We start from the raw sequence: 110230 nt of genomic DNA, 5'->3' as shown, positions 1-110230 counted from the left end.
GCCGAGGACTCCGGGGGTGACCTTGTTCTGGTCGAGATCCGCGGCGGCAAGCGTAAGGGCGCTCATCATCATGGGGTCAATTGTTGCGGATGCCCGCGAAGAGGTCGTCCTCGGGGAGGGAAGTGTCGACGAGGGACTTCGCCAGCTCGTACTCCTCGGTCGGCCAGACCTCCCGCTGGATGTCCATCGGGACCCGGAACCAGCCGCCGTCGGGGTCGATCTGGGTGGCGTGGGCGATCAGGGCCTTGTCGCGGATCTCGAAGAAGTCGGCGCACGGCACGAACGTGGTCAGGGTGCGCTCGCGGCCCATCTCGTCCCAGCGCTTGAGCCACTCGCCGTACGGGGACTCCAGGCCGCGCTCGATCAGCGCGTCGTGGAGGGCCTGGGTGCGCTGACGGTTGAAGCCCTGGTTGTAGTAGAGCTTCTGCGGCTGCCAGGGCTCGCCGGCCTCGGGGTAGCGCTCGGGGTCGCCCGCGGCGTCGAAGGCCACCATCGAGATCTTGTGGGTCATGATGTGGTCGGGGTGGGGGTAGCCGCCGTTCTCGTCGTACGTGGTGATCACGTGCGGGCGGAACTCGCGGATCAGCTTCACCAGCCGGCCGGCCGCCTCCTCGACGTCCTCCAGCGCGAAGCAGCCCTCGGGCAGCGGCGGGAGCGGGTCGCCCTCGGGGAGGCCGGAGTCGACGAAGCCCAGCCACTCCTGCTTGACGCCGAGGATGTCGCGGGCCTCGGCCATCTCCTTGGCGCGGACCTCGTGGATGTTCTTCTCGATGTACGGGTCGCCCTGGAGCTTGGGGTTGAGGATGGAGCCGCGCTCACCACCCGTGCAGGTGGCGACCAGCACGTCCACCCCCTCGGACACGTACTTGGCCATCGTGGCCGCGCCCTTGCTCGACTCGTCGTCGGGGTGGGCGTGAACGGCCATCATTCGCAGCTGCTCAGTCAACGCTCGGTCCTCAGTCACTGGTCATGGCCCCTCCCATTGGACTTCCGGGGCGCCTCCTATAGTGACCGAAGCGGGACGCGTTTCATTCCGCGTTCACAAATCGGCGCCCAGGAGGAACGATCATGGCTGCGGAGCGCGATGCCCTGCCCGAGGGCCGCTACGGCCGCTCGGCGGACGAGCGTGCCGACCGCAAGCTGAAGATCGTCGGAGCGGTGCTCGGCGCGGCGCTGCTCGGCTTCGTCGGCTGGGCCGGTGTGCACTACATCACCTCGTCGGAGGTGACCGGGCAGCTGACCCGTTCGCAGACCGTCTCCGACTCGGCCGTGCAGGCGGTCGTGGAGGTCCGCAAGGAGAAGGACGCCGTCGCGGTGTGCACCCTGCGCTCGCTGGGCGCGGACGGCAGCGAGGTGGCCCGCAAGGACGTGACCTTCGACCGGCGCGAGGAGCACTTCGCCCAGCGGGTGGAGATCCGGACGACGGCCCACGCCGCCGCCACGGAGCTGGAGGGCTGCCGGACCGCCTCACGGGGCTGACCTCGCGGGGCTGACCTCACGGGGCTCCCGCGGGGCCGACACCTCCGGGCGTTACCCGGGGATACCGCGCTGACCTGCGTTAACGGGATTCTTGCGCATTTTCTCCCGCTTACTCCTTCCCCCCTTCGGGACGTAATTGTTAGGCTCGTGGTTTCGCCCCGCTTTGAAGGTGCACCCTTCTGAGTAGGGCGTTCATTTGTATCGAGATGCATCCCCAGCATTCCCCAGTACCGACGAGGAGCACCTGTGACCCAGACCAGCGACAACGTCACCTGGCTGACTCAGGAGGCGTACAACCAGCTCAAGGCCGAGCTGGAGTACCTGTCTGGTCCCGCTCGCACCGAGATCGCCGCGAAGATCGCGGCGGCCCGCGAGGAAGGTGACCTGCGAGAGAACGGCGGGTACCACGCGGCCAAGGAGGAGCAGGGCAAGCAGGAGCTCCGCGTCCGGCAGCTGACGCAGCTCCTCGAGTCCGCCAAGGTCGGCGAGGCCCCCGCCACCGACGGTGTGGTGGCCCCCGGCATGGTCGTCACCATCGCCTTCGACGGCGACCCGGACGACACCCTCGACTTCCTGCTGGCCTCCCGCGAGTACGCCAGCTCGGACATCGAGACGTACTCGCCGCAGTCGCCGCTCGGCAGCGGTGTCAACGGCAAGAAGATCGGCGAGGACGCCCAGTACGAGCTGCCGAACGGCAAGAAGGCCATGGTCCGCATCCTGGAGGCCAAGCCCTACAGCGGCTGAGCCCCTGATCCGGCCTCACGGCGGAGCCCCGGACCCGATACGGGTCCGGGGCTCCGCCGCGTCCGTCTCGTGATCACACGAGTCTCGTGATCACGCCGGTCTCGTGATCACGCCGTCGCCGAGCGGTACTTGCGCACCGACAGGGCCCGGAAGACCACGATGATCAGCAGGGACCACAGCAGCGACGCCCACACCGGATGCTGCATCGGCCACGCGCCCGGCACCGGATAGCCCTGCGGCACGTTGCCGAACAGCTCCCGGGCCGCCTGCACGGTGGCGCTGAAGGGATTCCACTCCGCGATGGTGCGCAGCACGGTGGGCATGTTGCCCGAGGGCACGAAGGCGTTGGAGATGAAGGTGAGCGGGAAGAGCCAGATCAGCCCGCCCGAGGTGGCCGCCTCCGGGGTCCGTACGGACAGCCCGATGAGCGCGCCGATCCAGGAGAAGGCGTAGCCCAGCAGGAGCAGCAGGGCGAAGCCGCCGAGCGCCTTGAGGACGCCCTCGTGGATCCGCCAGCCGACGATCACCGCCACGATCGCCAGGACGACGAGTGTGAGCGCGGTCTGGACGAGGTCGGCGAGGGTGCGGCCGGTGAGGACCGCGCCCCGGGCCATGGGCAGGGAGCGGAAGCGGTCGATGAGGCCCTTGTGCATGTCGTCGGCGATGCCGGCGCCCGCGCCGGCCGTGGCGAAGGTGACGGTCTGCGCGAAGATGCCGGCCATGAGGAACGAGCGGTACGTGGACGGGGCGGTGCTGCCGCCGACGGCGATCGAGCCGCCGAAGACATAGCTGAACAGCACCACGAACATGATCGGCTGGACGAGGCCGAAGACGACGACCTCGGGGATCCGGATCATGCGGATGAGATTGCGCTGGGCGACGACCAGGGAGTCGCGGACGGACTGGACGGCCGCCCCGCCGCGTGCCGCGGGCACGGGCCGCCGGGACAGGGTGGTGCCGGTCGCGGTCATGACGCCGCCACCTCCTTCGCCTCGGGGCCGACGGCACCGGGCTCGTCGCTCTCGGCCGCGTGCCCGGTGAGCGAGATGAAGACGTCGTCCAGGGTCGGGCGGCGCAGGGCGATGTCGTCGATCTCGATGCCTCGCCCGTCCAGTTCCCGGATGACCTCGGCGAGCAGCCTGGCGCCGCCGGAGACCGGGACGATGACCTTGCGGGTGTGCTCCTCGACGGTGGGCTCGCCCTTGCCGAAGGCGCGGATCACCCCGAGGGCGGGGGTGATGTGCTCGCGCTCGTGGACGACCAGCTCGACGCGCTCCCCGCCTGTGCGCGCCTTGAGCTGGTCGGAGGTGCCCCGGGCGATGACCCTGCCGTGGTCGATCACGCAGATGTCGTGGGCGAGGTGGTCGGCCTCCTCCAGGTACTGGGTGGTGAGCAGCAGGGTCGTCCCGCCGGCGACGAGCTCCTGGATGACCTCCCACAGCGCCTGGCGGTTACGGGGGTCCAGGCCGGTGGTGGGCTCGTCCATGAACATCACGGGCGGGCTGACGACCAGGGCGGCGGCGAGGTCGAGGCGGCGGCGCATGCCGCCGGAGTAGGTCTTGGCGGGCCGGTCGGCGGCCTCGGTGAGGTTGAAGCGCTCCAGCAGCTCGCCCGCGCGGGCCTTGGCGTCGCGCCCGCTGAGCTGGTAGAGCCGGCCCACCATCCGGAGGTTCTCACGGCCCGTCAGGTATTCGTCGACGGCCGCGAATTGGCCGGACAGGCCGATGGAGTGCCGGACGTCGTTGGGTTTCCTCAGCACGTCGACGCCCGCCACCACGGCTTTACCGCGGTCGGGTTTGATGAGGGTGGTGAGCACGCGCACGGCGGTGGTCTTGCCGGCGCCATTGGGGCCGAGCAGTCCTAGAACGGTCCCTTCCGGAACGTCGAGGTCGACGCCGTTCAGGGCTGTGACGTCGCCGAAGGTCTTGACCAGGCCTTCGGCGTAAATAGCGCCTGGCATGGATGTTCTCCCCGTTTGGGTGACGTAATAGTTGATTTTACGTTCATCGGTGCCGATGCGCCCTCTGAATGAATGCCACCGGATATGCGTGGTCCTTACTTCCGGATACGGATATCGGGGCGGCCCGCCGGATATCAGCAGGGGGACAGCGGATAGCCCGCGGCGCGCAGGGCCTCGCGCACCTCCGCGCGGTGCTCCGGACCCGCCGTCTCCAGATGGAGCTCGACCTCGGCCTCCGTCAGACCCAGGCGGGGATCGGTGCGTTCGTGGACGACGTCGACGACGTTGGCGTCCGCGGCGGAGACCACTTCCAGCAGCGCGGCGAGCGCCCCGGGGCGGTCCGGCAGCGGGAGTCGCAGCGACAGGAAGCGGCCCTCGGCGGCCATACCGTGGCGCAGGACGCGCTGCAAGAGCAGCGGATCGACGTTGCCGCCCGACAGCACGGCCACCACCGGGCCCCGGCCCCGGAACGAGCCGGGGTCCGCCAGCAGCGCCGCCACCGGGCTCGCGCCGGCCGGCTCGACCACGAGCTTGGCCCGTTCCAGACAGAGCAGCAGGGCCGCGGCGATCCCGTCCTCGGAGACCGTACGGACCTCGTCGACCAGCCGCGCCACGATCCGGAACGGCACCTCGCCGGGGCGGCCCACATTGATGCCGTCCGCCATCGTCACCGGGTGCGCCACCGCCACCGGGTGCCCGGCGGCCAGCGACGGCGGGTACGCGGCGGCGCCCGCCGCCTGGACGCCCACGATCCGCACGTCCGGCCGCAGCGCCTTGACCGCCACCGCGATCCCGGCGATCAGCCCGCCCCCGCCGACCGCCACGACGACGGTGCGCACCTCGGGGCACTGCTCCAGGATCTCCAGCCCCACCGTGCCCTGACCGGCCACGACGTCCGGGTGGTCGTAAGGGTGGACGAGCACCGCGCCCGTCCGCTCCGCCCACGCGCGGGCCGCGCCCAGCGCCTCGTCCAGCCCCTGGCCACAGGCGCGCACCTCGGCGCCGTACTCACGGGTGGCGGCCACCTTCGGCAGCGGGGCGCCCTCGGGCATGAACACCGTGGAGCGCACCCCCAGCAGCGAGGCGGCCAGCGCCACGCCCTGCGCGTGGTTGCCGGCGCTGGCGGCGACGACGCCCGCGGCGCGCTCGGGGGGCGTCAGGGCCGCGATCCGGGCGTAGGCGCCACGGATCTTGAACGAGCCGGTGCGCTGGAGGTTCTCGCACTTGAGGTGGACGGGCGCGCCGACGAGCCCGGACAGCTGGCGGCTGCTCTCCAGGGCGGTGATCCGGGCGACCCCCGACAGCGTCTCCCGCGCCCGGCGCACATCGCCGAGGGTCACCGGACGTGCGGCCATGACCTCAGTATCGCGCCGGTCACCGCCCCGCGAAGGGGCCCGAACGGAGCGGATATATGGGGCATACAGCAGGGACGTAAGGGGTGATCCGGGCGGCGCATACATACATACCGACCGGTTTGCGGAGCACTGGTACAACAGCGCTTGAGGACGCGTACTCTGTCCCCCATTCTCAGCGATTCCAGCTCCGTATCCCTGCCCGCCGTACGAAGTGAGCCCCAGGCCATGCCCACCTCTCAGGACATGACGACCGACCTCGCACCCGGCGTCCTCGACGCCCTCCAGCACCAGGTGGCCGTCTTCGCCCGCCGCGCCGAACAGACCCGGCTCGGTGGCGTAGGCCGGGTCCACAACTCCATGGACCGCGCCGCCTACCTCCTGCTCAACCGCCTCGACCAGGAAGGCCCCATGGGCGTCAAGGCGCTCGCCGCGGGCATGGGCATCGACTCCTCGACCGTCACCCGCCAGGTGGCGCCGCTCGTCGACACCGGCCTGGTCAAGCGCACCTCGCACCCCGAGGACGGCCGCGCCGTCGTCCTTCAGCTCTCCCCGCGCGGCAAGGCCCGCCTGGAGGAGGTCCGCGCGTCCCGGCGCGAGCTGATGGCACTGTGCACGGACGGGTGGTCCGAGGACGAGCGGGACGTCTTCTGCACCCTGCTCACCCGCTTCAACACGGCCCTGTCCGACATCCACTTCACCCAGCCCCAGCAGGTGCCGCCGACCTCTTGACCGGGGCGCGCGGCTGTCCTGTTCTGGAGGGGTGCGAGAGCGGCAGGACGCCCGGGAGCGCCGCCGCGCCCGGGAGTTCGAAGCGTTCGCCGGGGGCGCGGGCGGCAGACTGCTGCGCACCGCGCTGCTGCTGACCGGTGACCGGGAGGCCGCCGAACGACTGCTGACCCGCGCCCTCGCCCGTACGTACGCCGCCTGGGACGGCCTCGGCGACCTTGGCGGTCTCGGCGGTCTCGGCGGCGAGGATCCGTACGAACACGCCCGCCAGGAGCTCGTGGCGCGCTACGCCCGCCACGCCCGCTCGGCGCGGGGCCGCCACCGGGGCGGCACGGGGCCGTTGGCCCGGCTGACGCCGCAGGAGCGGCTGGTGGTGGTCCTGCGGCTGTACGAGGGGGTCGCCGAGGAGCAGACGGCGGCGGCGCTCGGGGTCTCCGTGGAGCGCGTACGGGCGCTGTGCGCGCGGGCGGTCCTCACGGTGACGGCGGTGGCCGCGTGAGCGGCCAGGACCGCCGGGAGGCAGAGGTCCGGCGGCTGCTGGACGGGCCCCGTCCGGCGGTGCCGACGGAGCTGGTGGCGCGGGCGGCCGCGCGGGGCGCGCGCATCGTGCGCAGGCGGCGGGTGGTGCGGGCCGTGGGGTGGGTGCTGTTGCTACTCACCCTGGTGGCGTTCGGCGTGTGGGCCGCGGCCGAAGAGCCGTGGCGGGCACGGCCGTCGGATACGGCGCCGCCGCTGTGGGGCGGGGACTGAGGCGGGCCGGGCACCGCCGGCCACCGCCGCGGTGGCGGATCGCCGTCGCGGCGGAGTGAGGCCCCGGTCCCGCCCCTTCACCGTTTCCCGGGGCCGCGCCCCGGACCCCCGGTTGTCAACCGATGTCAGCCCAGCGCCTGCGTCAGGTCGGCCAGCAGGTCGTCCACCGACTCGATGCCCACCGAGGCGCGGACCAGGTCCGCCGGGACCTCCAGCTGGGAGCCGGCGACCGAGGCGTGCGTCATCCGGCCCGGGTGCTCGATCAGGGACTCGACGCCGCCCAGGGACTCGCCCAGCGTGAAGAGCTTGGCGCGGTTGCACACCTCGACGGCCGCCTCCTCGCCGCCCGCGACGCGGAAGGACACCATGCCGCCGAAGCCGCGCATCTGCTTGGCCGCGACCTCGTGCAGCGGGTGCTCGGGCAGGCCCGGGTAGTAGACCTGCGTCACCTTCGGGTGCGAGACGAGCAGCTCCACCACGCGCTCGGCGTTGGCGGTGTGGCGGTCCATGCGCACGGCGAGGGTCTTGATGCCGCGCAGCGTCAGCCAGGAGTCGAAGGGGCCGGCGACGGCGCCCATCGCGTTCTGGTGGTAGGCGAGCTCCTCGCCCAGGCCGGCGTCGGCCGTGATCAGGGCGCCGCCGACGACGTCGGAGTGGCCGCCCATGTACTTGGTGGTGGAGTGGACGACGACGTCCGCGCCCAGGGACAGCGGCTGCTGGAGGTAGGGGCTGGCGAAGGTGTTGTCGACGACGAGCCTGGCACCGGCCTCGTGGGCGACGCCCGCGACGGCGGCGATGTCGGTGATGCCGAGGAGGGGGTTGGAGGGGGTCTCGACCCAGACGGCCTTGGTCTCGGGCCGGATGGCGGCGCGCACGGCGTCCGGGCTGGAGGTGTCGGCGACCGACCACTCCACGCCCCAGCGGCTCACGACCTTGGCGAAGAGCCGGAACGTGCCGCCGTAGGCGTCGTTCGGGATGACCACGTGGTCACCCGGCGCGAGCAGCGTGCGCAGGAGGGTGTCCTCGGCGGCCAGGCCCGAGGCGAAGGCGAGGCCCCGGACACCGCCCTCGAGGGCCGCCAGGTTCTCTTCCAGGGCCGTGCGCGTGGGGTTGGCGCTGCGGCTGTACTCGTAACCGCCACGCAGACCGCCGACGCCGTCCTGCTTGTACGTGGACACTTGGTAGATGGGCGGTACGACGGCCCCGGTCAGCGGGTCCGCTTCCTGCCCGGCGTGGATCGCGAGGGTCTCGAAGCTGTGCTGGTCGCTCATTCATCCGAGAGTAGTGCCCGTTCGCCCGATCGCTCCTGTTCACTTGTAACCGGCAGATGAACGATTCGCCGGTTTGTCACGTTGTACCGTCGTCCGGCCCCTCCGGTCGGCCTCGACGATCAGCTTCTTCGGTCAGCTTCTTCGGTCAGCCCCTTCGTTCCTCAGGACAGTTCATGGAGATTCTCTTTATCCTCCTCGCCGTCACCGTGATCTGCGGTGTCGTGGTGGCCCCCGCGATCCGGCGGTACCGGGCCGTGCGAGGTGTCGTCCAGGGGGCCGGGGCCGCCGTCGACCCGGCCGGCGCCCACGCCTTCGTCCCGCCCGAGCGGCTCGACGTACGGCTGCCCGGCCCCGACGAGGAGCTGCTGGCCGCCGTGGCGGAGGCCCGCCGCACCCAGGACTGGAAGCCGGCCGCCGAGCTGCTGGCCCGTACGCCCGCCACGAGCGCCGCCGAGCTGCGCTGGCAGCGGGTGCAGACCCTGGCCGGCGCGGCGGCCCAGGAGCTGGCCGAGGCGCCGGGCACGGGCGGGATGTGGCTGCGGCACTGGCGCGTGGTGGCGCCCAAGGACGCGGGCGGCGCGGCGGTGCAGGCGGAGTTCCTCGTCCAGCAGGCGATGCGCGACCCGTCCTCGCAGGACTTCCGGATGATCCTGGAGGAGGCGCGCACGGTCTGCGCCGAGGCGGCCCTGCTGGCGCCGGGCGACCCCGTCCCGTACATCGTCGAACTGGGCGTGGCCCGGGGCCTGGGCGCGAGCGAGGCGGAGTTCCAGTCCGTGTGGGAGACCGTGACCACCCGCGCGCCGGGCCACATGGGGGCGCACTTGAACGCGCTGCGCTACTGGAGCGCGAAGTGGCACGGCTCCCGGGAGCAGGCCGAGGCCTTCGCCCGGCGCGCGGCCGCCTCCGCGCCGGAGGGCAGCCTGCTGCCCGCGCTGCCGCTGTTCGCGGTCTTCGACCACCTGCCCGACGTGCAGCTGGTGCGCGGCATGTTCCAGAGCGCGGTGATCGGCGACGCGATCGAGGCCGCGCAGTACGCGGTGCACCACGCCCCGGAGAACCACCCGGTGCTGCCGCACGTCCGCCATCTGCTGGCCTGGTTCCTGGTCCGCGCCGAGCGCCACGCGGAGGCCCTGGAACAGTTCCGGAAGATCGACGGCCACATCGGGGCGCTCCCGTGGACGTACGAGCCGGACCCGGTGGCCGCCTACACCGCGTACCGGGCGATGGCGGTGGCGGGGGCGCGCCGGCTCGGCTGACGTCGCCGCCCCGGGCGCACATATGATCCCCACGCTCCATTTCTTTCGAACCCGTGTGGGGGTTATTGCCCAGTGGGCACATCTTTGCGTGCGCTGCGCGCACTTGTCCTCCTGGCCGGCTTCTATCTGCTCGTCGTCCTCGTGCTCGGTGTCCTCGTGGGCGCCGACGTCGCCGCGACGCTCTGGGCACCCGGCCTGGCCATGGTGAAGGTGTACGTCCTCTCCGTCGTGCTCGCCGTCCCGGTGCTGCGGGGCGCCTTCACGCTCCGCACCGCCAAGGCCGAGGGACCGGGCGGACTGGCCGTCACCGAGGCCGAGCAGCCGGAACTCTGGCGCGCCGTCCGCTCCCTGGCCGAGCGGACGGGCACCCGGGCGCCCGACGCGATCGTCCTCACCGGCGACGTCAACGCGGGCGTCGCCGAGGACGCCCGGCTGCTCGGCCTGTTCCCCGGCCCTCGCCGGCTCTACCTCGGCGTCCCCCTGCTGACCGGGTTGACCGAGGCCCAGCTGCATGCCGTCATCGCCCACGAACTCGCCCACTACGGCAACACCGACACCCGCCTCGCGGGCATCGTCCTGCGCGGGCGCGACAGCGTGCTGCGCACGGCGGAGGCCTTCCGGGAGCAGGAGGAGCGGCGGATCGGCGAGGAGCGGGCCCGTCAGGAGAAGGCCGCCGAGAAGGCCGTCCGCAAGGGCCGCGCGCCGAAGAGGATCGACACCGGCCGGGCGGGGAAGAGCTACGGCCTGATGGCCAAGCCCTTCCTGGCGTACGCGGCGCTCTACCTGCGCGTCACGCACGGCGACGGCCGGCGGCAGGAACTCGCCGCCGACCGTCTGGCCGCCCGGGTCGCGGGCCGGGACGCGACCGCCTCGGCGCTGCGCGAGACCGCCGTCCTCGACGCCGCGCACGACTTCTACACGAGCCGTTACGCCACCGCCGGCGTGGGCATCGGCCTCCTGCCGCCGCGCGGCGAGGTCTTCGGCGGCCTTCGCAGGCTGCTCACCGCCCCCGGACTGCAGGAGAACCTGGCCGGCCTGCGCGACGAGCTGCCGCCGGCGGAGCCCTCCCCGTACGACACCCACCCGCCGGTGGCCGTGCGCGTGGAGCGGATCGAGGCGCTGCCCGACGACGGCCGTGCCATGGCGGACGCCCGTCCCGCGCTCGCGCTGCTGCGCGAGCCGGAGCGGGTCATGGCCGACCTCGAGGACGCCGTCCTGACGTCCGAGGCGCGGGCCATGGCCCGGGTGGACTGGCCCGAGCTGATGCACCGGGCCGTCCACGCGCAGACCGAGGCGGCCGCCGAGCCGCTGCGCACGGCGCTGGGTGCGGTACGCACCCCTGCCGCCGACGGCAACGCGCCCACCGACCCGCTCACCGACCCGCTCACCGGCCTCTCCGCCCTCCTCGACCTGGCCGATGCCGGACGGCTGTGGGAGGTGGCCGACCACCTGCCCAAGTCGCCGGAGGCGGCGGGCGCCAGTGGGCGCGCGGCCCGCGAGTTCCTGCGCCCGGCACTGCACGCGGGGCTGCGCGAGCTGACGGAGCTCGCGCTCGTCGAATCGGCCGGCGCCCGCTGGGAGCTGTCGTGGTCCGGCCCGGCACGGCTCATGCTGCCGGACGGCACCGTCGTGGACGAGGCCGCGGCCGACGCGGTGCGCCCCGCGATGGCGGACGTACCGGACACAGGCCCGCTGCGCGAGCTGGTCACGTCCCTTCCTGCTTCTGCCTGACCCCGTTTCCGATCGGAACCCTGCATGCTGTTGTCCATCATCGTCATAGCCGTCTCCGCCTTCCTGTGGTTCAGGAGGAAGCGGCGCGCGACCCCGTCCGCCGCCCAGCTGGCCGCCGAGGGCTGGCTGCCGCAGGAGCGGCAGAACACGGACCGGTCCTTCGCGGACCACGAGGCCATCGCCTTGGTGGCGGCCCTGGAACGAGGCGACTGGCAGCCCGCCGCCCGGGCACTCGATGCCGTGGGCACCGACTGGGACCGGCGCTCGGCGCTGGTCGGGATCACCGCCCAGGAGGCGGCCAAGGACGACGCCTGGCTGCGGGCCTGGGAGGCGGCGCGTCCTGACGACCCGGGCGCGGCCGTCGTCAAGGCCGCCGCGAAGGTGATCGTGGCCTGGGAGGTCCGTGGCTCGGGTTGGGCCAAGGACACCACGGCCGAGCAGGCCATGGGCTTCCTCAGGGTGCTCCAGGAGGCGCGGGAGGACTTCGCTCGTGCCGTGTCCCTGGCCGCACCCGGCGACCCGACCCCCTTCGTCTCCCAGATCGCCCTTCGCAAGGGGCTGAGCGCCTCGCACGAGGAAATGCGGGAGCTGTGGGCCGAGATCACCGCCCGCGCTCCGTACCACTACGAGGCCCACTCGAACGCGCTGTCGTACTGGTACCCAAGGTGGCTCGGCTCCGAGGAGCTGGCCCTGGAGTTCGCGTGGACCGCCGCGCGCACGGCCCCGCCCGGCAACCTGATGACGCTGCTGCCGCTGCAGTACTGGTACGACCACCTGGACGACGACGCCCCGGACGTCGCCTACCGCTCCGTGGACCTGACCACCATGATCGATACGGCCCTGATCGACGTGGCGGCGTGCCGCCCGGACCACCCCCGGCTGGCGGGCGCCCGTCACATGCTGGCGTACCTCCTGACGAAGCAGGAGCGCCACGCGGAGGCAGTGGAGCAGTACCGCCTGGTGGACGGCTGGGTGGGGGCCAGGCCCTGGAGCGACTACACGAAGTCGGCGGAGTTCTTCTGCCACTGCCGCAACCTGGCGATCGCGGGAGCCCGAACAGCGTCCGGCCGCCGCTGACCGAGCAGCCGTCGACCGGCCGGGCCTCTGCCCGGCCGGGGCGGAATCCTGGGGGCGGCGCGTACGTTGTCCCGGACGGACCGCCGAAGCGAGGAGCCCGATGATGTTCGTCAGCCGCCACCGGAACCATCTCCCCACCCCCGAGGAGACCCTGCCCGGCCGCGCCGCCCCGGCCTTCCCCCTCCAGGAGCGCCACAGCGTCCTGGACACCCCGCTGGCCGCCCCCTATCCCGAGGGCCTGGCCGTGGCCGACTTCGGCCTGGGCTGCTTCTGGGGCGCGGAGCGCAAGTTCTGGCAGACCGAGGGCGTCTGGACGACCCTGGCCGGCTACCAGGGCGGCACCACGCCGTACCCGACGTACGAGGAGGTGTGCAGCGGCCTGACGGGCCACACGGAGGTGGTCCGCGTGGTCTTCGACCCTGCCCTGGTCTCGTACGAGTCCCTGCTCAAGCTCTTCTGGGAGTCCCACGACCCCACCCAGGGCAACCGCCAGGGCAACGACTGCGGCACCCAGTACCGCTCGGCGGTCTACACCCACTCCCCCGAGCAGCAGTCCGCCGCCGAGGCCTCACGCGAGGCGTACCAGTCGGTACTGCGCGCGTCGGGCTACGGCGACATCACCACGGAGATCCTCCCGGCGGGCCCGTTCCACTACGCGGAGGCCTACCACCAGCAGTACCTCTCGGACGCCAAGAACCCGAACGGCTACTGCGGCATAGGCGGCACGGGCGTCTCCTGCCCGGTGGGGGTGGCCAGGGCCGACGGCTGACGTTCCGGTGGTCAGTCCGTGGCCGCCTCCGCCTCCATGATCGAGGCGAAGCCCGGGGTGGGGAGGGTGCGGACGTGGCGGAGGCCGGCGTGGGTGAAGAGGGTGGCGAGTTCCGCCGGGGTGCGGGTGCTGCCGCCGAGGGCGGTCAGCATCATGATGTCGAGCTCCTTGCCGGGGTGCGGGGCATTACCCGCCGGCGGGGCCGCGTCGACGACCAGGACCCGGCCGCCCGGGGCTAGGGACTGCCGGCAGGAGCGCAGGATGCGGACGCAGTCGTCGTCGCTCCAGTCGGGCAGGACGTGCTTGAGGACGTGGACGTCGCCCTTCGGGACGGCGGCGAAGAAGTCGCCGGGCTCGGCCCGCCAGCGTCCCGTCAGCTCCGCGGAGTCGAGGAGGGGTTCGCGCAGCGCCGGTGCCTGGTCGAAGAGGACGCCCGAGAGGCCGGGGTGGCGCAGCAGGACGGAGCGGAGCAGTCCGCCCCGGCCGCCGCCGACGTCCACGACCGTGCCCCGGTCCGGGAACGGGTACGCGGCGGCGACCACGTCGTCGAGCGGGCCGGAGAAGGCCGCCATCCCGGCGTCGAAGACCTCGCGGGCCGCGCTGTCGGTCGCGAGGTGCTGGAAGAAGGGGGTGCCGAAGACCCTGGGGAAGGCGGATTCCCCGGTGCGTACGGTCTCGGCGAGGTCGGCCGAGGGGCGCAGGAACATGTCGTCGGTGACCAGGAGCACCGTGGCGTGGAGCGAGCCCGGTATGCCGGTGCGCAGGGCGGACGCGGCGGGGGTCAGCCCGAACGCGCCCGTCCCGTCCTCCTGGAAGATTCCGCGCGACGCCAGCAGTCGCAGCAGCCGGCGCAGTGCCGCGCCGTCGGTGCCGGTGGCGCCGGCGAGTTCGGCGGGGGTGCGCGGTCCGTCGGCGAGGTGGTCGGCGAGCCGGAGCCGCGCGGCGGTCCGCAGTGCGGCGGAGTGGAGGAACCCGAAGGTCTCCTCCATCAGTCGCAGTACCCCCGACATGTCGGGGGCGGGGGCGGCTTCGGGGGCGGCTTCGGGGGTGGTCACGTCACGGCTGGACGCGGGCGCGGGCTCCATGTGATCTCCCAGGGCGGTTCCAGTGGATATCGGAGGATCACCACCCTTTCAGCCGCCGACCGGGACCCGGCTCCGCCGCTGTGCGGATCTCCGGCTAGGACTTCCGCCCTAGGGCCGTGCCCTGGTCGGCCCCTCCTCGGCTCAGACCGCCAGGTGGAAGCCCGCGCCGACGCCGCCGTTGGCGTTCATCTCGGCGATGATGTCCAGGATCGCCGAACTGTGCTGCACGCCCCAGGCGTTGCCGACCAGCGTCTGGCCGCTGACCACGGGGGAGCCGGAGTCGCCGCCGTTGGTCCAGATGAGGTGGGTGAACCAGATGTCGTGGGTGCCCAGCTTGATGCCGCAGGTCAGGCCGGTCCGGTGGCCCTGCTTGCACATACGGGTGCCGTTGGGGGGCGGGGCGCCGATCGAGGTGATGGTCACTCCGCCGACGGTGGTGGTGGGGGCGACTCTCGACTCGTCCAGCTTGATGACCGCGAAGTCGAGGCCCTTGGGACCGGCGTTGAGCAGGTTGTTGGGCGTGCTGACGTAGGTGACCGTGCCGATGGGGCCGGTCTCCAGGTCGGGGCGGCTGGCGTTGAGGTCGGCGGGGGCGGCCGCGGTGCCAGCGGGGGAGGTGTCCCGGTAGACCTTCTCGCCGACGAGCTTGTTGCCCTTCTCGTCGGTGAAGCAGTGGGCGTTGGTCAGGCCGACCAGGTTGCCCGCGTTGTCACGGCCGACGGCGGTGAGGGTGCAGACCATGAAGCTCTGGCGCTCCTCCGGGGTCGGCGTGATCCGGAAGATGATCCCGGTGCCGCCACCGATGGGCGTGAGCGGCCGTTCGGCCGCGGGGGCGGCGGCCGGGCCGACGGCCGGGGCGGCGGTCGCGGCCGGGACCGCTGTGAGGGTCAGACCTGCCGTGAGAACAGCGAGGCCGAGGGCACGTAACGCGCGCAGCATGCGATCACTTCCTGTGTGTGATGGAACGGTCACGCACATCGAAGAACACGGATACGTTTTTGTCACTAGCGGACCGGTGATGTTCTCGCCCGGTCGAGCGGTTGAACGGTAGAACGGCCCCATGACGACCGAGGAAGAGATGCTGCGCGCCAACCGGCGCAACTGGGACGCCCGTACCCCCGTGCACGTGGCCAGCGCCTTCTACGGGCTGGACGGCTCCCGCTCCCCCGAGGACTGGTTCGCCCCCTTCGAGTGGGAGGACCTGGGCACCCTCCCCGGGCGGCGGGTGCTGCACCTCCAGTGCCATCTGGGCACCGAGACCCAGGCGTTCCCCGCCCGGGGCGCGGAGCACACGGTCGGGCTGGACTTCTCCGGGGAGGCCGTGGCGCAGGCACGGCGGCTCGCGGAGGAGGCGGGCCGCGAGGTGGAGTTCGTCCGGGCCGATGTGCACCGGGCCGTCGAGGCGCTCGGCGGGCGGCGGTTCGACGTGGTCTACACCGGCAAGGGCGCCCTGTGCTACCTGCCGGACCTGGCCGCCTGGGCGGAGGTGGTCCGTGATCTGCTGCGCCCGGGCGGCGTGCTGTACGTGGTGGAGTTCCATCCGCTGCTCAACGCGCTCGGCCCGGTGGCCAGGCCCGGGGAGCACGATCTGCTGCTCGCGCACGACTACTTGGGCGGGCGCGGCCCGGTCCGCAGCGACAGCCCCCACACGTACACCGACGGCCCGCCGCTGCGCGAGGCGACGACGAGCTTCGAGTGGCGGCACGGGATCGGCGAGGTCGTCACCGCCGTCACCGGCGCGGGGCTGACCGTGGACCTCCTGCGGGAGACCGATCTGCTGCCCTGGCAGCGGTTCGCCTCCATGGAGCGGGACGAATGCGGCTGGTGGCGGCTGCCGGAGGGCGAGCCCAGGATCCCGCTGATGTTCGCCCTGCGCGCCCGGGCCTGACTCGGGGAGCGCCGGCCGGCTACCCCATCTCCTCCAGCCGCGCCGCCAGGTCGCGCGGGTCGCCGTGGTACGGGGTGACAGCCGGGCGGTCGTCCCGACCGTGGCGCCGGTCGCGGAAGGACACCACCACGTCCGCCGCCTCGCGCAGGGTGCACTCGGAGCGGCCCAGCAGCTCGCGGACGGTGATCAGGGCACAGATGCTGGACACCACGCGGTGGGCGAACCACGACTCGACGGCCTCCATGCCGCCCGCCGCGTGCTCCTCGCGCAGGACGGCCGTGACGTCCTCGAAGGCGACGGCCAGCCGGGCGTACGCGTCGGCCTCGTCCGGCACGTAGCCCCGGGACAGGGCGACGACGAGGCGCAGCAGATAGCCGCCGCCGGTCTCCGTGTCGTCCGGGTAGTCCTTCTCGAACTCGGGCCAGTCGACCTCGCCGGCCTCGCCGAGGATGTAGGAGAGGCCGGACCACTCCCCCGCTTCCGTGAGGACGTGCTTCAGCAGTTCGTACGGCACGGTCACGCTCTCCGCGAGGAGGACCGCGTCGTAGAGATCCTTGGCCTCGGGGTGCATGTCGCTCACCAGCCACAGGATCTTCCACACGAGGGAGAGTTCCGGGCTCGCCGCCATGAGGGAGACGGGTCCGCCCGTGCCACCGCCGAGGGGCGGGATCCCGGTGAGGACGGGCGGGGCGGGCAGCGTCTCGTTGAAGACGAAGTCGAGCTGGACGGTGCCCGGAGGCAGATCTGCCCCGGCCGTCCAGGGCAGGACGAGCCGGCGGCCCGGCACCCGGTCGTACGTCCATATCTCGTCGCTGACCGCGCCCGCCGCGTCGATGCGGACGGAGCCGCCGGACGCGCGTGAGGCGGCCTCGGCGGCGCGGGCGATGCCGTCGAGCATGGCGTCCGTACGGTCGTCCTCCAGTCGCCAGGTGTCGGGGACGACGACGAAGTCCAGGTCACCGGGCTCCCGGGCAGCGTCGCCGAACCACGCCTTGAGCAGCACGCTGCCGCGCAGCACCAGGTGCTCCGCCCACGGGGAGCCCGCGACCGCCGCGAGCACGTGGTCCAGGGCGTGGCGCCGGGCCGTGAACCAGGCCTCGCCCCGCTCCGGGTCCGTGAACCGGGGCTCGCTCAGCCGCATGCCCAGGACGTGGTGGTTGGCCGCCGGGTCGTACACGGGGTGCTGCACGACGCCCTCGCCGGGCACCGGGCGCAGCGTCGCCGGCAGGTCCTTCTCCTGCCGGGTGGCCTCGTCGGGCGGGAGCTGGGGGACGACGGTCGTCGCCTCCCACGGTCCGTACGAGAACTGCTCCCAGGGGGTCGTCGTCATGCGTCCACGTCCTCAGTGTTCTGCTCGTTGATCCAGCCGTCGTCGACCGACTCGTCACTGTCGTGCACGACGAACTCCCGTTCACTGGAGGCCATGTCGTACCCGGCGTCGCGCAGCGCGGCCAGCAGCACGTCCAGCCGTTCCTCCGCCGTCGGGCGGCCCACCAGGCGGCACCGCTGGGTGACGAACCGTTCGGCACGGCCGTCCGCCCGCACCCGGCGGGCGTTGCGGGAGAGGTGCGCGCCATGGGCCTCGGCGAGCGCCGTGAGGGAGGAGGTGTCCGTGCCTGGGGTGAGCAGGAGTTTCACGTGGTGTTCGAAGTAGTACCGCGCCCCGAGGGCCGCGGCTTCCGCGTCGGTGCCGGGCACGCCCTCCGCCCACGGGGTCGCCTCGATCTTCGTCCGGACGACCGCGAACCCGGCCCTCCGCACCCCGCGCGCCGCGTCCTCCACCGCCTCCCGCACCACGGGCAGCCGCCCGGAGCCGCGCAGGGTGAGCATCGGCTGGCTGGGCGTCCTGCCCCGGTCCAGCACGATGTGCGCGCACTTCATGCCATGGCGGGCCGCGTACCGCTCGAGCGCGTCCACGGTCGCGGGCCCGGCGGCGCGCACGGTGAGATGGGCCTCGAAGTCACCGGCGAAGCGGGCTGTGGTGGTGCTGGATGTCACCGGGGGATGATCTCAGCACGCCCTCGTGGACGATCGACGCCCCCTGTCGGCGGGCGGCAGGACACAGGGCCCGGCTACGACCCGGCCTCCCCGGCCCGGAAGCTGCGGGCGGAGGCAGGCGCTCGATGCCGTTCGGCCAGGCCCGCGAAAAACGCGGTGTCCCGGTGCACGGCGCTAGCATGAATTCCGGTATCTCCGGCCGAACCGCAGGGCCGCCGTAGCAGAGAGGAGCGAGCGTCATGACGATCGCCCCGGACCACACAGGGTGTGGCGTCTTCCACTACCAGGCGATGCGAGACGTCGTCGAGCAGATACAGGAGAGCGTGCCCGGCAAACTGGAGATCACGAGGGAAGGGATCGTTCACGACATGATGTCGCCGGGGGGACCTCACGAACTGACAGCGGCACGCATCAGCCGCCGTCTCGAGAAGGTCATGCCGGACGATCTGCTGGCTCACACCGGAACGCCCGACGTGGAGGACGTCCACGAAGGCGTGATGCGCCATCCGGACATCATGGTGATCGCCGAAGCGGACATGGAAGTCGAAGGGTCCTTCGACCCGCGCACCGTCATCGCCGCCGTCGAAGTCGTCTCCCGGTCCAACCCGGACAACGACTGGGTGGGCAAGATGCGGGACTACCCCCTGCTCGGAATCCCGGTATACGCGATCTTCGATCCTCGCAAGGGCGAAGGAGCCGTCTTCTCCGGCATCCACCGGACCCCGTCCGGCCCTCGCTACGCGATCCGGAAGGACTTCGTCTACGGGGAGGACGTCACGATCGGCGATTGGACCATCTCCACGGAGAACCTGCCGCGTTACTAGCCTCACGAAGTCTCACGACGCCGCTCCGGCACATGATTCCACGAATGCCGGGCCGGAGCGGAAACGGAGGCGGTACAACAGCGATCGTACGAACGGTCAGCCGGCCCGCTTGCCCGCGGGGAAGCGGGCCGCGAAGAACGCGGTCAGCTCCGCCCGCTGGGCCTCGGTGAAGGCGCGCTGCGGGAGGATCACCGCCGCCCGGTTGGGCTGGCGCAGGTACCAGAAGCCGGCCTTGGACGTGACGCGCGCGTACGCGGACCAGTCGACCTCCGAGTGGCTGACGCCGGTGGTCAGGCCGAAACCCCGCTCGGTGATCCGCACCGTCCACGGGGTGTCGATGAGCGACGCGCTCCGCTTGATGGACCGCCGGATGCCGAACTCGACTGCCGCCACGCCCAGGACGCAGGTCACGACCGTGGGGACGACCCTCGTCCCCGACGCTCCGAAGAGGGTGCTCATCATGATCCCGAGGACGAGGGCACCGTATACCGGGATCATGATCCCGCTCTTGCGGGTGGCCGACTGCAGTTCGCGCCGGGTCAGCTGGAAGGTCGTCGTCATGTCCACGCGGGTGTGTACCTGCTCCTTGAGTGGTCGGATTCGAGCCACGTGATGATTGCAGGACTGTCTGATTCCGCCTAATCGATTTCCGGGTGGCCAGGTGCGGCCGCGCCGTCCGACCCCCGTGCGGACGGCAGGCCGGCCGTCACCGTCCTCACCCCGCCCGTACCGACCGGAAACGGAAGCTTCCCGTCCCCACTTCCACCGTCGCCTTCGCGAACCCCGCCGCCCTCAGCCGCGTCTCCAGTGTCGCGGGCGGCACCGGCACGCAGGTGTCGCCCCAGTGGATCAGCCGGAAGCGCCAGTTGCTCAGCGAGTCGCAGCCGGCGAAGACGCCGCCCGGGCGCAGCACGCGGTGTGCCTCGGCGAAGAGGGCGTCCTGGCGGGCGGGCGAGGGGACGTGGTGGAGCATGGTGAAGCAGACGACCGAGTCGAAGCGGCCGTCTGGCCAGGGCAGGGCGGTGCCGTCGCCGTGCACGACCTCGGCCCGGTCGCCGAACTCCCGGCGCAGCCCGGCCGCGTAGCCCGCGTCGACCTCGACGACGCTCAGCCCTGTCACGCCCTCCCCGCGCAGCAGGACGCGCGTGGTGGCCCCGTAACCCGGCCCGATCTCCAGGGCGTCGGGCCCGAGCGGCACTCCGTCCAGGGCCCATGGCAGCAGACGGTCCTCCACGGCCCGGGACCACTTCTCGGAACTGCACAGACGGCGGTGAATGAGATTCATCGGCATGCGACGAGGCTAGGAATCAGGTGACCGTGTCGTATACGGGCCAGGAGGCCAAGTCATGTCGCCAAAAGGACAGACCGCCGGCTATGTCGTCGCCCCCACCGGCAGTGCCATAGCCGTCGGGAGCTTCACGCTCGGCGAGGACGAGTGGTTCGACGTCCACCGGCACAGCGCCCATCAGCTGGCGTGGGCGCCCCGCGGCGTCCTGGCCGTGCGCGCCGCGGGCCGTACGTGGGTGCTGCCGTCGACCGTCGCACTGTGGATCCCGGCGGGCGTCCCGCACGCCACGGGCGCCACGTGCGCCGCACTGATGCGAAGTCTGTACTTCTGGCCGGACCGCTGTCCGTTCGGCTGGAGGACGCCGCAAGTCATCGCGGTCTCCGGGCTGTTACGGGAGCTGATCGGGCATCTGTCGCAGGAGGGCCTCGACACGGGGGCGCGGCAGCGTGCGGAGGACGTCCTGCTGGACCAGTTGCGTCCCGTGTCGGTGACGACGGTCAGGGCGCCGATGCCCGCCGACCCCCGGGCGCGGCGGGTGGCGGAGGCCCTGCGCGCGGATCCGTCGGACGGGCGCACGCTCGCGCAGTGGGGCGCGCTGGTGGGCGCGAGCGCGCGGACGCTGGCGCGGGCCTTCGCGGAAGGTACGGGGATGTCGTACGGACGGTGGCGGACGCAGTTGCGGCTGGAGGCGGCGATGCCGCTGCTCGCGGCGGGGGCGACGGTTTCCGCGGTGGCGCGGCGGGTGGGGTACGGGTCGCCGAGCGCGTTCGTGGCGGCGTTCCGGCGGGGGGTGGGGGTGCCGCCGGGGGCGTATTTCACGCCGGCGGGCGGGCGGTAGCCCCTCGGAGCGCGTCCGGTCCGGTCACCTGCGGGCCGGTGGGGGCTGGTCGCGCCCACGCGGCGGAGCCGCATATCGATACTGCCCCGCGCCCCTTACGGGGCGCACCGTCACAGTTCCCGCGCCCCTTACGGAACGCGGCTCCGGCCGCCCGTCAGGCGGGCCGCGTCGGCGGCCTCGGTGCCGCGGGCCCAGCCTTCGGCGTCGCGGCCCTTGAGGCGGTGCGAGGTGGTCTCGGGGAAGAGCCGCCCGGCGGTCTCGCCGACCGCCACGTCCCGGGCGGCCAGTACGGGCAGCACCTCGGGGCGGGTCTCCTCGGCGGCCACGTCGCGGACGGCCGAGGACAGCCGGTCGCCGATGCGGCCCGCGTAGGCGATCAGGAAGGACTCCCGGAAATCGCGGGTGCGGCGGGAGCGGCCGCGGGCGGTGGGGGTACCTCCCGTGCCCTTAAGGCTACGGGGGAGGTCGTCGGCGGCGCGGCCCATGGCGGAGGTGGCCTGGACGAGGAGGGAGGTGTAGAGGAGCTCGACCAGCTCCAGGTCGGCGTCGAAGCCGACGACGGTGGAGAAGCCGTACTCGCTGGACCACACCGCCTGGCAGTGGTTGGCGGCGGCCACCGCGTCCAGGAGCAGGGCCTTGGCGGATTCGTACGGGCCCTCGACCCCTATCCGGCAGGCGCCCGGCCCGTCCCCGGCGGCGGCCGCGCCGGCGGCGAGGAGGGCCTCGTCTATGGAGTGCCGGGCCATGAGCTCCTGGGCCTTGGCCGACAGGGCCTCCGCCTCCTCCGGGAACAGCGTCGACTCCGCCTTGGCCAGCAGCGCGCGCACCCGGCCGAGCATCTTGGGCGGGGCGGCCTCGGCGGCCGCGCGGACGTGCCCACCGGTGCCGGGCAGCGGGCCGACGCCGCCGATCCTCGGCAGCCCGTCGATCAGCCGCAGCGTGCCCAGGGCGCGGACGGCGGTCTCGAAACGGCTCAGCCGCTCGCGCTCGGCGAAGCCGTCGAGGAAGGTGTCGTCCGTCTCCCACCAGGCGCGCGCGTCGAGCTCCTTCAGCTGGGCGACCCAGCGGGCGTCGAGCGTCTCCGGCGCGTAGCGCCTGCCCTCGGCGGCGATGAGGGCGACGGCGAACCGGGTCTCGGCGGCGGGCAGTTCGCGCCGTACGAGCCGGACGACGTCGGCGGGCTGCCAGCCGTACTCCCAGGCCCGCCGCACCGTCGCGGAGCCGTGCCGGACGACCGCGCCGCTGATGGCCTCCCAGCCGGCGGGGGCGGCGGCCAGGGCGGAGGCGGCGGCGTAGACGGCGTCGTCGAGATCGTCCCCGTGCACCGCCCGCAGCCCCCGTACGGCCGCGGCGACGGTTTCCAGGGGCGACTCGGTGCTGTGCACGGTGGGGGGCTCGCTTCCTCGGGGGCCCGGGCGCCGGGGGTGCGCCGGAGTGGAATCCCATCTTCCCGCATCCCCGCAGGCAGGGCACACGCCCGGGGTCAGAGCCTGGCCTGGAAGACCCCCACCGAGCGCTCGGGCCGGTAGCCCAGCAGCTTGTTCACGGCACGCATGGGGCCGTTGTCGTCGGAGACGCCCGTGACGATCTCCCGTACGGGCATCCGCCCCTCGCCCATCCGTCCCTCACCCACGAGCCGCAGCATCCGCAGCTTGACCGCCCGGCCCAGGCCGAGCCCGCGGTGGGCGGCGGCCACGGCGGTGCCGTACTGCACGGCCCGCGCGCCGTCCGGGGAGCGCCGCACCAGCTCGGTGTAGCCGGCGAACGAGCCGTCGGGGGCGACCGCGACGACCGTGAGCATCTCCCCGCCGCGGTCGACGACGAGCTGCTGGAAGGCCCGGGACCGCGCGGCGTCCCAGCTCGGCCGTTCCTCCTCGAAGTCGCCCCAGGGGCTGTCGGACATGGCGTCGCGGACGGCCGCGAAGGGGGCGGCGAACTCGTCGGGCACGACGCCGTCCCACTCGACGAAGCGATACCCCTCCGGCAGACTCGCCTCCGCCGACTCCCCCAGCACATCTTGCACATCCTGCACATACATCACCAGCGGAATGGCGCAGGCGAAACCGTGCGCGAGCGCGAACTTCTCGCCCGCGCCACCGATCTCGACCTGGACGCCCACCGCGGTCCGCTGCTCCCGCTCCAGAATCGCCCGCACCTCCTGCCACAGGCGCGTCCCGATGCCCCGGTTCCGCAGCTCCGGCCGGACGGCGAGGTGCTCGACCCAGGCCGTCCTCCGGTTCCCCTCGTCGTCGAACAGCCGCAGCGAGACGACCCCCGCGTACGCCCCGCCCTCCCCCGGCACAGCCGACGCCTCCGGCACCGCCGGCACCGCCGGCACCGCCAGCCGTACGTACCGGCTGTCGTCGTCCGTCACACACAGCACCCCGGCCGTCTCCACCCGCCCGGGCCCCGGCACGGCGGGCAGGTCATGGGCGTGCGCGGCGGCCATGACGGCATGCCAGCCGTCGATCTCGCTCTCGGACGGACGATCGCTCAGATACAGCAATTCGCTCATTCCGCGCACGCTACGACGTGAGCTCCGCGCTGTCGTTCGGATTTCCACGACCCCGTCCGCGCACCAACGACGCGCACCGACGGCAAAGGGGCCTTCCCGGCGGACGGATCCGCCGGGAAGGCCCCTTCAGCTCGCTCTCAGTGGAGCCGGACGCTCACGCGCCGGTCGCGCTGCCCGCGACCCACTGCGCCCAGTCCATGTTCCAGCCGTTGAGGCCGTTGTCCGGGGAGATGGTGCGGTCACCGGAGTTCTTGACGTCGACGACGTCACCGATGATGGAGTTGTTGTAGAACCACGCACCCGGGGTGTTCGGGTCGTTGGCGCCCTGCTTGTCCTCCAGGCCCACGCAGCCGTGGCTGGTGTTGGAGACGCCGAAGATGCCGCTGCCCCAGTAGTTGCCGTGGATGAACGTGCCCGACGTGGACAGCCGCATGGCGTGCGGCACGTCCTTGATGTCGTACTCGCCCTTGCCGTCGGACTTGGAGAAGCCCACCGTCGAGCCGTCCATACGGGTCTCGACGAACTTCTCCGAGATCACCATCTTGCCGTTGTACGTCTTGTTCTCGGGGCTGCCCGCCGAGATCGGGATGGTCTTGATGGTCTGACCGTCCCGGACCACCGTCATCTGGTGGGTCTTGACGTCGACGGTGGCGACCTGGGCACGGCCGATCTTGAACTTGATGGTCTTCTTCTGGACGCCCTTGATGTTCGGGCCGCCCTCGACGCCGTCGAGGTCCATCTTCAGCGTGACCTCGGAGTTGGCCTTCCAGTACTCCTGCGGCCGGAAGTCGATGCGCTGGTCGCCGAACCAGTGGCCGACGACCTTCTGGCCGCTGGTGCTGGTGACCTCCAGGTGGGACTGGACGTCCTTCCGGTTCTTGATCGGCTTGTCGAAGTTGATCGACACGGGCATGCCGACGCCGACCGTGGAGCCGTCCTCCGGTGTGAAGGAGCCGATGAAGCTGTTGTCGGGAGAGACGGTGGAGAAGGAGGAGTTCTCGGTGGCCTTGCGGTCCTTGGAGTCCTTCGCCTCAGCGACGATCTTGTACTTGGTCGAACGCTCGAGCTGCTTGTTCGGCTTCCAGGACTTCTTGTCCGAAGATATTGAACCCTCGACGGGGGTGCCCTTGTCCGTCGTCATCTTGACGCTGGTGAGCTCGCCGTCACTGACGGTGACGGACACCGCGTCGGTCGTGATGCCGGCGTTGTTGGTGCCGCCCTTGGGCGTGATCTTGATCTGCGCCTTGGAGGCGTCCTTGGCCGCCGCCGCGTCGACCTGGCCCTGAGACTTCCCCTTGGCGTCACCGCCGCCCTTGGCGTCGTCGCCGTCGCCGCCACAGGCGGCCAGGGTCAGCACCCCGCCGAGCACAGCGGCCGCGGCCACCAGGCCCTTGCGGCGCTTGCCGTACGTCATCACACGCTTCTCCATTGCTCCTGGACCCCGGAATCCCCCGAGCCGATCGTGGGGCTCGTGGGGCTACACGTATCCCGGCTACTACATAAGGGAACGCCTGCACCGTTTGGGCCGGTTCCACTCATCGGCAAACTGTGGGAAAGACCACGCCAGTAAAGCCCCTGGGGCGACGGGGGCCGCAACCGGGGTCTTGATAAAGGACGAAAGCCCTGCTACCAGACCGTCGGTGCCCCATGGCTTCCCCACCGACCGCCGGTGTCACTAACATCGTGTCAGTCGGGACGCGCCACAGCTCACGACCGCCAAACTCCGTCGTCGCCAGGGGGATTCATCCCGTGACCACACGTCGCCCGCTGCTGACCGCCGTCGCCGCCGGCACGGTGCTGTGCGCGCTGTGGTTCGTCCCCACTGCCAACGCTACGCCCGAGCGTCCCGGGAAGCAGCAGGACGCCGTCGCGGCGTCGGCTCCCGCGGCCGCCCAGGAGCTGGCGGCCAGCGGGAGCGTGGACACCACTCCGTATCTCTTCGGTGGCATAGCGTTCGTCGCCGCGGGCGGTGCGCTGGTCACGGGCGCCGCCCGCAGGTCGCGCACCACCGCCCGCTGACGCAGCCCGCTGACGCAACCCGCCCGTCAGGCCAGGCCGGCGGGCCCGTACCCGTCAGGCCCGGGCCCGTACCCGTCAGGCCAGCGGGCCCGTCACCGGCTCCACCGCCGCGACGAGCTCCCCGGCCCGGACGAACGCCTCGGCGGCCGCCAGGTCCGGCGCCAGGAACCGGTCCCCGCCCGGCCCTTCCACGCCCGCCGCGCGCACGGCCTTCAGCACCGCCCGCGAGGCCGGGGACGGCTCCATGCCCTCCCGCAGCTCGATCGCCCGCGTCGCGGCGACCAGCTCCACGGCGATGACCCGGCCGAGCGCCGCCACGGCCGTCCGCAGCTTGCGCGCCGCCGACCAGCCCATGGAGACGTGGTCCTCCTGCATCGCGGAGGACGGGATCGAGTCCACCGACGCCGGGACCGCCAGCCGCTTCATCTCGCTGACCAGCGCGGCCTGGGTGTACTGGGCGATCATCAGCCCCGAGTCCACCCCGGCGTCCCCGGCGAGGAAGGCCGGCAGCCCGTGCGACCGGTTCTTGTCCAGCAGCCGGTCCGTCCGGCGCTCGGCGATGGAAGCAAGGTCAGCAGCGGCGATCGCAAGGAAATCAAGGACATAAGCCACGGGCGCGCCATGGAAATTGCCGTTGGACTCCACACGGCCGTCCCTCAGCACCACGGGGTTGTCGACCGCGGCGGCCAGCTCGCGGTCCGCCACCAGCCGGGCGTGGGCCAGGGTGTCCCGGCCCGCCCCGGCGACCTGCGGGGCGCAGCGGATCGAGTACGCGTCCTGGACGCGCGGCGCGTCGTCCTGGTGGTGCCCGGTGAGCCCGGAACCGGCCAGCACCGCCGCCATGTTCGCGGCGCTCTCGCCCTGCCCCGGGTGGGGGCGGATGGTGTGGAGCTCGGGGGCCAGCACCTTCTCCGAGCCGAGCAGCGCCTCCAGGGACAGCGCGGCGGTGATGTCGGCCGAGGTGATCAGACGGGAGAGGTCCGCGCAGGCCATGACGAGCATGCCGAGCATGCCGTCGGTGCCGTTGAGCAGCGCGAGCCCCTCCTTCTCCCGCAGCTCCACGGGCTCGATCCGGTGCTCGGCGAGCAGCTGTGCCGCCGGGCGCACCACACCGTCGGGCCCCTCGGCGTCGCCCTCGCCCATCAGCGTGAGCGCGCAGTGCGAGAGCGGCGCGAGGTCGCCGGAGCAGCCGAGCGAGCCGTACTCGTGCACCACGGGCGTGATACCCGCGTTGAGGATGGCGGCCATGGTCTCCACGACGAGCGGGCGTACGCCCGTGTGCCCGGAGGCGAGCGTCTTCAGGCGCAGGAACATCAGCGCCCGCACGACCTCGCGCTCAACGCGCGGGCCCATGCCGGCGGCGTGCGAGCGGACGATGTTGCGCTGGAGCTGGGCCCGCTGGTCGGGGCTGATGTGCCGCACGGCGAGGGCGCCGAAGCCGGTCGAGACGCCGTACACCGGGTCCGGCTTGGCGGCCAGATCGTCGATCACCTGCCGCGCGGCGGCGACGGCGGCGAGGGCTTCCTCCGACACGACGACGCGGGCGCCGTCGCGGGCGACGGCGATCACGTCTTCCGCGGTCGTGCCGGACGTCTCCACCACCACAGTGTGCATATCCATATTCAGGCACCCTAGAGACTGAATCGCTACCTGTCACTAGTCGACTTTGTACTCGTGTAACGCCACGGGGTGACGATCCATGCCGGGCTGCCCGCCGGTGGGGGTGCCCGCGCCTTCGGCGCGGGATTTCGCCCGCCCGCCCGCCCGATTGCCCGGAACCGCAGCCACGGGGTAGTGACGCGACGGTCAGCCCCGCAAAGGCCCGTCCACCCCGCCCCGGCCCCGGAACCGGCGGCGTTCCGCGGCCAGTGGGCGCGGCGGCCGGTCCGCCATCCGCACGACCGGGTCCGCGCGCCCCCCGTCCCGCCCCGCCACCACCGGCTTCGTCGAACGCGCCGCCTTCGCCCGGTACTGCGCCGCGTCCGCCAGCCGGAACAGCCGGCGTGCCGAGCTCACCGCCCCGATCGGGTCCCCCGTGGAGGCGACCCCGCAGGCCACCCCCTCCCCCAGCTCCAACTCCCCCGCCCGCCGGCACAGTTCGTCCGCGACCCGCACCACCTCGTCCGCCGTCGGCCCCACCGACAGCAGACAGAACTCGTCGCCCCCCAGCCGCGCCGCCAGCGCCCCCGGCAGCTTCGCCCCGCACCGCGACAGCACCGACCCGAACCGCTCCAGCAACCGGTCCCCGACCGCGTGCCCCAACGTGTCGTTGACCTTCTTCAGCCCGTTGAGATCACACACCAGCAGACTGACGACAGCACCTTCCCCCAGGTGCCGTTCCACCGCCTCGTCCAGCCGGGCGTCGACCGCCCGCCGGTTGGCCAGACCCGTCAGCGGGTCGGTGAACGCCAGCCGCCGGACCTCCTCCAGCCGCTCGGTCTGCGCGATGCCGGACGCCGCCACCGCCGCCAGCACCGTCGCGAAGTCCGCGTCGCCGGGCCCGAAGAGCGGCGCCCGCACCGGGCGCGCGACGTACAGTTCACCCCACGCCCGCCCGTGCAGCACGATCGGCGCGACGACGCAGCAACCGCGCCCGCGCCGCCGCAGCGCGGCGACCCTTCCTTCCTCGTCCCCCCGAGCCGTCTCCACCCAGGCGTGCGGCTGCCCGCCCACCCACCGCTCGTGCAGGAACTCCGTGATCTCGGGAAAGACGTCCACGGGATACGACTCGTCACCGGGGAACCGCTCTTCCCCCTCTGCGAGCTCGCCCACGTTCACCAGCACCCGCAGCCGGCCGCGCTCCCGCTCCCACACCGAGATCGCGGCGAACGTCCCGTCCAGCGCGCGGCGCGCGCCCTCCGCCGCGGCCTCGACGCTCTCGAGCGGGGTGGGCGCGGCGGCCATCGCCTGCGCGAGCTCCACGACAGCGCGCAGCCGGGCGTCGCACTCCCCGTCACCAGCCACCCGAGCCTCACATTCCGTGACCGCAAGGGCCTCTCGACCCGTACTCCAGCGTAAGAACGTCGGGCGTATTCCGCGCAATAAAGCGGATAAATCCCTGCGCGTCCTACTCCCCCGGCCAGTCCGGCTTCCGCTTCTCGTTGAAGGCCGCCACGCCCTCCGCCCGGTCGCCGGAGAAGGCCACCGACCGCCAGGCCGCGTCCTCGACCTCCAGCCCGGCCCGCAGGTCCAGCCCGTGCCCCAGCCGCAGCGCCCGCTTCGCGGCCCGCAGCCCGACCGGGGAGTTGCCCGCGATCCGGGCGGCCAGGGCCAGGGCCTCAGCACGGTCGCGGCCCTCGTCGACGAGCAGGTCGACCATGCCCAACTCCCGCGCCTCGGCCGCCTCCACCCGCCGGGCGCTGAAGATCAGCTCGGCGGCGCGGGCGGCCCCGACGCGGCGCGGCAGCAGCTGGGTGCCGCCACCACCGGGGATCACGCCCACGGACACCTCGGGCAGCCCCACCACGGCCGTCCGGTCGGCGACGATCACATCGCAGGACAGCGCCAGCTCGTACCCGCCGCCCAGGGCGAAGCCGTGGACGGCGGCGACCGTGGGCATGGGCAGTTCCAGCACGCCCGTGTAGCAGGCCCGGGCGTGCGGGCGCTGGCGGACGAGGTCGGCGTCGGTGAAGGAGTTGCGCTCCTTGAGGTCGGCGCCGACGCAGAAGGCGCGTTCGTGCGTGGACGTGATGACGACGACCCGGACGTCCCGGTCGGCGGCGAGCTCGGCGGTCGCCTGCCCGATGAGCCGGCCCATCTCCGTGGAGACGGCGTTCATGGCCTTGGGCCGGTCCAGGACGAGTTCGGCGACGTGGCCGTTCTCGTGCGTCCGGATCGCGATCCATTCTCCGATGCGGCGTTCGCTCACGCTGGTGCCCTCCCGGTCTCCGTGTACGGACGTACGGACGTACGGACGGCACCGATCATGCCTCCCGACGCCCCCGGTGGGCCATACCCGAGATCCTGCGGGCGCGCTCAGCCCTCCCGCCGCGTGAGCAGCCACGGCTCGACCACGCCCAGCCCCCGCACCGGCCGCTGCCACATCGGCTGGAGCGCGAAACGGTACGGCGCCTGCTCCGCGCCCGCGGACTCCGCCGCCGCGACCTCCGCCTCCGACTTGGGCGCGTCGCCGTTGCGCGTGAGCTCCTCCGCCAGGGCGCCGTCGACGAGGACGGCGTCCTTCGGCGCTATCGAGGTGAGCCGGCTCGCGAGGTTGACGGTGGTGCCGAAGACGTCGCCCATCCGCGTCGTGACCGTGCCGAAGGCGATGCCGACGCGCAGCTCCGGCATGGTCTCGTCATTGGTGAGGGTCTCGATCAGCCGCAGCCCGATCTCCGCCGCCGTGCCGGCGTCGTCGGCCGCGTACAGCACCTCGTCGCCCAGGGTCTTGATCAGCCGGCCCCCGTGCGCGGCCACCAGGTCCGCGGCGGTCGTCTCGAAGGCCTCGACGAGCTCGCCGAGCTCCTCCTCCTCCAGCCGCCGGGTCAGCCGGGTGAAGCCCACGAGGTCGGCGAACCCGACGGCCAGCCGCCTGTCGACCATCTCCGCGTCATCGGCCGCCTGGACGACCCGGCCGGTGGCGGCGGCGAGCTGCCGCCGCCAGACGTAGATCAGGAACTCCTCCAGCTCGGGCAGCAGCAGCTCGACCAGCGGATAGGTGATCTCGGCCCGGCTCAGGCCCTCCTGAGGCTCGGTCAGCCCCTCCAGGAAGGAGTCGATCTGCCAGTCGGCCAGCCGGGCCGTGGTCTGGCCCGTGGACCGGGCGACCTGGACGGCCATGGGCTCGCTGAGCAGGCCCGCCTCGACCAGACCGGCCAGCCGCCGCAGCGCCAGCACGTCCGCCTCGGTGAGCGCCTTGGCCTGGCCGATGTCGGCGAAGCCCATGGCGCGCCAGAAGCGGGCGGCCAGATCCATGGAGACCCCGGCCGCGCGGGCGGCCTGGAAGGGGGTGTAGCGGCGCTCGGCCCCGAGGATCAGCGACTCCAGCCGGAGCGCGAGAGGGTCGCCCTCCTCGCCGATGTCCTCCTCGACGCCGGGGTGACCGGCGTGACCGGCGTGGCGCGCGCCCTGGCCGGTGCCGCCCGTACCGTCGTCCCCCGTGGCCCTGCCGGCACGGGTGGTTCCCCCATCGTCGGCGGTCACCGCCCGCCCCCCTGTCCGATCCGTGCGCACTGCCCTGCCGATCACTGCTCGCTTAGGTTCCGGGCACAACGATACGTCAGGTGTGCCGTAGCTCACTCTCCCGACGGCGCGGCGGTCACTCTTTACGACGTTTACGATCCGGTCGCCCGCAAATGGACGATGTCGCCTGCTCCCACCGGTTGCTGCACCCCCTCGGCCGTCGCCAGCACCAGCCGGCCGTCGCCGTCGACGGCCACGGCCTCGCCGACCAGCTCACGGCCGCCGGGCAGTTCGGCGCGGACGGTACGGCCGAGGGTGGCGCACCCGGCCGCGTACATCTCCTGGAGCCCGCAGGCCGCCGGGTCGCCGCCCACCGCGCGCCACGCCTCGTAGAGGTCGGCGAGGGAGCGCAGCACGGCCCGCAGCAGCGGGTCGCGGTCGGTGACCTTCGCACCGGCCAGGGCGAGCGAACCCGCCCCCGGAACGGGGAGCTCGTCGGCGCGGAGCGTGACGTTCAGCCCGATGCCCACGACGACGGCGTCGCCGGAGCGCTCGGCGAGGATGCCGCCGGTCTTGCGCTCCTGGCCGTCGACGGTGACGAGCAGGTCGTTGGGCCACTTCAGGGCGGTGTCGACGCCGGCGGCGCGGGAGAGGGCGGTGGCGGTGGCGACCCCGGCGAGCAGCGGGAGCCAGCCCCAGCGCTCGACGGGGACCCCGGAGCCGGGGGCGAGGCGGACGGAGAAGAAGAGCCCGGAGCGCGGGGGCGCGGACCAGGTGCGGTCCAGACGGCCGCGGCCGGCGGACTGCTCCTCGGCGACGAGCACCGCGCCCTCGGGGCCGCCGGCGGCGACGAGGTCGGTGTTGGTGGAGCCGGTGTGCCGGACCACGTCGAGGGAGGTCCACAGCCCGCCGGGGCGCAGCAGCGCGCGGCGCAGGGCGGTGGCGTTGAGCGGGGGACGGTCCAGGTCGGACCAGGGGCTGCCGGAGGCGTCGGGGGGCGTCATAGGAGCCACCATAGGAGGTGGGAAGGCCGGCGAACCGGGCCGCACCGGGCGGCGTCCGGTGGCGCGGATGCGGCCGGGTGCGGCCGGAAGGTGTGGCCAAAGACGCACTGCCGCAGCGCATCCGCGCGGATACGCTACGAACCGGTAGCCGGGGCGGGCCCGTCGAGGGGTCGCCCCGTTCCCTCATCCCACCCCTCCGGACGAGCAGGAGCCGCATCCCGTGTCCGAGCCTGTAGCCGACGAATTGGACATCCATACGACCGCGGGGAAGCTCGCGGATCTCCAGCGCCGGATCGAGGAGGCGACGCACGCCGGCTCCGCGCGGGCGGTGGAGAAGCAGCACGCCAAGGGCAAGCTGACGGCGCGCGAGCGGGTCGATCTGCTGCTGGACGAGGGCTCGTTCGTGGAGCTCGACGAGTTCGCCCGGCACCGTTCGACGAACTTCGGCATGGACGCCACCCGCCCGTACGGGGACGGCGTGGTCACCGGCTACGGCACGGTGGACGGCCGTCCGGTGGCGGTCTTCTCGCAGGACTTCACGGTCTTCGGCGGCGCGCTCGGCGAGGTGTTCGGCCAGAAGATCATCAAGGTGATGGACTTCGCCCTGAAGGCGGGGTGCCCGGTCGTCGGCATCAACGACTCGGGCGGCGCCCGCATCCAGGAGGGTGTGGCGTCCCTGGGCATGTACGGCGAGATCTTCCGCCGCAACACCCACGCCTCCGGCGTCATCCCGCAGATCTCGCTGGTCGTCGGCCCGTGCGCGGGCGGCGCGGTGTACTCGCCCGCCATCACGGACTTCACGGTGATGGTGGATCAGACCTCGCACATGTTCATCACCGGCCCGGACGTCATCAAGACCGTCACCGGCGAGGACGTGGGCTTCGAGGAGCTGGGCGGCGCGCGGACGCACAACACCACCTCGGGCGTGGCCCACCACATGGCGGGCGACGAGAAGGACGCCATCGAGTACGTCAAGGCCCTGCTGTCGTACCTGCCGTCGAACAACCTCTCCGAGCCGCCGGCCTTCCCGGAGGAGGCCGACCCGGAGGTCTCGGACGCCGACCGCGAGCTGGACGTCCTGATCCCGGACTCGGCGAACCAGCCCTACGACATGCACACCGTGATCGAGCACGTGCTGGACGAGGGCGAGTTCCTGGAGACGCAGGCGCTGTTCGCGCCGAACATCATCACGGGCTTCGGCCGGGTCGAGGGCCGACCGGTGGGCGTCGTCGCCAACCAGCCGATGCAGTTCGCGGGCTGCCTGGACATCGACGCGAGCGAGAAGGCGGCGCGGTTCGTGCGCACTTGCGACGCGTTCAACGTCCCGGTGCTGACGTTCGTGGACGTGCCGGGCTTCCTGCCGGGCACGGACCAGGAGTACAGCGGCATCATCCGGCGCGGCGCCAAACTGATCTACGCGTACGCGGAGGCCACCGTCCCGCTGATCACCGTGATCACCCGCAAGGCGTTCGGCGGCGCTTACGACGTCATGGGCTCCAAGCACCTGGGCGCCGACCTCAATCTGACGTGGCCCACCGCGCAGATCGCGGTGATGGGCGCCCAGGGCGCGGTCAACATCCTCCACCGCCGTTCGCTGGCCGCGGCCGCGACGCCGGAGGCTCAGGAGGCGCTGCGCGCCGAGCTGCTCACGGAGTACGAGGACACGCTGCTCAACCCGTACGTGGCGGCCGAGCGCGGCTACGTCGACGCGGTGATCATGCCGTCGGAGACCCGCCGCCACATCGTGCGGGGGCTGCGCGCCCTGCGTGAGAAGCGCGAGGCGCTGCCGCCGAAGAAGCACGGGAACATCCCGCTGTAGCGAACCGTATCGAAAGGGACGCCGATTGAAAGGGACGCCGACGTGATCAAGGTCGTACGGGGCAACCCCACACCCGAGGAGCTGGCCGCCGCTCTGGCGGTGGTACAGGCGCGCGCGGCGGTGGGGGCCACCGTCGCGCCGTCCGCCCCGGCCCGCTCGGAGTGGTCCAATCCGGCCCGGCTGGCGGCGGGCCGGCGCGTCCCGCACCCGGGTCCCCGGGCCTGGCGCACCACCTACTGGCCGGCCTGACCCCCTCCCTCCGTGGCGCCTGAGTACGCGTACTCAGGCGCCACACGCCTTCCGGGCGGAGCATGGAGGCCATGCTCTGGTCCGACCCCTCCGACGAACCGCCCGAGGAACTGCGCGAGGCGCAGCTGATGCTCCGGCGGGCCGGGGTCGTGCTGGCGGTGGGGATGGTGGTGCTGTTCCTGGTCCTCGGGATGCGCTGACCTCGCGGCGGTCACGCCGTGTCGCTCGCGCCGTATCGGTCACGCTGCGTCACAGACGGTTCATAGGTTTGTCCGTTCTGGAACTACATTCACCCGATTCACGTCCTGACCCATATGAACAAGCCCGTCCGCCGCATAGCGGTATTCACCGGAATACTCGTGCTCGCCCTGCTGGTCAGGGCGACCTGGGTGCAGTTCGTCCGCGGCGACGAGCTGTCCAACCACGAGAAGAACCGGCGCGTCGCGATCGCGAGCTTCTCGCAGCCGCGCGGCAACATCATCGTCGGCGGCCGGCCGATCACCGGCTCCGTGGAGACCGGCGGCGACCTGAAGTACAAGCGGACCTTCACGGACGGGAAGATGTACGCCCCGATCACGGGCTTCTTCTCCCAGGGCTACGGCAGCAGCTACCTCGAGGGCGTGAACAACAAGCTGCTCAGCGGCACCGACGACCGGCTGTTCTTCCAGCGCACCGCCGACATGCTCTCCGGCAAGAAGGCGCGCGGCGGCGACGTCGTCACCACCATCGACCCCAAGGCGCAGAAGGCCGCCTACGAGGGCCTGGGCGACCGCAAGGGCGCCGTCGTCGCCCTCGACCCCCGGACGGGCAAGATCCTCGCGCTGGCCTCCACCCCCTCGTACGACCCGTCCGTCTTCGCCGGGAACACCAAGAAGGACAAGGCCGCCTGGGACGCGCTCCAGAAGGACCCGGACAAGCCGATGAACAACCGGGCGCTGCGCGAGACCTATCCGCCCGGCTCCACCTTCAAGATCGTGACGGCGACCGCGGCGCTGGAGAACGGCCTCTACTCGGACATCAACGGCGCCACGGACTCCCCCGATCCCTGGATCATGCCGGGCACGGTGACCAAGCTGCCCAACCAGAACCCCCTGGCGCCCTGCAAGAACGCCTCCCTCAACGTGGCCATGCAGAACTCCTGCAACACCGTCTACGGCAAGGCCAGCTCCGACCTGGGGAAGGACAAGATGCGCGCGGCGGCCGAGAAGTTCGGCTTCAACCAGGAGCCCTTCACCCCGGTCCGGGCGAGCGCCAGCACCTTCCCCAAGGACATCAACAAGTCCCAGACCGCCATGGCCGGCATCGGCCAGGGCAGCCTGACAGCCACCCCGCTCCAGGTCGCGATGATGACCGCGGCGATCGCCAACGACGGCAAGCTGATGAAGCCCTACATGGTCGAGGAGCTGCGCGACCCGGACCTGAAGACGGTCGAGAAGCACAAGCCCGAGGTGATGTCCGAGGCCACCTCGCCCGAGATCGCCAAGAAGGTCCAGCAGATGATGGAGGACACCGCGACCAAGGGCACCGGCAAGGCCGCCCTCATCGACGGCGTCACCGTCGGCGGCAAGACCGGCACCGCGGAGCGGGGCAAGGGCCAGAAGAACCTGGCCTGGTTCATCTCGTACGCGAAGACGGCCGACGGCTCGCCCGTGGCGGTCGCCGTGATGATCGACCCGGACGACAGCGTCCCGGACGACGAGATCTCCGGCGGCAAGCTGGCCGGCCCGATCGCGAAGAAGGTCATGCAGGCGGTGCTGGACAAGTGACTGGACGAGTGAGGGGGAACGAACCACCTACGCTGAGCCCATGAGCATCCCCACCCCCTCCCGCCGCCTCGTCCTCGCCTCCCAGTCCCCCGCCCGGCTCGGGCTGCTGCGGCAGGCCGGCCTCGCACCCGAGGTGATCGTCAGCGGGGTGGACGAGGACGCCCTGGACGCCCCGACCCCGGGCGAGCTGGCCCTGGTGCTGGCCGAGGCCAAGGCGGCCGCGGTGGCCGAGCGGCCCGAGGCGTCCGGCACCCTCGTCGTCGGCTGCGACTCGGTCCTGGAGCTGGACGGCCAGGCCCTCGGCAAGCCCGCCGACGCCGAGGAGGCGACCGCGCGCTGGAAGTCCATGCGCGGCCGCGCCGGCGTCCTGCGCACCGGCCACTGCGTCGTCGACACCGCCACGGGCCGCCGCGCCTCGGCGACGGCCTCCACGACGGTCCGCTTCGGCGAGCCGTCCGACGCCGAGATCGCCGCCTATGTGGCCTCCGGCGAGCCGCTGCACGTCGCGGGCGCCTTCACCCTCGACGGCCGCTCGGCGCCGTTCGTCGAGGGCATCGACGGCGACCCCGGCAATGTCATCGGCCTGTCGCTCCCGCTGCTCCGCCGCCTGCTCGCGGAGCTGGGCGTGGGCATCACCGACCTCTGGACCTGACGGGCCCGAGCCCCGAAGGGGCGCGGGGAACGGCGCGACCAGCCACGGACGGCCCGCGGCCGACCGACCCCACGTCCAGCGAAGCGCTAGAGCGGCAGCGCGCTAGTCGCGGCGCCGACCTGCTTCAGCTGGCTGAGCTGGTCGAGCTTGCCGAGCCCCTTGACCACGCCGGGGTAGATGCTCTGGTCGTGATCCGGGGCCATGTCCTGCATGGCGGGAGCGGCCTGCGGCGCGGGCATGCCCTGAGGGGCCGGGGCGCCGTGGGCGGCCGGGGCCTTGGGGCCCTGCCCCTTCGGGCCCTGCGGCTTCGGGGCGGCCTGCCCCTTGACGGGCTGCCCCTTCTTCGGAGCCTGACCCTTGGCGGGAGCACCCTTGGCGGGAGCGCCCTTGCCCGGGGCCTTCTTGCCGGGAGCGCTCTTGGCCGGGCCCTGCTTCCCCGGGCCCGCCTTGGGGTCGCCCTTCACCGGGGCGTCCGGCGAGGGGGCCGTGACACCGACCGGTCCCGCGCTCGACGACGGGGGTGGCCCCACCGGCGTCGGCAGCGAGGGGTCGGCGGCGGCAGCGACGGAGGACATGGACAGTGCGGCGCCGGCCAGAACGGCAGCGGCAGCAATGCGCTTGATCATGACTTCATCAACGATGTCAGGGTATTTCGGTCACGATCCCCTGGGCCACCGGAGGCAATGCCCGCCGCAGTCAGCGCAGTTCACCACCCCCGCCTCCCCCGCCACGGGGAATTACCGCACCACTCCGACGTCTTACGACCTCACGCGACCTCTTACGACCGAATCCGCCACGATCACCGAAGGAGCCCGCCCGCCATGCCGCCGCAGTCCGTCGACCGCGCCCTGGACGTCCTGGACGCCGTCGCCGCCGCCACCGGCCCCGTGCCCGCCAAGGCGCTCGCCCGCCGGCTGGGCTGCGGCCTGTCCACGGTGTACGAGCTGCTGGGCGCCCTCACGGACCGTGGCCACCTCACCCGTACGCCCGCCGGCTACGTCCTCGGCTACCGGGTGCCCGCCCTCCACCGGGCCTTCCAGCAGCAGATGCGGATGGGGGAGGGGGTGCAGGAGCTGCTGACGAGGGCGCACCGGACGGCCGGGGTCGACACGTACTTCAGCACGTACCGTGACGGCGACATCGCCGTCCTCGCCGGGGCGACCGCGACTCACCCCACCGGCGGCTTCGGCACCGGCCAGGACGCCCACGGGTACGCCACCGCCCATGGCAAGGTCCTGCTGGCCGCCCTCCCCCGGGCGGCCCGGCTGCGCTATCTGGCGGCCTCCGGGATGCGGGCGATCACTCCGCACACCATCACCTCGGCGGAACGGTTGGACATCCAGTTGCGGCGGGTGCGCCACGAGGGAGTGGCCGTGGAGGTGGAGGAGTGCGTGCCGGGTGTGGCGTGTGTGGCGGTGCCGGTGCCGTCGCCCGAGGGCCTGGCGGCCGTGTCGGCGGCGCTCCCGCTGGACGACTTCCACCGGCGCGGCCGGGAGGTGACGGAGGCGCTCCGCGCGGTCGCGGCGGAGGCGGCGAAGTCGCGGGGCGTGTCGGACATCAGCCGCCTTACTGACGGGTAGATCTACCGTCAACGGTGCCTACGGCCCGGGACGGCACGCAAACTTTGTGTCACCCGTTCGTAGGGACTCCACAAAGATTCGGCGCCGCCACTCCCGGCCGCCATCCGAGAGCTTGGCCACACGGCCGCGCCGGCGGCGCTCCGGAAAACCCGGCGTACCGTGGATGATCTGGGGACTTGGGCTCACGCACGGCTCCCTTCTCACGCTCCGTGTGGGCAAGGTCACCCCGGAAGTCGGGTCGGCACAGAGTGTCGCCGGTACCTAAACTCACCTTGTTTCAAGGAGGGAGCCATCGTGCGCAAGGTGCTTATCGCCAATCGTGGCGAAATCGCTGTCCGTGTCGCTCGTGCGTGCCGGGACGCGGGGATCGCCAGTGTGGCGGTCTATGCCGATCCGGATCGTGACGCGTTGCATGTCCGGGCGGCCGACGAGGCGTACGCGCTGGGTGGTGACACCCCGGCCACCAGTTACCTGGACATGGCCAAGGTCCTGGCCGCCGCGGCGGAGTCCGGCGCGGACGCCATCCACCCCGGGTACGGGTTCCTCTCCGAGAACGCGGAGTTCGCCCAGGCCGTCCTGGACGCCGGCCTGACCTGGATCGGCCCGCCCCCGCAGGCCATCCGCGACCTGGGCGACAAGGTCGCCGCCCGTCACATCGCCCAGCGCGCCGGCGCCCCCCTCGTCGCCGGCACCCCCGACCCCGTCTCCGGCGCCGACGAGGTCGTCGCCTTCGCGGAGCAGCACGGTCTGCCGATCGCGATCAAGGCGGCGTTCGGTGGCGGCGGCCGCGGCCTGAAGGTCGCCCGCACCCTGGAAGAAGTCCCCGAGCTCTTCGAGTCCGCGGTGCGGGAAGCGGTCGCGGCGTTCGGCCGAGGGGAGTGCTTCGTCGAGCGCTACCTCGACAAGCCCCGCCACGTCGAGACCCAGTGCCTGGCCGACACCCACGGCAACGTCGTCGTCGTCTCCACCCGCGACTGCTCGCTCCAGCGCCGGCACCAGAAGCTCGTCGAGGAAGCCCCCGCCCCCTTCCTCTCCGACGAGCAGAACGCGCAGCTGTACGCGGCGTCGAAGGCGATCCTGAAGGAAGCCGGCTACGTCGGCGCCGGCACCGTCGAATTCCTCGTCGGCAACGACGGCACGATCTCCTTCCTCGAGGTCAACACCCGCCTCCAGGTCGAGCACCCCGTCACCGAAGAGGTCACCGGCATCGACCTGGTCCGGGAGATGTTCCGCATCGCCGACGGCGAGGCCCTCGGCTACGACGACCCCGCCGTGCGCGGCCACTCGTTCGAGTTCCGGATCAACGGCGAGGACCCGGGCCGCAACTTCCTGCCCGCCCCCGGAACCGTCACCACCTTCACCCCGCCCACCGGCCCCGGCGTCCGCCTCGACGCGGGCGTCGAGTCGGGCAGCGTCATCGGCCCCGCCTGGGACTCCCTCCTCGCCAAGCTGATCGTCACCGGCGCCACCCGCGAGCAGGCCCTCCAGCGCGCCGCCCGCGCCCTGGCGGAGTTCCAGGTCGAGGGCATGGCCACCGCCATCCCCTTCCACCGCGCGGTCGTCACCGACCCGGCCTTCACCAGCGACCCGTTCCACATCCACACCCGCTGGATCGAAACCGAATTCACCAACACCATCCCGCCCTTCTCCGGCACCGCCGCCGAGGAGGAAGAGGAAGCCGGCCGTGAGACCGTCGTCGTCGAGGTCGGCGGCAAGCGCCTCGAGGTCTCCCTGCCGTCCTCGCTCGGCATGACCCTGGCCCGTACCGCCGCCGCGGGCGGTGCCAAGCCCAAGCGCCGCGCCACCAAGAAGTCCGGCTCCGCCGCCTCCGGCGACAGCCTCGCCTCCCCGATGCAGGGCACCATCGTCAAGGTCGCCGTCGAGGAAGGCCAGCAGGTCAACGAGGGCGACCTCGTCGTGGTCCTGGAGGCCATGAAGATGGAACAGCCGATCAACGCCCACCGCTCCGGCACCATCAAGGGGATCACCGCCGAGGTCGGCGCGTCCGTCTCCTCCGGCGCCGTGATCTGCGAGATCAAGGACTGATCCCAGGACCGATCCGGGACGCTCCCCGCTTCGTAGCCGCCCACGGGCCCCGCCTTCCCGGCCGGGGCCCGTGGGCGTTCGTCGTCCGGGGCCCCCGGCGGCCTGGCATCCTTGACTGACGGGGGAAACCGGGGACTGACGGGGACTGTGGCACCGGCACGGCCATCGAATCGGGAGGACGGACGGAATGGCGACCGACGCGGCGCAGACGTCACCACGACCCATGCGCGCGGACGCACGGCGCAACTACGAGCGGCTGCTCACGGAGGCCCGTACGGCGTTCACCGAGCACGGCACGGACGCCTCGCTGGAGGACATCGCCCGCCGGGCCGAGGTGGGCATCGGCACGCTCTACCGGCACTTCCCCAATCGCACGGCGCTGATGAGCGCGGTCTTCCAGGGCGAGGTCGACGGCATCCTCGCCCGTTCGCGCGAGCTGCTGGCGGCCCCCGAGCCCTGCCGGGCGCTGGTCGCCTGGCTGCGGGCCATCGTGGCGCACGCCAGCACCTATCGCGGTCTCTCCCGGGCGCTGATGGCCGCGCAGACGGACGAGGGGTCCGCCATGTCGCGGTGCAGCCTGCCGCTGCGCGACGCGGGACGCGCGCTGCTCGCCCGCGCCCAGCAGACCGGCGCCATCAGCTCCGACGTGGACATCGTGGATCTGATGCAGCTGACGAACGCCATCGCACTGGCGGTCGAACAGTCCCCGGACGACCCGGAGTTGGCCGACCGCCTGCTCACGCTCACCCTGACCGGGCTAAAAGCCCGGCCGTAGCCTTCGCCGGGGAGAGCTCGCGAATCCCCGGAGTCCCACCTGCCACGGGCGCCATCGGACCTGCCTACCGTCGGCGGGGTGCCAGGTCCGCCACCCGGGCCGTGGCCTGCTCGCCCAGGGAGACCGCGCTGCGCAGCTGGGCGCCCGGCGGTCCGCCCTGGACCGGCCCGGGCGGCTGGCCGTGGCCCAGCGGCAGGCTTCTGCGCTGGCCGGGCAGCGGGGGTACGTCCCGGCGGCGCGGGGAGGCCGTGGGGAGCGCGTCCCCGTGGACGACGCCCGCGGCGGGGCCGCTGCCCGCGCCCGGACCGGCCACCGAGATGTGGACGCCCTGGTCGGCCAGGGCCTGGAGCTCGGTGGCGGCCCGCTCGTCATGAGGGGGCGGCTCATCGGTGACCAGTCTGGTGATCACATCGGTGGGCACGGTCTGGAACATGGTGTCCGTGCCCAGTTTGGTGTGGTCGGCGAGGACGACGACCTCCGCCGCCGCCTGTACCAGCGCCCGGTCCACGCTCGCGGAGAGCATGTTGGACGTGGACAGCCCGCGCTCGGCCGTCAGGCCGCTCCCGGACAGGAAGGCCCTGCTCACCCGGAGGCCCTGGAGGGACTGCTCGGCGCCGCTGCCGACCAGGGCGTAGTTGGAACCTCTCAGGGTGCCGCCGGTCATGACGACCTCGACCCGGTTGGCGTGGGCCAGGGCCTGGGCGACGAGCAGGGAATTGGTGACCACGGTCAGACCCGGTACGCGGGCGAGCCGGCGGGCCAGCTCCTGGGTGGTCGTACCGGCGCCGACGACGACGGCTTCGCCTTCCTCGACGAAGCTCGCCGCGAGATCGGCGATGGCCGTCTTCTCGGCGGTCGCTAGATGGGATTTCTGCGGGAAGCCGGACTCCCTGGTGAAACCGCCCGGCAGCACCGCACCGCCGTGCCGGCGGTCGAGCAGTCCTTCGGCCTCCAGCGCCCGCACGTCCCGCCGTACGGTCACTTCTGAGGTCTGGACGACGCGGGCGAGCTCACGGAGCGAAACCGCCCCGTTGGCCCGCACCATTTCGAGGATCAATTGACGACGTTCTGCAGCGAACACGAAACCGACAGTAACGCCAACGTCCATCTGTTTTCAGCAGGTTGCAGCAATTAACGGAAGTTGTCCGTAGTGCGACCCAAGAGGTGGTATAGGGAACCGGAACAAACGGCTCCCCCGCCACTCCCCCTTGGCCTTCCTTACGCTTCGCGCTGCGTCTTCCTCGTGTGCAACTGCCGTGCCACCTCGGCGACCGAGCCCGAGAGGGACGGGTAGACGGTGAACGCGTTGGCGATCTGCTCGACCGTCAGATTGTTGTCGACGGCGATCGAGATCGGATGAATGAGCTCACTGGCCCGCGGCGATACGACCACACCACCGACGACGATGCCCGTGCCGGGCCGGCAGAACATCTTCACGAAACCGTCGCGAATGCCCTGCATCTTCGCCCGCGGATTGCGCAGCAGCGGAAGCTTGACGACCCGGGCGTCGATGAGACCGTTGTCGACATCGGCCTGGGTGTACCCGACCGTCGCAATCTCCGGATCCGTAAATACGTTCGCGGATACCGTCTTCAGATTGAGCGGCGCCACCGCGTCACCCAGGAAGTGGTACATCGCGATACGGCCCTGCATCGCCGCCACCGACGCCAGCGCGAACACTCCGGTGCAGTCACCGGCCGCGTAGACGCCCGGCGCGGACGTCCGCGAGACCTTGTCCGTCCAGATGTGCCCGGACTCCTGGAGCCGGACCCCGGCCTCCTCCAGCCCGATCCCCGCCGTATTGGGGATCGAGCCCACGGCCATCAGGCAGTGGGTACCGGTGATCACACGGCCGTCGGCCAGCGTGACCTCGACCCGGTCCCCCACCCGTTTGGCGGACTGGGCGCGCGAGCGTGCCATGACGTTCATGCCGCGGCGCCGGAAGACGTCCTCCAGCACGGCGGCCGCGTCCGGGTCCTCGCCCGGCAGCACCCGGTCGCGCGAGGAGACCAGCGTCACCTTGGAGCCCAGCGCCTGGTAGGCGCCGGCGAACTCGGCACCGGTCACACCGGAGCCGACCACGATCAGCTCCTCGGGGAGCTCGTCGAGGTCGTAGACCTGCGTCCAGTTCAGGATGCGCTCGCCGTCGGGCAGCGCGTCCGGGATCTCCCGGGGGTGGGCGCCGGTGGCGACCAGCACGGCGTCGGCGACCAGCGTCTCCTCGGTGCCGTCGGCGGCCGTCACGACCACCCGGCGCGACCCGTCCGGCGCCTGCTGCGGCTCCAGCCGCCCGCGCCCGCGCATCACACGGCCACCCGCCCGGGTCACCGAGGCGGTGATGTCATGCGACTGGGCCAGCGCGAGACGCTTCACACGCCGGTTGACCTTGCCCAGGTCCACGCCCATCACCCGCGCCGCCTGCTCCAGCGGTGGGGTGTCGTCGGCGACGATGATCCCCAGCTCCTCGTAGGAGGAGTCGAAGTTGGTCATCACTTCCGCTGTAGCGATAAGAGTCTTCGAGGGAACGCAGTCGGTCAGCACCGACGCCCCACCCAGACCGTCGCAGTCGACGACGGTCACCTCCGCGCCGAGCTGGGCAGCGACAAGCGCTGCCTCGTAGCCGCCGGGTCCGCCACCGATGATCACGATCCGAGTCACGTACTCCATTGTCCCGCACCCATCAAAGCGACTCCTTCCGGGGCCTCCTTAGCGCGATCCCTCCGTGATTCCTCCGTGATTCCTCCGCGAATCCTCTCCGAATCCCGAGCGAAACCCGCCAGAACGTTCGCGCGATCTCCCCTTCGAGACTGCCACCCCAAATGCCGTTCCGCCTCACTCCCGTACCCTCGGAACCATGTCGCTCTACGCCGCGTACGCCGGCAACCTCGACGCGCGGCTGATGTCCCGCCGCGCCCCCCACTCACCGCTGCGCGGCACCGGCTGGCTCAACGGCTGGCGGCTGACCTTCGGCGGGGAGCAGATGGGCTGGGAGGGCGCGCTCGCAACGATCGTGGAAGCCCCCCGCTCCCAGGTCTTCGTCGCCCTCTACGACATCGCTCCGATGGACGAGGACTCGATGGACCGTTGGGAGGGTGTCGGTCTGGATGTCTACCGCCGGATGCGGGTCCGGGTGCACACTCTCGACGGAGAGGAGCCGGCCTGGGTCTACGTCCTCAACGGCTACGAGGGAGGACTCCCCTCCGCCCGCTACCTCGGCGAGATCGCCGACGCGGCGGAATCCGCGGGCGCGCCCCACGACTACGTCATGGAACTGCGCAAGCGGCCCTGCTGAGCCCACCGGGTATGTGCGGAAAGTGACGATCCCATCTCGTCGCAACGCACAAAGCAACAATCGGAACACCGTAACCAGCGACATCTACGCGCGTAGGCCAGGAGCGGCTACCCTCGTCCGCGTGAACGCTTCTGTAACCCCCGACATCCAGGCCGACCCGTACGCCGCGGCCGACGCCGCCGCCGCCCGTCTCCGCGAGCTCACGGGCGCCGAGACCCACGACGTCGCCCTGGTCATGGGCTCCGGCTGGGTCCCCGCCACCGACGCCCTCGGCACCCCCGAGGCCGAGTTCCCGGTGACCGAGCTCCCCGGCTTCTCCGCCGCAGCCGTCGCGGGCCACGCGGGCACGGTCCGCTCCTACAAGGTCAACGACAAGCGCGCGCTCGTCTTCCTCGGCCGTACGCACTACTACGAGGGCCGCGGTGTCGCCGCCGTCGTCCACGGCGTCCGCACGTCCGTGGCCGCCGGCTGCAAGACCGTCGTCCTCACCAACGGCTGCGGCGGCCTCCGCGACGGCATGCGCCCCGGCCAGCCGGTGCTGATCAGCGACCACATCAACATGACGGCGACCTCGCCGATCGTCGGCGCCAACTTCGTCGACCTCACCGACCTGTACTCCCCCCGTCTGCGCGCCCTGTGCAAGGAGGTGGACGCCACCCTGGAGGAGGGCGTCTACGTCCAGCTCCCCGGCCCGCACTACGAGACCCCCGCCGAGATCAAGATGGTCCGCACCCTCGGTGGCGACCTCGTCGGCATGTCCACCACCCTCGAGGCCATCGCGGCCCGCGAGGCGGGCGCGGAGGTCCTGGGCATCTCCCTGGTGACCAACCTCGCCGCCGGCATGACCGGTGAGCCCCTCAACCACGAAGAGGTCCTCGAGGCCGGTCGCGACGCGGCGGCCCGCATGGGCTCGCTCCTCGCCCAGGTCCTGCCCAAGCTCTGACCTTGGACCCCACCCCGTGCCGGGGGCGCCTCTTCGCGCCTCCGGCGCGGGTTTTTCCGCGCCTCCGGCGCGGCTCCACCCCACCCGCCCGCCCGATTGCCCGGCAATCGCCCGACGCCCACGTCGGCCGGGACGGGTGGGAGGCAGCCCCGCCGGGCCGCAGACGCCGTACGGCGGGAGGGGCCGGGGCGGGACGGGCCCCGGCAGGGGCGTAAAGCGTTATTTGCGGCGGCCTGCCGGGTTCGCTGTTCCGTTGGCCCGAGGCCGTAAATAATGCAGCCCCAGAGGGGTCCGTCCCACCCCGGCCCCGGCCCACCCAGCACCGCAAGCGCACCCCCCGAACCCCTCCGGAGGAGAACCCGTGGAGCGAGACCTCATCGCACAGGCCCGGACCTGGCTCGCCGAGGACCCCGACCCCGAGACCCGCGACGAGCTCGCCAAGCTCATCGACGCCGGCGACGTCGCCGAGCTGAGCACCCGCTTCGCCGGCACCCTGCAGTTCGGCACCGCCGGCCTCCGCGGTGAGCTCGGCGCCGGCCCCATGCGCATGAACCGCACCGTCGTCATCCGCGCCGCCGCCGGCCTCGCCGCGTACCTGAAGAAGCAGGGCCAGGCCGGTGGCACCGTCGTCATCGGCTACGACGCCCGCCACAAGTCCGCCGACTTCGCGCTGGACACCGCCGCCGTCATGGTCGGCGCGGGCCTCAAGGCCGCGCTGCTGCCGCGGCCCCTGCCCACGCCCGTCCTCGCCTTCGCCATCCGCCACCTCGGCGCGGTCGCCGGCGTGGAGGTCACGGCCAGCCACAACCCGCCGCGCGACAACGGCTACAAGGTCTACCTGGGCGACGGCTCCCAGATCGTGCCGCCCGCCGACGCCGGCATCGCCGCCGAGATCGCCGCGATCGCCAGCCTGAACGACGTCCCGCGCCCGTCCGAGGGCTGGGAGCTCCTCAGCGAGGAGGACGTCGTCGGCGCCTATCTGGCGCGCACCGACGCCGTCCTCACCGACGGCTCCGCCCGTGACGTCCGCGTCGTCTACACGCCCATGCACGGCGTGGGCCGCTCCGTGCTGACCGCCGCGTTCGAGCGCGCCGGCTTCCCGGAGCCGGTCGTCGTCGCCGAGCAGGCCGAGCCGGACCCGGACTTCCCGACGGTGGCCTTCCCCAACCCGGAGGAGCCGGGCGCGATGGACCTCGCCTTCGCGACGGCCCGCGCGGCCGCGGAGGCGGGCGGCGCGCCCGACATCATCATCGCCAACGACCCCGACGCGGACCGCTGCGCCGTGGCCGTGCCGGACCCCGACAACGTCGAGGGCTGGCGGATGCTGCGCGGCGACGAGGTGGGAGCGCTGCTGGCCGAGCACCTGGTGCACAAGAATGCCCGCGGCGCGTTCGCGACGACGATCGTCTCGTCCTCCCTGCTGTCCCGCATCGCGGCGGGCGCGCCGGGCGCGTCGTACGAGGAGACGCTCACCGGCTTCAAGTGGCTCGCCCGCGTGGACGGCCTGCGCTACGCCTACGAGGAGGCGCTGGGCTACTGCGTCGACCCGGAGGGCGTGCGCGACAAGGACGGCATCACGGCGGCGCTGCTCGTGGCCGAGCTGGCGGCCGAGCTGAAGCAGTCGGACCGGACGCTGAGCGACCTCCTGGACGACCTGGCGGTCGAGCACGGGCTGCACGCCACGGACCAGCTGTCGGTGCGGGTGGAGGACCTGTCGCTGATCGCGTCGGCGATGCGGAAGCTGCGGGAGGCGCCGCCGGTGATCCTGGCGGGGCTGCACGTGGTCTCCGCGGAGGACCTGTCCAAGGGCACGGAGTCGCTGCCGCCGACGGACGGCCTGCGGTACGCCCTGGCGGGCGACGAGGCGGGGACGGTGTCGGGGGCGCGGGTCATCGTGCGGCCGAGCGGTACGGAGCCGAAGCTGAAGTGCTACCTGGAGGTCGTGGTGCCGGTGGCGTCGGCGGCGGCGCTGGCCGACGCGCGACGGCACGCGGACGAGGTCCTGGCGGGCATCAAGACGGACCTGTCGCGGGCGGCGGGCATCTGACGTCCGGGGGCTGACGGCGGGTGGGTGGGTCGGGGGCGGGGCGGGGTGGACGGGCCCTCACGCCCGTTTGTGGGCAGGCGTTCCGCAGGGCGGAACGGGTGGGCACAAACCGGACCACCGGGCCGCGCCCACCCCACCCCGCGCCGCCAGGCGCGGGCACCCCCCACCGGGGGCACCCGGAAACGCGGCCTCAGCCGACCGCCGCCAGCGCGGCAAAAAGCAGCAACCCCACCACCGAAGGCGCAATCAACTCGTACGCCCACCGCACCGTGGGCGACCCCTGCGCCCCCGCGCGGGAAGCGCCCCGCTCAGCAAGCTCCCGCAGATCCTCGATCGCCTGATCGGACGGGGCCCGCAGCGGCCCGGAGGGATGGGCGGCGGTCACGGAGACACGCCCCGTCACGTCCTGCGCCGCATCCCGCGCCTGCCGCCGCGCCGCCCGCTTGCGCTGCTTCAGCGACACGGGGATCGCCCAGAGCTGGTACTTCTTCCCGTCCGCGAAGACCTCACTGGAGTAACCCGCCCGGACGCCCTCGACCGAGGCCCACGGCAGGGTGATCGTACGGAAGGGGTTCCGCACCAGCAGCCGGTCCTCCCCCGCCCACACCGCGGGCCGCAGCGTGAACGCGACGATCATCGGCACCGCGAAGAGCAGCCCCGCCAGCGCGAGCCATGGCGCGTTGCCCGTGCCGCGCAGCATCGCGTCGCCGCCCAGCCACGCGGACAGGGCGAGCAGCAGTACGCCGCCGCCGATGCCGGCGGAGGAGCGGAAGCACCGCTCGGCGTATTCCTGGCCGGAGGCGTCAGGGGATCTCGTCATGGCGCCGATTCTGCACGACGGGGCGCGGCTACGGACGACCGGTGGCGGACGTGTGCGACGGCGTGCTCGACGTGAGGTCGGCGTAGACGACGATGTTGTCGGGCCGGTGGCCGTCGCGGAGGTCGCCGCCGCAGGTGATGAGGCGGAGCTCCGGGCGGTCGGTGTTGCCGTAGACCCGCTGGGTGGGGAAGTTCTTCTTGTCGACCTGTTGCAGTTCGCGAACGGTGAAGGTCGCGGTGGAGCCGTCGGCGCGGGTGACGGTGACGCGGTCGCCGACGCGGACCTTGGCGATGTCCTTGAGGACGGCCGGGCCCTCGGCGGTGTCGTAGTGGCCGATGAGGACGGCGGGGCCGGTCTCACCGGGCGTGACGCCCTTGTCGTACCAGCCGACGCGGTCGGCCTGCTCGACGGAGGGGACCTCGACGGTGCCGTCGTCGGCGAGCCCGAGTTCGAGGACGGGTCCGGTGTCGACCGAGGCCGCCGGGATGCTGACGCGCACGGGCTTGGAGGCGGGCAGCGCGGGAGCGGCGGAGGGGCGCGGTGCCGAGGCCGCCGACACATGGGCGCCGGCCTTGGCCGTGTGCGGGCCGGTGCCGCAGGCGAGCAGTCCGCCGCCGAGGGCGACGGCGAGCAGCGCGGCCGCCGCGACCCGGCGGGCGCGGGCGAGGTCGCCGGAGGGCGAGGTCATGCGGAAGCTCCTGGACGGACGCTACGGCGCGAGGGCGGGCCGCCGGTGAGGTGGCGGCCCGCCCTCGCGAGCGGGTGGGGTCGTGGCTCAGACGGCGGAGCCGGCGACACGGCGGCGCAGCACGGCGAAGGCGACGCCGGCGGCGCTGACGGAGGCGAGGGCGCCACCGGCCGCGAGGAGCATGGTGTCGTTGCCGTCGCGCACACCCTCGGCACCGGCGGCCACGCCGCCCTGCGGGATCGCCTTGGTCTGGGTCAGCTGGGCGGAGGCGTTGACGGCCTTGGCCTGGGTGGCGTTGGCGGCGGAGCCGGTGGACGCGCCGCTCTTGCCGGCCGGCTGACCCTTGGGGAGGGCGAAGGTCTTGGTGCCGCCGTCACCCTTCACCTCGAGCACGGGGGCGGCGCCGTCGGCGTCGACCAGGCGCAGCTGAAGGCCCCCGATCGTCGCGGACGTGTTGTCGCGGTCGAGCTTGCCGACGACCTTGACCATGAAGTTGTCGCCGGACTTCCACTGCTCGCCGACGTGGCGGATCCACGCCTCGGGACCGCCGGCCTCGGGGTCGTTGCGGAGCACGGCGACCATGCCGTTGCCGATGTAGATGACGTTGCCCGCGTAGCGGACGGGGGTGACGGGGCCCTGGCCGGCGCCGCCCTTGTCGCTGACGTTGAGGACCTCGCCGGTCAGAGCGGTGAGGGTGAGCGTCATGCCGTGGTACTCGAACGTCACGTTCCGGCCGTCGGCCTTGACCGACTTGACGACCTCGCCGCCCGAGACGATGTCCACGCGGTGGGTCTCCGGGCCCGACTCGTAGACCTTCGCCAGGCTGCCGTCCGCGAGGGTCACCTTGCGGTGCAGCCACCAGCTGCCGAAGACCTTCTGGCCGCCGAGGACCTCGCCGGTCAGAGCGGTGAGCGTGAGCTCCATGCCGTTGTACTCGAAGGTCTTGTCCCGGCCGTCGACCTTGACGGACTTGACGACCTCGCCGCCCGAGACGATGTCCACGCGGTGGGTCTCCGGGCCCGACTGGTAGACCTTCGCCACGCTGCCGTCGGAGAGGGTGAGGGTGCGGCGCAGCCACCAGCTGCCGACGACCTTCTCCTCGCTCTTGCCGGTCTCGGCCTTCGCGCCCGTCTCGGTCTTGGCCTTGGTGCCCGTCTCGGCCTTGGTGCCGGCGTCCTTCTTGGTGGCGGTGGCGGTGCCCGTGGCGGTCTCGGTCTTCTTCTCCGCAGCCGGCTCGGCCGTCTTGGCGGTGGGAGCCGTGGGGGCGGCGGGAGCCGCAGGAGCCGTCGGCTCCGCCGCGAACGCGGCGGTGGTCGGGGCCAGTACGGCACCCGCGAGGGCGGCAGTGGTGATCGCGGCACGCAGGGCGGAGCGGCGGCGCGGGGACAGAGCAGACATGCAGGGCTCCTAGTGGAGTCAGAGGTAGGGGATTCGCATGCCGCTTTCCTCGGTTCGGTTGAGGCCGGAGAGGGCGGGCGGTGTTGCTGAGAAGAATCTATGGATCTTGTGTGATCACGCCTTCGCGTAATTGTCACCAAACATCAACAGCAACCGGAGGATGACCCATCGCTTGCCGATGAATATGGATGAGTCAGGACATGTCCCCCACCGCGGAAGAAGGGCCTCCGGAGGGGGTGACACGCGCTACGCGCGTAGATATGCTCATCCGGTGACCATGACCCCCTCCCCGAGGTTCTCCTCATCCGGCAACGAGGCCGCTGAGCGACTCGCTTCGATGGCGGACGTCACCGCCTCCGACGCCTCGCTGCGCCGCTTCCTGCACGGCCTCCCGGGCGTCGACCCGGTCGGGCTGGAGGCCCGCGCCGCGGCGCTGGGCACCCGATCGATCAAGACGACGGCGAAGGCGTACGCCATCGACCTGGCGATCTCCATGATCGACCTGACGACCCTGGAGGGCGCGGACACCCCGGGCAAGGTCCGGGCGCTGTGCGCCAAGGCCCTCAACCCGGACCCGACGGACCGCGGCACGCCGCGCACCGCCGCGATCTGCGTCTACCCCGACATGGTGGCGACCGCCGCCGAGGCCCTCGCGGGCTCGGAGGTCAAGGTCGCCTCCGTCGCGACGGCCTTCCCGGCCGGCCGCGCCGCCCTCCCCGTCAAGCTGGCCGACACGGTCGACGCCGTCGCCGCGGGCGCGGACGAGATCGACATGGTCATCGACCGCGGTGCCTTCCTCTCCGGGCGCTATCTGTCCGTCTTCGAGGAGATCAAGGCCGTCAAGGACGCCTGTGTCCGCCCCGACGGCACCGCCGCCCGGCTGAAGGTCATCTTCGAGACCGGTGAGCTGTCGACGTACGACAACATCCGCCGCGCCTCCTGGCTGGGCATGCTCGCGGGCGCCGACTTCATCAAGACGTCCACCGGCAAGGTGGCCGTGAACGCCACCCCGGCGAACACCCTCCTGATGCTGGAGGCCGTGCGCGACTTCCGCGCCGCGACCGGGGTACAGGTCGGAGTGAAGCCGGCCGGCGGCATCCGGACGACCAAGGACGCGCTGAAGTTCCTGGTGCTGGTCAACGAGACCGTGGGCGAGGAGTGGCTGACCAACGAGTGGTTCCGCTTCGGCGCCTCCAGCCTGCTCAACGACCTGCTGATGCAGCGCCAGAAGCTCAGCACCGGGCGCTACTCCGGTCCCGACTATGTGACGGTGGACTGACCATGGCTTTTGAATACGCTCCGGCGCCCGAGTCGCGCTCGGTCGTCGACATCGCCCCGTCGTACGGGCTGTTCATCGACGGCGAGTTCCGCGACGCGTCCGACGGGAAGGTCTTCAAGACCGTCTCCCCGTCGACGGAGGAAGTGCTGTCCGAGGTCGCGCAGGCCTCGGCCGAGGACGTCGACGCGGCGGTGAAGGCCGCCCGCAAGGCGTTCGAGAAGTGGTCCGCGCTGCCGGGCTCCGAGCGCGCGAAGTACCTCTTCCGCATCGCCCGGATCATCCAGGAGCGCTCGCGCGAGCTGGCCGTCCTGGAGACCCTGGACAACGGCAAGCCGATCAAGGAGACGCGCGACGCGGACCTGCCGCTGGTCGCCGCGCACTTCTTCTACTACGCGGGCTGGGCCGACAAGCTGGGCCACGCCGGTTTCGGGCCGGACCCGAAGCCGCTGGGCGTCGCCGGCCAGGTCATCCCGTGGAACTTCCCGCTGCTGATGCTGGCGTGGAAGATCGCCCCGGCGCTGGCCGCGGGCAACACCGTCGTGCTGAAGCCGGCCGAGACCACGCCGCTGTCGGCGCTGTTCTTCGCCGACATCTGCCGTCAGGCCGGGCTGCCCAAGGGTGTCGTCAACATCCTGACGGGTGACGGCACCACCGGTGCCGCGCTCGTCGCCCACGACGGGATCGACAAGGTCGCCTTCACCGGCTCCACCGCCGTCGGCAAGGCGATCGCCCGGACCGTCGCCGGTACGGACAAGAAGCTCACCCTGGAGCTGGGCGGCAAGGGCGCCAACATCGTCTTCGACGACGCGCCCATCGACCAGGCGGTCGAGGGGATCATCAACGGGATCTTCTTCAACCAGGGCCAGGTCTGCTGCGCCGGTTCGCGCCTGCTGGTGCAGGAGTCGATCCAGGACGAGCTGCTGGACGCCCTGAAGCGCCGGATGAGCACCCTGCGGGTCGGCGACCCGCTCGACAAGAACACCGACGTCGGCGCGATCAACTCCGCCGAGCAGCTGGCCCGCATCCGCGCGCTGGCCGACAGCGGCGAGGCCGAGGGCGCCGAGCGCTGGGCCCCGGCCTGCGAGCTGCCGGCGAACGGCTACTGGTTCGCCCCGACGCTGTTCACGGGCGTCTCCCAGGCGCACCGCATCGCCCGCGAGGAGATCTTCGGCCCGGTGCTGTCCGTGCTGAGCTTCCGCACCCCCGCCGAGGCCGTGGCCAAGGCCAACAACTCGGAGTACGGCCTGTCGGCCGGCATCTGGACCGAGAAGGGTTCGCGGATGCTCGCCGTCGCGAGCAAGCTGCGCGCCGGTGTCATCTGGGCCAACACGTTCAACAAGTTCGATCCCACGTCGCCCTTCGGTGGGTACAAGGAGTCCGGTTTCGGGCGCGAGGGCGGTCGTCACGGTCTGGAGGCCTACCTCGATGTCTAAAGAGTCAATCAGCGGCTCCGCCGCGGGCCGTCTCAGTGTCTTCAAGACCTACAAGCTGTTCGTCGGGGGCAAGTTCCCCCGGTCCGAGAGCGGGCGGGTGTACGAGGTGACCGACTCCAAGGGCAAGTGGCTCGCCAACGCGCCGCTGTCGTCCCGCAAGGACGGCCGTGACGCCGTCGTCGCGGCCCGCAAGGCCTTCGGTACCTGGTCGGGCGCGACCGCCTACAACCGGGGCCAGGTCCTCTACCGCGTCGCCGAGATGCTGGAGGGCCGCCGGGACCAGTTCGTCGCCGAGGTGGCCGACGCCGAGGGGCTCTCGAAGTCCAAGGCCGCCGCCCAGGTGGACGCCGCGATCGACCGCTGGGTCTGGTACGCGGGCTGGACCGACAAGATCGCCCAGATCGCCGGGGGCACCAACCCGGTGGCGGGGCCGTTCTTCAACGTCTCCTCCCCCGAGCCGACCGGTGTCGTGGCCGTCGTGGCGCCGCAGGAGTCGTCGCTGCTGGGCCTGGTCTCCGTGATCGCCCCGGTGATCGCCGGCGGTAGCACGGTGGTCGTCGTCGCGTCCGAGAAGGCGCCGCTGCCCGCGCTGTCGCTGGGCGAGGTGCTGGCCACCTCCGACGTGCCCGGTGGCGTGGTCAACATCCTGTCCGGCAAGGCCGCGGAGATCTTCCCCGCCCTCGCCGCCCACCAGGACGTCAACGCCCTCGACCTCGCGGGTGCCGACGCCGAGCTGGCGAAGGCCCTGGAGATCGCCGCGGCCGACAACCTCAAGCGCGTCGTCCGTCCACAGGCTGTGGACTGGTCCGCCGACCCGGGCACCAAGCGCCTGATGGCGTTCCAGGAGACGAAGACCGTCTGGCACCCGACGGGTTCGCTGGGCGCGGGCGGCTCGTCCTACTGATGGCATGACGACGGCGGCGGATTCCCTCCCGGGAATCCGCCGCCGTCGTCGTGTCAGGAGGCCGCCGGTGCGGCCGCGTTGCCCGGCAGCACGTTCAGGGCCTGGCCCACCAGGGGCAGGTCGCCGACCTGGCCCGTGTTGGTGACCGGGGAGGTCACCGCGTCGGTGCCGACCGGCTTGAAGTCCGCGACCTGGGTGCGGGCGCCGTTGTTCAGCGGGTCCACCGGAGTGGCCGCGAGCGGGTGGTACTTGAAGGACTTCAGCACCGGTGAGAGGCCCTCGACAGACTTCTCCAGGGCGATACCGGTGCCCACGAACGCCGCCCCGACGTCCGTGCGGCCCAGCTGGGCGCGCGGCGCCTGCGGTTCGGCGTGGGCCGTGGCCGTACCGCCCGCGGCGAGCGCCGCGCCCGCGGATACGGTCAGCCCGACGCGCATCAGCGTGCGCCGGCGCGGAGGAGGGGGGAACGCGTGACGTGCGTGACGTGCGTGGGAGGCCATGACCACCTGCCGTGAGAAAGTAAGGAACGACAACGCAACGTAGTGGATCGACTACTTTGCGCGCACGCCGCGACCCAGGGGGATCCCCCATGCGGCCCAATGCCTCACACTGGTGTCCCGTGACCTCCCACTCGCCCGCCGCGCGCGTCATCCTGCTCACCGGCCCCTCCGGCTCCGGAAAGTCGTCCCTCGCCGCCCGTACCGGGCTGCCGGTGCTCAACCTCGACGACTTCTACAAGGAGGGCGACGACCCGACGCTGCCGCTCCTCCCCGACGGCGGCGGCACGGACTGGGACTCCCCGCTGTCGTGGGACGCGGAGGCCGCCGTGGCCGCGATCGACGCGCTGTGCCGCACGTCCCGGACGAACGTGCCGGTGTACGACATCTCCACCAGCTCGCGGACCGGTGAGAGCCACCTGGACATCGGGCGGACACCGCTGTTCATCGCCGAGGGGATCTTCGCCGCCGACGTCATCGGCGCCTGCCGGGACCTCGGGCACCTCGCGGACGCCCTGTGTCTGCGCGGCCGGCCCTCCGCCACGTTCCGCCAGCGGCTGCTGCGCGACGTCCGGGAGGCCCGCAAGCCCGTGCCGTACCTGGTCCGGCGCGGCCTGCGGCTGATGCGCGCCGAGCGCGGCATCGTGGCCCGCCAGACGGCGCTGGGCGCCTTCGCCTGCGACCGGGACACCGCCATGGGCCGGATCGCCGCGGCGGCCGCCGGCCATCGCGAGGCCGTCCGCGTCTGACGCACGGGCACGGGAGCTCACGGAGGAAACGATCCCGCACGGGCGGCGGGCGCGGAAACGGGGCGGAAGGCGGAAACGGCGAGAGCGGGCCCGGCGATCCCCCCGATCGCCGGCCCGCTCTCTTCCCCCCGTTTTCCCCCGTTGGCCCTGCTGTTCCCCCCGTTGTCCCCCGTTACGGCCCGGGTCCGTCACGCCCCCGGTCCGTCACGACCCGGGTCCGTTACGCCACGAGCTCCCCGAAGGACTCGCGGACGCCCCGCTCGGAGCCGATCGTCTCGTCATCGCGCAGCCGCCGCAGCGACCGCCAGATGCTGCTCTTGACCGTGCCGACGCTGATGTCCAGGATCTCCGCGATCTCCGGGTCCGTACGGCCCTCGTAGTAGCGCAGGACGAGCATGGTGCGCTGGAGCTCGGGCAGCCGGGCGAGGGCCTGCCAGAGCACGGCGCGCAGCTCGGTGCCGCGCATCGCGTCGGTCTCGGCGGCCGTCTCCGGCAGCTCCTCCGTCGGGTACTCGTTGAGCTTCCGGCGTCGCCAGGCGCTGATGTGGAGATTGGTCATGGTGCGGCGCAGATAGCCGCCGACCGCCGCCTTGTCGGAGATCCGGTCCCAGGCGCGGTAAGTGGAGAACAGCGCGCTCTGGAGCAGGTCCTCCGCCTCGTGGCGGTCACCGGTCAGGTGGTACGCGGTCGCGTACAGGGAGGCCCGGCGCTCCTGGACGTAGGCGGTGAACTCCGCCTCCGTCCGCGACACACCGGTGTCGCTCCCCCCGTCGGCCGTGGCGGCGCCCCCCGCGCCCACCGTGGCCTCCCCGTACGCGATCGCGTCGATGGCCACCATGTACGGCGGCCTTGCGTTACGTCCGGTGCCGCGAGCGCACCCCCGCCCGCCCACGGCACCGGACTTCTCGGTGCCCCGCCCGGCGTCGTGCAAGCGCGTGCGAACTGCGCTGGTCGCAGTGGCGTGCAGTGCGTTCATCTCGCGCCCCCCGTCGGTGGAGCCAGTTGGGTCCGGCAGTGTTTCCCGGACCTCTGTCCTGCCCGGTGCATCACAGCCTGCCGGGCCAGTTTCATGGCGTTGTCCGCCGACTGTCACAGCCCTGCAACAGGCCTCGCCGCGCCCGTTGCGGGACCGGCGGGGGTCGCTGCGACGTCCTTCTGTCGAACTACCGGCCACTCTTAGGCCAGAATGACCACTGTGCCTTTCCTGTTGCTGATCGAGGACGACGACGCCATCCGCACGGCTCTGGAGTTCTCCTTGTCCCGCCAGGGTCACCGTGTGGTGACCGCCGCGTCGGGCGAGGAGGGCCTGAAGATGCTGCGGGAGCAGCGTCCGGACCTGATCGTGCTGGACGTGATGCTGCCCGGCATCGACGGCTTCGAGGTGTGCCGCCGCATCCGGCGGACCGACCAGTTGCCGATCATCCTGCTGACCGCGCGCAACGACGACATCGACGTGGTGGTCGGGCTGGAGTCCGGCGCCGACGACTATGTGGTCAAGCCGGTGCAGGGCCGGGTGCTGGACGCCCGGATCAGGGCGGTGCTGCGCCGTGGCGAGCGGGAGTCCAGCGACTCGGCGTCGTTCGGTTCCCTGGTCATCGACCGGTCGGCGATGACGGTCACCAAGAACGGCCAGGACCTGCAGCTGACCCCGACCGAGCTGCGGCTGCTGCTGGAGCTCAGCCGCCGGCCGGGCCAGGCGCTCTCCCGGCAGCAGCTGCTGCGGCTGGTGTGGGAGCACGACTACTTGGGCGACTCCCGGCTGGTGGACGCCTGTGTCCAGCGGCTGCGCGCCAAGGTCGAGGACGTGCCGTCCTCCCCGACGCTGATCCGTACGGTCCGCGGGGTGGGGTACCGGCTGGACGCCCCGCAGTGATCCCTCCGGGGGGCGGTAGTGACGAACACGAGGACTGAGAGCGGACAGTGACAGAAGAGCCCGGTCGGGTGCGGGGCTGGGCGGCGGCCAGGAATGTGATGAGACCGGGGATGCGGTGGATCAGCCTGCGGCTGCGCCTGATGCTGGTCTTCGCGCTGGTGGCCCTCGCCGCCGCCGTGTCGGCGTCGGCCATCGCGTACTGGCTGAACCGTGACGCGGTCCTCACCCGGACGCAGAACGCCGCCCTGGACGACTTCCGGAAGTCGTTGCAGGACAACACCGGTTCGCTGCCGCTCGTGCCCACGTGCGCGGACCTCCAGGAGGCGGCCGACCGGATGGCGGCCACCTCGCAGAAGTACGAGGTGCTGCTGATCGGCGCCGTCAAGGGCGGCACCACCTGCGCCGCGCCCTCCGACCGCGATCTGTTCACCCTGTCCGTCGTGCCGAAGACGCTGGTGACCGCCGTCAACCGGGAGCGGAAGGTCGACGAGTCCAACCCCTACCCGTACCACCTGTACTGGCAGCGGATCACCCTCGGCGGCAAGCCGTACCTGGTCGGCGGCGCGAAGGTGATCGGCGGCGGGCCGACGGGCTACCTGCTGAAGTCCCTGGACAACGAGCGGGCCGACCTGAACTCCCTGGCCTGGTCGCTGGGGATCGCCACCGGCCTGGCGCTGATCGGCTCGGCGCTGCTGGCGCAGGCCGCGGCCTCCACGGTGCTGCGGCCCGTACAGCGGCTCGGCGACGCGGCGCGCAGACTGGGCGAGGGGAAGCTGGACACCCGGCTGCGGGTCTCGGGCACCGACGAGCTGGCGGACCTGTCGCGGACGTTCAACAAGACGGCCGAGGCGTTGCAGAAGCGGGTGGAGGACCTCAGCTCCCGGGAGGCGGCGAGCCGCCGGTTCGTCGCCGACATGTCGCACGAGCTGCGCACTCCGCTGACGGCGATCACCGCGGTGACGGAGGTGCTGGAGGACGAGGCGGACTCCCTCGACCCGATGATCGCGCCGGCGGTGCAGCTCGTGGTGAGCGAGACCCGCAGGCTGAACGACCTGGTGGAGAATCTGATGGAGGTCACCCGCTTCGACGCGGGCACGGCCCGGCTGGTCCTGGACGACGTGGACATCGCCGACCAGATCACGGCGTGCATCGACGCGCGGGCCTGGCTGGACGCCGTCGACCTGGACGCCGAGCGCGGCATCATGTGCCGTCTCGACCCGCGCCGGCTCGATGTGATCCTGGCCAACCTCATCGGCAACGCCCTCAAGCACGGCGGCTCGCCGGTGCGGGTCTCGGTGCGGCAGACGGAGGAGGCGCTGGTGATCGCGGTGCGCGACCACGGGCCGGGCATCCCCGAGGACGTCCTCCCGCATGTCTTCGACCGCTTCTACAAGGCGAGCGCGTCGCGGCCGCGTTCGGAGGGCAGCGGTCTGGGGCTGTCCATCGCGCTGGAGAACGCCCATATCCACGGTGGCGAGATCACAGCGGAGAACTCCCCCGAGGGCGGTGCCGTCTTCACCCTGACGCTGCCGCGCGAGTCGGCCCCGGACTCCGCCGGTGACGCGGCGCCGACGCAGGGCCCGGCCGAGGGGGAGGGCCGATGAGCCGGTCCGGTCCGTCCCGTCGTTCCGCCCGTTCCGCCGTCGTCCGCACGGCGGCCCTGGCGGCCGGGGTGTCCGCGCTCGCCGCCGGGCTGTCGGGCTGCGGCATCCGGGGCACGGCCGTGCCCGTGGACGCCGGGAGCGCGCCGTCGCGGGCCACGTGCGTGGTGCACGGTCCGCAGGCCTCGCCGACCCCGGGCAGCGCCACCACGTCCGTCCAGCTGCTGTGCACCTCGCTGCTACTCCCCGTGACCCGACTGGTGTCCGTGCCGGAGGGCGGCGACCCGGCGGCGCTCGCCCAGGCACTGCTGGACGAGCTCAAGCGGCCGCCCTCGCCCGCCGAGGACGACGCCGGTTTCTCCACGGCGGTCCCCCAGCAGCTGACCGTCGGCGGTCCGGCGAAGGGCGATCCGGCGGGGACGCTCCGGCTGAACATGCCCCCCGACGACCTGGCGCCGCTCGCGCTCGCGCAGGTCGTGTGCACGTTCGCGGGGACGCCGGCGGCCGACGCGCGGCCCACGGTGATCCTGGCCGGTCCGTCGGGCGACCGCCCCAAGAGTTACGTCTGCACCGACGAGACCCGTACGCATCCGGAGACGGTGCAGAGCAACGGCAGCCCCCTGCCACCGGCCGACGGGCGCTGACTCTCTGTACCCGGACGCGGAACCGCGCGCCCCGCGTGCGGCGTCATGGGGGGCGTGCAGCGTCATGGCTACGGCGGTACGCCCGCCCTCCGACACCGCTACCGCGTGGCGGGCTGTTTCCTCCTGGCCGTCCATCTCCTCGTGGTCGGCTGGCTCGCCCTGCGGCCGTTGACCGGCCCCTGGGTGAGCGCCGCGCACATGGAGCCGCTGGCCACGATCCGTGCCGATCTGGCGCTGAGCCCCTGGGCGGCCGCGCGCTCGATCGGAGCCGCGGTGCTGCCGTTCGCGCCGCTGGGGGTGCTGCTGCCCTGGGCGGCGGGCCGGGTCACGGCCTCGACGCTGGGTTCGCTGGCCCGGACGGTCTTCACCAGCGCGATGCTCTCGCTGGCCCTCCAGGTGGTGAGCAGCGGTGTCGCGGGCCAGGTGCTGGACGTGGACGCGCTGCTGCTCAACATCACCGGGGTGACGGCCGCGCACCTCGCGGTCGTCCCGGCGGTACGGGCCCGGCTACGCCGCAGGGCCGAGGCGGGACCTACCCGGGCCCCCCGCCGGGAGGAGGCGGAGTGCGCCCTGACCCCGACGATCCCCAGGGTCGGGATCGCCCCGTAGAGTGACGCTTTGCCCGGTACGGCGGCCGTAGCGTGGAGTCATCGTCAGGCGAGGGAACGTTCCCTCCGTCCTCATGGCACCTCGATACGAACTCGACACGAAGGAGTCGCCGCCATGTCCGCTCCGCTGGTCCGCCCCCGCAACCACAGGATGATCGCCGGAGTCTGCGCGGGTCTGGCCGAGCGCTTCGGGACGTCCCGGACGACGATGCGGGTGCTGTTCCTGCTGTCGTGCCTGCTGCCCGGCCCGCAGTTCGTCCTCTACCTCGCGCTGTGGATCCTGCTGCCCTCCGAGGGCAGCTCCCGGGCGGCCACCAAGGACTGGTGACCCACCGGGTCCCTCTCTGTACGACCTCCTTACGACGCGCGGGCCGCGCACCCCTGCCGGGGTGCGCGGCCCGTTCGCCTCGTCCGTCTCCGCGCGTGTCACTTCATATTGGGGGTGCCCAGTCCCGGCAGCGAGAGGCCGTTGGGGGCGATGGCCTTGGTGGGCAGGCCGCCGAGGAGACCGGCGTTGCCCTTGTTGTCGGCGGGGGCGGCGGCGGGCTTCCCGGCCGGGGCCGCGGCGTGCTTGCCCGTGGACTTCACGGCGGGCTTCCCGTCCGGTACGGCCTCGGCCGTCGCCTCCCGCGGGTGCCCGGTGAGTTTCTCCGCGGATCCCGTCAGCTTCTCGGTGGGCAGGTGCGGGGCCAGCGCTGTGTCGGCGGCCCTCGCCGACTGCTCCAGGACGCCGGAGCGGATCAGCCGGTCCGAGGCGACGAGCGCCGGGCCGCCCATCGGGGCCGCCGGGGCGACCGACTCCAGCGGAAGCCCCTTGGCCGCGCCGGTTGCCGTGGTGGTGACCGACTCCAGCGTGCCGGCGGCGGCGGTGCCCGCCGCGCCGACGGCGATGGCGGCACCGACGACGGCGGCGCCAAGGGCCTTGAGAGATGCCTGCTTCATCTGTTGTGTCCTCGACTCGTGACGGGGATGCCTGGAGAATCCTGGCGATGCCTGGTGATGCCGTAAGGAATGTGGAGCGGCATTGCAAGCTAGTCACGAGTCCACCGCGCCCGCAATCAATGACACGGCCGGGACCTCACCGGGCCCCGGCCTACTTCACGGTATTGCGCGCCGTCGGGCATTACCCGGCCCGGCGGGGGGAATTGCTGGTCAGGCGGTTTCGGTCGCCGTCTGGCGGAACAGCCACTCGGACTTCAGCTCCGCGTAACCCGGCTTGATCACGTCATTGATCATGGCCAGACGTTCATCGAATGGGATGAAGGCCGACTTCATGGCGTTGACGGTGAACCACTGCATGTCGTCCAGCGTGTAGCCGAAGGCCTTGACCAGGTGCTCGAATTCCCGGCTCATGCTGGTGCCGCTCATCAGACGATTATCCGTATTCACGGTCGCCCGGAAATGCAGTTTCCGCAGAAGTCCGATCGGGTGCTCTTCATACGAAGTGGCGGCGGCCGTCTGGAGGTTGGAGGTCGGGCACATCTCCAGCGGAATGCGCTTGTCCCGCACATAGGACGCGAGTCGGCCGAGCCGGACCGTGCCGTCCTCCGCGACCTCGATGTCGTCGATGATCCGCACACCGTGGCCGAGCCGGTCCGCGCCGCACCACTGGAGGGCCTGCCAGATCGACGGCAGACCGAACGCCTCGCCCGCGTGGATCGTGAAGTGGTTGTTCTCGCGCTTGAGGAACTCGAAGGCGTCCAGGTGGCGGGTGGGAGGGAAGCCCGCCTCGGCGCCCGCGATGTCGAAGCCGACGACGCCCGAGTCACGGTAGTTGTTGGTCAGTTCGGCGATCTCCAGCGCCCGCGCGGCGTGCCGCATGGCGGTCAGCATCGCGCCGACCCGGATCCGGTGACCGTTCTCGCGCGCCCGGCGCTCGCCCTCGCGGAAGCCCTCGTTGACCGCCTCGACGACCTGCTCCAGGGTGAGGCCCGCCTCCAGGTGCTGCTCGGGGGCGTAGCGCACCTCGGCGTAGACGACGCCGTCCGCGGCGAGGTCCTCGGCGCACTCGGCCGCCACCCGGAACAGCGCCTCACGGGTCTGCATGACGGCGCAGGTGTGCGCGAAGGTCTCCAGATAGCGCTCCAGCGAACCGGAGTCGGCCGCCTCGCGGAACCAGACGCCCAGCTTGTCGGGGTCCGTCTCGGGGAGCTTGTCGTAGCCGATCGCGGCCGCGAGATCGACGACCGTACCGGGACGCAGACCACCGTCGAGGTGATCGTGGAGCAGCACCTTGGGAGCGCGGCGGATCTGCTCGGGAGAGGGCCGGGACGGCTGTCCCGGGATCGTGTGGGAGAGGGTCTCGCTCGTCATTTCCGCACTCTAGCCCCTACGCGCGTAGATATCGGCGAACGATACGGAACGGTGACCCATCGGCGGGGTGGACTCCACCCGTCCTTCTGCCATCGTTGTCTGCCATGGTCCAGCAAGCGTTGCCGCAGCGAGACCCCAGCGACCCGGACGGCCCCGCGGGAGCCGTCCTTCCGGCCCCCCGCCTCGGCAAACCCCTCGGCGCCGACGGCCGTCCCCCCGGCCCGACCGTGCAGGCGGTGGCCCTGCTGCTGCCCGGCGGACCGGCCGCGGGAGTGCGCCGTCCCTCGTACCGCGCGCTGGCCGCCCAGCGCCCCCTGGCCCGCCGGCTGACCCGGGCGGGCGGCGGGGAGGGCCTGGCCGTCCACGTCCTGCGCTACCGCCACCGCGGCTGGAACGGTCCGGCCGCCGATCCGGCACGGGACGCCCGCTGGGCGGCGGACGAGGCGGTGCGGCGCTACGGCGACGTACCGGTGTGCCTGGCCGGTACGGGCATGGGCGCCCGCGCCGCCCTGCTCGCCGCCGGGCATCCGGCCGTGGTGTCGGTGCTGGCGGTCTCCCCCTGGCTGCCCGAGCCCGACGCCGTCCTCGCCCCCGACCCGGTGCGCCAGCTGGCGGGCCGCCGGGTGCTGATCGTCCACGGCACCAACGACGAGCGCACGGACCCGGACCTGTCCTACCGCCTCGCCGAACGCGCCAAGAAGCTCAACCGCGACATCTGCCGCTTCGAGGTCCACTCCGACGGCCACGCCCTCCACCAGCACCGCCCCGAAGTCCTCGCCCTCGCCGCCGATTTCGTCCGCGGCTCGTTGCTGGGCCACCCGTACGCCCGCCCGGTGGCGGACGCCTTCGCGGCCCCGCCGCCGCTGGGGTTGCGGATGCCGCTGGCGGCGGGGTTCGGGGAGTCGCTGCGGCACTGAGGGCTCATCCCAGCGGTGTCACCTGTGCAGGAGCAGTTGCCCCCGCCGCGACAGCAGGAACCTCTTGAACGCCGCGACGGGCGGTGTGTCCGGATGCCCGTCCAGCCAGGCCACCCCGATCTCGCGGACGGCCTTGGGCGCGGTCACCGTCAGCTCGACGACCCCGGGGCGCGGCACCGCCGGCGTCGGCAGCAGCGCGACACCGAGCCCGGCGGCGACCAGGCCGCGCAGGGTCTCGGGGTCCTCCCCCTCGAACGCGATCTTCGGCGTGAAACCCGCCTCCGCGCACAGCCGGTCCGTGATCTTCCGCAGCCCGTACCCGGGTTCGAGGGTGACGAAGAGTTCGTTCGCCGCCTCCGCCAGCCGGATCCGCTTGCGCGCCGCCAGCGGATGGTCGTCCGGCACGACCAGCCGCAGCTTCTGCTCGTCCAGCCGGCGCGCCACCAGATCCGGCTCGTCCGGCACCGGCGAGGTCAGGCACAGATCGAGCTCCCCGTCGCGCAGTCGCTCGATCATCGCCTCGCCGTAGTTCTGCACCAGCTGGAACCGTACGCGCGGGTGGTCCGTCCGGAAGGCCCTGATGAGCTCGGGTACGGTCTCGGAACCCATCGTGTGGAGAAACCCGAACGCGATCTTGCCCGACTCCGGGTCCGCGTCCGCCTTCACGGACTCGGCGGCCCGTTCGACCTCCCACAGCGCACGTTCGACCGTGGCGAGGAAGTCCCGCCCGGCGGCGGTGAGGGAGACCTGCCGGCCGTGGCGGGCGAACAGCGCGACGCCCAGGTCCTCCTCCAGCCGCGCCATCGAGCGGCTGAGCGTGGACTGCGGCATGCCGAGCTGGTGCGCGGCCCGGGTCACGTGCTCGTGCCGCGCGACGGCCGTGAACTGCGCCAGACGCGGCGTCAGGGTCGCCGCCCAGGAGCCTGCGGCCAGCTCGGCCGTAGGCGTTCCATCAAAGTCTTGGGTAACACTCCTGTTGCCAGTTGGTGACAGAGACGCCTTTGACCTGCGGTCATGCTCCATGGGATCGATTATCGCCATTCCGTGCATTGGACGCATCAGATGCACCGTGCATACGTTTGATCCATGCCTCCCGCCGATACCGGGGCATCCGTCGTCATCGCACGATCGGATGCCTCTACCGCGCCGTCCCTGTCGTCTCTCCCGTCCTCCTCGAACGTCGACTCCGACGACACCCGGCTGGTCCCCGGCGGCCCCGGCTACCGCCGGATGAGCTTCGCGCTCTTCGCGGCCGGTGTCGCCACCTTCGCGCTCCTCTACTCCACCCAGGCCCTGCTCCCCGCGATCTCCGGCGGCCTCGGTGTGACGGCCGATCAGGCCAGCTGGACCGTCTCCGCCGCGACCGGCGGCCTCGCCCTCGCGGTCGTCCCGCTCAGCGCCCTCTCCGAGCGCTACGGACGCCGGGCCACGATGACGGTCGCCCTCTGCGTCGCCGCGCTGCTCGGCCTCCTGGTGCCCTTCGCCCCCGACCTGGGCACTCTGATCGCACTGCGCGCGGTCCAGGGCGCGGCACTGGCCGGAGTACCGGCCTCCGCGATGGCGTACCTGGCGGAGGAGGTGCGCCCCAAGGCGCTGGTCGGCGCGATCGGGCTGTTCGTGGCGGGCAACGCCATCGGCGGGATGACCGGCCGGATCCTGGCCGGCTGGGTGGCCCAGGCCTGGGGCTGGCGCGCGGGCCTGTGCGCGGTGGGCGCGCTGGCGGTGGTGTGCGCGCTGACCTTCCGGCTCATGATCCCCAAGGCGCGGCACTTCACCCCGTCCACGGTCTCGGCCCGCTCCCTGGCCCGCACCGTCGGCGCCCACCTCTCGGACCCGCTGCTGTGCCGGCTGTACGCGATCGGCGCGCTCTTCATGACCGTCTTCGGCGCGGTCTACACCGTCATCGGCTACCGGCTGGCGGAGGCGCCCTTCTCCCTGCCGCAGGGCGTCGTCGGCTCCATCTTCCTGATCTACCTGGTCGGCACGGCCTCGTCGGCGGCGGCGGGCACACTCGTCGGCCGCCTCGGCCGGCGCGGCGCGCTGTACCTCGCGGTGGGCACGACGGCGGCGGGCCTGCTGCTCACCGTCTCCTCCTCGCTGACCGCGATCCTGATCGGCCTGGTCCTGATCACCGCCGGCTTCTTCGCGGGCCACGCGGTGGCCTCGTCCTCCGTCAGCCGCACCGCGACGACGGGCCGCGCCCAGGCCTCGGCCCTCTACCAGTTCGCGTACTACGCGGGCAGCTCGGTCGGCGGCACGCTCGGCGCGATCGCCTTCCGCGCGGGGGGCTGGGACGGCACGGTCGTCCTGGGCCTGCTGGCCATGGTGACCGCCGCGTCGATCACCCTCTACGCGACCCACCGCGCGGCGGTCCAGCGCCGCCTCCTCATCGCGGCGGCCCGCCGCTAGGCGCTTGGCGCGCGACGCGCGCTTCACTGAGCCCGGAGGGGCCGCACCCGCTCTTGACAGGCGGCGGGTGCGGCCCCTTCGTCACGGGAGCGCGCTGCCGTTCACCCGTTGGGCGTGTGGGGGGCTGAAGTTGGGGGGCGGATTCGGTACGGTGGGGGCGGCGTCCTTTCGGGGGCGCCCGGTGCCGTGCGGGCCGGGACTAACCGTGCGGCGCTGATGCAGGAAGGCCCCCGCCCGGACCGAGAATCCAGACGAGGGCCAGAACACCGCACGGGCGTTCAGTTGACCGCCGGTCCCCAATCCTTCTGGGGATCGTCGGTCACCGCACAAAGAGGCCCCCGCCCGGACCAGGCATCCAGACGAGGGCCACACCGTTCAGCCGGTCATCCGACCGACGGTCCCCAGGTATTCGGGGGATCGTCGGTCACCGGCCGATCAGCCACCTCCCGAACTCACGGACTACGAAGTAGATCCGCTCGATCAGAGTCGGCTTACGGTGACGAGCCATTGCCCGCCCTCCTCCACAAAGGCGGCCAAAGTTCCCGGTCGACCGCGCCTGTTGGATTCGGGCCGGGCCCCGAGGACGTGGGGCCCGGTCCTTCCTTGGAGGAGGGCGTGCCATTGGCACGCACAGCGACCCTATCGCCCCTCTGAGTACCCAAATGGCCGATAGGGCAGGGCGCTTGAGGCGCACAAGGGGCGCGCAGCGGAGGTACGCACTTCCCCGATCAGATCGACGCGAACGGCGCCCAGCGCGACAAGGCGAACTTGTCACCGTCCCGCCGCACCTCCGCCGCCCCATGCCCCGGCAGATGCGCCGGGAAGATCAACGACCGGGTGTCGGCGGCCTCTTCCAGGATCCTCCGCCGGGAACGCGTCGCCTCCACCTGGTCCTCGCTCAGGCACGTGTCGCAGCCGGGTTCGGCGAACTGCAACGGGCTGTGCACGAGGTCGCCCACGAACACCGCCCGATCCGTTCCGGACGCCAGCCGGAGGACCGACGAGCCGGGGGTGTGCCCGGGAGCGGGCGCGAGGGCGAGGCTGCCGTCGATGCGGTACTCGCCGTCGCTCCCGTCACTCCCGTCCCATAGGACGGCCTGCCCGGCACGCCGGACCGGCAGCACACTGTCCGCGAACGCGGCGCCCGCAGGCCCGGCGGCCGCTTCCGGCCGTCCCCAGTGCTCGAAGTCCGCCCTGGGGACGAGGTAGGTGGCGTTGGGGAAGGTGGGCACCCACTCCCCCGCCACCAGCCGGGTGTTCCAGCCGACGTGATCGGCGTGCAGGTGGGTGTTGACCACGACGTCCACGTCCTCCGGCCGCACCCCGACGGCGGCCAGCCGCTCCAGGAAGTCCCCTCGCAACCGTGACCAGACCGGCCGGTCCGGGCGCTCCTTGTCGTTGCCGAGCCCGGTGTCGACGAGGATCGTCCGCCCCTCGCTGCGCAGCAGCCACGTCTGTACGGCGACGCCGAGCCTGTCGGTGCCCGGGTCCCAGAAGTCGGGGGCCAGCCACGACTCGTTCTCCCGCCACATCCGTGGCGTGCTGTCGGGAAAGATCTCGGTGATGGGCGCCGCTGCCGGGGCGTGCCATTCCACGATGCGGGTGATCTCCACCGCGCCCAAGGTGATCGTTTGCATGGGTACGACGCTAGGGAGCGTCCGGAAGACGCCCAATACGTCATCGTCCACGGTGTATACGCGATCGTCTCGCACCTGCTCGCGACCGCTCGCGCATACTCACGGCATGGACGTTCTCAGCGACACCCTCGCCGCCCTGCGCACCGGGCGGCCGTGCTCGACGCTGACACGACAGCAGGGCCACTGGGAGATGGGCATCCCGCCCTTCGGCGGCGCCGGCTTCCACGTGGTGCTGGACGGCTCCTGCCGGCTGATACCCCGGGCTCCGGGGGAAGCGGTGACGCTCGTCAAGGGCGACGCCGTCTTCCTGCCGCACGGCACGCCGCACACCCTGACGGCTTCCGCCGACCACCCGCCCACCGTACTGCTCACCGGCGGCTACCGCATGGACCAGGCCCGGGCCCATCCCCTCCTGGCGGACTTCCCCACTTTCGTCCCCCTGTCCGCACGCGCCACCTTGCACCCGTCGCTGCACACGGTCATCCGGCTGCTCGGCGATGAGCTGGAGTCTCCGGGTCAGGGCACGGACGCCGCCCTGCCCTCCCTGCTGGAGCTGCTGCTCATCCACCTGATGCGCGCGGTCTACGAGGCCCGTTCCACCGTGGCCACCACCGGCTGGTGCCGCGCCCTGGCCGACCCCACGACGGGCGCCGCCCTCCGCGCCCTCCACACGGAACCGGCCCGCCCATGGACGGTCGCCTCGCTCGCGGCCACGGCGGGCCTCTCTCGGGCAGCGTTTTCCCGCCGTTTCACCACGCTGGTCGGAAGGCCACCGCTGACCTACGTGACGTGGTGGCGCCTGACCCTCGCCGCCGGGCTCCTCCGGAACTCGGACGCGACCCTGGCGACCGTCGCCGAACGCGTCGGCTACGCGTCACAGTTCGCCTTCGCCAACGCGTTCAAGCGGGAGTACGGGACCTCGCCGGGACGGTACCGGCTGCTGGCCGCCGGGGACGACGGCCTCGGCGGCGGCTATCGAGCGGCTACGGCGCCCTTGCCGGTGGAGCCGGTGAGCGTGCTGATGCCGTCGTAGGTGGCGGTGTAACCACGCAGCAGCTGGTCCGCCGTGACGGACACGCCCTCGGCGTCACAGGAGGCGGTACCGAGAAGGCCGGTACGCGCGGTGCACAGGGTCGTGCCGTCGAGCGTGGCGAAGGTGACGGGGGCGCCGGGCAGGTACCGGCCGCCGTCGTAGGTGACCTTGGCGTTGAGGCCCTTCACCCCCAGCGGGGTGCGGGTCAGCTTCGCCTCGCCCGCCTTGAGGCCGGTGGCCGTCACGTGCGCCTTGTCCACCGCCGCGCACTGCTTGTCCGTGGCGTCCCACACGGAGCCTTCCGGGCAGGCGTGGTCGTACCGGATGCCCTTGTGGCAGGAGTAGTAGCGGCTCGGGTCGCTACCGTCGGGCAGGTATGCGCCCTCGACGCCGACGACGACCGGGCACGCCTTCGCGCCCTTTGCCGTGGCGCCGGCGGCGTGGGCCGACACGGCCGTCCCCCCGACAGCGAGCGCGACAGCGCCGAGACCGGCAGCGAGACGACGAAACAGCATGATGTTCCCCCAACGGTGATTGATCACGACAACACACCGGACGTTAGTGATCAGCCGTGATCACCCGCGATAGACCTTTCGGTCAGAACGGGACTCGACCCGCCTTTACGGCCACGAGGAGGGCCGCCCAGACGGTGGGGGTGGTCGTGACGACCCGGGCGGGGTCGTCGCTCTCGCGGAGACGTATGAGGCCGCCGGGGGTGGGGGCGGCTTCGAGGCAGGAGCCTTCCGCCCCGACGCTAAATGAAGACTTCCGCCAGCTTGAATCTCCCACTTGGGCCTCCTCACATGGTGGTTAGCGCTGTTGTAGCGGTCAACGGCCTCGCTTTCACACTCGCGAGGAACGCGGACCACGTGGCGGGGGTGGTGGTGATGACGCGAGTGGGGTCATCGCTTTCGCGGAGGCGTATGAGGCCGCCGGGGGCCGGGACGACTTCGAGGCAGGCGCCTTCCGGCCCAGTGCTGAATGACGACTTCCGCCATGCCAGCTGAGACATGTTGCCACCTATCGCAGTTCATGCAGGATGTGCTGGAGCAGACTCAGCGAGTCTCGCGCCTCATGGGCCTCGGGTGTGGCCGTCGGATCGACGGGCGCGAGAGCCATGGAGGCGAGTCGCTCGAACATTCTGGCGTAGTCGGCAACAGCGCTGCCATCCCCGAGGAAGTCCGCGCCGATCGGGCGCTCCCGATACACGGTGTCCAGCTCAGGAGCCGAGCCGCCGTACAGGATGAAGGAACCGCTGTGGGCGGAATACACACCCTTTTCGAAAGGGAAGATCTGCAACGTCACATGAGGCAAGCGGGCAATCTCGATAAGCCTCAGCAACTGCATGCGCATGGTCTTCACGTCCCCGACCAGCATGCGGAGTCCCGCCTCTGGGATGATCGCGTGATAGCTCCGGAGACCACACAGGATCCGTTGCCGATCCAGTCTGAACCGGACCCAACGTTCCAGGTTGGGGTGGTCACCTGTGATGCTTGAGATCACAGCGCGCGCATAGCCATCGGTCTGGAGAATGCCCGGGATAACCGATGCCTCGTGAGCCCGAACGCTGATGGAACGTGCCTCCAGCTCCGCCAGGTCGAGGGCGCCTCGGCCCAGCAAATCCTTGTAGGCGTCCCACCAACCCTTACCCGATTCCTGGGCCAGCGCCATGAGCGCGTCGAAGTACGGCCCCGGCGGGCAGTCGTACTCACGCAGCAGCATGTAGAGCCGGTTTCTCGACACATCGAGACGCCCGACTTCGATGTTGCTGATGCGCGCCCGATCGGCCTCCAGCAAGGCAGCCGCCTGATCCGTCGAAATCCCCGACCTCGTACGCAGCTTGCGCAGCTCCGCCCCGAGCCGACGTTGCCGCTCGCTCGGCTGCTTCCTGGGTGGCATCCATGTCCTCCTCCTCGCTGTCGGCAGTCTGCCGAGGCTCTATCGGACGGATCCATTCCATTCGCCCCGCGTCACCCACAAGGGCCAACCATCCGGTGATTCGTTGCTCGAAGGTAAGACATCTCACTACCGTCGAAGCCCTCATCCGACACACCCCGCAGCGCGGAAGTGCACCCGTCCAAACGGCCGTTGGCCGTTGGCGCGGGCAACGCCACCGTGCGCGGACGGAGCGAACCCCAGGAGCCCCCATGGCAACCCGCCTCCACCCCGACTGCACCCTCGCCTTCCCACCCCACCCCGCATGGGTGCACGCCGCCCGCGAGGCGGTGCGCACGCTCCTCACGGCGACGCGACGGCCCGACCTGACCGACACGGCCGTGTCGTTGACCTCGGAGGCGGTCACGAACGCGATCAACGCGTGTCAGGCGAAGGCCTGCCGCGCACCCATCACGCTCAGCGCGGAGTGGGCCGATCCGCAGCACCTCCGGGTTTTCGTGCACGACGGCGCGGCGGGCCTGCCCATCCGCCGCCGTCTTGCCTCCCTGGAGGACGAGTCCGGACGCGGGCTGATGCTGATCGAGCACGAATCCGACGCCTGGGGCGTGTGCACGCACGGGCCCGGGCCGGGCAAGGCGACGTGGTTCGTGCTGAGCGGACGGGAACCGGACCGCACCCGCAGGCCCGCGAAGTCGCCGGTCGGATGCCTCGAGTGCAAGGAGGCCATCGCCGCGCGACGCGCGGCCGACGCCGAGGGGGATCAGGAAAAGATCACGGACGCCATCGTCGCCGTCCGCAGTCACTTCCGTGACGCGCACATCCTCCCGGCGTGGTCCCAATGAGGACACCCCGCCACTCCGCCTGCCGAAATCACCCGGGCTGGGCCCACTCCGGTGGTGAATCCCGCTGCCACACCTGTGGCGTTCGCCGCTTCACGACGTACGGCGCGCTGCGCCCACCCGGCCTGCCCGCCGCCATAGCCCCGCGCCGCCGGGAACCGCGCGAGGCGGACCGGGCGGCGGCGCTCCATGTCATGCGGGGGCCGGCGGCGGCACCATGGGGCCATGACCGAGAATCCCATCGGCCGCGCCGACGATCGGCGCGTCGCCTTCGGTGAGGCGGCCGAGCAGTACGACGCCGCGCGGCCCGGCTATCCAGACGAACTCGTCACCGACGTGCTGGAGTTCGCAGGGCCGCAGGGCGCGGACGTGGACGTGGACACGCTGGAGGTCGGCGCGGGTACGGGGAAGGCGACGCTCGCGTTCGCCGCTCGCGGCGTCACGCTGACCTGCCTCGAACCCGATCCCCGGATGGCGGCCGTGCTGGCCCGGCACTGCGCCGCGATGCCTCATGTCACCATCGAGAACGTCGATTTCGAGAGCCGGCCGGCCTCGGACCGGCGATTCGGGCTGTTGCTCTCCGGCCAGGCGTGGCACTGGGTCGATCCGGAGGTGCGCTGGAGGCGGGCGCGGGAGCTACTGCTCCCGGGCGGGGCGATCGCCTTGTTCTGGAACGACTGGCTGGTGGCCGACGAATCCCTCCGGCACGAGCTGAGGGACGTGCACCACCGCCACCTCCAGGGACTGCCGCCGCACTCGATCGTCGATGCCCGGCCGCGCGAGACGGTCATGGCCCCGAACTCCTGGGTCTGGGAGGAGTTACGGGACCAGGAGGGATTCACCGACCTGGAACACCGCCTGTACCTCTCGCGGCACACCCGCACCACGGCCGGGACCATCGACCTGCTGTCGTCGCTCTCCTCGTACCTGATCCTCACGGAGGAGACGCGCCGGGCGCTGCTCTCCGATGTCTCACGGACGATCGACGCCCACGGCGGCGCGCTCGAACTGGAAACACGGACGGGCCTCTTCCTGGCCCGCACCACCGCCGCGTGAGGAGCCCCCGGGCCCGGGGGCTCACTCATCGACTCCGGGTGTCAGCCGGGGTCAGTCTTCCTCGTAGTAGTTGTTGATGACCACGTCCGGCTCGTCGTCGCTCATCGCCTCGTTGAGGAGCGCGCCGCCGACGAGGCCCGCCGCGCCCGCGCCGATGAGGGCGCCGGTGCCGAAGCGGCGGCCCTGCTGCTGGCCGCCCTGCTGCTGCGGGTAGCCGGCGGGGGGCTGCTGCTGGGGGTAGCCCTGCTGAGCCGGCTGCGGGTAGCCCTGCTGGACCGGCTGGGGGTAGCCGGCCTGGGGCTGCTGCGGCATGTAGTACGGCGGCGGCGTGGTCTGGACGTGCTGGGCGCAGCCGCCGCAGGTCTGGATCTGGCGGGGGACGCCCCACTGCGGGGACCACAGGACCGTCGTCATGCCGGGGCCATGGCTCGGGTCGAAGAAGCACGTCACGGTGGAGCTCCCTGATACGAAGTCGATTGCGGGGGGTGCGGATGCGGTGGCTGGAGTCGGAGCCTGGGCGGCCGGTGGGGCCGACGGGACGGGCGGAGCGGCCAGGACCGGAGTCGGCACAGGCGCAGGCACAGGCGTAGGCGCAGGCACAGGCGTAGGCGCAGCCGTCGCCGCCTCCCTCAGTACGTCCACGCCGTAGTCCGTCGCGATGCCCGCGAGCCCCGACGCGTACCCCTGCCCGATCGCGCGGAACTTCCATTCCGCGCCGTGGCGGTAGAGCTCGCCGAAGACCATCGCGGTCTCCGTGGAGCCGTCGCCCTTCAGGTCGTAGCGGGCCAGCTCCCTGCCGTCCGCCCGGTCGACGACGCGGATGTGGGCGCTGTCGAGCTGTCCGAACGTCTGCCTGCGTTGTTCGGCCTCGTAGAGGGAGACGGGGAAGACGATCTTCGTCACCGTCTCCGGGACTCTTCCGAGGTCGACCTGGATCTGCTCGCGGTCCTCTCCCCCGGACGAGCTCACGTCCCCGGAATGGGTGACCGAACCGTCGGGGCTGCGAAGGTTGTTGAAGAAGACGAAGTGCCGGTCGGAGAGCACCTTGCCGGCCTGGTCGCACAGCAGGGCGCTGGCGTCCAGGTCGTAGTCGGCGCCCGCGGCGGGACGGACCCGCCAGCCCAGCCCGACCGTCACCGCAGTCAGGCCCGGGGCCTGCTTGGTCAGCGACACATTGCCGCCCTTGGTCAGGGGCACACCCATGTACGTCCTCCACAAACCACTGTCCCGGTCCCCGTCGCATGATCAACGGGGCACGCGCGCTAACAGTTCCTGGCTTGCGCAATATACAAAACATGGGCGGCGGCTCCGCACTCGCGCCCCCTCGGGCAGAGCGAAAGCCCCCGCCTCGCACTGGGCGAGGCGGGGGCTTTCGGCGCGTCAGCGGCCTGTCAGCGGCCCGTCAGCGGTGCTTACGCGATGCGGTCCAGCACGATCGGGTTCGGCGTGAAGTCCGTACCCGCCGGGGAGATCTCGACGCCGCCCTCAAGAGCCTTGAGCGCGTACTCGAACTTCTCCGGGGTGTCCGTGTTGAGGGTCATCAGCGGCTGGCCCGCCGTGACCGTGTCGCCCGGCTTGGCGTGCATCTCGATGCCCGCGCCGGCCTGCACCGGGTCCTCCTTGCGGGCGCGGCCCGCGCCCAGGCGCCACGCCGAGACACCCACCGCGTAGGCGTCCAGCTTGGTGAGGACGCCGGACTCGGCGGCCGTCACCACGTGCTGCTCACGGGCGACCGGCAGGGTGGCGTCCGGGTCGCCGCCCTGGGCGATGATCATGCGGCGCCAGACGTCCATCGCGGAGCCGTCGGCCAGCGCCTTGGCCGGGTCGGCGTCCTTGATGCCGGCCGCGTCGAGCATCTCGCGCGCCAGGGCGATGGTGAGCTCGACGACGTCCGCCGGGCCACCGCCCGCGAGGACCTCGACGGACTCGCGGACCTCGAGGGCGTTGCCCGCGGTGAGGCCGAGCGGGGTCGACATGTCGGTGAGCAGGGCCACGGTCCTGACGCCGTGGTCGGTGCCGAGGCCGACCATCGTGGAGGCGAGCTCACGGGCGTCCGCGAGGTTCTTCATGAAGGCGCCGGAGCCGACCTTGACGTCCAGGACGAGGGAGCCCGTGCCCTCGGCGATCTTCTTCGACATGATGGAGCTCGCGATCAGGGGGATCGCCTCCACCGTGCCCGTCACGTCGCGCAGGGCGTAGAGCTTCTTGTCGGCCGGGGCCAGGCCGTCGCCGGCGGCGCAGATGACCGAGCCCACGTTGCGCAGGACGTCCAGCATCTCGTCGTTGGAGAGCAGCGCGCGCCAGCCGGGGATGGACTCCAGCTTGTCGAGGGTGCCACCGGTGTGGCCGAGGCCGCGGCCGGAGAGCTGCGGGACGGCCGCGCCGCAGGCGGCGACGAGGGGGGCCAGCGGGAGGGTGATCTTGTCGCCGACGCCACCGGTGGAGTGCTTGTCCGCGGTGGGCACGGGCAGGGAGGAGAAGTCCATGCGCTCGCCGGACTTGATCATCGCGGCGGTCCAGCGGGCGATCTCCGCGCGGTCCATGCCGTTGAGCAGGATGGCCATCGCGAGCGCGGACATCTGCTCGTCGGCGACCTCGCCGCGCGTGTACGCGTCGATCATCCAGTCGATCTGCTCGTCGCTCAGACGGCCGCGGTCACGCTTGGTGCGGATAACGGAAATGGCGTCCATCAGCACATTTTCCTTAAGTTCGTGCGTCCTCAGGGCTTCCCGGGGCCGGAAAGTGACCCGGACGGGCTGAAGCATCAGCCCGTCCGGCGCTTGGGAACATCTTCAACGATTCAGGTCGGCGGGCCCAAACGCGTCGGGCAGCAGTTCCGCCAGAGGGCGGATGCCCTTCGTCGTGTCCACTTCCAGCTCGGGGCCGCCGTGCTCCCAGAGGAGCTGACGGCAGCGGCCGCACGGCATCAGGACGTTGCCGTGGCGGTCGCAGCAGGTGAAGTGGGTCAGGCGGCCGCCGCCGGTGGCGATCAGCTCGGAGACCATGCCGCACTCGGCGCACAGGGCGACGCCGTAGGCGGCGTTCTCCACATTGCAGCCGGTGACGACGCGGCCGTCGTCCACGAGGGCGGCCGAGCCCACGGGGAAGTTGGAGTACGGGGCGTAGGCCCGGGACATGGCGTCCCGGGCCTGCGCACGCAAGCCCTCCCAATCGAACCCGGTCTCCCAGTTCACGGAGGAGGTCACTTGCCCTGACCCTTCCGGTACGGCTTGCCGTCGGCCTTGGGCATCCGCAGGCGTTGCGCGGACAGCGACAGGACCAGCAGGGTCGCGACGTACGGGGTGGCGTCGACGAACTCCAGCGGAACGGTCTTGGTCAGCGCGTACCAGAGGACCAGGGCCGCGGCGACGACACCGCTGATGACCGCCGGCTTCTTCTTGCCCTGCTTCAGGCGCCACAGGGCCAGGCCGGCCAGCAGCACCGCCACGAGCAGCAGCAGGGCGTGGACGGTCGGGCCGCCGGAGCGCAGCTGGAGGCTGTCCATGAAGCCGAACAGGCCGGCGCCCATGGCGACGCCGCCCGGCCGCCAGTTACCGAAGATCATCGTGGCGAGACCGATGTAGCCGCGGCCACCGGTCTGGCCGTCGGAGTACATGTGAGTGCCGATGGCGAGGAACGCGCCACCGAGGCCGGCCATGGCGCCGGAGACGACGACGGCCGCGTACTTGTACTTATAGACGTTGACGCCGAGGGACTCGGCGGCCACCGGGCTCTCGCCGCAGGAGCGCAGGCGCAGACCGAAGGCCGAGCGCCACAGCACGAAGAACGTGCCGACGAACAGCAGCGCGGCGACGATCGTCAGCCAGGACACGTCGGAGACGAGGCCGTCGAGGACACCGGCGACGTCGGAGACGAGGAACCAGTGGTGCTTCTCGATCGAGTGGAGCCAGTCGGACAGGCCCGGGATGGAGAAGTTGGGCATGTTCTCCATGACCGGCGACTGCTTGTCGTTGCCGCCCGCCTTCTGCGCGGCGCTGCCCTCGGCGCCGAACCACATCTTGGCCAGGTACTGGGTGACGCCCAGGGCCAGGATGTTGATCGCCACACCGGAGATGATGTGGTCGACGTTGAAGGTGACGGTCGCGATGGCGTGGATGAGACCGCCGACGGCACCGCCGACGACGCCGGCGAGGGCCGCCACCCACGGGCCGTGCTGCCAGCCCATCCAGCCGGCACAGAACGTGCCGAGCATCATCATGCCCTCGAGGCCGATGTTGACGACACCGGCGCGCTCGGCCCACAGACCGCCGAGACCGGCGAGGCCGATGGGCACGGCGGCGGCGAGGGCGCCGGAGAACTGACCGGAGGAGGTCAGGTCGTTGGCGCCGGTGATCTCGCGCAGGGCGGCCAGCAGGATCATCGCGCCCGCGATGACCATCAGGACGACGGGGGTCGAGAGCTTGCCCCGCTTGCCCTCCGGCCGGTTCCTGCCGGACAGCTTCTCCGCGATGGCGGAGGTGAAGGTGGTGCTCACGCGGAAACCTCCGCCTTGTCGCTCTTACGGGCCTGGGCGGCGAGTTCCTCGCCGACCTTGCGCTGCTGGGCCTTGAGGCCGTACCGGCGCACGATCTCGTAGGCGATGACGACGCACAGGACGATGACGCCCTGGATCACGCCGACGATCTCCTGGGCGTAGCCCTCGAACTCCAGCTGGGTGCCGGTGCGCTCCAGGAAGCCCCAGAGCAGGGCGGCGAGCGCCATGCCGATGGGGTTGTTGCGGCCGAGCAGCGCGATGGCGATACCGGTGAAGCCGATACCGGCCGGGAAGTCGGTGCCGTAGTTGTACGACACGCCGAGCAGGGTCGGCATGCCGACGAGACCGGCGATGGCACCGGAGAGCAGCATGGAGGTGATCACCATGCGCTTGACGCTCACGCCGGAGGCGTGGGCCGCGGACTCGGACCGGCCGACGGTGCGGAGGTCGAAGCCGAAGCGGGTGCGGTTGAGGACGAACCAGTAGGCGGCGCCGGCGAGGGCGGCGATCACCACGAAGCCGTAGATGGGCTTGGGCTGGGTCGGGATCTCGAAGAAGTGGGCCGAGTCGGGCAGGTAGGGCGTGTGGATCAGGTTGCCCTCCTTCTGCGCGAGGCGGCCGTCCTGGAGGAAGTAGCCGATCACCGAGGCGCCGATGGCGTTCAGCATGATCGTGCTGATGACCTCGTTGACGCCGCGGGTGACCTTCAGCAGACCGGCGATACCGGCCCAGAGGGCGCCGACCGCCATCGCGACGATGATGATCAGCGGGATCTGGATGATGCCCGGCATCGTCAGCGCGCCGCCGACCACGGCGGCGAAGAACGCCGCGATGCGGTACTGGCCGTCGACGCCGATGTTGAACAGGTTCATCCGGAAGCCGATGGCCACGGCCAGCGCGGACAGGTAGTACGGCGTCGCCTTGTTGATGATCCAGACCTGGCTGTCGGCCTTGGAGCCGAAGTCCACCATCACCTGGTAGGCGTGGAAGGGGTCCTTGCCGGTGGCCCCGATGATGATCGAGGTGATCAGCAGCGCGGTGACGATGGCCAGGGCCGGGGCGGCGAGGCCAAGGATCAGCTTGTTCTTGTCGAACTTCTTCACTTCGAGTCACCGCCTTCCGGGTTCTCGTCGTTCTTGTCGGTCTTCTTCTCCGAGGACTCGTCGTCCTCGGCCGGGGTCCCGGGGGTCTCCGGGTCCGCCGGGGCCTCCGGGGCGTCCCCGGAATCCGGGGTCTCCGAGGCCTCCTCGGAGCCCTCCTCGTGCTCGAGGTGGCCCGACGCCGCGCCCGTCATGGCGGAGCCCAGCTCCTCCGGGGTGATCGTCGCGGGGTCCGCGTCGGCGACCAGACGGCCGCGGAACATCACCCGGAGCGTGTCGGAGAGGCCGATCAGCTCGTCCAGGTCGGCGGAGATCAGCAGCACCGCCAGGCCCTCGCGGCGCGCCTCGCGGATCTGGTCCCAGATCTGCGCCTGCGCGCCGACGTCCACGCCCCGGGTGGGGTGCGCGGCGATGAGGAGCTTGGGGTTGTGGCTCATCTCGCGGCCGACGATCAGCTTCTGCTGGTTGCCGCCGGACAGGGAGGCCGCGGTGACCTCGATACCGGGCGTACGGACGTCGTACTCGCGGACGATCCGCTCGGTGTCCTCACGGGCGGCCTTGGTGTCGAGGAGCCCGCCCTTGCTGTTGGGCTTCTCGGTGACGTGGCCGAGGATGCGGTTCTCCCACAGCGGGGCCTCCAGCAGCAGGCCGTGGCGGTGGCGGTCCTCGGGGATGTACCCGATGCCGTCCTCGCGGCGCTTGCGCGTGGGGGTCCTGGTGATGTCGGCGCCGTCGAGGGTGAGGACGCCGCCGTCCGGGGTCCGCATGCCCATGATGGCCTCGACGAGCTCCGCCTGGCCGTTGCCCTCGACACCCGCGAGGCCGAGGACCTCGCCCTTGTGGATGGTGAAGGTGATGCCGTCGAGCACCGCGCGGACGACGCCGTCGGAGTCGGTGGCGGACAGGTGGAGACCGTCGACGGTGAGCATGGGCACGTCGGTGACCGTGGACTCACGGGTCTCCGGCGAGGGCAGCTCCTCGCCCACCATCAGCTCGGCGAGCTGCTTGGGGGTGGTCTCGCTGGGGATCGCGGTGCCGACGGTGGTGCCGCGCCGGATGACGGTGATGTCGTCGGCGACGGAGAGCACCTCGCCCAGCTTGTGCGAGATGAAGATGACCGTCAGGCCCTCGGCCTTGAGCTCGCGCAGGTTGTCGAAGAGCGCGTCGACCTCCTGGGGGACCAGGACGGCGGTGGGCTCGTCGAGGATCAGGGTGCGGGCACCCCGGTAGAGGACCTTGAGGATCTCCACGCGCTGGCGGTCGGCGACGCCGAGGTCCTCGACGAGGACGTCGGGGCGCACGCCCAGGCCGTAGGAGTCGGAGATCTCCTTGATCTTCTTACGGGCCTTGTTGCCGATGCCGTGGAGCTTCTCGGCGCCGAGGACGACGTTCTCCAGCACCGTGAGGTTGTCGGCCAGCATGAAGTGCTGGTGCACCATGCCGATGCCGCGCGAGATGGCGTCGGCGGGGCTGGACAGGGAGACCTGCTCGCCGTCGAGGGTGATGGTGCCCTCGTCCGGCTTCTGCATGCCGTAGAGGATCTTCATCAGGGTCGACTTGCCGGCGCCGTTCTCGCCGCAGAGGGCGTGGACGGTGCCGCGGCGGACCGTGAGGTGGATGTCGTGGTTGGCCACGACGCCGGGGAACCGCTTGGTGATGCCCGCGAGCTCTACCGCCGGTGCGGCTGGCTCCTTCTTGGGCTCTTCGGTGGACGCTTTGATGGCGCACTCTCCTCGGGGAAGGGAGCGGGAGGAAGCCGGACCAACCGTGCGGGGGTCGGAGGGTTCGGCGGGGCGGGGGCGACGCTACACGCGTCAACGCCGCGCTACGCGCGTAGCGTTGGCTCGTATGTACGGGCCCGCGGTGGGGGAGCTCCCCCACCGCGGGCCCGCTGTCATGACGTCATGACGGACCGGCCGGAACCGGTCACTCACGTCACGGGGCGGTGCGGACCTTGACCTGGCCGTCCACGATCTTCTTCTTCGCGGCCTCGATCTTGTCCTTGATGTCGTCGATCTGACCACCGGAGGTGGCCAGCGACACGCCGCCGTCCTTGAGCAGGTAGGCGTGCGGGCCCGTCAGCGGCTTGCCGTCCTTGACGCTCTTGATGAGGTCGAAGACCGCCACGTCCACGTTCTTCACCACGGAGGTGAGGATGGAGCTCTTGTACTTCTCCAGGCCGGGCTGCTGGTACTGGTCGGAGTCGACACCGATCGCCCAGGCGCCCTTCTGGCCGGAGATGGCCTCGATCGAACCGTTGCCGGAGAGACCGGCGGCGGTGTAGATCACGTCGATGCCCGAGTCGAGCATGCCCTTGGCCTTGTCCTTGGCGGCCGCCGGGTCGTTGAAGCCCTTGTCGTTGTTCGGGTACAGGTACTGCGAGGTGACCTGGACGTTGGAGTCCGTGTCCTTCGCGCCCTGCTCGAAACCGGCCTGGAACTTCTGGATGAGGGCGTTGTTCACACCACCGATGAAGCCGACCTTGTGGTTCTTGGACTTCAGGGCGGCGGCGACACCCGCGAGGTAGGAGCCCTCGTGCTCACCGAAGGTGATGCTGTCGATGTTGTTGCCCGGGGCGACCGAGTCGACGATGCCGAAGGTGGTCTTCGGGAAGTCCTTGGCGACCTTCTCGATCGACTTCGAGTAGTTGAAGCCGACGCCGATGACGGGGTTGTACCCGGACTCGGCGAGGGAGGTCAGCCGCTGCTCGCGGTCGGCCTCGGTCTCACCGTTCTTGGCGGTCATCAGCTTGCTCTGGACACCGAGCTCCTTCTGGGCCTTGTCCACGCCACGGGCGGCGGACTCGTTGAAGGAGTGGTCGTCACGGCCGCCGACGTCGAACGCCAGGCCGACGCCCTTTCCGCCGCTGCTGGACTCGGTAGAGGACTCACCACAGGCGGTGAGAGTGAATGCGAGAGCCGCGGTGCTGATGCCCGCGACGGCGATAGTGGATACCCGGCGCACGAGGGGCCCCTTCACTCGAAGCGCCTCCATTGGCGCTGTCTTTCGCGGGCATCGTAACGCGCGTAGATACAGATAAAAGGGGTGCTAGGAAGCCGTTATCGGATCGTCGTCAACCCTTCTTGACCCGAATGCCTACATTCGGTTGCCGTCCAGCAATGCTGCGGCGGTAAAGAGCTCCACTCCTACGGTGATCGCTTCCTCGTCGACATCGAAATCGCCGCAATGCAGGTCACGGCGGGTCGTATCCCCCACCGGACGGACCCCGAGCCGGGCCATCGCGCCCGGTACGTGCTCCAGGTACCAGGAGAAGTCCTCGCCGCCCAGGCTCTGCTCGGTGTCCTCCAGGGAATACCTCCCCCGGCGGGCGGCCATGGCGCGCCGGAGCAGCCCGGTGACCTCGCCGTCGTTGACCACGGGCGGGACACCGCGGATGTAGTCGATCTCCGTCTTGGCCCGGTGGAGGGCGGCGACCTCGTCGACCGCGGCGTGCACCAGGTCGGCGGCCTCCCGCCAGGCGTGGAGGTCCAGGCAGCGGACCGTGCCGGAGAGCTCGGCGTGCTGCGGGATGACATTGGGGGCGTGCCCGGTCTCCAGCCGTCCCCAGGTGAGGGAGAGCCCCGAGCGGGCGTCGGCCCGCCGGGCGAGCACGGCCGGGACGTCGGTGGCGATCCGGGCGGCGGCCGTCACCAGATCAGTGGTGAGGTGGGGGCGGGCGGTGTGGCCGCCGGGGCCGGCGAGGCGGATCTCCAGCCGGTCGCAGGCGGAGGTGATGGGGCCGGTCCGCAGGCCCAGCCGGCCGACCTCCACCTTGGGGTCGCAGTGCACGGCGATGATGCGGCCCACCCCGTCCAGCGCCCCGCACTCGATCGCGTCGAGCGCGCCACCGGGCAGCACCTCCTCGGCGGGCTGGAAGATCAGCCGCACCGGATTGGGCAGCAGCCCCTGCTCGGCCAGGTCCGCCAGGACCAGTCCGGCGCCCAGGACGACGGTGGTGTGGACGTCATGGCCACAGGCGTGGGCCATCTTGGGGATGGTCGAGCGATAGGGGACGGTCTTGGTGTCCGGGATGGGCAGCGCGTCGAGATCGGCGCGCAGCGCGAGGACGGGCCGCCGGCCGCCGGTGGCGGCGTACGAGGCGCTGTCCCGCCCGATGTCGCAGATCAGCCCGGTGCCACCGGCGAGCGTACGCGGTCTGAGCCCTGCCTTTTCCAGCCTCGCCCGGACCTGCGCGGTGGTACGGAACTCACGGTTTCCCAGCTCCGGGTTCATATGCAAGTCACGCCGGAACGCGATGAGTTCGCTGCGCAGCCCGGAGGGGAGCAGACCGGGAAGTTCGCCTTCGGTGGTTTCGGGATCGGCTTCGCAGGGCATCAGGTGATTCACCCTGTGAAGGGTAGAGCCCCGAATGGGGCAACTGTCCTTCGATCACGAAAAGTTCAGCCGCATGGATGGGTTGACCGAGGGGTATGACCCGTATTTACGGCGTACCTTCGGCGACACGCCCCGATGGAACGGGCGCGTACGGTACGCGGCGTACGGCGCGCGCGCTTCCCGTGACTCCGGAGAGGAAACCTTCGGCCCGGGGTGAGGCGTGCTCGGTGAGCCAGGCGGGGTCGATGTCGCAGACGGCGACGGTCACCCCGGTGCCCGCGAGGGCCGGGGGCAGGGTGTGGACGACGGTGGAGGGGAAGCTCAGCACCGTGCGTCCGATGGGCCCGCGCCGGGCGATCAGCTCCAGCGGGAGCTCGGGGCGGACGACCTCCAGCCCCAGCTCGACGGCTATGCGGCGGAGCTTGTCGGTGCTCTCGCGGCGGTGGGCGAAGTAGCGGGTGGCGCCATGGGCGCGGGCGAGGGCGGCGACCGCTTCGAGATAGCGCTCGGGGTCCACGACCCCGGTCTCGACGAGGGAGGTGCCCACCAGATCGGTGCCCCGGGTGAGGGTGGGCGGGCCCTGGGTGGCCCGGGTCCAGGCGAAGTCATTGGCCGTGACCGTCACTCCGGGTGGCGGTTCCACGGGCATCGAGGTGAAGATTTCCACCGAACGGTGGTTGTTCGGAGTGAGTTTCCGGCGCGCTGACGCCGATACGGGCGCGAAGACGATGTCGCGCGCCCCCGGGGTGGTGTTCCGCCGGTGCCAGCGTACGAAGCGTTCGCCCCGGGCGAGTTGGGAGACGAACTCCATGGTCGCGGTGCCGTCGTCCACCACGATCAGCTCCCGCGCCCGGGTGATGGTCAGCAACAACTGGACGTAACGCGAGAACGGGTCGCCGATGACGACGCGCCGCGCCCTGCGCAGCGGCCCGGCGAGCGTGCCGACGGTGGCGACGGGCGCCCCCGGCCCTCCCCTGGCCTCCTCCCAGCGCACCTGGTGGCCCTGGTCCCGGGCCAGTTCGGCCATGCGCCGCAATTGGCCGCGGGTCATGGGGTCGTGCGGGGCGAGGACGACGACGAGCAGATCACCGCCGAGCGGGGTGATGTCCCGGGCGCCGGGCTGACGCGGCACGCCCTCGCACAACGGCACGCCCTCGCGCGACGGCACGCCCTCGCGCGACGGCACGCCTTCGCACGACGGCCGGGGGCCGTGGGTGACGCGGTACGCCCATTCGAGGACGTTCAGCAGCTGGACCGGGCTCTCGACGAAGGCCAGAGTGGGGGCTTCGGCCCGGCGGGGGCCCCGGAGGCGGCGGACGGGAGCCTCCGCCGCCTCCGGGACCGGTCCGTCGGCCGGCCCCTCGGGTGGGGTCACGGCCGGCCCGTCAGACCGCGACGGGTTCGCGGTCGCCCGCCTCGGCGACGACGCCCGCGACCCGGCGCAGCTTGCGCATCGGCCCCAGCTCGCTGTCGTACACCCGCTTGACCCCGTCGCCCAGCGACTCCTCCACGACGCGGATGTCGCGCACGAGGCGGCTGAGGCCGCCGGGCTCGACGGACGCGGCCTGGTCGGAGCCCCACATGGCGCGGTCGAGGGTGATGTGGCGCTCGACGAAGGCGGCGCCGAGGGCGACGGCGGCGAGGGTGGTCTGGAGGCCCGTCTCATGACCGGAGTAGCCGATGGGAACGTTGGGGTACTCGGCCATCAGGGTGTTGATCACCCGGAGGTTGAGCTCGGCGGCCTTGGCCGGGTAGGTCGAGGTCGCGTGGCAGAGCACGATGTTGTCGCTGCCCAGCACCTCGACGGCGTGCCGGATCTGCTTGGGCGTGGACATCCCGGTGGAGAGGATCACCGTGCGGCCGGTGGCGCGCAGGGCGCGCAACAGCTCGTCGTCGGTGAGGGAGGCGGAGGCCACCTTGTGGGCCGGGACGTCGAACTTCTCCAGGAACGCGACGGCCTCGGTGTCCCAGGGCGAGGCGAACCAGGCGATGCCGCGCTTCTCGCAGTGCTCGGCGATGGCGCGGTACTCGTCCTCGCCGAATTCCACCCGGTGGCGGTAGTCGATGTACGTCATCCGGCCCCACGGCGTGTCGCGTTCCAGGTCCCACTGGTCGCGCGGGGTGCAGACCTCGGGGGTGCGCTTCTGGAACTTCACGGCGTCGCAGCCGGCGTCGGCGGCGGCGTCGACAAGGGCGAGGGCGGTGTCGAGGTCGCCGTTGTGGTTGATGCCGATCTCACCGGTGACGTAGACGGGGTGCCCGGGGCCGACGGGCCGGTCGCCGAGGAGCCGGGTGCGGAGCGCGCTGCGCGGTGCTGGGTTCATGAGGGGGCGGTTCCTTTGGTGACGGGGGCGGGGTGGGAAAGGGGAGCGGGGTCAGGCGGTGGTGCCGAGGTCCTCGCCGAGGAGCCAGGTGGCGATCTCGCGGACGGCGCCGCGGCCGCCCGGGGCGGCGGTCACGGCACGCGCGGCGGCGCGTACGGTGCCGTGGGCGTCGGCCACGGCCACGGGCCAGCCGACGAGGCCCAGGCAGGGCAGGTCGTTGACGTCGTTGCCGGCGTAGAGCACCCGCTGGGGGTCGATGCCGTGCTCCTCGCACCACTGTTTGAGCGAGACGTCCTTGCGCTCGCTGCCGTGGATCACGGGCACGCGGAGCTTGCGGCCGCGCGCGGCGACGACGGGGTTGGTCTCGGTGGACAGGATCAGCACCGCCAGCCCGGCCCGGCGCAGCGCGGCGACGCCGAGGCCGTCCCCGCGGTGGACGGCGACGAGCTCGCGCCCGTCGGCGTCGATGAGGACGCGGTCGTCGGTCTGGGTGCCGTCGAAGTCGAGGACGACGGCGTCGACGTCACGCCGGGTGGGGAGGGCCGCGGGGGCGGTGTCCAGCAGGGGCGCCAGGGCCCGGGCGCGGGCGAGATCGTGGGGGTCGTCGATCTCCAGGACGCGGGAGGGGTCGGTGCGGACGAGGTCGGTGCGGCCGAAGAAGCGGTGGCGGTTCTCGCGGAAGCCGGTGGCTTCCATGGCGTAGGCGGCGCCGGTTTCGAGGAGGTCCTGAGGGCGGTCCTGGCGGCGCGGGCGGACTGTCCTGTCGTGGTTGACGCCGGTGGCACCGAGGAATGGTTGCTGCCCGGTGGGCAGGTTTGTGCCCACCCGTTCCGCCCTGCGGAACGATTGCCCACAAACCTGCTGCTGCGGCACGCCGACAGAGGCCCCCTCACGCCACACGAAGCCGTGGAAGGGGGCCACCGTCAGGGCGCTGTCCGCGCCGCCCTCGACCACCGCTGCGGCCACGCCGCCGACGTCCTCCGCCGTGAGGAACGGGCTGGTGCACTGCACCAGGAGCACCGTGCCCACCGGCACCCCCCGCATCGCCTCGTACACGTCCATCGCGTGCAGCACCGCCGCCTCGCTCGTCGCGGTGTCCCCCGCGATCGCCGGGGGGCGTTGGACGACTTCCGCACCCGCGCCCCGGGCGGCCGCCGCGATGGCCGGGTCGTCCGTCGAGACGACGACGTCCGTGACCAGGCGGGCCGCCCGGCAGGCGCGGACCGCGCGGGCGACGAGCGGGACGCCGCCGACGGGGGCGAGGTTCTTGCCGGGCACTCCCTTGGAGCCGCCACGGGCGGGGATGACGGCCAGGACGGCCGGCGGAACGGACGACGACATGGTGTACTCCTCGGTCACAGCTCCCCCAGTCGGCGGATGACGGGCGCCACGCGCTGCACCCCGTGCCGGTACGCCCCGCGCGCGGCCTCCCGGAGGGCGCCCCGGGTGGCGCGGCGCAGCGCGCTCTCCTCGCGGCCGGGCGCGGCCGGCTCGCGCAGGGGGCGGCCTCCGGGGTCGAAGCCGTAGCGGGCGAGGATGCCGGGGAGGTAGCCGGGGGCGGTCTCCGCCGTGTAGTAGGGGGCGAGCGGCGGGGGCGCGGCGCGGCGGGCGAGTTCGGCGACGCGGGCGCGTGCCGTGTCGAACGCGCGCTCGTGGGGCCGGTCCGTGGCGACGCCCTGGCGGGCGGTCCAGGTGGGGTCCGGCCGGGGCAGGTGGCCCGCGTCGAGGTGGTCCCAGGAGGTGAGGCAGCCGGAGCCGAGGAAGTGGTGGTTGCCGAGGGCCTCGCGGATGCCGAGGTCGGTGAGGACGGCGGTGGGTACGTTCCGGTGGAGGGATTCGAGGGCGGCGGTGGAGCTGACGGTGACCAGGAGGTCGGTGCGGTCGAGGACGTCGCCCATGTGGCCGTAGACGAGGCGGCAGTTGGGCGGCAGGCCGCCGGGGAAGCGCTGGGCGAGCTTCTGGTACGGGAGTTCCTCGATGTGTGTGGTGTGCTCACCGGGCTTGCTGCGGAGCTTGAGCAACACATCCCGTTCCGGGTGCGCGCGGGCGTGCCGTACGGCGCGTTCGAGGAGGTACGCGCGGTCGGCGCGGCCGTCCGGTACGGAGGGCTGGGCGGCGAACACCACGGTGAACGGCCGGAGTTCCTCACTCCGCCCGCGTCCCCCTCCCTCCAGGAAGGGCAGCGCGCACTCGATCACGCTGTCGGAAGGGGCGTCCACCCCCTCGTAGACCGCGCGGAAACGCTCGGCGTCGTGGCGGGAGTTGGCGAGGACGACGTCCGCGCCGTGCCGCAGCAGCAGGCCGTCGGCGAGCTTCTCGTAGACGACGCCGACGTAGCCGGTGACGACGACGGGCCGGGGTGCGGTGGCCCGGCCCCACGCGTGGGCCAGTCCGTGGAGCATCGCCTGCACGGCGCCGCCGACGCAGGCCAGGACGATCACGTCGTACCGCTCCCGGCCCGCCGCCCGGGTGAACTCCGCGCCGGTGACCTCGCACAGGGCGTCCGCGTGGATCCCGACCTCGGCGAGCTGGCGGACCGTGGGGGTGGCGCGTCCTCTCAGCAGGAAGCCGTCGAGCGCGCCTCGCGGGGCGAGCCGGTGTGCGGTGAGCGCTCCCCATTTCCACCGGGTGTCGGAGTCCGCGAGGACGGCCACCCGGGGCGGGGATTCATTGCGTGATGGCACATCGCCGACGATAGAAATGCATTCCGTTTGGCTGCCCAACGGGACTTCAACAGCCGGTAAACAGCACACCGACGATCGGCGAAGCGGTTGACGCGCAAGGGCGGTTCATCGATCCGCCGCGCTTCGTTCACCTCTCATTGTGCCCTTCGTCAGAACGAATGCCGGGGCACCACATAGCGTCACGCGGGTGGTCAAGCTCTCGGTCATCGTGCCGTTCTTCAACGTGCAGACATACGCTCCCGACACACTGAGAAGCCTGAGTGCGAACGCACGCGAGGACTTCGAATTCATTCTCGTCGACGATTGTTCGACGGACGGGACACCGGAGATCCTGGAACGCGCGGAGCGCGAGGTGCCGGGGGCGGTGCTGGTGCGGCACGAGGAGAACGGCGGCCTCGCCACGGCCCGCAACACCGGGCTGGATCTGGCGCGCGGGGAGTACGTGACCTTCCTCGACGGCGACGACTGGCTGGCCCCCGGCCACTACGAGCGGCTCCTCGCGGTGGCGGAGGAACTGGACGTCGACTTCGTCCGCACCGACCACGTCCAGTGCACGGGACGGGCGCGGACGGTCCACCGGGTGCCCGTCGGACGGCGGGGGGTGGCGCTGTCGCCGCGCGAGGCGATACTGCCGGCCGACCGCTCCACGTCCGTCGACTACGCCTACGCCTGGGCGGGCGTCTACCACCGGCGGCTGCTGGACGAGGGCCTGCTGCACTTCACCCACGGACTGCGCACCGCCGAGGACCGGCCGTGGATCTGGCGGCTGCACCGCGAGGCGCGGTCCTTCGCGGTGTCGGGACTGCTCGGGGTGTTCTACCGCCGGGGGGTCGCCACTTCGCTCACCCAGATCGGTGACGTACGCCAGCTCCATTTCCTGCGGGCATTCGATCAGGTAATCGAGGAAACGGCGACGGATCCGGAGGCGGAAAAACTTCTCCCCAAGGCCGTTCGTACGTACTGCGCGATTATGTCCCACCAGTTGGGAACAATCGAACGATTCGAACCCGAAGTCGCCCGGGCGTTGCGTTCCCTGAGTGCCGACGCCTTGCGGCGGATGCCCCGGGAACTCGTCAAGGACGCGCTGAATTCCATGGACGAGGACCGGGCGGCCCGGCTGCGCCGGTTGCGCCGCAGGCCCGCCCGGCCGGGGGCGGCCCGGCTGGGGGCGGCCGCCTGATGACCTCCCGACCGCGCGTCCAGCTCCTGCTCGTCTCCACGCTCTACGGCGCCGCCACGCTCGCCGCCGCCCTCGACGCGGGACAACTGCCCGCCGCCGAGCGCCGCTACCTGGTCGTCGCCAATACCGCCGCCATCCCCGAGACCACCCCGGGCCCCGACCGGGCGCCCGGCTTCGAACGGCTCCTCACCCGCTTCGACGGGGTGCTGTCCTGGAACGACGCGATCAGCCCCTTCCACCCCGCCGGCTGGTCCCCGCGCCCCGACGACGCCCCCCTGTGGGAGCGCTATCTGCGGCTGCTGTGGGGGCTCGGCACGGACGACGTGACGCTCGTCCTCGAGTCCATCCAGGTCAACCCGGCCCTCGCCCTCGCCCAGGTCTTCCCCGACGCGCCCCTGGACGTCTACGCCGACGGGCTGATGAGCTACGGGCCCACCCGCAGCAAGCTCGATCCGCTGATCGGCACGCGCGTCCGGCGCCTGCTCCACCTGGACCTCGTGCCCGGGCTGAGACCGCTGCTGCTCACGGAGTTCGGGGTCGAGGCGGAGACCGTGCCCGGCGAGGCCTTCGCCAAGGTGCTGGCCGAGCTCTCCGAGAGCTGCCCCGACCTGCCGGAGGTCCCCGAGGGCGCGGCCCTGCTCCTCGGGCAGTACCTGTCGGCGCTGGACATCCTCTCCCCCGAGGAGGAGGAGCGGCTGCACGTACGGATGCTGCGCGGCGCGGTCCGGCGCGGCCACCGCGACGTGCTCTTCAAGCCGCATCCCTCGGCGCCGTCCCGCTGGTCGCGGATGCTGGAGGAGGAGGCCGCCCGGCTCGACGCCCGGCTGACGGTCCTGGACGTGCCCGTGCTGGCCGAGGTGGTCTACCAGCGGCTGCGGCCCGCGCTGGTCGTCGCCTGCTTCTCGACCGCGCTGCTCACCGCCCGCACCTTCCACGGCCTGCCCGTCGCCCGCGCCGGCACGGACCTGCTGCTGGAACGCCTCACGCCGTACCAGAACAGCAACCGCGTACCGGTGACGATCGTGGACGCGCTGTTGCCGGACCTGGAGGCCGACGCTGCCGCGTCGGCCCCACCCGCACCCGAAGACCTCAGCGGCCTCCTCGCCGCAGTGGGCTACGCGATGCAGCCCCAGATCTACCCGAACCTCCGCCCGGCGGCGGAGCGCTACCTCTCCACCCACCTGAGCACCAGAACCTGGCGCTACTTCAAACGCCGCCGCCTCACCGCCCTCGCCCTCCCCGGCGCGATCCCCTCCCAACTCGCCTTCCTCCCCCGCAATCCGGCCGTCCGGAGGGTCGCCCGCCGGGCGCGGGCCATGAAGCGGCGGCTGACGAGGCCGAAGAAAGCGACTCCCGCATGACGGTCACAAGCCCCACACCCGCCCCTCCTCTGCCCGCGCCGCGTGCGGAAAAGGCCCGCGCCCGGTCGTCGGGGCGGCTGTACGCGCTGGACGGGCTGCGGCTCGTCGCCGCCCTGATGGTGGCGCTGTACCACTACGGCGGGCGGGACGGCGATGTCAGCCGGGCGTGGGGCGCCTCGCCCCGCCATGAGTTCCCGCATCTGTCGGCGGCGTTCGCCTACGGCTGCCTCGGGGTGCAGATCTTCTTCGTCATCAGCGGGTTCGTGATCTGCATGAGCGGCTGGGGCCGGCCCCTGCGGTCCTTCGTCGCCTCGCGCGCGTCCCGGCTCTACCCCGCCTACTGGGCCGCGATCGTGCTGGTCACGCTGGTGTTCGCGCTGCCGTGGGTGACGTACAGGACGGTCTCCCCCAGCGACACGCTCGTCAACCTCAGCATGCTCCAGCAGCCCGTCGGCGCCGACCGGGTGCTGGGGGTGTGCTGGACGCTCTGGGCGGAACTGCGCTTCTACGCGCTCTTCGCGCTGTTCGTCGTGCTTCCCGGGGCCTCGCGGCGGCGGGTGGTGCTGTTCTGCGCGATGTGGACGCTGATGACGGTGATCACCTCCGCCTCGCACGTCGAGTTCCTGCGCGTGGTGTTCATGCCGGAGCACTCCGCCTTCTTCATCGGCGGCATCGGCCTCTATCTGGTGCACCGCTTCGGCAATGACGCGCTGGCCTGGGGCATCGTAGGCGTGAGCTTCCTGCTCGGCCAGCACTACGCGGTGGCGGGCCTCGTCCACCCGCCGAACCCCCACTACTTCTCCACCCGCTCCGCCTACGTCGTCATCGCCGTCCTCGCCCTCGGCTACGCGGCCGTCGCGGCGGTGGCCACGGGCAGGACGGGCTGGGCGACATGGCGCTGGCTGCCGTTCGCGGGCGCGCTGACCTACCCGTTCTATCTGGTGCACGAGCACCTGGGGTGGGTGGTGATCGGCGGGCTCCACCGGGGGCTGGGCGTCCCGTCGTACGCGACGTTCGGGCTGACGCTGCTGGTGATGCTGGTGCTGGCGTGGGCGCTGCACCGGTTCGTGGAGCGGCGGTTCACGCCCGCGCTGCGCAAGGCGCTGGACGGCGGCGTGTCACTCGGCGGGTAGCGCGGGCAGCGCGGGTAGCAATGTGGCCTCGATGCCGGCGATGACGGCGCGCAGGCCGGTCTCGAAGCCGGCGTCGAGGTCGTTGAAGAACACCTGCCCCGCGTCGGCGGTGAGCGGATGGCCCTCCAGGCGGCGGGCGCGCTCGGCCGCGTCGTAGTAGGGGTCGCGCTCGCCGCCGGGGAACGGGTAGACGGACTGCTGCTCGATGACGTGCCCCATCGTGAAGCACTGGACGGTGAACCAGGCGCGTGCGGCGTTCGGCAGGGTGAAGCCGGCGTCCACCAGCATCTCCATCAACCCGTCCACGGGACCCGCGTAGTCCGCGCCCCTGAAGCGGGTACCGCTGAAGACCTTGGCGCCGTCGCGGTAACCGAGCACGGAATCCCGGATGACGTGGGCCGCGCCGGACATGAACGACTGCCAGTCGGAGCGGTCGACGTCGCACAGGGCGGCGCCCATGCGCCGGAACATCTCCGTGGCCATCTCGTCGAGCAGTTCCTGCTTGTTCTTGAAGTGCCAGTAGAGCGCCGGGGCCTGGACGTCCAGCTCCTTGGCGATCCGGCGCAGGGTGAGGCCTTCGAGGCCCACCTCGTTCAGCAGGCGGAGCGCGGTCACAGCCACCTGGGTTCTGTCAATGCGAGTTGCCACCTTGACACCTTAACAACGTTAAGTGCACGCTGGGGAGCGTTCCGAACTTAACAGCGTTAAGGAATAGAGGGGGGATCACGTTGACCACCGACGTGACCACGCACACCGACGTGACCACGCACACGGACGTCCTGATCGCGGGCGCCGGGCCGACCGGCCTGGTCCTCGCCGTCGACCTGGCCCGCCGCGGCATACCCCACCGCCTCGTCGAGCGCGCCGACCGCGGCTTCCCCGGCTCGCGCGGGGCGGGCCTCCAGCCGCGCTCACTGGAGGTCTTCGAGGATCTGGGCGTACTGGAGGCCATGCGGGCGGCGGGCGGCCCGTGCCCGCCGCTGATGCTCTGGGACGGCGACCGGCAGACCGGCGAATGGGACATCATCCTCCGCGCCGAACCCACGCCGGCCGTGCCGTACGGCGAGATCATGATGCTGCCCCAGTGGCGCACGGTGGAAATCCTCGCCGCGCGGCTCGAAGAGCTCGGCGGCCGCGTGGAGTTCGAGACCGAGCTGACCGGCTTCGAGCAGGACGCCGACGGCGTCACCGCCACCCTCACCCGGCCGGACGGCGCGACCGAGGCCGTACGGGCCCCCTATCTGGTCGGCGCCGACGGCGGCCGCAGCGCCGTGCGCCGCGCGCTGGGCGTCGGCTTCGCCTCGGAGCCCGTCGACGAGCGCGCGGCCCTCCTCGCCGACGTCGTCGTCGACGGGCTGGAGCGCACCCACTGGCACGTCTGGCCGGACGCCCCGGGCGGCAGGTTCATGCTGCGCCCGCTGGAGGGCGTCGAGACCTTCCAGCTCGTCGCCCGCCACGACGACTCCGACACACGGGTGGACCCCGAGCGGGACGGCACCACGGAAGCCCTCCAGCGCCTGATCGAGGAGCAGACGGGCCGGAGCGACCTGAAGGTGGGCGAGGTCCACTGGGTGTCGGCGTTCAAGCCGCGCATGGCCATGGCGGAACGATTCCGCGAGGGGCGGGTCTTCCTCGCCGGGGACGCCGCCCACGTCCACTCCCCGGCCGGCGGCCAGGGCCTCAACACCAGCATCCAGGACGGCTACAACCTCGGCTGGAAGCTGGACGCGGTCCTGCGGCGCGGGGCACCGGACACCCTCCTCGACACCTACGCGACCGAACGGATGAAGATCGCGGCCGACGTCCTGGGCATGAGCACCCGCATCCACCACGAGGACGACGCCGGCCGGCCCCGGCGCGGCGCCGAGACCCTCCAGCTCCACGTGGGCTACCCGGACAGCGACCTCACCCGCGAGCTGCGCCACGACCTCCCCGAGGACGCCCTGCGCGCGGGCGACCGCGCCCCGGACGCACCGTGCGAGGACCCGGCCACCGGCGCGCGGGTCCGGCTCTTCGAGGTCTTCCAGGGCCCGCACGCCACGGTTCTGGCGCTGGGCGACGCGGAGTTCACCGTGCCGGAGTGGGTTCGCGTGTTCCGGCCGGTGGACGTGGACGGGCACGTCAAGGACGCGTACAGGTCCGGGTACTTCGTGATCCGCCCGGACGGGTACGTGGGCCTGGCGACGGACGACGCGGGGGACGTGGCCGCGTACCTGGCGGCGCTGTCGGGGTGACGCGACGGGGGTGACGGCGCCGGGGATTACGCGCCGGGCGGGCCTCCCACGGGGGTGGGGGACCGCCCGGACGGCGGCGCCCGGATACATGCCCTGCCGTGCGGCCGGCCCGCCACGACGACCGGCGGACCGGCCCTGTTACCTTCTCCCGCCGGCACTCGTCATACGGGCGAAAGACCGAATCCGAACGGTCGTCGCACCAACGAGTGAATCGAGAACACGATGCTGACCAACATCATGTACGTGACGGTCTACGTCACCGATCAGGACCGCGCGCTGGGGTTCTACACCGAGGGACTCGGTCTGGAGAAGCGGGTCGACTTCCCGGGGCCCGACGGACGTTTCCTCACCGTCGGTGTTCCCGACAGCCCGGTGCAGATCATCCTGTGGCCGCACACGGCGGCCGCGGGACAGCCGGGCGACGGGGGCCGGCATGCCGCGCCCGGTCCGCTGATCCTCGAATCCGACGATTTGCGGAAGGATTTCGAGGCCATGCGCCGGCGCGGCGTCGTCTTCGAGCAGCCCGAACCCGAGGACTACCCGTTCGGGGTCCGCGTCGAGGCAGTGGACCCGGACGGCAACCGGGTCTCGCTCCGTCAGCAGCGAAAGCCGTGACCGCCCACCCGTCCGGCCTCGTGACCGAGGTGTTCGAAGCCCAGCGCGATCGGCTGCGCGCCGTCGCGTACCGCGTGCTGGGCTCGCACGCCGACGCCGAGGACGTGGTCCAGGAAGCCTGGATACGCCTCGCCCGCCAGGACGGGGCGGCCATCGGCAACCTGGCGGGCTGGCTGACCACCGTGGTGGGCCGAATCAGCCTGGACCTTCTGAGGTCCCGCCAGGTTCACCCCGAAACCGCCTACGGGCAGGAGTTCGCGGACCTCGTGGTGACGCCCGCCGACGAACCCGCGCCGGACGAGCAGGTGGCGCTGGCCGATTCGGTCGGCCTCGCCCTGCTCGTCGTGCTCGACTCGCTCACCCCGAGCGAGCGCCTGGCGTTCGTCCTGCACGACATGTTCGCGGTCCCGTTCCGCGAAATCGGACAGATCCTGGGCAAATCCGCCGACGCCACCAAGATGATCGCCAGCCGGGCCCGCCGCAAGGTCCAGGCGACGGACCGGACGGCGGGCCCCGGCCGCGAGCACCGAGAGGTCGTCCAGGCATTCCGCGCCGCCGCCCTCGGCGGCGACTTCGAAGCGCTCCTGCGTGTCCTCGACCCGAACGTGAAGCTGACCGTCGACACCCCCGACGGCATGGTCGTCACTCTCGGCGCCACCGAGGTCGCCGCCGGCGCCCGCAGGTTCTCCGGCGAGGTCGCCCGCCATCGCCCAGTGCTGGTCAACGGCGTTCCCGGCCATATGTCCTGGCGCCCCGACGGAACCCCTCTCTCCGTCATCGCCTTCACCGTGACCGAAGGCCGGATCACCGGCATCCACATCGTCGTCGACCCGGCCAAACTCGCCTCGATCCATCTGCCCGCCCCGGCCTGAGCCGGAGCCGGCGGGCCCGGCGGGGCCGCCTGACCCGTGCGGGTCCGCTCAGATCCGCTCAGGTCCACTGCTCGGCCGGCGCCTTGCCGGGGAGGGGGCGCCCGATGAGGGCGAACGAGATGAAGAAGTTGACCTGGCCGATCGCGACCATGAGCGTCGCGAGCGCCTTCGCGTCGTAGTGCCGGGCCGCCTCGGCGTACACCTCGTCGGTCACCCGCTCACCGTGGGGGTTCGGCGTCAGCACGCCCTCCACGAGCGCGAGCGCGGCACGCTCGGCGTCCGTGAAGTACGGCGCGTCGCGCCAGGACGCCACGGCGGTGATCCGCTCCTCGGACTCGCCTGCGGTGCGGAGGGTGTTGGAGTGGAAGACGGTGAGGTAGGTGTTGCCCACGATCTGCCCGGCGCGCAGGTGCATGAGCGCGAACGTGGTGCGGGGCACCGAACCGTTTCCGATGGCCTTGAACAGGGCCGCCGACACCTCGGCGATCTCGGGGATCAGGTCGAGGGGGTTCGACATGCGGGAGGTCAGGGTCTTGTCCGTCATGGTGGCTTCCTTCCGGCTTGCTTCGTCACTGCACTGACGGATGCGGCGGAAGGAATGTGACGGGTGGGGGCAGGGAGGCGGTGTGGCGTGGGCCACATGCGGGATGCGGCGTTATTGGCGGGTGGTGATGAAGGTTTGCCATGCCTGGCCCCCGGCGGGAATGCCCGGCTGCCGGGGGCGGTTGCAGCCGTCGGCCCGCGAGCGGACGCCGGTTCCGGCGCGGGCCCATGACGGACGGTCGCGGGAGGGGTTGTACGTGAAGATCGGCGACATCGAGGTCCTGGCGGTCATGGACGGGGTGGGCACCGAGACCGCCGCCGAGATCCTCACCCGCCCCGGCACGGACGACCCGTGGGCCTGCCATGACCACCACCGCGAGCCGGACGGCACCCTGAACCTTCCGCTCGGCGGCTTCCTGGTCCGCAGCGGGCACAGGACCGTCCTGGTGGACGCCGGGGTCGGGCCGTTCGACGACGGCCGCTACCGCGGCGGCGCGCTGCTGGACTCGCTCGCCGCCCAGGGCGTCGCGCCCGAGGACGTGACCGATGTACTCTTCACGCATCTTCACTTCGACCACGTCGGCTGGGCCGCGGTCGAGGGCCGTCCCGTCTTCCCGCGCGCCACCTACCGCGCCCACCGCGCCGACTGGCAGCACTTCGTCACCGGGCCGGCCGCGACTCCCGAATCCGTCGCCAAGCTCACCCCGCTCGAAGGCCGACTGGAGCTGTTCGACGCCGACTTCACCCTCGCCCCCGGCATCGACGCCCTCCACCTGCCCGGTCACACCCCCGGCACCACCGTGTACGTGCTCTCCTCCGGCGGACGCCGTGCGCTGCTGCTGGGCGACGTCGTCCACTCGGTGGTCCAGTTCAGCGAGCGCGACTGGCAGGTGATCTGGGACGCCGACCCAGCGGCCGCGTCCGCGGTGCGCAACCGCATCGCCGACGAGGCCGCCGACACGGAGGATCTGCTCGTCGCCGCGCACTTTCCCGGCATGCGGTTCGGCCGCGTTCTCGCCGCCGACGGCAACCGCCGCTTCGTCGCCGTCTAGCGCCGCTCCACGCGCGTCTGTGGAGGAGTGACCACAGCCACGGGTGGCTTGCGCCGGCGGGATCCTGCGTCACGTCAGCGTGGCGATGAAGGTTTTCCATGCCGTAGCGGGGAACAACAGGGCGGGCCCGTGGGGGGATTTGCTGTCCCGGACGGGGACAGCGCCGGGTATGTTGTCGGCGACTTCGAGGCAGTCTCCGTTGTCGGGTCCGCTGTGGCTGGACTTGCGCCATACGGGGGCTTGGTCCGCCACCCCGTCTACCTCAGCGTCGCGGTGAAGGCCGCCCACGCCGCGGCGGGTAAGGACAGGACGGGACCGTACGGGTCCTTGGAGTCCCGGACGTGGACCGAGTCGTTGCGGCTGTCGTCGAACTCCAGGCAGTTGTCGCCGCCGTGCTCGTCCCCTGCGCCGCTGTAGCTGGACTTTCGCCACGCCAATATGTGCCGATCAGTGTGCACGTTCGTACTCCTCTGCCACGCAAGTGATCAGGGCCAGCGACTCGTGGGCCGAGAGCGCGTCGCCCAGCGCGAGATCGTATGCGGCCTGGCACTGGGCAACCCTCGCGGGCTCGTCGTGGAGGTGCCCTGACCTGACCCCTTCAAGGTAGGCCACTGGTGGGGCATCGTCGAACTTCATCAAGGTCAGCGAGCCTCCGGAAAGAGCATGTGCGCCAGCACTGAAGGGCAGCACGTGAAGCCTGATGCGCCCCCTGTCGGTCAGCTGTGCGATGTGCCGGAGTTGTGCCGCCATGACGGTCGGCCCGCCGACGACCCGGCGCAGCACGTGCTCGTCGAGCAGTACCCACATCACGGGCCGGTCAGGATCTTCGAGGAGCTTCGCCCGTTCGAGGCGCTGTACAACGCGCCTGTCAACCTCGGCTGCGGTGATGTTGGTCAGCCCGGAACGGAAGATCGCGCGAGCGTATGGCTCGATCTGCAGGAGGCCGGGAACGAGGGCCGCTCCGTACTCCTGGATGCAGGTGGCCAGCTTCTCCAGGTCCGCGATCTGCGCGTAGTGCGCGGCGAACCGAGCCGTGCTCAGCGTCGGCAGGAAGCGGGCGAAGAAGCCGTCGGTGCCCAGCGCTTGATCGATCCGCTCCGCGTCCTCGGCGCTTGGCTTTCTGCGGCCGGCCTCGATGTGGGCGATCAGCGAAGCGGAGCAGACGATGGCGTTGGCGAGAGACTTCTGAGTGTGCTTGGCCGCTTCACGACGGATGCGCAGCTCCTCTCCGCACTTCAGCCGTGCTGTCGATGACTCTTCAGCCCGTGAAATCTCGGCCACGTCGCAACGCTCCTTCTTGACATCGGCTTTGGAGAGCTCGACCCCCTTCCCGAGCGTAGTTGCGCGCGGCAACGCTGGAACCGCTCTGCGTAAAGGTCAACTCGAAGGGGAGATTCCGTGACCTACCGCGAAGGCGCATACGTGGTGGACACGCGTAGCGCGACGCTCGCCCAAGTGATGGGCAACGTCGGTCCGCGCGTACAGATCAGGCGGCCGGACGGCGGCCGGGAGTGGGAGGCGCCCGCCGACGCGTTGCGCCTCGCGACGCGGGCGGAACGGGAAGCGGCGGGCTTGCGCGCGAGCGCCGCCGCGCCGAGCGCGTCGCCCTTCGGCTGCGCCGAGTGCGTGCGGCTCGAAGCGGCCCGGCGGGCCGCCGGTGAATACGGCGAACGCACCGAGGCGGCCGTCGACGCGATGGTCGCCGTGCGCAGTCACTTCCGTGAGGCGCACGTCCTGCCCGCGTGGCCGCGATGAGGTGCGCGCATCGGGCGGGCTGGGCCCGCCGGGGTGGGGAGGAGCGCTGTCACGGGTGCGGGGTGCGGCGGTTCACGTCGTACGGGGCGGTGCGGCCGCCCGGTCTGGCGGTGGCGACGGACAGAACCTTCCTCGTCGGCCACCACGCCGACCGGGCCGCCGCGCTGAACCTCACGCGGCGGGCCCGGTACGTATACGCGGGGGTGTAGGGGCCCCTACAAGACCAGCGACAGGAGCATCACAAAGCCCAGCCCCACCACCGAGATCACCGTCTCCATCAGCGACCACGTCTTGAGCGTCTGCCCGACGCTCATCCCGAAGTACTCCTTCACCATCCAGAACCCCGCGTCGTTCACGTGGGAGAAGAACAGCGAACCCGCGCCCACGGCCAGGACCAGCAGCGCCGTGTGGGTCGTGCTCATGTCGGCGGCGAGCGGGGCCACGAGCCCCGCCGCCGAGATGGTGGCGACGGTCGCCGAGCCGGTCGCGAGGCGGATGCCGACCGCGATCAGCCACGCCAGCAGCAGCGCCGAGACCGACCAGTCCTTGGAGAGGTCGAGGATCATGTGGCCGACGCCGACGTCGATCAGCGTCTGCTTGAATCCGCCACCCGCGCCCACGATCAGCAGGATTCCGGCGATCGGAACGAGGGACTTCTCCACCGTCCCCGCCAGCCGCTCGCGGCCGAAGCCCGCCGCGCGGCCGAGGGTGAACATGCCCACCAGGACCGCCGCCAGCAGGGCGATCAGCGGCGAGCCGATCACGTCGGCCACCCGCTGCGCATACGCCTTCGGGTCGTCGACCACGACGTCCACGAGCGCCTTGACCAGCATCAGGACGACCGGCAGCAGCACCGTGGCGACGGTGATCCCGAAGCCGGGGCGGCGCTCCAGCTCCTCCGACGGCCGCTGCGGGACGAGCTTCTCGGGCGGGGTGACGTCGACCCAGCGGGCCGCGAAGCGGGAGAAGAGCGGGCCGGCGATGATCGCGGTCGGGATGGCGATCAGCACGCCCAGGGCCAAGGTCACGCCGAGGTTGGCGCCGATGGCGTCGATCGCCGCGAGCGGGCCGGGGTGCGGGGGCACGAGGCCGTGCATGACGGACAGGCCGGCCAGCGCCGGGATGCCGATGCGCATCAGGTTGTGGCCGCCGCGCTTGGCGACGAGCAGGACGACCGGGATCAGCAGCACGATCCCGACCTCGAAGAACAGCGGAAGGCCTATGACGCCCGCGATCAGCACGATCGCCCACGGCATGGAGCTGCGGCCCGCCCTGGCCAGGATCGTGTCGACGATCTGGTCGGCGCCGCCGGAGTCGGCGAGCAGCTTGCCGAGGATCGAGCCGAGGGCGATGAGGACGCCCACTCCGGCGACGGTCGAGCCGAGGCCGGTGGTGAAGCTGGTGATGGCCTTGTCGAGCGGGGCGCCCGCGACCGCGCCCAGGACGAGCGATCCGACGGTCAGGGACAGGAACGCGTGGAGCTTGAAGCGGCTGATGAGGAGGACGATGACGGCGATGCCGACGAGGACGGCGATGCCCAGCTGTGCGTGACCCGCCGACGTGATCGGTGCGGTGGGTGCTGCCGCGGCCAGCATCTCGACGCTGAGAGTGCTCACGGGGCTTCCTAAAAAGGGAGGGGGGAAGGGGGGAGCCTCCTTGTGGGCCTGAGGGGGGGCCTACTGGAGGCCCACAAGGAGGCGGCTTACAGCAGTCGCCGCAGCGCGGCGACCGCCCGCTCGGCGATGACGGCGGCCTCGGGCGCGACATCGACGGCGATGCCCGCTTCATCGGCCCCGAGCGGTTCGAGGGTGGCGAACTGGGAGTCCAGCAGCCGGGTGGTCATGAAGTGGCCCTTGCGGGCGGCCATCCGCCCGGCGATCAGCTCGCGGTCGCCGGTGAGATGGAGGAAGACGAGCCCGGGCGCTGCTGCGCGCAGCCGATCGCGGTAGGCGCGCTTGAGCGCGGAGCAGCTGACGACGCCACCGGCGCCCGCCCCACCGCCCTCCGCGGCGCGGTCGCGGGCCCAGTCGCCGATGGCGTCGAGCCAGGGGGCGCGGTCGTCGTCGTCCAGCGGGGTGCCGGCGGACATCTTGGCGATGTTGGCGGCCGGGTGGAAGTCGTCGCCCTCGGCGTAGGGGACGCCCAGCGCCTCCGCCACCAGGGGGCCGACCGTGGTCTTGCCCGTACCGGCGACGCCCATCACCACGACGACCATCACGCCTACCTCGCTGTCTCCGTCGACATCGGTTGTTGAGGGTTCACTGAAGCTCATCGAGTACGACGTATTCAAGACCCTGTGACTAAAACGTCATACTTAATCCAGGTCGTGGTCGCCCTTAGGCTGATCCCATGGACAAACAGGGGCAGGGGGGCCAGGGGCTGCACGCGCGCGTGCTGGACTCCCTCGGGCCCGCGATCACCGCGGGCGAGTATCCGGCGGGCAGCGTGCTGCGCACGGACGAGCTGGAGGAGCGTTTCGACGTCTCGCGCTCGGTCATCCGCGAGGTGATACGCGTCCTGGAGTCCATGAGCCTCGTCGCCTCCCGGCGCCGCGTCGGTGTGACCGTCCTGCCCGCCGACGAGTGGAACGTCTACGACCCGCGCGTCATCCGCTGGCGCCTCGCCGGCCCCGACCGGCCGCGCCAGCTGCGTTCACTGACCGTGCTGCGCTCGGCGATCGAGCCCGCCGCCGCCGGACTGGCCGCCCTGCTGGCCACCCCCGAGCAGTGCGCCGAGCTCACCGAGCACGCCCTGGGTATGGTCGCCACCTCGCGCGGCCAGCAGCTGGACGCCTATCTGGTGCACGACATCGCCTTCCACCGGGTGATCCTGCGCGCGTCCGGCAACGAGATGTTCGCGCGGCTGGGCGACGTGGTCGCGGAGGTCCTCACCGGCCGTACCCACCACCACGTGATATTCACCGACCCCGACCCGGCCGCCGTCACCCTCCACGTGCGCGTCGCCGAGGCCGTGCGGGCGCGGGACGCGGCCCGCGCGGAGGCGCTGACCCGTGAGATCGCGACGGGGGCGATGGCGGAGCTCGACGTCTTGGCGCCGTAGCGCGCCGCTGGGGGTCGGGTACGTCATCACCTGCGGGTGCGTCGTGGCTGGTCGCGCCCACGCGGCGGTAGCCGCATATCGACACTGCCCCGCGCCCCTTCGGGGCGCTACTACTCCGGCAGTCCCTCCGGCCATGCCTCGTGCCAGCGCTGGTCCGCCTCCAGTTGTGCGGCCAGCGAGATCAGCAGCGGCTCGCTGTTCGACGGGCCCAGCAGCTGCGCCCCCAGTGGCAGCCCGTCCTCCGTGAAGCCCGACGGCACGCTCACGGCGGGCCAGCCGAGGACGTTCCAGGGCCAGGCGTACGGACAGGCCGCGATCATCCGGGAGTCGGTCTCCCGGCTGCCGAGCCCCGCCAGCGCGCCCGTGCGCAGCGGCGGTACGGCCGTGGTGGGCGTCAGCACGGCGTCGAAGCGCCAGAACATCTCCCCGATGCGCCGCCGCAGCGGCGCCTCCGCCGCCCGTGCGGCCCGCAGCACCTCGCCGCCGAGCAGCAGCCCGCAGCGCGCGTTGGTGCGCGTACGGCCGTCCAGGAGCGTCCGGTCGGGGACGCGCGCGGTCCAGTCCCTGATGCCGGCCATCGAGCGCGGCACGAAGGCGAAGCCGATGGGGCCGTAGCGCGGGTTCTCCTCCACGACCTCGTGTCCCATCGCCTCCAGGGTCTCGGCCGTGCGCAGGGTCGCCGTCCGTACGGCGGGGTCGAGGGCGTTGCGCACGGCGGCGAAGGCGGGCCGCAGCGACAGCGCGATCCTCAGCCGCCGCCGTGGTTCGTGCCCGGCCGCCGCGAGGGCGTCCACGGCGGGCGGGCGGTGGATGTCGCCGTCGTGGGGGCCGCTCGCCGCCGCCAGCAGCAGTGCCGCGTCGGCGACCGTACGGGCCAGCGGCCCGAAGCACGTGATGCCCCGGAACGCCTCGCGCTCCGGCCAGGTGGAGATCCGCCCGCGCTGGGGTTTGATGCCGACCAGGTGGGTCCAGGCGGCGGGGATCCGGATGGACCCGGCGCCGTCCGAGCCGAGGGCCGCCGGCACCAGCCCGGCGGCGACGGCGACGGCGGAGCCGCCGGACGAGCCGCCGGGGGTGTGCTTGGGGCTCCAGGGGTTGCGGGTCACCCCGAAGGCCGGCCCGTCCGTGACGGGCCACTGCCCCAGCTCGGGGGTGTTCGTCTTGCCGACGATCACCGCGCCGGCGGCCCGTAATCGCCGTACGGCCTCGCTGTCCGCCCGTCTCGGCGGGAAGTCCCCCGGGCAGCCGAACGCGGTCGGCTCGCCCGCCACGTCCATGTCGTCCTTGACGGCGACGGGCACGCCGAGCAGGGGCAGCCGCTCCCCCGCCGCGATGCGCCGGTCGGCCTCGCCGGCCTCGCGCAACGCGGCCTCGGCCCGGACGATCCGGAAGGCGTTGAGCGTGCCCTGGCTCGCCTCGATCCGCCGCAGCGAACGCTCCACGACCTCCCGGGACGACACCTGACGCCCGGCCAGCCCCAGGACCTGCGCCTGGAGCCCCTCGAACTCTTCGCTCACGAAACCGGTCACGCGAACCTCTTTCCCGCACGCACTCGAACGCACGCTAACGGGACAGGAGTTGTACGGACACAAATCCGTGGCGCAGACTCGCCGCATGCGCGAGGAGATGGAAGTGCACGGTGAACCGTTCCTGCTGCGGCCGTGGGCGGCGCGGGACGTCGCCGCCCTGCTGGAGGCCCACGCGGACCCGTTGATGCGATGGCAGGCGCCACAGCCGGTCGACACCGCCGACGAGGCGCTGCGGTGGATCCGGCGGCGGGCCGGGCAGTGGGAGGAGGACGCCGCGTACTCCTTCGCCGTCGTCGAGCGGGCGGATCCCGGCGTCGTGCTCGGCGACATCACGGTGAGCGCGGTCGACCGCCGGCATTCCACGGGCTGGGTCTCCTACTGGACGACGAAGTCCGCGCGGGGCCGGGGAGTCGCCACGGCGGCCTGCCGGACGGTGTGCCGGTGGGCCTTCGACGAGCTGGGGCTGTTCCGGCTGGAATTGGGACACCGCGTCGACAACATCGCCTCCTGTCGGGTGGCCACGGCCGCCGGTTTCGCCGTGGAGGGGTGCGAAAGGCAGCGGCTGCTCTACTCCGGCGTGCGCTACGACGTGGAGCGGCACGCCCGCCTCGCCACCGATGAGGAACCCGGCCCGGCGTCGACGGAAGGCCGCTGAGCCCGGCCCGGAAATACAACAACGCCCCGGCGCATATTGACGTCCGGGGCGTTTCTCTGCGTATATTGAATGTTTCCATGCATTGTTCAACTCAACGCATGGAGAAGCTTTATGAGGCCATCATATCCGTGCGGGAGTGGAATTGTCAAACACGGACATGCGCAATGAGCAGGAATTCATCGACCGTCTTCACGACCGGCTCGCCGAGCTGCGCACCGGCGCCGAGGCGGCGGTCAAGGGCGCCCTGGCGATGGACGGCACCACCTTCCAGGCGCGCCAGGAGCGCGATGTCATGGTGGCCGAGCAGTCCGGGCTGCTCGCGGCGTTCAACGCCGGGGAGCACGGGCTGTGCTTCGGGCGGCTGCTGTTCCGCGACGGCGCCGACCACCACATCGGCCGCATCGGCATCCGCGCCGCCGACGAGGACCGTACGCCCCTGGTGATCGACTGGCGGGCCGAGGTCGCCCGCCCGTTCTACCTCGCCACCGGCCACACCCCCATGGGGCTGCGCCGCAGGCGCCACATCACCACCGAGAACCACCGGGTGACCGCCCTCCACGACGAGATCCTCGATCTCGCCGACACCGCCCGCACCGGCCACGAGGGCAGCGACGCGGACACCGTCCTCCTCGCCGCGCTCGACGCCGCGCGCACCGGCCGGATGCACGACATCGTGCAGACCATCCAGGCCGAGCAGGACCGCATCATCCGCGCCCCGCACCAGGGCGTCCTCGTCGTCGAGGGCGGCCCCGGCACGGGCAAGACCGTCGTCGCCCTCCACCGGGCCGCGTACCTCCTCTACGCCCACCGCGAGCGGCTCGCCCGCCGCGCCGTGCTGATCGTCGGGCCCAACCCGGCCTTCCTCGGCTACATCGGCGAGGTGCTGCCCGCGCTCGGCGAGACCGGCGTCCTCCTCGCCACGCCCGCCGAACTCTTCCCCGGCGTCCGTGCCACCGGTACGGACACCCCCCGGGCCGCCGAGATCAAGGGCGCCGCCGGCATGGCCGACGCCCTCGCGGCGTACGTCCGCGACCGGCAGACCGTGCCCGAGCCCGGCGCGCCCGTCGTCATCGAGCACGACGACGGCGAGCTCGTCCTCGACACGGACATCGCCACCGAGGCCCGGCGCCTGGCACGGGAGACCAGGCTGCCGCACAACCTCGCCCGCCCCTACTTCGCCTTCCGCGTCATCGACGCCCTCACCGCCCAGATCGCCGACCGCATCGGCGCCGACCCCTACGGCGGGCCCAGCCTCCTCGGCCCGGACGACATCGCCCAGCTCGGCAAGGCCGTCGCCGCCAACCGCGACGTCCACGCCGCCGTCGACGACCTGTGGCCGGCGCTCACCCCGCAGCGGCTCGTCGGCGACTACCTCACCGACCCCACCCACCTCCCCGAGGAGGACGCGGCGGCGATCCGGCGCGCCGGCGGCCCCTGGACCCCGGCGGACATTCCCCTCCTCGACGAGGCCGCCGAACTCCTCGGCGAGGACGACTCCGCCGAACGCGCCGCCGCCGAGGCGGCACGCCAGGAGCGCGTCCGCTACGCCCAGGGCGTCCTCGACCTCTCCTACGGCTCCCGCACCCAGGAGTTCGAGGACGTCGACGACGAGGACTCCGAGGTCCTGGCCGCGCACGACCTCATCGACGCGGAACGCCTCGCCGAACGCCACGAGGAGGCCGACCACCGCAGCGCCGCCGAACGCGCCGCCGCCGACCGGACCTGGGCGTTCGGCCACATCATCGTCGACGAGGCCCAGGAGCTGTCCGCGATGGCCTGGCGCATGCTGATGCGCCGCTGTCCCACGCGCTCCATGACCCTGGTCGGCGACCCGGCCCAGACCGCCGAACCGGGCGGCTGCGGCGCCTGGGACGCCATCCTCACCCCGTACGTCGGCGACCGCTGGGAGCACGTGCGGCTGGGCGTCAACTACCGTACGCCCGCCGAGATCATGGAGGTCGCGGCCGGCGTGGTCCGGTCCGTGAACCCCTCCTTCGAGCCGCCGAGCTCGGTTCGGGCCACGGGGGAAGAGCCGTGGACGTGCCTCGTCGGCGGCGCCGGCGCGGTGGCGGACCCGGCGGACCTGGCGGACGCGGTGGCCGAGGCGGTCGTCTCCGAGACGGCCCGCGAGATGAGCCGCATCGCGGTCATCGCCCAGCCCTGGCACCACGCGGCCCTGCGCGCCGCTCTGCCGGCGGCGTCGGCGGGCGCGAACCCGGACCTGACCAACCCGGTGGTCCTCCTCGACCCGCGCCAGGCCAAGGGCCTGGAGTTCGACTCGGTGATCGTCGTCGAGCCGGGCGAGTTCGGGACGAGCGACCTGTACGTCGCCCTGACGCGCGCGACCCAGCGCCTCGGCGTCATATACGGCGACGGCGGGCCCGGGCTCCCGGCGGGGCTGGAGGGGTTGACCGGCGGGTGAACGAACGGGTCCGGGGGCTCGGCCCCCGGACCCGTCCCGTCCCCCTGGGCGTCAGTTCTGGTACGTCGCCTCGATCTTCAGATACGTGCCGGGCGTCTGTGGCTCCCACGTGCACTGGGAGATGTCACCCGAGTCGACGCCGCACTTCGTCGTCGTGCGGTTGGAGTTCCAGTCGCGCTGGGCGTCCCAGCCGCCGATGGAGCCCAGCCGGACGTCACGGGCGTGGGCGACGAGGTCGTGCATGTCCTGCTCGTGGAAGCGCTCGCCGCCGTCGTTGATGCCGTACATCGGACAGGCGCCCAGCCGCGCCCAGACCTCGGCGTCCGTGAGGTGGGGGTAGGCCTGTTTGACCGTGCGGTGCATGAAGCGCGTCGCGATGACGGCCTCCGTGCCCTGGGGGCGGTTGGGGTTGCCCATGGTCATGGTCATCCCGTTGAACAGCGACGGGAGGATGCCCGCGTCGGCGAGCATGCCGATGAAGGCCTGCCCGTCGGTGTTGAACCCGGCGACGAGGTCCGACGGGCAGCCCGGGTCGTCGGGCCCGTACACGTCGGCGGGGCGCCGCTCGCGGCCGGCGTCGACGGGCAGGGTGTAGGAGATCCGGAGCCGGGGGCGGGCGTCCAGCAGCTTCAGGACGATGGCGATGTGCCGGGCGAGGAACGCCTTGTCCTTCTGGGCCGCGCCCTCGATGTCGAAGTCGATGCGGTCGATGTCGTACGCGTCGAGGATGGCCGAGTACCAGCCGTAGACCTTCTCCACGTCCGTGTGGACGTATTCCGCGATGTGGTTGGTCCAGCCGCCGATGGAGACGACCGGGTGCCCGCCCAGCTCCTTGAAGGCACGGACGTCCTCCGCGTTGTGCTTGCCGTTGATGGCGTCGTAGGTGGGGATGCTGCCCCAGCACGGCTCCATCTGCTCGTTGGCCACGGTGATGAAGCCGAGCGACACGCCCCGGACGCCCGTGGCCCGGGCGATGGGCGTGATCTCGTTGATGTGCCAGTCGCCGGAGACGGTGTTGCCGCCGGCGTAGTCGATGAACGGCATCACCGGGATGTCCCAGGCGGGCCGTTCCCCCGAGGCCGCACCGGAGTTGAACGCGATCGTGGCGGGCTCGGAGAACAGGCCGCGGATGTTCATGGCGACGACGGTCGCCTCGTAGTCGGTGCCGGGCGTCAGCCGGCCCACGAGGGCGGGCGGCCCGGTGACCACGACCGGCTCCCGGCCGGGGATGTCGACGGTGATGTGGTACTCGATCACCGCCACCTCGTCGGTCGAGGGCGTCCAGTCGAGCAGTACGGAGCGCCCGAGGGGCCTGTCGACCCGCAGGTCGGTGACCGGGGTGGGCGGCGTGTCGTAGTCGGGCACGTCCGCCGGGACGCCGTCGACCTTGATGTTCTTGGGCAGCGGGTCGAGCGTGCCGCTGTAGGTCACGATGACGAACTGCGTGCCGTGCGCGGGCACTTTCCGCTTCCAGCTCTCGACGGCCCCCGTGACGTGCTGACCCTGCTGGGTCACCTGGAGGCCGACGTTGTTGCTGACGGTCTGCCCGGCCGCCACGTCGAACTCGACGACCGAGATGTTCTTGTCGTCGTCGGTGAGGTTGAAGACGGTGAGCCGGATGGAGCCTCCGCCGGCCCACTGCTTTTCGACGGAAGGCCGAACGAGGATCGTGTACTCGCTGTTGGACGTGGTCATTTCCGTGCCCCTTTTCCCGAAGGCCGGTCCCGTAGGGTCACCTGGAAAAATATTCGGCCGGACGGCTCCTTCTAAGGCCCCTATACGGCCTGCCGGAAACGACGGCCGGCCCGCGCCAGCCGGGGGCCGTATACAGGCAGGTCAGTCACCCCTCAACGCCATTACAGGCGGCGGGATTTGGCGCGTTCGAGCCGTTGTGGCGCGTCATGGCCATCTCCCGTACCCCACAACACCGCGATACCGGCCAATCATGAACAGTCCACCCCTAACGGTCATGACGCATTCATGGGGACCAATCACCCCGGTGACCGTAGCGACCGTGGGGATTTCCCCACCCTTAAGGGAACGGCGGGCCGGATGGGCAGGGCGGCGCCGACCGGCCACTCTTGTCGGCATGCCGACCCAACGCACTCGCAAATCCCTCCTGTTCGCCCTCGCCACCTCCGCCGTGGCGGCCACCCTCGCCGCACCGGCACAGGCCGCGCCGGCGGCCGCGCCCGCCCTCGGCTGGAAGCCCTGCGCCGACGCGCCCACCAGGGAGTGCGCCGACCTGTCCGTACCGGTCGACTACCGCGCCCCGGACGGCCCGCGGGCGCGTCTCGCCGTCTCCCGCCTCCGCACCGACCACCCGGAGGCGCGGCGGGGGACGCTGCTGCTGGTACCGGGCGGGCCCGGCGGCTCCGGCTTCGACCTGCTGAAACAGAAGGGCGAGGCCATGCGCGAGAAGACCGGCGGGGCGTACGACATCGTGAGCTTCGACCCGCGCGGCACCGGCACCCACGGCAGCAGCCTCGCCGACTGCGGGCTGGACAAGGACGACCTGGAGATCAGCCGCTTCATCCCCTGGCCCGGCCCCGACGGCGGCATCGGCGAGAACGCCGCCCGTGGCCGCCGTATCGCCGACGCCTGCGCCCGCAACGGCGGCCCGCTCCTCCGCTCGTTGTCGACCGCCAACGAGGTGCGCGACATCGATCTCCTCCGCCAGGCCCTCGGCGAGCGGAAGCTGTCGGTGTACGGCGTCTCGTACGGGACGTACGTGGCGGCCCAGTACGCGCAGAAGCATCCCGACCGGACCGACAGGGTCGTGTTGGACAGCTCGGGCGACCCCGATCCCTCCCGGGTCGCGCGCGGGTGGCTGGCGAACACGGCCGTCGGGGTCGAGGACCGCTTCCCGGACTTCGCGAAGTGGGCCTCGACGCCCGGCAACCCGGACCGGCTGGCCGACACCCCCGTGGCCGTCCAGCCGGTGTTCCTCTCCCTCGCGGCGAAGCTGGACGCCTCGCCCCGGAAGTTCGCCGACGGGCATGAGCTGACCGGCAACCGTTTGCGGATGGGTCTGCTTCAAACCCTCACCTCCCGGCAGGGTTTCGCGCCCCTGGCGAAACTGATCCGAGCCGCCCGCGACACCCCCGCCTCCGACGACCTGACGGTCCCCGACGTCCTGCCCTTGGCGGTGTCCCAGCACGACGCGGCCGTACGGACGGCGACCATCTGCAACGACGTCGCCTGGCCGAAGTCGCTCCCCGTCTACCAGCGGGCCGTCGCCGCCGACCGGATCCGGCACCCGCTGACGGCGGGCATGCCCGCCGGCGTCATGCCCTGCGCGTTCTGGAAGGACGAGCCGGCCGACAAGCCCGGCCGGATCACCTCCCGGGGACCCTCGAACATCCTGATGGTGCAGAACCTGCGCGACCCGAACACACCCCACAGCGGCGCCCTCAAGATGCGGGCGGCCCTGGGCGAGCGGGCCCGGCTGGTCAGCGTCGACTCCGGCGGGCACGGGGCGTACCTGGCGAACGGCAACGCCTGCGGCGACCGGGCCGTCAGCGCGTTCCTCAAGACCGGACAGCGCCCGGCCGAAGATGTCGTCTGCCGTTAGACGATGTTCTCCCGGGCCCAGGCCTTCGCCTCCTCCAGCTCCCCTTCGCGGAGCCCCGTGAGGATCACCCGGTTCCCGTCCGGGTCGTCGATGGTCAGGTCGGAGGTGAACCACAGGGTGTCCGTGGGGCCCTCGACCCGGGCTCCCGCCAGTGGGGCCTCCCTGAGCATGGCCGCCAGCTCCTCGAGGTCCTGCCCGCCGGAGGCGAAGCTCACGGTGGTGCTGCCACGGACCGGCTCACCGGGAGTGAGCAGGATGTCCTGGTACTTCATCCGCCGCAGGTGCACCAGCGCGGGGGACCCGTCCGGTCCCGGGATGGTGGCCAGGGTGAAGAACCCTACGGCGTGGTAGAACGCCTCGGCGGCCGCGATGTCCGCGACCTTGAAGTTGGCGAACATCGGCATGGGGTAGATGGTGCGGTCGAAGGCGACCACGGACTCGGCGGTGGTGTTCTCGCTCATGCCGTCGACCGTAGAAGTTGACGCTGCGGCAACCGCAAGCCGTCAGAACAGCTGCTGCTGGCCGTCCATCGGGGGCTGCTCCGGGTCGAAGAGCACCGGTTCCGTCGCCAGGAGCGGGGCCGAGCGGCGGGAGCCAGGGCAGGACATCAGCTCGTAGGTGAACGCGGGGCGGCGGCCCGGCGGGTCGTGACGGGCGATGCGGCCGCCGACGACGGCGATCTCACGGGCACAGACGGGACAGGCCCGGCGGGGGGAGGACATCTCACCAGTGTCCCTCACCTTTCGGCCACCGCGATTCGGTCGGATCAGAACGATTCCGCCGGTACATGTGTCCCCCACACCTCCCGCAGCGCCCCGCACACCTCCCCCACCGTGGCCCGGGCCCGTAGGGCCTCCCGCATCGGGGGCAGGACGTTCTCCGTCCCGCTCCGCGCCGCCCGCCGCAGCGCGTCCAGTTCGCGCGTGACCGCGCTGTCGTCGCGGTCCGCCCGGAGCCTCGCCAGGCGCTCGCGCTGCCGTGTCTCGATCTCCGGGTCGACGCGCAGCGGCTCGTACGGCTCCTCCTCGTCGACGCGGAAGCGGTTGACGCCGACGACGACGCGGTCGCCCGCCTCGGTCTCGCGGGCGACGCGATAGGCGTTGCGCTCGATCTCGCCCTTCTGGAAACCCCGCTCGATGGCGGCGACGGCGCCGCCCATGGCCTCGACCTCGTCCATCAGCTCCAGGGCGGCGAACTCCAGCTCGTCCGTCATCGACTCGATCGCGTAGGAGCCCGCGAAGGGGTCGACCGTGGCGGTGACGTCCGTCTCGTGGGCGAGCACCTGCTGGGTGCGCAGGGCGAGCCGGGCCGCCTTCTCGGTGGGCAGGGCGATGGCCTCGTCGTAGGAGTTGGTGTGCAGCGACTGGGTGCCGCCGAGCACGGCGGCCAGGCCCTGGACGGCGACGCGCACGAGATTGACCTCGGGCTGCTGCGCGGTGAGCTGGACCCCGGCGGTCTGGGTATGGAAGCGCAGCATCTGCGATTTGGGGTTCTTCGCCCCGAATTCGTCCCGCATCAGCCGGGCCCAGATCCTCCGGGCCGCCCGGAATTTGGCGACCTCCTCCAGCAGCGTCGTCCGGGCGACGAAGAAGAAGGAGATCCGGGGCGCGAAGTCGTCGACGTCCATTCCGGCGGCGATGGCCGTGCGGACGTACTGGACGGCGTCGGCGAGGGTGAACGCGACCTCCTGCACGGGCGAGGCGCCGGCCTCGGCGATGTGGTAGCCGGAGACGGAGATGGTGTTCCAGCGGGGGAGCTCGGTCCGGCAGTAGCGGAAGATGTCGGCGGTCAGGCGGAGGGAGGGCTGGGGCGGGAAGATGTACGTCCCGCGCGCGATGTACTCCTT

At 71.7% G+C, this 110230-nt stretch carries 111 protein-coding genes and 1 pseudogene (2 of these 112 only partly in view); 52 read left to right on the top strand and 60 right to left on the bottom strand.

Going from position 1 to position 110230, the window contains the following annotated elements:
* Both ACFYZR_RS05865 and mca read right to left on the bottom strand, forming a co-directional pair.
* Positions 1 to 72, bottom strand: the 5' end (the start) of a protein-coding gene (locus ACFYZR_RS05865) for a hypothetical protein (protein ID WP_189451711.1). It extends 129 nt beyond the left edge of the window; 72 of the gene's 201 nt are visible here — the first part of the coding sequence; the start codon lies at positions 70 to 72; its stop codon lies beyond the left edge, outside the window.
* A gap of 4 nt (positions 73 to 76) precedes the next feature.
* Positions 77 to 946 carry a mycothiol conjugate amidase Mca gene (gene mca, locus ACFYZR_RS05860; RefSeq protein WP_391905540.1) on the bottom strand — a complete coding sequence of 290 codons (870 nt, stop codon included), beginning with the start codon at positions 944 to 946 and terminating at the stop codon, positions 77 to 79.
* Between the two features lie 122 nt (positions 947 to 1068).
* Between mca and ACFYZR_RS05855 the strand changes: the two genes are divergently transcribed.
* Positions 1069 to 1479 (top strand): DUF4307 domain-containing protein, encoded by a 411-nt coding sequence (locus tag ACFYZR_RS05855; RefSeq protein WP_391905537.1) that lies wholly within the window; start codon positions 1069 to 1071, stop codon positions 1477 to 1479.
* Between the two features lie 246 nt (positions 1480 to 1725).
* Complete coding sequence (gene greA, locus ACFYZR_RS05850) at positions 1726 to 2223, top strand: transcription elongation factor GreA (protein ID WP_189451713.1); 498 nt, start codon at positions 1726 to 1728, stop codon at positions 2221 to 2223.
* 107 nt (positions 2224 to 2330) lie between these two features.
* On the opposite strand, the gene ACFYZR_RS05845 is transcribed toward greA, so the two are convergent.
* From ACFYZR_RS05845 to ilvA, 3 genes are all read right to left on the bottom strand, one after another.
* On the bottom strand, positions 2331 to 3194 hold the full coding sequence (locus ACFYZR_RS05845; RefSeq protein ID WP_391905533.1) for an ABC transporter permease: 864 nt from the start codon (positions 3192 to 3194) through the stop codon (positions 2331 to 2333).
* Positions 3191 to 4183, bottom strand: coding sequence for an ATP-binding cassette domain-containing protein (locus tag ACFYZR_RS05840; protein WP_391905530.1), 993 nt, complete (start codon positions 4181 to 4183; stop codon positions 3191 to 3193). Before ACFYZR_RS05840 ends, ACFYZR_RS05845 begins: the two co-directional genes overlap by 4 nt.
* Positions 4184 to 4317: 134 nt before the next feature.
* Positions 4318 to 5538: a threonine ammonia-lyase gene (ilvA, locus tag ACFYZR_RS05835; RefSeq protein WP_391905527.1), complete on the bottom strand. Its 1221-nt coding sequence runs from the start codon at positions 5536 to 5538 to the stop codon at positions 4318 to 4320.
* A 225-nt stretch (positions 5539 to 5763) separates the two neighbouring features.
* On the opposite strand from ilvA, the gene ACFYZR_RS05830 reads away from it, so the two are divergent.
* From ACFYZR_RS05830 to ACFYZR_RS05820, 3 genes are read left to right on the top strand one after another with little or no spacing between them, the layout of a single operon-like run.
* Positions 5764 to 6267 carry a MarR family winged helix-turn-helix transcriptional regulator gene (locus tag ACFYZR_RS05830; protein ID WP_391905525.1) on the top strand — a complete coding sequence of 168 codons (504 nt, stop codon included), beginning with the start codon at positions 5764 to 5766 and terminating at the stop codon, positions 6265 to 6267.
* Positions 6268 to 6298: 31 nt separating this feature from the next.
* Positions 6299 to 6763: a sigma factor-like helix-turn-helix DNA-binding protein gene (locus ACFYZR_RS05825; protein WP_391905521.1), complete on the top strand. Its 465-nt coding sequence runs from the start codon at positions 6299 to 6301 to the stop codon at positions 6761 to 6763.
* Positions 6760 to 7014 carry a hypothetical protein gene (locus ACFYZR_RS05820; protein ID WP_391905519.1) on the top strand — a complete coding sequence of 85 codons (255 nt, stop codon included), beginning with the start codon at positions 6760 to 6762 and terminating at the stop codon, positions 7012 to 7014. Before ACFYZR_RS05825 ends, ACFYZR_RS05820 begins: the two co-directional genes overlap by 4 nt.
* 125 nt (positions 7015 to 7139) lie before the next feature.
* Here the strand turns inward: ACFYZR_RS05820 and ACFYZR_RS05815 are convergent, their stop codons facing one another.
* Positions 7140 to 8285 (bottom strand): cystathionine gamma-synthase, encoded by a 1146-nt coding sequence (locus tag ACFYZR_RS05815; RefSeq protein WP_391905516.1) that lies wholly within the window; start codon positions 8283 to 8285, stop codon positions 7140 to 7142.
* Between the two features lie 173 nt (positions 8286 to 8458).
* On the opposite strand from ACFYZR_RS05815, the gene ACFYZR_RS05810 reads away from it, so the two are divergent.
* The 4 genes from ACFYZR_RS05810 (at position 8459) to msrA (ending at position 13118) form a co-directional block, all read left to right on the top strand.
* Positions 8459 to 9541 carry a hypothetical protein gene (locus tag ACFYZR_RS05810; RefSeq protein ID WP_391905513.1) on the top strand — a complete coding sequence of 361 codons (1083 nt, stop codon included), beginning with the start codon at positions 8459 to 8461 and terminating at the stop codon, positions 9539 to 9541.
* Positions 9542 to 9613: 72 nt separating this feature from the next.
* Complete coding sequence (locus tag ACFYZR_RS05805; RefSeq protein WP_391905510.1) at positions 9614 to 11272, top strand: M48 family metalloprotease; 1659 nt, start codon at positions 9614 to 9616, stop codon at positions 11270 to 11272.
* A 24-nt stretch (positions 11273 to 11296) separates the two neighbouring features.
* Complete coding sequence (locus ACFYZR_RS05800; protein WP_391905507.1) at positions 11297 to 12349, top strand: DUF4034 domain-containing protein; 1053 nt, start codon at positions 11297 to 11299, stop codon at positions 12347 to 12349.
* Between the two features lie 103 nt (positions 12350 to 12452).
* A complete protein-coding gene (msrA, locus tag ACFYZR_RS05795) occupies positions 12453 to 13118 on the top strand; it encodes a peptide-methionine (S)-S-oxide reductase MsrA (protein WP_391906044.1) in 666 nt (221 codons plus the stop codon).
* A gap of 11 nt (positions 13119 to 13129) precedes the next feature.
* Here the strand turns inward: msrA and ACFYZR_RS05790 are convergent, their stop codons facing one another.
* Together ACFYZR_RS05790 and ACFYZR_RS05785 are read right to left on the bottom strand one after the other, a co-directional pair.
* Entirely contained in the window at positions 13130 to 14203 is a 1074-nt protein-coding gene (locus tag ACFYZR_RS05790; RefSeq protein WP_391905504.1) for a methyltransferase, read from the bottom strand.
* A 141-nt stretch (positions 14204 to 14344) separates the two neighbouring features.
* Positions 14345 to 15142, bottom strand: a complete 798-nt coding sequence (locus ACFYZR_RS05785) for a trypsin-like peptidase domain-containing protein (RefSeq protein WP_391905502.1) — start codon at positions 15140 to 15142, stop codon at positions 14345 to 14347.
* 121 nt (positions 15143 to 15263) lie between these two features.
* On the opposite strand from ACFYZR_RS05785, the gene ACFYZR_RS05780 reads away from it, so the two are divergent.
* Positions 15264 to 16091, top strand: coding sequence for a class I SAM-dependent methyltransferase (locus ACFYZR_RS05780; protein ID WP_391905499.1), 828 nt, complete (start codon positions 15264 to 15266; stop codon positions 16089 to 16091).
* A gap of 19 nt (positions 16092 to 16110) precedes the next feature.
* Here the strand turns inward: ACFYZR_RS05780 and ACFYZR_RS05775 are convergent, their stop codons facing one another.
* Both ACFYZR_RS05775 and ACFYZR_RS05770 read right to left on the bottom strand, forming a co-directional pair.
* Positions 16111 to 17421, bottom strand: coding sequence for a nucleotidyl transferase AbiEii/AbiGii toxin family protein (locus ACFYZR_RS05775; protein ID WP_391905496.1), 1311 nt, complete (start codon positions 17419 to 17421; stop codon positions 16111 to 16113).
* Positions 17418 to 18089, bottom strand: coding sequence for a hypothetical protein (locus ACFYZR_RS05770; RefSeq protein WP_391905493.1), 672 nt, complete (start codon positions 18087 to 18089; stop codon positions 17418 to 17420). The genes ACFYZR_RS05775 and ACFYZR_RS05770 overlap by 4 nt, the downstream gene beginning before the upstream one ends.
* A 239-nt stretch (positions 18090 to 18328) precedes the next feature.
* On the opposite strand from ACFYZR_RS05770, the gene ACFYZR_RS05765 reads away from it, so the two are divergent.
* Positions 18329 to 18913, top strand: a complete 585-nt coding sequence (locus tag ACFYZR_RS05765) for a Uma2 family endonuclease (protein WP_391905491.1) — start codon at positions 18329 to 18331, stop codon at positions 18911 to 18913.
* Positions 18914 to 19009: 96 nt separating this feature from the next.
* Here the strand turns inward: ACFYZR_RS05765 and ACFYZR_RS05760 are convergent, their stop codons facing one another.
* Positions 19010 to 19474: a YcxB family protein gene (locus tag ACFYZR_RS05760; protein WP_391905488.1), complete on the bottom strand. Its 465-nt coding sequence runs from the start codon at positions 19472 to 19474 to the stop codon at positions 19010 to 19012.
* Between the two features lie 154 nt (positions 19475 to 19628).
* Entirely contained in the window at positions 19629 to 20204 is a 576-nt protein-coding gene (locus tag ACFYZR_RS05755; protein ID WP_391905484.1) for a class I SAM-dependent methyltransferase, read from the bottom strand.
* A 55-nt stretch (positions 20205 to 20259) separates the two neighbouring features.
* Here ACFYZR_RS05755 and ACFYZR_RS05750 point away from each other — a divergent pair, with 55 nt between their 5' ends.
* Positions 20260 to 21039 (top strand): AraC family transcriptional regulator, encoded by a 780-nt coding sequence (locus tag ACFYZR_RS05750; protein WP_391905482.1) that lies wholly within the window; start codon positions 20260 to 20262, stop codon positions 21037 to 21039.
* A 128-nt stretch (positions 21040 to 21167) separates the two neighbouring features.
* Here ACFYZR_RS05750 and ACFYZR_RS05745 read toward each other — a convergent pair whose 3' ends face one another.
* The 3 genes from ACFYZR_RS05745 to ACFYZR_RS05735 form a co-directional block, all read right to left on the bottom strand.
* The gene (locus tag ACFYZR_RS05745; RefSeq protein ID WP_391905479.1) at positions 21168 to 22424 is read right to left on the bottom strand and encodes a DUF2786 domain-containing protein; all 1257 of its coding nucleotides are present in this window, start codon (positions 22422 to 22424) and stop codon (positions 21168 to 21170) included.
* A 98-nt stretch (positions 22425 to 22522) separates the two neighbouring features.
* Positions 22523 to 23554, bottom strand: a complete 1032-nt coding sequence (locus ACFYZR_RS05740) for a GNAT family N-acetyltransferase (RefSeq protein WP_391905477.1) — start codon at positions 23552 to 23554, stop codon at positions 22523 to 22525.
* Positions 23555 to 23708: 154 nt separating this feature from the next.
* Positions 23709 to 24983 (bottom strand): Ig-like domain-containing protein, encoded by a 1275-nt coding sequence (locus ACFYZR_RS05735; RefSeq protein WP_391905474.1) that lies wholly within the window; start codon positions 24981 to 24983, stop codon positions 23709 to 23711.
* Between the two features lie 320 nt (positions 24984 to 25303).
* Here ACFYZR_RS05735 and ACFYZR_RS05730 point away from each other — a divergent pair, with 320 nt between their 5' ends.
* Entirely contained in the window at positions 25304 to 25573 is a 270-nt protein-coding gene (locus ACFYZR_RS05730) for a hypothetical protein (RefSeq protein ID WP_391905471.1), read from the top strand.
* 75 nt (positions 25574 to 25648) lie between these two features.
* Here the strand turns inward: ACFYZR_RS05730 and hutH are convergent, their stop codons facing one another.
* The 5 genes from hutH to ACFYZR_RS05705 all read right to left on the bottom strand — a co-directional run bounded on the left by hutH (position 25649) and on the right by ACFYZR_RS05705 (position 31698).
* On the bottom strand, positions 25649 to 27193 hold the full coding sequence (gene hutH, locus ACFYZR_RS05725; protein WP_391905468.1) for a histidine ammonia-lyase: 1545 nt from the start codon (positions 27191 to 27193) through the stop codon (positions 25649 to 25651).
* A gap of 186 nt (positions 27194 to 27379) precedes the next feature.
* On the bottom strand, positions 27380 to 28477 hold the full coding sequence (locus tag ACFYZR_RS05720; RefSeq protein ID WP_391906041.1) for a diguanylate cyclase domain-containing protein: 1098 nt from the start codon (positions 28475 to 28477) through the stop codon (positions 27380 to 27382).
* A 163-nt stretch (positions 28478 to 28640) separates the two neighbouring features.
* Positions 28641 to 29441: an enoyl-CoA hydratase/isomerase family protein gene (locus ACFYZR_RS05715; protein WP_391905467.1), complete on the bottom strand. Its 801-nt coding sequence runs from the start codon at positions 29439 to 29441 to the stop codon at positions 28641 to 28643.
* Positions 29442 to 29548: 107 nt separating this feature from the next.
* On the bottom strand, positions 29549 to 30715 hold the full coding sequence (locus ACFYZR_RS05710; RefSeq protein ID WP_391905464.1) for an adenylate/guanylate cyclase domain-containing protein: 1167 nt from the start codon (positions 30713 to 30715) through the stop codon (positions 29549 to 29551).
* Between the two features lie 131 nt (positions 30716 to 30846).
* A complete protein-coding gene (locus tag ACFYZR_RS05705; protein ID WP_391905461.1) occupies positions 30847 to 31698 on the bottom strand; it encodes a biotin--[acetyl-CoA-carboxylase] ligase in 852 nt (283 codons plus the stop codon).
* Positions 31699 to 31918: 220 nt separating this feature from the next.
* Between ACFYZR_RS05705 and ACFYZR_RS05700 the strand changes: the two genes are divergently transcribed.
* The 5 genes from ACFYZR_RS05700 (at position 31919) to ACFYZR_RS05680 (ending at position 36184) form a co-directional block, all read left to right on the top strand.
* The gene (locus ACFYZR_RS05700; RefSeq protein WP_391905458.1) at positions 31919 to 33517 is read left to right on the top strand and encodes an acyl-CoA carboxylase subunit beta; all 1599 of its coding nucleotides are present in this window, start codon (positions 31919 to 31921) and stop codon (positions 33515 to 33517) included.
* A gap of 42 nt (positions 33518 to 33559) precedes the next feature.
* A complete protein-coding gene (locus tag ACFYZR_RS05695) occupies positions 33560 to 33766 on the top strand; it encodes an acyl-CoA carboxylase subunit epsilon (RefSeq protein ID WP_391905456.1) in 207 nt (68 codons plus the stop codon).
* Positions 33767 to 33837: 71 nt separating this feature from the next.
* On the top strand, positions 33838 to 33966 hold the full coding sequence (mmpB, locus tag ACFYZR_RS05690; RefSeq protein WP_391905453.1) for a morphogenic membrane protein MmpB: 129 nt from the start codon (positions 33838 to 33840) through the stop codon (positions 33964 to 33966).
* A gap of 114 nt (positions 33967 to 34080) precedes the next feature.
* Positions 34081 to 35532, top strand: coding sequence for a peptidoglycan D,D-transpeptidase FtsI family protein (locus ACFYZR_RS05685; protein ID WP_391905450.1), 1452 nt, complete (start codon positions 34081 to 34083; stop codon positions 35530 to 35532).
* 40 nt (positions 35533 to 35572) lie between these two features.
* Positions 35573 to 36184 carry a Maf family protein gene (locus tag ACFYZR_RS05680; RefSeq protein WP_391905448.1) on the top strand — a complete coding sequence of 204 codons (612 nt, stop codon included), beginning with the start codon at positions 35573 to 35575 and terminating at the stop codon, positions 36182 to 36184.
* An 86-nt stretch (positions 36185 to 36270) separates the two neighbouring features.
* On the opposite strand, the gene ACFYZR_RS05675 is transcribed toward ACFYZR_RS05680, so the two are convergent.
* Positions 36271 to 36810 (bottom strand): hypothetical protein, encoded by a 540-nt coding sequence (locus ACFYZR_RS05675; RefSeq protein WP_391905446.1) that lies wholly within the window; start codon positions 36808 to 36810, stop codon positions 36271 to 36273.
* A gap of 195 nt (positions 36811 to 37005) precedes the next feature.
* Between ACFYZR_RS05675 and ACFYZR_RS05670 the strand changes: the two genes are divergently transcribed.
* From ACFYZR_RS05670 to ACFYZR_RS05660, 3 genes are all read left to right on the top strand, one after another.
* Positions 37006 to 37764, top strand: a complete 759-nt coding sequence (locus tag ACFYZR_RS05670; RefSeq protein WP_391905443.1) for an IclR family transcriptional regulator — start codon at positions 37006 to 37008, stop codon at positions 37762 to 37764.
* Positions 37765 to 38058: 294 nt separating this feature from the next.
* Positions 38059 to 39810 carry an acetyl/propionyl/methylcrotonyl-CoA carboxylase subunit alpha gene (locus tag ACFYZR_RS05665; RefSeq protein ID WP_391905440.1) on the top strand — a complete coding sequence of 584 codons (1752 nt, stop codon included), beginning with the start codon at positions 38059 to 38061 and terminating at the stop codon, positions 39808 to 39810.
* A 187-nt stretch (positions 39811 to 39997) separates the two neighbouring features.
* Positions 39998 to 40585 carry a TetR/AcrR family transcriptional regulator gene (locus tag ACFYZR_RS05660; RefSeq protein ID WP_391905437.1) on the top strand — a complete coding sequence of 196 codons (588 nt, stop codon included), beginning with the start codon at positions 39998 to 40000 and terminating at the stop codon, positions 40583 to 40585.
* Positions 40586 to 40649: 64 nt separating this feature from the next.
* On the opposite strand, the gene ACFYZR_RS05655 is transcribed toward ACFYZR_RS05660, so the two are convergent.
* Both ACFYZR_RS05655 and ACFYZR_RS05650 read right to left on the bottom strand, forming a co-directional pair.
* A complete protein-coding gene (locus ACFYZR_RS05655; protein ID WP_391905435.1) occupies positions 40650 to 41693 on the bottom strand; it encodes a DeoR/GlpR family DNA-binding transcription regulator in 1044 nt (347 codons plus the stop codon).
* A gap of 110 nt (positions 41694 to 41803) precedes the next feature.
* Entirely contained in the window at positions 41804 to 43252 is a 1449-nt protein-coding gene (locus ACFYZR_RS05650) for an NAD(P)H-quinone dehydrogenase (protein WP_391905432.1), read from the bottom strand.
* A gap of 187 nt (positions 43253 to 43439) precedes the next feature.
* Here ACFYZR_RS05650 and ACFYZR_RS05645 point away from each other — a divergent pair, with 187 nt between their 5' ends.
* The 3 genes from ACFYZR_RS05645 to ACFYZR_RS05635 all read left to right on the top strand — a co-directional run bounded on the left by ACFYZR_RS05645 (position 43440) and on the right by ACFYZR_RS05635 (position 46867).
* Positions 43440 to 43877: a gamma-glutamylcyclotransferase gene (locus ACFYZR_RS05645; RefSeq protein WP_126915713.1), complete on the top strand. Its 438-nt coding sequence runs from the start codon at positions 43440 to 43442 to the stop codon at positions 43875 to 43877.
* Between the two features lie 121 nt (positions 43878 to 43998).
* The gene (locus ACFYZR_RS05640; RefSeq protein ID WP_229357868.1) at positions 43999 to 44820 is read left to right on the top strand and encodes a purine-nucleoside phosphorylase; all 822 of its coding nucleotides are present in this window, start codon (positions 43999 to 44001) and stop codon (positions 44818 to 44820) included.
* 361 nt (positions 44821 to 45181) lie between these two features.
* Entirely contained in the window at positions 45182 to 46867 is a 1686-nt protein-coding gene (locus ACFYZR_RS05635) for a phospho-sugar mutase (RefSeq protein ID WP_391905427.1), read from the top strand.
* A 190-nt stretch (positions 46868 to 47057) separates the two neighbouring features.
* Here the strand turns inward: ACFYZR_RS05635 and ACFYZR_RS05630 are convergent, their stop codons facing one another.
* The 3 genes from ACFYZR_RS05630 to ACFYZR_RS05620 all read right to left on the bottom strand — a co-directional run bounded on the left by ACFYZR_RS05630 (position 47058) and on the right by ACFYZR_RS05620 (position 49773).
* Positions 47058 to 47687, bottom strand: a complete 630-nt coding sequence (locus ACFYZR_RS05630; protein WP_391905425.1) for a PH domain-containing protein — start codon at positions 47685 to 47687, stop codon at positions 47058 to 47060.
* Positions 47688 to 47715: 28 nt separating this feature from the next.
* Positions 47716 to 48375, bottom strand: coding sequence for a class F sortase (locus tag ACFYZR_RS05625; RefSeq protein ID WP_391905422.1), 660 nt, complete (start codon positions 48373 to 48375; stop codon positions 47716 to 47718).
* Between the two features lie 87 nt (positions 48376 to 48462).
* Positions 48463 to 49773, bottom strand: a complete 1311-nt coding sequence (locus ACFYZR_RS05620) for a hypothetical protein (protein ID WP_391905419.1) — start codon at positions 49771 to 49773, stop codon at positions 48463 to 48465.
* A gap of 277 nt (positions 49774 to 50050) precedes the next feature.
* On the opposite strand from ACFYZR_RS05620, the gene deoC reads away from it, so the two are divergent.
* The 3 genes from deoC to ACFYZR_RS05605 are packed head-to-tail and all read left to right on the top strand — an operon-like array spanning position 50051 to position 53389.
* Entirely contained in the window at positions 50051 to 51052 is a 1002-nt protein-coding gene (gene deoC, locus ACFYZR_RS05615) for a deoxyribose-phosphate aldolase (protein WP_391906038.1), read from the top strand.
* A gap of 2 nt (positions 51053 to 51054) precedes the next feature.
* Positions 51055 to 52485, top strand: a complete 1431-nt coding sequence (locus ACFYZR_RS05610) for an aldehyde dehydrogenase family protein (RefSeq protein ID WP_391905417.1) — start codon at positions 51055 to 51057, stop codon at positions 52483 to 52485.
* The gene (locus ACFYZR_RS05605) at positions 52478 to 53389 is read left to right on the top strand and encodes an aldehyde dehydrogenase family protein (protein ID WP_391905414.1); all 912 of its coding nucleotides are present in this window, start codon (positions 52478 to 52480) and stop codon (positions 53387 to 53389) included. Before ACFYZR_RS05610 ends, ACFYZR_RS05605 begins: the two co-directional genes overlap by 8 nt.
* Positions 53390 to 53442: 53 nt before the next feature.
* On the opposite strand, the gene ACFYZR_RS05600 is transcribed toward ACFYZR_RS05605, so the two are convergent.
* Positions 53443 to 53826 carry a hypothetical protein gene (locus ACFYZR_RS05600; protein ID WP_391905411.1) on the bottom strand — a complete coding sequence of 128 codons (384 nt, stop codon included), beginning with the start codon at positions 53824 to 53826 and terminating at the stop codon, positions 53443 to 53445.
* A 152-nt stretch (positions 53827 to 53978) separates the two neighbouring features.
* Between ACFYZR_RS05600 and ACFYZR_RS05595 the strand changes: the two genes are divergently transcribed.
* Positions 53979 to 54635: an ATP-binding protein gene (locus tag ACFYZR_RS05595; protein ID WP_391905408.1), complete on the top strand. Its 657-nt coding sequence runs from the start codon at positions 53979 to 53981 to the stop codon at positions 54633 to 54635.
* Positions 54636 to 54855: 220 nt separating this feature from the next.
* Here the strand turns inward: ACFYZR_RS05595 and ACFYZR_RS05590 are convergent, their stop codons facing one another.
* Entirely contained in the window at positions 54856 to 55611 is a 756-nt protein-coding gene (locus ACFYZR_RS05590; protein WP_391905405.1) for a SigE family RNA polymerase sigma factor, read from the bottom strand.
* 219 nt (positions 55612 to 55830) lie between these two features.
* On the opposite strand from ACFYZR_RS05590, the gene afsQ1 reads away from it, so the two are divergent.
* The 5 genes from afsQ1 to ACFYZR_RS05565 all read left to right on the top strand — a co-directional run bounded on the left by afsQ1 (position 55831) and on the right by ACFYZR_RS05565 (position 59689).
* Complete coding sequence (afsQ1, locus tag ACFYZR_RS05585) at positions 55831 to 56508, top strand: two-component system response regulator AfsQ1 (RefSeq protein WP_189453544.1); 678 nt, start codon at positions 55831 to 55833, stop codon at positions 56506 to 56508.
* Positions 56509 to 56618: 110 nt separating this feature from the next.
* Positions 56619 to 58112: an ATP-binding protein gene (locus tag ACFYZR_RS05580; protein WP_391905402.1), complete on the top strand. Its 1494-nt coding sequence runs from the start codon at positions 56619 to 56621 to the stop codon at positions 58110 to 58112.
* Positions 58109 to 58753 (top strand): hypothetical protein, encoded by a 645-nt coding sequence (locus ACFYZR_RS05575; protein ID WP_391905399.1) that lies wholly within the window; start codon positions 58109 to 58111, stop codon positions 58751 to 58753. Before ACFYZR_RS05580 ends, ACFYZR_RS05575 begins: the two co-directional genes overlap by 4 nt.
* Before the next feature lie 54 nt (positions 58754 to 58807).
* A complete protein-coding gene (locus ACFYZR_RS05570; RefSeq protein WP_391905397.1) occupies positions 58808 to 59362 on the top strand; it encodes a VanZ family protein in 555 nt (184 codons plus the stop codon).
* A 114-nt stretch (positions 59363 to 59476) separates the two neighbouring features.
* Entirely contained in the window at positions 59477 to 59689 is a 213-nt protein-coding gene (locus tag ACFYZR_RS05565; RefSeq protein ID WP_391905394.1) for a PspC domain-containing protein, read from the top strand.
* Positions 59690 to 59787: 98 nt separating this feature from the next.
* Here the strand turns inward: ACFYZR_RS05565 and ACFYZR_RS05560 are convergent, their stop codons facing one another.
* The gene (locus ACFYZR_RS05560) at positions 59788 to 60303 is read right to left on the bottom strand and encodes a hypothetical protein (RefSeq protein WP_391905392.1); all 516 of its coding nucleotides are present in this window, start codon (positions 60301 to 60303) and stop codon (positions 59788 to 59790) included.
* Between the two features lie 210 nt (positions 60304 to 60513).
* On the bottom strand, positions 60514 to 61674 hold the full coding sequence (locus ACFYZR_RS05555) for an adenosine deaminase (RefSeq protein ID WP_391905390.1): 1161 nt from the start codon (positions 61672 to 61674) through the stop codon (positions 60514 to 60516).
* Positions 61675 to 61778: 104 nt separating this feature from the next.
* Between ACFYZR_RS05555 and ACFYZR_RS05550 the strand changes: the two genes are divergently transcribed.
* The gene (locus tag ACFYZR_RS05550) at positions 61779 to 62591 is read left to right on the top strand and encodes an alpha/beta hydrolase (RefSeq protein WP_391905388.1); all 813 of its coding nucleotides are present in this window, start codon (positions 61779 to 61781) and stop codon (positions 62589 to 62591) included.
* Between the two features lie 18 nt (positions 62592 to 62609).
* Here the strand turns inward: ACFYZR_RS05550 and ACFYZR_RS05545 are convergent, their stop codons facing one another.
* Entirely contained in the window at positions 62610 to 63614 is a 1005-nt protein-coding gene (locus tag ACFYZR_RS05545; protein WP_391905386.1) for a LysR substrate-binding domain-containing protein, read from the bottom strand.
* A 63-nt stretch (positions 63615 to 63677) separates the two neighbouring features.
* Here ACFYZR_RS05545 and ACFYZR_RS05540 point away from each other — a divergent pair, with 63 nt between their 5' ends.
* Entirely contained in the window at positions 63678 to 65000 is a 1323-nt protein-coding gene (locus ACFYZR_RS05540) for an MFS transporter (protein ID WP_391905384.1), read from the top strand.
* Between the two features lie 728 nt (positions 65001 to 65728).
* Here the strand turns inward: ACFYZR_RS05540 and ACFYZR_RS05535 are convergent.
* The gene (locus tag ACFYZR_RS05535) at positions 65729 to 66637 is read right to left on the bottom strand and encodes an MBL fold metallo-hydrolase (RefSeq protein ID WP_391905382.1); all 909 of its coding nucleotides are present in this window, start codon (positions 66635 to 66637) and stop codon (positions 65729 to 65731) included.
* Positions 66638 to 66743: 106 nt separating this feature from the next.
* Here ACFYZR_RS05535 and ACFYZR_RS05530 point away from each other — a divergent pair, with 106 nt between their 5' ends.
* Positions 66744 to 67670, top strand: a complete 927-nt coding sequence (locus ACFYZR_RS05530) for an AraC family transcriptional regulator (RefSeq protein ID WP_391905379.1) — start codon at positions 66744 to 66746, stop codon at positions 67668 to 67670.
* Here the strand turns inward: ACFYZR_RS05530 and ACFYZR_RS05525 are convergent.
* The 4 genes from ACFYZR_RS05525 to ACFYZR_RS05510 form a co-directional block, all read right to left on the bottom strand.
* Positions 67610 to 68185: a carbohydrate-binding module family 14 protein gene (locus ACFYZR_RS05525; RefSeq protein WP_391905376.1), complete on the bottom strand. Its 576-nt coding sequence runs from the start codon at positions 68183 to 68185 to the stop codon at positions 67610 to 67612. The two genes, ACFYZR_RS05530 and ACFYZR_RS05525, sit on opposite strands and share 61 nt — an antisense overlap.
* 82 nt (positions 68186 to 68267) lie before the next feature.
* Entirely contained in the window at positions 68268 to 68459 is a 192-nt protein-coding gene (locus ACFYZR_RS05520; RefSeq protein WP_391905374.1) for a DUF397 domain-containing protein, read from the bottom strand.
* 10 nt (positions 68460 to 68469) lie between these two features.
* Positions 68470 to 68682, bottom strand: coding sequence for a DUF397 domain-containing protein (locus tag ACFYZR_RS05515; RefSeq protein WP_391905372.1), 213 nt, complete (start codon positions 68680 to 68682; stop codon positions 68470 to 68472).
* A gap of 8 nt (positions 68683 to 68690) precedes the next feature.
* Complete coding sequence (locus tag ACFYZR_RS05510) at positions 68691 to 69569, bottom strand: helix-turn-helix domain-containing protein (protein ID WP_391905370.1); 879 nt, start codon at positions 69567 to 69569, stop codon at positions 68691 to 68693.
* Positions 69570 to 69817: 248 nt separating this feature from the next.
* On the opposite strand from ACFYZR_RS05510, the gene ACFYZR_RS05505 reads away from it, so the two are divergent.
* From ACFYZR_RS05505 to ACFYZR_RS05495, 3 genes are read left to right on the top strand one after another with little or no spacing between them, the layout of a single operon-like run.
* A complete protein-coding gene (locus ACFYZR_RS05505; protein ID WP_391905367.1) occupies positions 69818 to 70408 on the top strand; it encodes an ATP-binding protein in 591 nt (196 codons plus the stop codon).
* Entirely contained in the window at positions 70405 to 70683 is a 279-nt protein-coding gene (locus ACFYZR_RS05500) for a DUF6255 family natural product biosynthesis protein (protein WP_391905365.1), read from the top strand. The genes ACFYZR_RS05505 and ACFYZR_RS05500 overlap by 4 nt, the downstream gene beginning before the upstream one ends.
* Positions 70631 to 71461, top strand: coding sequence for a class I SAM-dependent methyltransferase (locus ACFYZR_RS05495; RefSeq protein ID WP_391905362.1), 831 nt, complete (start codon positions 70631 to 70633; stop codon positions 71459 to 71461). Before ACFYZR_RS05500 ends, ACFYZR_RS05495 begins: the two co-directional genes overlap by 53 nt.
* A 633-nt stretch (positions 71462 to 72094) precedes the next feature.
* Here ACFYZR_RS05495 and ACFYZR_RS05490 read toward each other — a convergent pair.
* The 12 genes and pseudogenes from ACFYZR_RS05490 to ACFYZR_RS05435 form a co-directional block, all read right to left on the bottom strand.
* A pseudogene (locus tag ACFYZR_RS05490) lies at positions 72095 to 72664 on the bottom strand (TerD family protein); the annotation flags it as partial.
* A gap of 209 nt (positions 72665 to 72873) precedes the next feature.
* Positions 72874 to 74157, bottom strand: coding sequence for a thymidine phosphorylase (locus ACFYZR_RS05485; protein WP_391905359.1), 1284 nt, complete (start codon positions 74155 to 74157; stop codon positions 72874 to 72876).
* A gap of 96 nt (positions 74158 to 74253) precedes the next feature.
* The gene (locus ACFYZR_RS05480) at positions 74254 to 74667 is read right to left on the bottom strand and encodes a cytidine deaminase (RefSeq protein WP_391905357.1); all 414 of its coding nucleotides are present in this window, start codon (positions 74665 to 74667) and stop codon (positions 74254 to 74256) included.
* Positions 74664 to 75956: an ABC transporter permease gene (locus ACFYZR_RS05475; protein ID WP_391905354.1), complete on the bottom strand. Its 1293-nt coding sequence runs from the start codon at positions 75954 to 75956 to the stop codon at positions 74664 to 74666. The genes ACFYZR_RS05480 and ACFYZR_RS05475 overlap by 4 nt, the downstream gene beginning before the upstream one ends.
* Complete coding sequence (locus ACFYZR_RS05470; RefSeq protein ID WP_391905351.1) at positions 75953 to 77059, bottom strand: ABC transporter permease; 1107 nt, start codon at positions 77057 to 77059, stop codon at positions 75953 to 75955. Before ACFYZR_RS05470 ends, ACFYZR_RS05475 begins: the two co-directional genes overlap by 4 nt.
* A complete protein-coding gene (locus tag ACFYZR_RS05465) occupies positions 77056 to 78777 on the bottom strand; it encodes an ATP-binding cassette domain-containing protein (protein WP_391906034.1) in 1722 nt (573 codons plus the stop codon). Before ACFYZR_RS05465 ends, ACFYZR_RS05470 begins: the two co-directional genes overlap by 4 nt.
* Before the next feature lie 214 nt (positions 78778 to 78991).
* Complete coding sequence (locus tag ACFYZR_RS05460; RefSeq protein WP_391905349.1) at positions 78992 to 80020, bottom strand: BMP family protein; 1029 nt, start codon at positions 80018 to 80020, stop codon at positions 78992 to 78994.
* A gap of 132 nt (positions 80021 to 80152) precedes the next feature.
* The gene (locus ACFYZR_RS05455; protein WP_391906031.1) at positions 80153 to 81391 is read right to left on the bottom strand and encodes an amidohydrolase; all 1239 of its coding nucleotides are present in this window, start codon (positions 81389 to 81391) and stop codon (positions 80153 to 80155) included.
* A gap of 106 nt (positions 81392 to 81497) precedes the next feature.
* Positions 81498 to 82766, bottom strand: a complete 1269-nt coding sequence (locus tag ACFYZR_RS05450) for a hypothetical protein (protein WP_391905346.1) — start codon at positions 82764 to 82766, stop codon at positions 81498 to 81500.
* Between the two features lie 10 nt (positions 82767 to 82776).
* Positions 82777 to 83715: an N-acetylneuraminate synthase family protein gene (locus ACFYZR_RS05445; RefSeq protein ID WP_391905344.1), complete on the bottom strand. Its 939-nt coding sequence runs from the start codon at positions 83713 to 83715 to the stop codon at positions 82777 to 82779.
* A 51-nt stretch (positions 83716 to 83766) separates the two neighbouring features.
* Positions 83767 to 85056 carry a cytidylyltransferase domain-containing protein gene (locus ACFYZR_RS05440; protein ID WP_391905342.1) on the bottom strand — a complete coding sequence of 430 codons (1290 nt, stop codon included), beginning with the start codon at positions 85054 to 85056 and terminating at the stop codon, positions 83767 to 83769.
* A 14-nt stretch (positions 85057 to 85070) separates the two neighbouring features.
* The gene (locus tag ACFYZR_RS05435; RefSeq protein WP_391905339.1) at positions 85071 to 86399 is read right to left on the bottom strand and encodes a DUF6716 putative glycosyltransferase; all 1329 of its coding nucleotides are present in this window, start codon (positions 86397 to 86399) and stop codon (positions 85071 to 85073) included.
* A gap of 187 nt (positions 86400 to 86586) precedes the next feature.
* Here ACFYZR_RS05435 and ACFYZR_RS05430 point away from each other — a divergent pair, with 187 nt between their 5' ends.
* Genes ACFYZR_RS05430 through ACFYZR_RS05420 form a run of 3 tightly spaced genes read left to right on the top strand, consistent with a single transcriptional unit; the run spans position 86587 to position 90073 of the window.
* Positions 86587 to 87579: a glycosyltransferase family 2 protein gene (locus ACFYZR_RS05430; protein WP_391905336.1), complete on the top strand. Its 993-nt coding sequence runs from the start codon at positions 86587 to 86589 to the stop codon at positions 87577 to 87579.
* Positions 87579 to 88940 carry a polysialyltransferase family glycosyltransferase gene (locus tag ACFYZR_RS05425; RefSeq protein WP_391905333.1) on the top strand — a complete coding sequence of 454 codons (1362 nt, stop codon included), beginning with the start codon at positions 87579 to 87581 and terminating at the stop codon, positions 88938 to 88940. The genes ACFYZR_RS05430 and ACFYZR_RS05425 overlap by 1 nt, the downstream gene beginning before the upstream one ends.
* Positions 88937 to 90073: an acyltransferase family protein gene (locus ACFYZR_RS05420; RefSeq protein WP_391905330.1), complete on the top strand. Its 1137-nt coding sequence runs from the start codon at positions 88937 to 88939 to the stop codon at positions 90071 to 90073. Before ACFYZR_RS05425 ends, ACFYZR_RS05420 begins: the two co-directional genes overlap by 4 nt.
* Here the strand turns inward: ACFYZR_RS05420 and ACFYZR_RS05415 are convergent.
* Positions 90059 to 90721 carry a TetR/AcrR family transcriptional regulator C-terminal domain-containing protein gene (locus ACFYZR_RS05415; RefSeq protein ID WP_391905328.1) on the bottom strand — a complete coding sequence of 221 codons (663 nt, stop codon included), beginning with the start codon at positions 90719 to 90721 and terminating at the stop codon, positions 90059 to 90061. The genes ACFYZR_RS05420 and ACFYZR_RS05415 overlap by 15 nt on opposite strands.
* A gap of 80 nt (positions 90722 to 90801) precedes the next feature.
* Here ACFYZR_RS05415 and ACFYZR_RS05410 point away from each other — a divergent pair, with 80 nt between their 5' ends.
* The 3 genes from ACFYZR_RS05410 to ACFYZR_RS05400 all read left to right on the top strand — a co-directional run bounded on the left by ACFYZR_RS05410 (position 90802) and on the right by ACFYZR_RS05400 (position 93794).
* Positions 90802 to 92307 carry an FAD-dependent monooxygenase gene (locus ACFYZR_RS05410; protein ID WP_391905325.1) on the top strand — a complete coding sequence of 502 codons (1506 nt, stop codon included), beginning with the start codon at positions 90802 to 90804 and terminating at the stop codon, positions 92305 to 92307.
* 222 nt (positions 92308 to 92529) lie between these two features.
* Positions 92530 to 92922: a VOC family protein gene (locus ACFYZR_RS05405; protein ID WP_391905323.1), complete on the top strand. Its 393-nt coding sequence runs from the start codon at positions 92530 to 92532 to the stop codon at positions 92920 to 92922.
* Positions 92919 to 93794 carry a sigma-70 family RNA polymerase sigma factor gene (locus ACFYZR_RS05400; protein ID WP_391905320.1) on the top strand — a complete coding sequence of 292 codons (876 nt, stop codon included), beginning with the start codon at positions 92919 to 92921 and terminating at the stop codon, positions 93792 to 93794. Before ACFYZR_RS05405 ends, ACFYZR_RS05400 begins: the two co-directional genes overlap by 4 nt.
* 58 nt (positions 93795 to 93852) lie before the next feature.
* On the opposite strand, the gene ACFYZR_RS05395 is transcribed toward ACFYZR_RS05400, so the two are convergent.
* On the bottom strand, positions 93853 to 94338 hold the full coding sequence (locus ACFYZR_RS05395) for a carboxymuconolactone decarboxylase family protein (protein ID WP_391905317.1): 486 nt from the start codon (positions 94336 to 94338) through the stop codon (positions 93853 to 93855).
* A 256-nt stretch (positions 94339 to 94594) separates the two neighbouring features.
* Between ACFYZR_RS05395 and ACFYZR_RS05390 the strand changes: the two genes are divergently transcribed.
* Positions 94595 to 95389: an MBL fold metallo-hydrolase gene (locus ACFYZR_RS05390; RefSeq protein ID WP_391905314.1), complete on the top strand. Its 795-nt coding sequence runs from the start codon at positions 94595 to 94597 to the stop codon at positions 95387 to 95389.
* Positions 95390 to 95458: 69 nt separating this feature from the next.
* Here the strand turns inward: ACFYZR_RS05390 and ACFYZR_RS05385 are convergent, their stop codons facing one another.
* The 3 genes from ACFYZR_RS05385 to ACFYZR_RS05375 are packed head-to-tail and all read right to left on the bottom strand — an operon-like array spanning position 95459 to position 96670.
* Positions 95459 to 95641, bottom strand: a complete 183-nt coding sequence (locus ACFYZR_RS05385) for a DUF397 domain-containing protein (protein WP_391905310.1) — start codon at positions 95639 to 95641, stop codon at positions 95459 to 95461.
* 5 nt (positions 95642 to 95646) lie between these two features.
* Positions 95647 to 95847, bottom strand: coding sequence for a DUF397 domain-containing protein (locus tag ACFYZR_RS05380; RefSeq protein WP_391905307.1), 201 nt, complete (start codon positions 95845 to 95847; stop codon positions 95647 to 95649).
* Complete coding sequence (locus ACFYZR_RS05375) at positions 95837 to 96670, bottom strand: helix-turn-helix domain-containing protein (RefSeq protein WP_391905304.1); 834 nt, start codon at positions 96668 to 96670, stop codon at positions 95837 to 95839. The genes ACFYZR_RS05380 and ACFYZR_RS05375 overlap by 11 nt, the downstream gene beginning before the upstream one ends.
* A 117-nt stretch (positions 96671 to 96787) precedes the next feature.
* On the opposite strand from ACFYZR_RS05375, the gene ACFYZR_RS05370 reads away from it, so the two are divergent.
* Both ACFYZR_RS05370 and ACFYZR_RS05365 read left to right on the top strand, forming a co-directional pair.
* Positions 96788 to 97144, top strand: a complete 357-nt coding sequence (locus ACFYZR_RS05370) for a hypothetical protein (protein WP_391905301.1) — start codon at positions 96788 to 96790, stop codon at positions 97142 to 97144.
* On the top strand, positions 97141 to 97353 hold the full coding sequence (locus tag ACFYZR_RS05365) for a DUF6255 family natural product biosynthesis protein (protein WP_391905298.1): 213 nt from the start codon (positions 97141 to 97143) through the stop codon (positions 97351 to 97353). Before ACFYZR_RS05370 ends, ACFYZR_RS05365 begins: the two co-directional genes overlap by 4 nt.
* A gap of 6 nt (positions 97354 to 97359) precedes the next feature.
* On the opposite strand, the gene ACFYZR_RS05360 is transcribed toward ACFYZR_RS05365, so the two are convergent.
* Both ACFYZR_RS05360 and ACFYZR_RS05355 read right to left on the bottom strand, forming a co-directional pair.
* Positions 97360 to 98760 (bottom strand): gluconate:H+ symporter, encoded by a 1401-nt coding sequence (locus ACFYZR_RS05360; protein ID WP_391905295.1) that lies wholly within the window; start codon positions 98758 to 98760, stop codon positions 97360 to 97362.
* An 86-nt stretch (positions 98761 to 98846) separates the two neighbouring features.
* Positions 98847 to 99416, bottom strand: a complete 570-nt coding sequence (locus tag ACFYZR_RS05355; RefSeq protein ID WP_391905292.1) for a gluconokinase — start codon at positions 99414 to 99416, stop codon at positions 98847 to 98849.
* Between the two features lie 77 nt (positions 99417 to 99493).
* On the opposite strand from ACFYZR_RS05355, the gene ACFYZR_RS05350 reads away from it, so the two are divergent.
* Positions 99494 to 100204: a FadR/GntR family transcriptional regulator gene (locus tag ACFYZR_RS05350; RefSeq protein WP_391905290.1), complete on the top strand. Its 711-nt coding sequence runs from the start codon at positions 99494 to 99496 to the stop codon at positions 100202 to 100204.
* A gap of 110 nt (positions 100205 to 100314) precedes the next feature.
* Here ACFYZR_RS05350 and ACFYZR_RS05345 read toward each other — a convergent pair whose 3' ends face one another.
* Positions 100315 to 101820 (bottom strand): amidase, encoded by a 1506-nt coding sequence (locus tag ACFYZR_RS05345; protein WP_391905288.1) that lies wholly within the window; start codon positions 101818 to 101820, stop codon positions 100315 to 100317.
* Between ACFYZR_RS05345 and ACFYZR_RS05340 the strand changes: the two genes are divergently transcribed.
* Together ACFYZR_RS05340 and ACFYZR_RS05335 are read left to right on the top strand one after the other, a co-directional pair.
* Entirely contained in the window at positions 101819 to 102388 is a 570-nt protein-coding gene (locus tag ACFYZR_RS05340) for a GNAT family N-acetyltransferase (RefSeq protein ID WP_391905286.1), read from the top strand. The two genes, ACFYZR_RS05345 and ACFYZR_RS05340, sit on opposite strands and share 2 nt — an antisense overlap.
* Positions 102389 to 102545: 157 nt before the next feature.
* On the top strand, positions 102546 to 104810 hold the full coding sequence (locus tag ACFYZR_RS05335) for a HelD family protein (RefSeq protein WP_391906028.1): 2265 nt from the start codon (positions 102546 to 102548) through the stop codon (positions 104808 to 104810).
* 51 nt (positions 104811 to 104861) lie between these two features.
* Here the strand turns inward: ACFYZR_RS05335 and ACFYZR_RS05330 are convergent, their stop codons facing one another.
* Positions 104862 to 106505: a fibronectin type III domain-containing protein gene (locus ACFYZR_RS05330; RefSeq protein ID WP_391905282.1), complete on the bottom strand. Its 1644-nt coding sequence runs from the start codon at positions 106503 to 106505 to the stop codon at positions 104862 to 104864.
* 394 nt (positions 106506 to 106899) lie between these two features.
* On the opposite strand from ACFYZR_RS05330, the gene ACFYZR_RS05325 reads away from it, so the two are divergent.
* On the top strand, positions 106900 to 108384 hold the full coding sequence (locus ACFYZR_RS05325; RefSeq protein ID WP_391905280.1) for an alpha/beta hydrolase: 1485 nt from the start codon (positions 106900 to 106902) through the stop codon (positions 108382 to 108384).
* Here the strand turns inward: ACFYZR_RS05325 and ACFYZR_RS05320 are convergent.
* The 3 genes in view from ACFYZR_RS05320 to ACFYZR_RS05310 are tightly spaced (at most 44 nt apart) and all read right to left on the bottom strand, a layout consistent with a single transcriptional unit that may run on beyond the window.
* Positions 108381 to 108845, bottom strand: a complete 465-nt coding sequence (locus tag ACFYZR_RS05320) for a VOC family protein (RefSeq protein WP_391905277.1) — start codon at positions 108843 to 108845, stop codon at positions 108381 to 108383. The genes ACFYZR_RS05325 and ACFYZR_RS05320 overlap by 4 nt on opposite strands.
* Positions 108846 to 108887: 42 nt before the next feature.
* A complete protein-coding gene (locus ACFYZR_RS05315) occupies positions 108888 to 109106 on the bottom strand; it encodes a hypothetical protein (protein WP_229351826.1) in 219 nt (72 codons plus the stop codon).
* Positions 109107 to 109150: 44 nt separating this feature from the next.
* Positions 109151 to 110230: the 3' portion of a methylmalonyl-CoA mutase gene (locus tag ACFYZR_RS05310; RefSeq protein WP_391905274.1), read on the bottom strand. It continues 513 nt past the right edge of the window; the window shows 1080 of its 1593 coding nt (coding positions 514–1593); its start codon lies beyond the right edge, outside the window; the stop codon is at positions 109151 to 109153.

Origin of the sequence: Streptomyces sp. NPDC001678, assembly GCF_042892945.1 — a bacterium.
Classification (GTDB): Bacteria; Actinomycetota; Actinomycetes; order Streptomycetales; family Streptomycetaceae; genus Streptomyces.
Note: the sequence above shows the minus strand (reverse complement) of the source record. Positions and strands in the feature narration are given on the sequence as shown.

Bases quoted from the DNA above. Each gene is read 5' to 3' on its own strand.
- ACFYZR_RS05855 (WP_391905537.1), top strand. From the start codon at position 1,069: ATGGCTGCGGAGCGCGATGCCCTGCCCGAGGGCCGCTACGGCCGCTCG.
- ACFYZR_RS05845 (WP_391905533.1), bottom strand. From the start codon at position 3,194: ATGACCGCGACCGGCACCACCCTGTCCCGGCGGCCCGTGCCCGCGGCA.
- ACFYZR_RS05840 (WP_391905530.1), bottom strand. From the start codon at position 4,183: ATGCCAGGCGCTATTTACGCCGAAGGCCTGGTCAAGACCTTCGGCGAC.
- ilvA (WP_391905527.1), bottom strand. From the start codon at position 5,538: ATGGCCGCACGTCCGGTGACCCTCGGCGATGTGCGCCGGGCGCGGGAG.
- ACFYZR_RS05830 (WP_391905525.1), top strand. From the start codon at position 5,764: ATGCCCACCTCTCAGGACATGACGACCGACCTCGCACCCGGCGTCCTC.
- ACFYZR_RS05815 (WP_391905516.1), bottom strand. From the start codon at position 8,285: ATGAGCGACCAGCACAGCTTCGAGACCCTCGCGATCCACGCCGGGCAG.
- ACFYZR_RS05810 (WP_391905513.1), top strand. From the start codon at position 8,459: ATGGAGATTCTCTTTATCCTCCTCGCCGTCACCGTGATCTGCGGTGTC.
- ACFYZR_RS05800 (WP_391905507.1), top strand. From the start codon at position 11,297: ATGCTGTTGTCCATCATCGTCATAGCCGTCTCCGCCTTCCTGTGGTTC.
- msrA (WP_391906044.1), top strand. From the start codon at position 12,453: ATGTTCGTCAGCCGCCACCGGAACCATCTCCCCACCCCCGAGGAGACC.
- ACFYZR_RS05790 (WP_391905504.1), bottom strand. From the start codon at position 14,203: ATGGAGCCCGCGCCCGCGTCCAGCCGTGACGTGACCACCCCCGAAGCC.
- ACFYZR_RS05785 (WP_391905502.1), bottom strand. From the start codon at position 15,142: ATGCTGCGCGCGTTACGTGCCCTCGGCCTCGCTGTTCTCACGGCAGGT.
- ACFYZR_RS05780 (WP_391905499.1), top strand. From the start codon at position 15,264: ATGACGACCGAGGAAGAGATGCTGCGCGCCAACCGGCGCAACTGGGAC.
- ACFYZR_RS05775 (WP_391905496.1), bottom strand. From the start codon at position 17,421: ATGACGACGACCCCCTGGGAGCAGTTCTCGTACGGACCGTGGGAGGCG.
- ACFYZR_RS05765 (WP_391905491.1), top strand. From the start codon at position 18,329: ATGACGATCGCCCCGGACCACACAGGGTGTGGCGTCTTCCACTACCAG.
- ACFYZR_RS05760 (WP_391905488.1), bottom strand. From the start codon at position 19,474: ATGACGACGACCTTCCAGCTGACCCGGCGCGAACTGCAGTCGGCCACC.
- ACFYZR_RS05755 (WP_391905484.1), bottom strand. From the start codon at position 20,204: ATGCCGATGAATCTCATTCACCGCCGTCTGTGCAGTTCCGAGAAGTGG.
- ACFYZR_RS05750 (WP_391905482.1), top strand. From the start codon at position 20,260: ATGTCGCCAAAAGGACAGACCGCCGGCTATGTCGTCGCCCCCACCGGC.
- ACFYZR_RS05740 (WP_391905477.1), bottom strand. From the start codon at position 23,554: ATGAGCGAATTGCTGTATCTGAGCGATCGTCCGTCCGAGAGCGAGATC.
- ACFYZR_RS05735 (WP_391905474.1), bottom strand. From the start codon at position 24,983: ATGGAGAAGCGTGTGATGACGTACGGCAAGCGCCGCAAGGGCCTGGTG.
- hutH (WP_391905468.1), bottom strand. From the start codon at position 27,193: ATGGATATGCACACTGTGGTGGTGGAGACGTCCGGCACGACCGCGGAA.
- ACFYZR_RS05720 (WP_391906041.1), bottom strand. From the start codon at position 28,477: ATGGCCGCCGCGCCCACCCCGCTCGAGAGCGTCGAGGCCGCGGCGGAG.
- ACFYZR_RS05705 (WP_391905461.1), bottom strand. From the start codon at position 31,698: ATGACGCCCCCCGACGCCTCCGGCAGCCCCTGGTCCGACCTGGACCGT.
- mmpB (WP_391905453.1), top strand. From the start codon at position 33,838: ATGCTCTGGTCCGACCCCTCCGACGAACCGCCCGAGGAACTGCGCGAG.
- ACFYZR_RS05685 (WP_391905450.1), top strand. From the start codon at position 34,081: ATGAACAAGCCCGTCCGCCGCATAGCGGTATTCACCGGAATACTCGTG.
- ACFYZR_RS05680 (WP_391905448.1), top strand. From the start codon at position 35,573: ATGAGCATCCCCACCCCCTCCCGCCGCCTCGTCCTCGCCTCCCAGTCC.
- ACFYZR_RS05675 (WP_391905446.1), bottom strand. From the start codon at position 36,810: ATGATCAAGCGCATTGCTGCCGCTGCCGTTCTGGCCGGCGCCGCACTG.
- ACFYZR_RS05670 (WP_391905443.1), top strand. From the start codon at position 37,006: ATGCCGCCGCAGTCCGTCGACCGCGCCCTGGACGTCCTGGACGCCGTC.
- ACFYZR_RS05660 (WP_391905437.1), top strand. From the start codon at position 39,998: ATGGCGACCGACGCGGCGCAGACGTCACCACGACCCATGCGCGCGGAC.
- ACFYZR_RS05655 (WP_391905435.1), bottom strand. From the start codon at position 41,693: ATGGACGTTGGCGTTACTGTCGGTTTCGTGTTCGCTGCAGAACGTCGT.
- ACFYZR_RS05650 (WP_391905432.1), bottom strand. From the start codon at position 43,252: ATGGAGTACGTGACTCGGATCGTGATCATCGGTGGCGGACCCGGCGGC.
- ACFYZR_RS05645 (WP_126915713.1), top strand. From the start codon at position 43,440: ATGTCGCTCTACGCCGCGTACGCCGGCAACCTCGACGCGCGGCTGATG.
- ACFYZR_RS05630 (WP_391905425.1), bottom strand. From the start codon at position 47,687: ATGACGAGATCCCCTGACGCCTCCGGCCAGGAATACGCCGAGCGGTGC.
- ACFYZR_RS05625 (WP_391905422.1), bottom strand. From the start codon at position 48,375: ATGACCTCGCCCTCCGGCGACCTCGCCCGCGCCCGCCGGGTCGCGGCG.
- ACFYZR_RS05620 (WP_391905419.1), bottom strand. From the start codon at position 49,773: ATGTCTGCTCTGTCCCCGCGCCGCCGCTCCGCCCTGCGTGCCGCGATC.
- deoC (WP_391906038.1), top strand. From the start codon at position 50,051: ATGACCCCCTCCCCGAGGTTCTCCTCATCCGGCAACGAGGCCGCTGAG.
- ACFYZR_RS05610 (WP_391905417.1), top strand. From the start codon at position 51,055: ATGGCTTTTGAATACGCTCCGGCGCCCGAGTCGCGCTCGGTCGTCGAC.
- ACFYZR_RS05605 (WP_391905414.1), top strand. From the start codon at position 52,478: ATGTCTAAAGAGTCAATCAGCGGCTCCGCCGCGGGCCGTCTCAGTGTC.
- ACFYZR_RS05600 (WP_391905411.1), bottom strand. From the start codon at position 53,826: ATGCGCGTCGGGCTGACCGTATCCGCGGGCGCGGCGCTCGCCGCGGGC.
- ACFYZR_RS05595 (WP_391905408.1), top strand. From the start codon at position 53,979: ATGCGGCCCAATGCCTCACACTGGTGTCCCGTGACCTCCCACTCGCCC.
- ACFYZR_RS05590 (WP_391905405.1), bottom strand. From the start codon at position 55,611: ATGAACGCACTGCACGCCACTGCGACCAGCGCAGTTCGCACGCGCTTG.
- ACFYZR_RS05580 (WP_391905402.1), top strand. From the start codon at position 56,619: ATGCGGTGGATCAGCCTGCGGCTGCGCCTGATGCTGGTCTTCGCGCTG.
- ACFYZR_RS05575 (WP_391905399.1), top strand. From the start codon at position 58,109: ATGAGCCGGTCCGGTCCGTCCCGTCGTTCCGCCCGTTCCGCCGTCGTC.
- ACFYZR_RS05565 (WP_391905394.1), top strand. From the start codon at position 59,477: ATGTCCGCTCCGCTGGTCCGCCCCCGCAACCACAGGATGATCGCCGGA.
- ACFYZR_RS05560 (WP_391905392.1), bottom strand. From the start codon at position 60,303: ATGAAGCAGGCATCTCTCAAGGCCCTTGGCGCCGCCGTCGTCGGTGCC.
- ACFYZR_RS05555 (WP_391905390.1), bottom strand. From the start codon at position 61,674: ATGACGAGCGAGACCCTCTCCCACACGATCCCGGGACAGCCGTCCCGG.
- ACFYZR_RS05550 (WP_391905388.1), top strand. From the start codon at position 61,779: ATGGTCCAGCAAGCGTTGCCGCAGCGAGACCCCAGCGACCCGGACGGC.
- ACFYZR_RS05545 (WP_391905386.1), bottom strand. From the start codon at position 63,614: ATGGAGCATGACCGCAGGTCAAAGGCGTCTCTGTCACCAACTGGCAAC.
- ACFYZR_RS05540 (WP_391905384.1), top strand. From the start codon at position 63,678: ATGCCTCCCGCCGATACCGGGGCATCCGTCGTCATCGCACGATCGGAT.
- ACFYZR_RS05535 (WP_391905382.1), bottom strand. From the start codon at position 66,637: ATGCAAACGATCACCTTGGGCGCGGTGGAGATCACCCGCATCGTGGAA.
- ACFYZR_RS05530 (WP_391905379.1), top strand. From the start codon at position 66,744: ATGGACGTTCTCAGCGACACCCTCGCCGCCCTGCGCACCGGGCGGCCG.
- ACFYZR_RS05525 (WP_391905376.1), bottom strand. From the start codon at position 68,185: ATGCTGTTTCGTCGTCTCGCTGCCGGTCTCGGCGCTGTCGCGCTCGCT.
- ACFYZR_RS05515 (WP_391905372.1), bottom strand. From the start codon at position 68,682: ATGTCTCAGCTGGCATGGCGGAAGTCGTCATTCAGCACTGGGCCGGAA.
- ACFYZR_RS05510 (WP_391905370.1), bottom strand. From the start codon at position 69,569: ATGCCACCCAGGAAGCAGCCGAGCGAGCGGCAACGTCGGCTCGGGGCG.
- ACFYZR_RS05505 (WP_391905367.1), top strand. From the start codon at position 69,818: ATGGCAACCCGCCTCCACCCCGACTGCACCCTCGCCTTCCCACCCCAC.
- ACFYZR_RS05500 (WP_391905365.1), top strand. From the start codon at position 70,405: ATGAGGACACCCCGCCACTCCGCCTGCCGAAATCACCCGGGCTGGGCC.
- ACFYZR_RS05495 (WP_391905362.1), top strand. From the start codon at position 70,631: ATGACCGAGAATCCCATCGGCCGCGCCGACGATCGGCGCGTCGCCTTC.
- ACFYZR_RS05455 (WP_391906031.1), bottom strand. From the start codon at position 81,391: ATGCCCTGCGAAGCCGATCCCGAAACCACCGAAGGCGAACTTCCCGGT.
- ACFYZR_RS05445 (WP_391905344.1), bottom strand. From the start codon at position 83,715: ATGAACCCAGCACCGCGCAGCGCGCTCCGCACCCGGCTCCTCGGCGAC.
- ACFYZR_RS05440 (WP_391905342.1), bottom strand. From the start codon at position 85,056: ATGTCGTCGTCCGTTCCGCCGGCCGTCCTGGCCGTCATCCCCGCCCGT.
- ACFYZR_RS05425 (WP_391905333.1), top strand. From the start codon at position 87,579: ATGACCTCCCGACCGCGCGTCCAGCTCCTGCTCGTCTCCACGCTCTAC.
- ACFYZR_RS05420 (WP_391905330.1), top strand. From the start codon at position 88,937: ATGACGGTCACAAGCCCCACACCCGCCCCTCCTCTGCCCGCGCCGCGT.
- ACFYZR_RS05405 (WP_391905323.1), top strand. From the start codon at position 92,530: ATGCTGACCAACATCATGTACGTGACGGTCTACGTCACCGATCAGGAC.
- ACFYZR_RS05395 (WP_391905317.1), bottom strand. From the start codon at position 94,338: ATGACGGACAAGACCCTGACCTCCCGCATGTCGAACCCCCTCGACCTG.
- ACFYZR_RS05365 (WP_391905298.1), top strand. From the start codon at position 97,141: ATGAGGTGCGCGCATCGGGCGGGCTGGGCCCGCCGGGGTGGGGAGGAG.
- ACFYZR_RS05355 (WP_391905292.1), bottom strand. From the start codon at position 99,416: ATGAGCTTCAGTGAACCCTCAACAACCGATGTCGACGGAGACAGCGAG.
- ACFYZR_RS05350 (WP_391905290.1), top strand. From the start codon at position 99,494: ATGGACAAACAGGGGCAGGGGGGCCAGGGGCTGCACGCGCGCGTGCTG.
- ACFYZR_RS05340 (WP_391905286.1), top strand. From the start codon at position 101,819: ATGCGCGAGGAGATGGAAGTGCACGGTGAACCGTTCCTGCTGCGGCCG.
- ACFYZR_RS05345 (WP_391905288.1), bottom strand. From the start codon at position 101,820: ATGCGGCGAGTCTGCGCCACGGATTTGTGTCCGTACAACTCCTGTCCC.
- ACFYZR_RS05335 (WP_391906028.1), top strand. From the start codon at position 102,546: ATGCGCAATGAGCAGGAATTCATCGACCGTCTTCACGACCGGCTCGCC.
- ACFYZR_RS05330 (WP_391905282.1), bottom strand. From the start codon at position 106,505: ATGACCACGTCCAACAGCGAGTACACGATCCTCGTTCGGCCTTCCGTC.
- ACFYZR_RS05325 (WP_391905280.1), top strand. From the start codon at position 106,900: ATGCCGACCCAACGCACTCGCAAATCCCTCCTGTTCGCCCTCGCCACC.
- ACFYZR_RS05320 (WP_391905277.1), bottom strand. From the start codon at position 108,845: ATGAGCGAGAACACCACCGCCGAGTCCGTGGTCGCCTTCGACCGCACC.
- ACFYZR_RS05315 (WP_229351826.1), bottom strand. From the start codon at position 109,106: ATGTCCTCCCCCCGCCGGGCCTGTCCCGTCTGTGCCCGTGAGATCGCC.